This is a genomic window from Roseibium album, assembly GCF_965233825.1.
GTDB lineage: Bacteria > Pseudomonadota > Alphaproteobacteria > Rhizobiales > Stappiaceae > Roseibium > Roseibium album.
Genome location: NZ_OZ247583.1, coordinates 1,352,501 through 1,467,843, shown reverse-complemented (window position 1 = coordinate 1,467,843; position 115,343 = coordinate 1,352,501). Strand labels below are relative to the sequence as shown.

Sequence of the window (115,343 nt, the reverse complement as noted above, 5' to 3'; positions counted from 1 at the left end):
TCGCAAAATCACCACTCCAGACTATCTGGACGATTTCTTCTTCGACCAGAGCTACGAGTATGTCATGGGCGCATCGCGAAGTGGCGACGGCGGTCAGGTGATCGACCTTGTCATCGGACACAAGATCGCCGATCTGGATCTGCCCGGCATGCCCCATCTGGGATCGGGTATCACCTGGAAATACGGCGACACGACCGTCATGGCGACGCCGCATCTCAAGGACGGCACGGTCTCGGTGATCGACATGAAGACCTGGAAAACGGTGAAGCAGATCGAGACGCTCGGTCCCGGCTTCTTCATGCGCAGCCACGAAAACTCACCCTATGTCTGGGTGGATGTTTTCTTCGGTCCGAACAAGGACGTCATGCACGTGATCGACAAGGGGAGCCTGGAGATCGTCAAAACGCTCCGGCCGGAAGAAGGCGCGACCGTGGCCCATGTCGAATTCACGCGCGACGGCAGCCATGCACTGGTGTCCATCTGGGAGGACGACGGTGCGGTAATCGTCTATGACGCGGACACGCTGGAAGAAGTCCGGCGTCTGCCCATGCGCAAACCTTCGGGAAAATACAATGTCTGGAACAAGATCACCTTCTCCGAAGGAACCAGTCACTGAGGCCCTGATCGTATCGCACGGTCAGCCTTCGAGGCCGCAGGCGGGCGAGGATCATCTGAACGTCCTTGCGCGACAGGTCGCTCGTCAACTCGATGGCTGGGTGATCCGTTCCGCGACCCTGGCGGCACCGGGCACGCTGGAACGGGCCATCGATGCATGCGCGGGCACACCGCTCGTCTTTCCCCTTTTCATGACCGATGGCTGGTTCACCCAAACCGCCCTCCCCGCGCGTCTTGCCAACTTCAACGCCTACCAGCTGCCACCTCTGGGAACACTTCCTGAATTGCCCGGACTGACTGCAAGGGTGTTATGCAGAGCTATCGAACGGCGAAACTGGTTGATGGAGGCTACCGATATTCTCATCGCAGCACACGGGTCCCCGAACGGTTCACGTGCTGCAAGATGTACCTACCGGTTTGCAACGGCATTGCGCCGGGTATTGCCTGTTCGGGACATCAGAACCGGTTTTCTCGAAGAGCCGCCTCATCTAGCGTCAGCTGCAGCGGGCAGTCATCAACAGACAGTTGAAATACCGTTCTTTGCGGCACCCGGTGGGCACGTGCGCGAAGATATCCCCCTGGCGCTGGATTCGGCCGGCTTTCAGGGCGTACGGCTGCCCTGCATCGGACAGGCCGCGTTTATCCCCGAACTGATTGCAAACTCGCTGCGCAACGCGTCAATCAGGAGCGAAGCCGCATGACCGAGGCCGACAATACCTGGTCTGTCAAAAAACTGGCCATTGTGTTTTATCCGTTTGCAGCCGGAGCGGTCGCGATCAACCTGTTCCTGCTCGGTCTGATCGGAATCGCGCTCGGCTTTCCGGCGATCTCACCCGTCATGTCCGTTTGGCTCAGCATACCGCTGGGCATACCCGCAACGTGGTGGGCCGCAAAGTGGATACGTGGTCTCATGGACGAAGCCGACGGCAAATGAGTATCCGCGAAATGCGCACCAGTGGTGCGGACCCCGCAAAATTCAAGGGATTTCTTGAACTCTCAATCTTAACGTTAAAATTAGGAAACTGTTTACTAACGTTGCGTAATGATGTTTCTAGAACATGTTTCCAAGCAGAAATTTATTAGCCCCAGAAGCCGTCCCGGGAAACGGCTTTTGGGGTAAGTTCTTTCAAGCGTGATTTCAACTGCTTCGCCCGTTCAGCCAGCCTGCCGTGCCGGTGCTTCTCACAACAAACGCCTTCGCTTCCTGAACATGACCGAGCGCATCGGCAAGTCCCTGCTCACCACAAACGAGGGCTGCCGTGGAAAGGCCGTCGGCAAATGCAGCCGAACGCGCGATCACGCTTGCTGCTTCCAGATCACTTTTGACCGGAAGACCCGTTCTCGCATCGAGAATGTGAGATGACCTGCCCGTCTCGTCGAACGTCGTTCCCGTTCTGGCCGAACTGGCCACAGAGGCATCAACAAGCGCGACCTTGACCTGTGCCGATGGACGTGCCGGATCGGGTCGGAGTGTCAATGGCCAGCCATTTCTGGCTGGCGCTCCTTCAGTCCTGGCATGTCCGGTTGCCGAAATCTCGCCAAGGTCAACGACCAGGTCCCTGCATCCCCTCGACCTCAACAAGGCGGTGACCTTGTCGGTGATGTAGCCTTGAGCGATGCCATTCAGGGTGAGTGCCATGCCCTTGCGACGGAATTCGACAATTCCCGGCTCATAGTTGACGTGCTGAAAGCCGATGTTGTTCAGGATTGTCTGCAGCCTGCCGTTTTCTGCCTCTGCACCTTCCGGCATGGCGCCATGCGCTGCCAGTTCCGCATGGTATGCCCACAGCGGTTGCACAGTCGGCTCAAATGCGCCGCCCGTCAGCGTGTGGATGCGGTGTGCCTGCCCGAGCAGGGTGACCATGTCCAGGGATGGAGCCTGCAGGCGGCCGTTGCTGTTAAGCCGGACAAGCTCGCTGTCCTGACGATAGAGGCTGAAAACCTGCTCCAGCCGCCGGATTTCAGCTTCGACAAGCCGGAACAAATCCAGCGCTTTCGCGCGATCTTCGTGAACGAGATTGATTTCCGCACGCGCCCCAAGGGCGATCCCTTTCCAGCGATGCAGGTCAGGTGCGGATCGTGCAATCGTCGATGGCAGAATTGTGCCTGCGGAAACCACGGCACAGATCTTGATGAAGCGCCTTCTGTTCATGCGTCCTGCCGATGCGGGTTCCCCTGTCATCTTGCTGCCTCGCCCGATGTGCCGTGCGTCAAATGGTCGGCCGACGAGAGTTCGACTGGCGCCAGAACGTAGTCAACCGGGATATCATCAAGCCGAAGAACGCGACCGCCGTTGGCCGCTGCAAATTCCTTTGCGCCTTCTTCAGTTCCGAACGGTATCGTCTCGGGCGCGCCCATGCCCCCGGCCCGTTTGCTTTCAACGACGAACCAGGCCGCCTCGGCTTCAATCCAGTTGTCAAATCCCGGCTCCTTCCAGCTGTCCGCATTGTCCATGTCATTTACATAAATTGCGGCAATGTTCTTCGGTTCTTCAGGTGAATGCATGAATGCGACCGCATCCCTCACCTGGGTGAACCAGAAGGGAAACGGGTTACCGGTCAGGTGGATCTGCGCCTTGGGACCATCATGTTCCAGAACCGTCATCTGGCAATAGTGCCCCGCCGCCTCCGGGGTCAGCTCCAAAGCTGCCGGTCTCGCAATTTCCACGTCTTCCTGGCATCCGGCCAGCAACCCGAGTACGAGGAACAACAGAACGTGCCGTTTCATGGCGTTATCCTCCGAATGAGAAATGCCGATGCCGTCAGTGCCATGCCGGCAAACAAGACGAGAGATGCGAGAGCCAAAACAGGGTCGAATGGCAACGCCTCCGAGACGCCGGCCATGCCGCCGACCAGATCGCTCGCACCCAGCGCTGAGAGATTGAAAAGACGGAATGCGTCTGCCGGATTGAGCAGCACGGCATATGGAAAGACCTGGGAAGCAAAGATCCCGCTGGGATTTGCCACCAGCGCACCGAGGAGCGCCAGGTCATACAGGACGACAAGAACAAGCCAGGCGGCGATCGCGGCAGCCGCAGCCGTACCTGATTGACGGGTCAGCGAACTCAGCACGTAACCGATTGCAAGGAAGCAGACGCCAAGCAACACAGATGTTGCAATCAACCGGGAAAAGTCGGCGAGCCCGGCCAGCGAACCGGTTCCCGTCGAAACCAGCAAAGCAGCGGTCATGCCATAGCCGATCACCAGAGCGAAAGTCAGGACCAGGGTATGACCGATGGCCTTGCCCAGCAGGAATTCCGGACGTGATATTGGACAGGAGAACGTCATGAGCAGCGTGCCGCGCTCGATCTCTCCGCAGATCGCGTCAAAGGCAAGGAGCAAGGCGATCAACGGCACGAGATAGACCGAAAGGCTCGCCAGCGAAGCGACTGTGATCGTCAGGCGGTCCACACCAAGCGTACCGGCCGGCGCAGAGCCGAGCAGGGCGAGTGCCAGGGAAAAGACCGCCAGGATCAGGGTTGCCAGGAGGATCCAGCGATTGCGGATGCCAATCCGGATTTCCTGGGCAGCAATTGTCAGGACACGGGAGAGCATGTCTTATGCCTCCTTCTGGGCTGTATTTGAAAAATGACGATAGACATCGTCCAGGCTCGGAGCGTGAACATCAACGTCCTCGACCAGATTGCCGAGTGCACTTATGGCCGACAGCGTGCGAACCTTGTCGTCGAGGCCGCAATCGAGTTCCACGGACGTGCCGTTCATCTTGCCTGCACCAAGTTGCTCGGCGACTTCCCGGACCGCGCCCGGTTTGGTCCAGACCTTCAGCCGGATCGGCAGACCGGCCTGTGCCCGCAGTGTCCCCAATTCATCATCGGCGACCAACTGTCCTTTCGAAAGGATCAGGATCCGGTCAGTTCGAGCTTCCAGTTCGGTCAATGCGTGGGAAGACAAGAGAACCGTCGCACCCTGTTCAGCGACCTCGCCGATCAGTTCATAAACGTTCTGACGGGATATCGGATCAAGACCGGTTGTCGGTTCGTCAAGCAGAACAAATTTCGGCTTCCCGATCAACGCCTGGGCCAGACCCAGCCGCTGGCGCATGCCCTTTGAATAGGTGCCGACCCGCCTCCTGGCGGCATCCTCCAGTCCCACCCGTTCCAGAAGTTCAAGGGCACCGCCGGCATTTGCACCTTTCAGACGCGCATAGAACCGAACGATTTCCTCACCCGTCAATGCAGCTGGAAACGCAACGGATTCAGGTAGATAAGCCGTTACCCGACGGGCCGAATTGCTACCGGGAGCGGCTCCCATAACCGCAATGTCGCCTTCGTCACGCTTTAGAAATCCGAGTGCCATCTTGAACAAGGTGGTCTTGCCGGCTCCATTGTGGCCAAGCAGCGCAACACGCTCGCCCGGCCTCAGCGCAAATGACACCCGATCGACTGCGATATGGCTCTTGAAGCGCTTGGTGACCGACTGAACGATCAGCGTGGAATTCGTCATCCCTGAACTCCTGAAATGGGGTCTTTGCGGTCCGGCGGCTGCATCAGTGGTGCATTGTCGACAATTCCGCCGGGCAGAAGCGCCGGGAACTGCGACTGAGTCCAGCGCAACAATTGCACAGCGGGACTGCCCATCAACAACTTGGCGGAAGGTTGGGTCCACAAGACCTGATCGATCAGATCGTTCGGCCGGTAGGCCGTATCGGCAAGCCCGTCACCGTTCATGTCGAAGGCGGCGTGGTCACTCCAGAAATTTCCGCGTCCGTCGGTGCTCCAGTCCAGGTCGCGGCTGCCGACATATTTGACCTGCGTCCTGTTGCGGATGAATGCATTGCCCTGAAACAGGTTCTTGGCGGACCCGGCCGTGAAATGCACACCAATCGGACACCCCTCGAACCGGTTGTCCGTAACTGTGTTTTTGTTGGCATTGTACATGAAGAGGCATTTTTCACCGCCGCCCGAGACCATATTGCCGGCGATCTCGGCCCGGTTGGCGTAGTTCAGCATCAGCCCGTGGTTGCGGTCTCCGATAGAAACGTTGTTTCTAATCTTCAGGCGATCGGAAAACATCAGCGCATAGCCGATATCATTGTTCCGTGAGACATTGCCCTCGATCACACCGCTGTTGCCATGCATGTAGTGGACAGCGAACCGCAGATCTTCGAAGCGGTTGTTGCGGAACGTATCCTTGTGACTGGTATTGACGAAGACCCCGTCCCGGCCAAAACGGATGGTGTTGTATTCCGCCAGCAGGTGCGGCGCGTTCCACACGTAAATGCCGTTGCCACGTTCGTTGACGCGCAAGTCTCGACGACCTTCAATCAGATTGTTCGAAACAGTCGCATTGCGGGCTCCGTGAACATCCACTCCCGTCAGATTGTTGAGTATCCTGTTGTCACGAACGACCGCCCGGTGAGCCTGTTTCGTGAGTTTCACCCCGGCGTCAAGCGTCTCTTGGGAAATACCCGAGCCGGTCAGCGTCAACCCCTGGACAGTGACGTCCGGGGCGGTGACCGTGATCACGCTGCCGGTTCCATTGCCGACGATGCTTGCCAGGCCCTCGCCAGTCAGGGTGATCGATCTGTCCACCGTCACCGGACCGGAGTGATCTCCCGGAGCAAGCCGGAGAACGTCCCCGGCCTGCGCATTTTCGATTGCCTCGCGCAAGGCGCCCTGCTCTGCCGGAACCAGCTGTTCAGCGGCAGCCAGCGATCCGCAGACCGCCAATGCCGAACAAAACAAAGCGAGTCCTCCGGTCAGGACATTCAGGGCGCCTCGCATGGATCAGGCTCCTCTTGGCTCAACGAACATGCGACCACGCATTTCCATGTGAAGTGCATGGCAGAACCACTGGCAGTAGAACCAGTGCACGCCGGGACGTTCCGCAATGAACGTTACCGAAGCCGTTGCTTGCGGGGCCACTTCCATGGCCACGCCATAATTCGACAGGCAGAAGCCATGAGTCAGATCATCGATGTCGTCGATGTTCGTGACATAGACCGTCACTTCATCACCCTGCTTCACCGTGAACTTTTCAAGACTGAAGGTAGGAGCGACCGAGTGCATGTAGACCCGGACCTTGTTGCCGTCGCGGATGACGTCTTCGGCATATTCCAGATCGACACCATCGGCCTCGGCCTGCTTGATTGCGTCCTGGAAGATCGGATCGGACCGGTCCCAAACGATTGCCGGATTCACCTTGGACCGGTGAACGATGATGCTGTCATGCGGCTCGGCGAATGTCGGTCCGTCGTGAACGACCTTCATGTCATCGCCGGAAATGTCGATCAACTGCTCGTTCTCCGGTTTCAGCGGGCCGACATTCAGGAAGCGGTCCTTGGAGAACTTGTTCATCGAAATCAGCCATTTGCCATCCGCTTCCGCGGTTTCACCCATGGAAGTGGAGTTGTGACCCGGCTGATAATGCACATCGACCTTTGATATGATCGGGTCGACTTCCTCACCGGCATAGGCGCGTATGGCCTTGTCGATGTTCCACTTCGCAACCTGGCTGTCCAGGAACAGCGTCGTGAAGGCATTGCCCTGACCGTCGAAAGCGGTGTGCAGCGGACCGAGGCCGAGCTGCGGTTCGCCCACGACCGCTGAGCGCGGGTCGGCATCGTCGGCAAACAGTGCGTCCACCTTGGTGACATCGATGATGGAAACCGTCGGGGACAGCTTGCCGTTGATGACGATATGCTTCTTGTCCGGTGCCGCGTTACAGCCATGCGGACTGTTGGGGATCGGTATGTATCGTGTGAACTGTGACTTGGCTTCCTTGCGGCCATCAACCACAGGGACACCCTTCAATTCCTGATAATCGCCGGCCGCAACTGCTTCCTCGATCGCCTTGATATTGAAGACAACAACATGATCCAGTTCGCTCTCGGTCATTTCGGCAAGGTTGGTGCCCATTTCCGAGTTGTAGCTGGTGGAAAACGCGTATTTGCCCTGATAGTCGGCGTCGGTGTTGTCGAGGTTACCCGACACGATCACCTGCCATGCGACCTTCATCTCGTCGCCGTCGATGGCGGTGAAAATGCACGAGTATTGTGACGGATCATCCAGGATCTTGCCGTCGTTCACGAGCGGCGCTTCATGCTCGCCGTTGGCGAAGATGTAGCCCGTGCGCGGATATTTCTGCGGCCGCATTCCGTGGATGTCATGCGCATTGGGGATCTCGATGATCTTGTCGCATTTCATCGTGTTGCAGTCGATGCGGGCAACGCGCGTATTCGCCTTGTCGTTGGCGAAGATGTAGCGCCCGTCATACGTGCCATCCGTGAAAGACATGTGCGGATGGTGCAGATCGCCGTTGTCGTAGGTGACCTTGCCCTGAGCCGCGAGATAAGCCTTCGTTTCGGGAAGGAGACCTTCGGTCAGGATTTTCAGGGACTCGTTGGTCTGTCCCCAACCTGTCGCCGAACAGCGATTGAAAACCGGTACCCGCATCAGCTCACGCATCGACGGAACACCGAGAATACGCAACTCTCCCGCCTGCCCGGAGGACCAGAAGCCGTAGTATTCGTCGAGTTCACCCGGCGCCATTTCGAATTTCTGATGATCACCCTGGGCAAAGGCGGGATTGGCGCCGCTAACAGCAACCGCTCCCACGCCTGCCACCACGGCTGTCTTTGCAGTACCGCCCAACAGATCTCGGCGGGACATGCCCAGATTATTTTCCTTCTCCTTCATGGCTAATCTCCTTATGGCCTGTGAAGGTGTTTATCGAACCGGAGCCGGCTCTTCCGATTTGGCGGACGCCTCCGGCTGTACAAGCCCGGTTTGCTTTTCGAAACGCCGCCTCTTGGCGAGCTTCTTGATGCAGACGGGACATTTCTGATCGTGCTGATAGAGAACCTGGCAATGCAGGCAGTTCAGACACTCGTTTGGATTGATGTTGCCTTCCGGATGAATGGCCTGGACCATGCACTCCTTGGCGCAGCGGTGGCAGGGATTGCCACACTCGCGGTAGCGCTTCAGCCAGTCGAACATCCGAAGCCTGGCCGGAATGGCAAGTGCCGCACCCAGCGGGCACAGGTACCGGCAATAGAAACGATCTATGAACAGTCCTGCACCCAGCAGGGCAACCGCGAACAGGACAAACGGCCAGGCACGCTGGAACTTCAGGATAATCGCTGTCTTGAACGGTTCGACCTCTGCGTAGTGTTCGGCAACGTCCAGCGAATAGAGGGACAGTCCGAACAAGCCGAGGAAGATCATGTATTTGAGTGGCCACAGACGTTCATGCAGACCCCAGGGTACCTCGATCTGCGGAACCCTGAACAGTTTAGCGAGACGGTTTGTCAGCTCCTGCAGGGCACCGAACGGGCATAGCCAGCCGCAATATGCGCCCCGTCCCCAGAACAGAAGTGCCGCTGCCACCGAGAACCAGAGAAGAAACACCAGCGGATCCATCAGGAACGCATCCCAGCTGAATTCACTGGTTATCGAGGAGAAAAATGCAAGGACGTTGACGACGGAAAGCTGCGCATTTTCAAACCAGCCGAGCCAGACAAGCGTGAATGTCAGGAAACCGATGCGGAACCAGAACGTGAAACGTTCGTTTTTCGTCACCTGCATCTGGAAAAAGAACACTAGGGTCAGCACGCCCATCGCTGCTGCGAGCACGCTGATGTCGAATACGCGCCCCTTCCAGATCCGTTTCCAGAGTTCCTCCGCACCACTGACTTTGGTCGTATCGTTTCCGGCAGTCGTCTGCTGGACCGTCTCCACCGTCTCCGGGACGGTTTTCAGGTAAACGTCCGGCAACTGGTATCCGAGGTCGAATGTCAGAAAAACCTTGTCGATCGGCCCGACAGCACGCTGCACGAGGAGCTGCAGGCGAAAATCCTTAGCCGGGTCAAAACCGATATCTGCCGGGATAATGAAGAGGTCCATCTCGGTGAAAGTGGGTGCACCTTCGGCGACAACCTCGCCGACACGGGCCTGCTGTTTGTCGAAGAACCGGGCAGAAACATCGTGCTGGATCATCTGGATCCTGTCGAAGATGCCCCCCCGGACATAGCCAGATCCCTTGAAGGAATACCGCCCGCGCCCCATTACCAGCAGCGCGTGCTCACCTTCCTTGAGGCGCTTCTTCAAATTGGAGTATTCAGCTTCCCCCAGCAATGACAGGCCGATCGTGGGCACATCGGCAAGTGCCATGTAGAGATCAATGAAAGTGTCTGTTTCAGGCCCGGGTTCCGTGCGGGCGACTGCGCGCGGATCGCCCTGCCTGGAAAAGGCTGCATTCACCTGGGCAACATCGAGTGACATGCGGCGCACGGAGCCGTCGCCCGTTAACGTCATCCAGTCAAGAATGTCCCGGTGGCCGGTATCAATCTCTTTCTTCGGGCCCTTGTCGGCAATTTCAGGAGCAAGGCCACCAAGACCGAGAGCACGGGCAACCTTTAGCCCGGAGCGAACGATGGAATCGTCGATCACCATGATCGTGACAGTGGCACCGGAAATGATATCGAGTTCGTGCGCGGAGCCACCGCTTTCGGCTTCCTGCCTGAGATCAAGACCCGCGTAACCTTCCGTAACCGCCCTGATTTTCGAATCCGGAATACCGATCAGCACGATCGGTTCGGAATGCTTGACCAACCGGACACCGGTGACGAACGCATCCTGATCCACGCCGACGAGTGTGTGAATCGGCTTGCCTGAATATCCCGTGGTTGAAACAAAGTCGGATGTCAGGAAAACCCAACCGATGGTTTCCCCGCGCTTGAGAGCGGGGACGACCGGAACATCTTCCCGCAAAGCGCCGAAACTGTCGGCGCCAGGGACCATATCCTCCGGCTGAACCTTGGCCAAAAAGGTGGCGACCAGTCCATCGGCGGCAAGGGCAACAGAGCCATACGACATCGGCAATGCCAGGCCGGCAAGCAGTATGAAGAGACCGAGTATGTGAAAAAGTGGACGCACTTCGAGCGCTCCGACATGTGTCTTGTCTGACGTTGCCGCGATATTCCGCTTTCGCGCCGGAGAGAGTCTTGACGATAGTCAAGTGCCGCTGAATTTGACCTGTCCGCCGCACCACCGTCCGCGGCGATACCGTACCCGGGTCAATCAGACCGTCTTGCAGGCCTCGGCATGACAAGGATCGGAAAGTAGACCCAGGCGAACAGTGCAAAAGCTCCGGTCCACAAAAAACCGGACACCAGCATCACCGGGAAATAATCGAAAGCGAGCGATCCAAAACTGCGGGTGAGAGCTGCTGCGATGACCATCAGGTAGGCAAGTGCGATCGGTCGGGAAACCTTGAGCGGCCTTCCGCTGTGCCCGAGCGATGCCCGGGTCATCATGGCGAGTGTCATGCTGCCGATTGCGCCTGCCGCAAGCAGATGAAGAGCCGCGGTTTCGCTCATAAATGACAGCATCAGCGCGCTGCCATAAAGGAGATAGCCGACCGCCAGCAGAAGATAGGCAACATGCAGGATCCACAGGATCGGGCTCTTGCGCACGGCCCATCCCCGCCAACCCGACAAACGCACCAGGTTTACTCCTCCGGCTGCAAAACAGACCGATCCGAACAGAACCTCCGGTACGAAGGGAAGGCTTCCAAGTGTCGCCAGAAGCGCAAGGAGAATACCGGCCCGATCCAGCCAGGCATTTGATTGCGGCAGGGAGACCCCGTAGCCCTCACGGTTGAGCGCGTTGCGGGTAAAGGCCGGAACAACCCGGCCGCCGACAATTGCGATCATTGCGGCGCTTGCGAAAATGCCAACCCGTACACCGGCTTCCGCAGTATTGTTGCTCCAGCCGATCCAGTCGAGGTGCATCAGAAGATTGCCGAGGAAGAGCGCCGTGAGCAGAAACAGGAAGATCATGTTTCTTGCCTGGGACTTTTTTGCAAGGCGCCCGAGAATTGCAGTCGACAATATCGGAATGAAGGCAAGATCAACCAGGGCTACGGCGACCGGATCGAAAACCCCTGAAAACCAGATGCCCAGACGCCCCAACAACCAGACGCAACCGCTGGCCGTGACAAATACCCTGCCTGCCTCCCTGGTGCCTGTCCAGTTCGGAACAGCAGTGATAAAGAAGCCGGCCATGACCGCAACCGTATAGCCATAAAGCATTTCGTGGGCATGCCACAGATGCGGAGCCATCGACATCGGAACCGTCGCGACATCACCACCGGCCGCTTGTGCTGCCAGCCAGAGCGTCCAGGCGAGCATTGAGAATACTGCAAACAGGCCGGCAGACAGAAAGTAGAATCGGAAACCCGCCGTCAGGACCGTTGGAAACCGGCGCGGTCCTTTGACGTCTGGTGAATGGAGGGCTGCGGCCATGAACATGCCTCGTGGTGGAATTCCAGCAATGAGGTCACCTGCCCGTCATGCGGGCGACAACCTGGAAAGAGGCATGGTCACAGGCTTGAGGCGCGAATGTCTTGACAATCGTCAAGTCTGCCCAAAAAACTTGACTGTAACATTCATAAAACATTCCCTCCATGAATCTGCACCAACACCAGTCAAATCCGGAAAACGCAATGCTTGAAAATGGTTGGATCAACTATACGGCTGCCTTCGCAGTCTTCTTTGCCTCGCATATGCTGCTCGTCCGGCCACCGGTCCGCCCGGTTCTGGTAAGGTTTCTGACTCCCCGCGGCTTTTCCGCTGCCTACTCGCTGCTTTCCTTGGCAATCCTGTGGTGGATGATAGAAGCGGCGCAAGCAGCGCCTTATGTCGAGCTCTGGAGTTGGGAACCCTGGCAAAACTGGGTTCCGATCATCGCGATGTTACCGGCCTGCCTGATTGCGGCATTCGGTGTTGCCGTTCCAAATCCGTTTTCCTTTGGCGGTGCACATAACGAGCGCTTCGATCCGCAAAGGCCGGGTATCGTCCGATGGATGCGACATCCTATTCTTGTCGCACTGTTCCTGTGGTCGATCGCACACCTGGTTCCAAACGGAAATCTTGCACATGTGATCCTGTTCGGAGCGTTCGCCATATTCTCCCTTCTAGGCATGAAACTCATCGACAGGCGGCGCAAGCGGGAAATGGGCGAAGACTGGTCACGGCAGTTGAATGCCGCCAGGGCCGCTCACCTGACCCAACTTTCAAACCCCGGCGGCACCTTGATCAGATTGCTCGTCGGTCTGTTCGCCTATGTTGGTCTGGCGCATCTGCATCCCTATTTTGCCGGCGTTTATCCGTTTGCATAACAATGGCGCCTGCAAGAAACCCAAAAAAAAACGCCCGGTGCCGGGAGAGGGCACCGGGCGACTGCTTCAGGAAGACTGGGAGGTCCTACCCGAAGATTTCTCTGAACCGGTCGATACAGAGCCGGAAACCGGCCTCGAAATCGCCGTTGCCAGGGTGATAGACACTTTCGAAGGAGATCACCCCGTCATAGGCATCGGCCCGCAGCGCTTCGGCGATCGGCTGGAACTGATCGGCCAGCTGGCCCTCCCCCATCCGCCGGACTTCCAGGGTCGCGCGCGGCGTGTCCACCAGAACATCCTTGATATGGACATGACCGAGATAACCGCCCCTCAGTTCCTCGTAGCCCTCCGGAAAGGCTCGCTCATGGCACCAGCAGTTGTTGGCCGGGTCCCACAGAACCTTCAGCGCATCCTTTGCGTCCAGGTCGTCGATCAGCTTGCGGCCCGTGTAGTTTGAATTGACCATCGTGCCGTTGCCGGTCTCCACCACCAGCGTCAGACCCTCCGACCTGGCAAGCTCGACGGCCGGAGCGATCAACGGCAGGCTTGCGTCCCAGGCGCCCTTGGCGACGTTCCACTTTTCCGCACCGCCCTTGCCCCACAGGATCTGCTCCTTCTTGTTGGTCATGATCCGCACCAGCGGCGAGCCGACGGCATGGGCCATTTCCATGACCCGCTTCAAGGCATCCATGTGCTTCGTGTGCAGCTCGTCCCCGGCCCTGTTGGCGGTCGTCATGCCGGCAAAGACATGGCGCGACAGGCAACTGACCGGCTTGCCGTGCCCGTCGAGCAGCGCCTTGATCCCGGCGATTTCCTCCTTTGTGTGGTCACCGACTTCCTTCTCGCCGACAAACTGCAGTTCGGCATAGTCCAGGCCGAACTCGTCCATAACCGTCAGCGCATGCTTCAGGTCCCGGCTGATCCCATCGCAGATAACACCAAGTTTCATATTGTTCTCCAACTTCAACGATGCAGTTCGGCGCCGACGATTTCCTCAATCACCCGGGTGCAGACCCAGTTGTCGCCGTTCGGATATCTGGACTTGCCCGCATGGAAGATTTGCATCGCGGTCGAGGCGGTCTGCATGGGCACTTCGAGACCCTGGGCCAGATCGAGAGCGATCGTCAGATCCTTGTGCATGGTCGCTATGTGACTGCCGGTGCCTTCAAACTTCCGGTCGATGATGTTCTCCAGAGCAGTTCTCGACACGCCGCAACCGGCGCCCGACGTGGAAAAGACATTGTAGATGACTTCACCGGCAACCCCGGCCTTTGCCGCCAGAGCCGCAGCCTCGAAGGTTGCGGAGAAAATCGACCCTATGAGCGACTGAAGGCAGGATTTGACTGTCTGACCTTCCCCTGGTCTTTCGCCGACAACGTGGATCGTCTGCGAGACGGCTTCCATGACGGGCCGCGCCTTTTCCAGAACATCCGGCGTGCCTGCCGCCATCATTGTCAGTGTACCGCCCTGGGCGCCCGGGAAGCCCCCGGAGACCGGGCAGTCGATCAGGTTGATCGATCCACCGGTCAGTTCCTCGCCGATCTGGCGTGCTTCCGAGGGTTTGATCGTAGCGGTGAGGATTATGGTCCCGCCGTCCGTCATGTTGGCGGCAAGGCCGTCGTCTCCAAGGATGACCGCCTTGGCCTGGTTCCCATTCATCACCATGACATAGACGACGTCCGCATTTGCCGCGACATCGGCAACACTTCGGGCGGCCCTGCCACCCAGCGCGGTGAACGCTGCCAAGCGTTCTTCGCTCAGATCGAAGCCTGATGTCTCAAATCCGTTCTTGATCAGGTTCTTGGCAAGCCCGCTGCCCATATCCCCCAATCCGATGACACCTGCGCGTAACATTTCATGTTCCTATTTCATCCGGACATTCCGGAGGTTGTTGACTGGCACCCGCTGCCGGGTGTCGGCTGATGCGGGGGTTTCGGGCGCTGATTGCGCCGGGCTGGTCCGGAAGACACCCCGCTGCCCAAAAAACTCCTCAGAAAAACAGGCTCGGAACCCACAGAACGAGTTGCGGGAAAATGCACATCAGGATGAGCACGAGGACATTGGCCATCAGGAAGGGAGCAGCGCCGAGGAATATCTCGCCGATCCCCATACGGGCGATCGCGGCACACACATTCAGGCAATTGCCGACAGGCGGAGTACACGCGCCGACGGCAAGGCCCGACACCATCACCACACCGAAATGGACACCGGATATCCCGACGGACTGCGCTGCGGGAAGCAGCACCGGTGTCAGGAGCAGGATAGCCGGGCTGACGTCGATGAAGGTTCCGGCAACAAGGATGACGGCGGTGATCACCAGCATGAGCGCAATCGGGCCGAGATCAAGGCTGATCACGTAGGCGGCAAGCGCATCCGGGATCCGTTCCAGTGCCAGCACCCAGATGTAGAGTTGGGAAAATGCGATGATCATCATGATCTTGGCGCTTGTCAGGATTGCCGCCCGCATCGCACCCGGCAATTGTTTCAGGGAAGTCAGCCCGACGATAAGGAACCCGATCAGCAGACCGTAGGCAACGGCCATACCAGCCGTCTCAGTCGGCGTTGCGATTCCGAAAACGACGGAACCGACAATCAGCAGCGGCATGACGGCAACGATCGCCGAGCGGCGTATCTGACGCCAGGCTTCCGCAAGAGTGAACGGAACGGCTTCCGTCGGATAGTCGTTCTTCCTGGACAGATACCAGACAATTGCCAGCTGGAAGATACCGACCATCAACCCCGGAATGACCCCGCCGAGGAAAAGTTGACCAACCGACTCCTGAGCGGCGATGGCATAGATGACCATCGCCACGGAAGGTGGAATGATCATGCCCATTGTGGAAGAGGCGACGGTGATCCCGGCGGCAAATTGAGCGGGATAACCACGCTTTTTCATTTCCGGTATCAGGACCGATCCAATCGACGCGGTATCGGACGCTGCCGAACCGGAGATCCCGCCAAAGACCATCGAGGCGACGACATTCACCAGACCGAGCCCGCCCTTCAGGCGCCCGACGAAGAAATTCGAAATGTCGAGCAGACGGCCGGTGATACCGCCGGTGTTCATCACGAAGCCCATAAGGATAAACAACGGCAGCGAAATCAGCGCATAACTGTTGATGCCGGCAAAGAACCTTTGGGGCAGGACACCGATCAGCATTGGTTGTTCGACCAGAAAATAGGCCAATGCGGAAAGTCCAAGTGCGTAGGCGATCGGAACGCCGATGACCAGCAGAACCAGCAGACTGAGAAGAAGGATCAACATTGCATCAGTCCTCCGGCATCCAGAGAACGTCGATGCTTTCCCGGCCCGCCGCGGTAAGCACGATTTTCAGGCAGCAATAGAAGACCGCCAGCCCGCAACCGACCGGCACGGCTGCGTGAACGATACCCTGCGGCCAGCCAAAGGGCTGCCAGGGATTATGGCCGGCAAGTGAAATCCAGCCGATAGAATAGGTCACCATCGCGCCGTTGATCACTGCGATCAGGGCGAGACCCATGATGTAAGTCCACTTTTTCGCTTCATAGGGCAGCATGTCGACAAAGAAGGTGATCGCAATATGCTCACGCCTGGTGATGCAAACCGCGCCGCCAATGGCACTGGTGAACAGGAAGGCGATCGTCACGAATTCGTTGCCGCCATAAATCGACGACGCAAAGCCGTATCTGAGAACCACAAGCAAACAGACAAGAACCAGAAATGTCGCAAAAAGCGCGATCAGAACCCACTCCAGAACAGATGTGAGCCGCTTGTCCAAGGCGATGAGAAAATCCATGCTTCCCCCCAATTTTGTCCGATCTGCCCGGCCGCCATCAGGCGACCGGGCTTCACAATCGAAGGTCAGCTGCAGGAAGCCGCCGCTGCACGGGCAGCGTCGATGTCTTCAGCTGTGAAGTGGCCCGCGTCGATCATCTGCTGATAGACCGGCTTGACCGCTTCCTGGAAACCGGCAAGTGCTTCCGGGGTCAGGGAATTGATTTCCATATACTCACCCAGTTCCCCGATCACCTTGCCTTCGGCCTCACGGTAGAGGTCATCGGACTGCTTGAGCGCCGCCACTGCAACTTCATCGAAGACCTGCTTCAGGTCATCCGGCAAGCCGTCGTACCAGGCCTTGTTGACGATCAGCGGATCGGGCCCGGTCATGTGGTTGGACAAGGTCATGAACTTCTGAACTTCGTGGATCTTGAAGTCCCAGATATTCTGCGGTGGATTGTGTTGGCCGTCGATGACGCCCTGCTTGAATGCCTGATAGGCTTCGGAGAAGGGCATCGCGATCGGGTTGGAGCCGATTGCGGTTCCGGTTGCGATCATCAGATCACTTTGAGGTTCGCGGATCTTGAGCCCATTCAGGTCCTCGACCTTGGTAATCGGCCTAACGTTGTTTGTGTAGGCGCGGAACCCCTGGCTGATGCCGGTTGCCGGAACGTGGTAACCGTTGGTCGCGGCGCCTTGCTCGATCCCGTCGGTGAACCCGCTTGCGACAAGACACTGCATCTCGTCCCAATCAGCAACCAGGAACGGCAACTGGTAGATATTGAATGCCGGATTGGCATCGGCAAAAAACCCGCCACGTGTTCCCTGAAGGATCCCGGTCGTCACCTGGTCCATCATCTCGCGCTCGTTGCCGAGCACTCCGCCAAAGAAATTCTCGACATCGATACGACCATCTGAACGCTTTTCCAGTTCTTCTTCGAAGAATTTCATAGATTGCGATCTGATGGCACTTTCCGGCTGCGCATTGCCATATTTGAATGTGAAATCTGCCGCAGCAGCGCCCGATACCATCAACGCAGCCATTGCAACACCAGCTAAATACTTCACGCCATTCATCACCTTTTCTCCTCCCGATGTAGACGATGATCATGTGAGGGCGCTTTTCTCCGCTCAGGGCTATCGGGAAGCAAGCTAAAAAGCATCAATTTGACGTAATTGGTTACTTTTGATGTTTTCATGAGTCGATATTTATGCAAAATTGATTGTTATTGGTGGAGTATTGATGTGTCTGAACCAACCCAGATCAAGCGTCGCGCTCGAGTGAACGAGATCGCCGGACTTGCAGGCGTCGGCACCGCAACGGTCGACCGCGTCCTGAACGGGCGCCCCAATGTGAGCGCTGCCACGCGTCAACGTGTGGAACAGGCCAAAGCGGCAATCGAAAACGGTGAACCTGTTCAAAAACGCCCGAGGCCCTGGCGCCTGAAAGTCTTTCTGCCTGAAGAGGCCGGCCCATCGACCGAGTATCTTGCAAGCTGTTTCCATGAGTTCGGCGCGCGGGGAAATGCCACGATCGAATGCGTTTTCACGAAAAAAATGGAACCGGCGCTTCTGGCCCGCAAACTTCAGGCCTGCGCCGGGCAGGGCATCGACGCGATTGCGTTTCAGGCTCTTGATGACCCGCGCGTACGCCAGGCTGTCGAAGACCTGGCCCATTTGAACATTCCCTGCCTCACCCTGATTTCAGGGCTCGAAACCCCGGCACTCGCCGGCTTCATCGGAATGGACAACAGAGCCGCAGGGCGCACCGCCGGATACCTGATGGGTCGCTTCGAACGGCAGAAAGGCGCGGTCGCGGTCGTTTCCGGGGGCCAGATCTACCGCGTTCACGAAGACAGGGAAATGGGTTTTCGCGCCTGCCTCAGGCGTGATTTTCCACACCTTGAAGTCGTCTCGACCTATAGCGGACATGACGACATCGACGGCAACTATACCGAGGTCCGGAAAATACTGGACAGCAAGCCCGATCTGATCGGGATCTACAATGTCGGCGGCGGCAACGAAGGCATTGTGAAAGCCTTGAAAGAAGCTGGCCGGGAAAAGGAAGTCACGTTTTTCGGTCACAACCTGACCACAAAAACCCAGGGCTATCTGCTCGACGGTACGATGGATGTCATCATGCACCAGAACATGAAGCGCGCTGCCGGACGGGCGGTGGATGCGCTGATCGCGCGGCTGGAACACAGGCCGTATCAGATCAAGCTCATCTCAACGGAAATCATCACGAAAGAAAACATCATGGGCGTCACGTTCGGCTGAAGAAAGAAAGGCCGGCAGAAACAATACGAGCGCCGGATTACCGGCGCTCTCTGAAAGTAGTGATCCCGAAGGCTACCGTCGAACTTGCCGCTCTTCAGGCAGCATCGCTTGTAGCGTCTGCCTGAACCGCATGGACAGGGATCATTGCGCCCAAGTTTTTCCAGAAGTTCCACATCGCCCGCGCACCTGTCGTTCACCCGTTTTTACACGGGTTTCGGATGGGAAGGATTTGCGCCGTTTAGACATCACCTCGAAAGGAAGGGCGATCTTCAAAGTTTACGCGTTTGGCCATGACAACCTCCTGCTGCCGGGAACGAGGTTCGCCTTGTAAGGCCGGCGGGTGAAATTTCCAAGAGATCAATCCAGAAAACCGCTCCCTTCCGCTCTGGCTTGCGGCGATTGCCGCCAGTGACGGAGCGCGTTTCAAAGGTTTTCCGGGGTTACCAGCTGAAAATCGATGATACCGTTTGCCGTGCCCGACAACTTGCCGGTCACGGACTGTTCCATCAGATCAAGCGTTTTTGACACGACCTGTGAAACAGGATTGGCAATCAGAAGATCCACCGTACCTTCGATCAGACCTTCATCCGCGTAGGGGCTACGTTCGTGGCAAATGTAAAAAACATCACGAGCGCGTCCAGCCTCCGTGAGTGCCCTGATTACACCGCTGACACCGCCGCCGCAGTGATAAAGCCCCTTCAACCCGGGAACTGAACGAAGAATTTCGGAAGTCGCCTCATAGGCCACGGCGGCATCATCCAGATAAACAAGCGAATCCCGCAACCCGGCATGTGGAGCATATTCCCTGAGCGCACTGCGAAAACCGGCTTCCAGCGCCTCGTGCCCCAAATAACGGTGGGATCCGACAAGAATACCGACTTCGTCGCCATGCCCCACGAATTTGGCCATGGCCCAGCCAGCCGTCCGACCTGCACGGCGCCCATCGATGCCGACGTAACCCGCAATCGCAGGTGTACTCAGCGGACTGAGCAGCGCGAATACCGGAACGTTAACAGATGCGCAGTCGCCTATCGCCGCGTGAACGGCGGGATGGTCTATGGAAACAAGGGCGATAGCGTCGACGTCATCAGCCATGGATCTCAGCGCGGCAGCCAGATCTCCAGGAGACAGGCTTTCGACAAACGCAACTTCGGCGGCCGCCCGAATACGTGTCAGGTCTGGCACCGAACGCATGATCTGCTCGGACAGGGCCTGATAAAACCACTTGCTCTTCTTCTGCAAAATAAAGCCCAGACGCTTGTGCGGTACAAGCTGGTCGACACGGCGCTCCATCAGGCCTTGTGCATGATAACCAAGCTCTCTGGCGGCACTCAACACCCGGTCGGCGGTCGACCGCCTGACCGGGGCCCTGCCGTTCAGTACACGGTCCACGGTTGCAACGCCGACATTTGCTTTTGCGGCGATCTCCTGAAGTGTCACTCGTCGGTTCATGCACTTTTGATAAGATCCATCACAGGTGAATGCAAAAGGAATGATAGTTTTGATAGTTTCTATCACCACTGAATTGACGCCGGATACATTCTGAGAAATTTTCACGCAGCATTTTTTGAAAGGCTTCAAGGCCAATCGGCGTGGGAGGACCGGAATGACCATCTCCAATCAAACCCGTGACTACAGCCTGACAGGACAGGACTCAGGTCCCGGCTTTGCTCCAAGCCAATGGTACAGCACGCCTGTGCCCAGAAAACGGTTGAAGGAACTGATGCGCCGGTCGGACCGTCCGAGCCTGATCAACTACGGGAGCTGGTTCGGCACGGTTCTCGTTCTCGGTACAATTCTGATTTTCACCTGGGGAACGGTCTGGGCGGTTCCAACCGCGATCCTCTACGGTATCTTTTACGGATCGGGCGGCGACAGCCGCTGGCATGAATGCGGCCACGGCACCGTGTTCAAAACCGCTTGGCTGAACGGCTTCTTCTATCAGATTGCTTCGTTCATGTCGCTCAAGAACCCCTGCCTCTGGCGCTGGAGCCATGCAAGACACCATACCGATACCGTGGTTGTCGGGCGTGATCCGGAAATCGCCTTTCCGCGTCCGCCGAGCATCGGTCGGTGGATCCTGAACCTCATCTTCGTGCCGACGCTGATCGACGAACTCAAGAAGGTGGTCCTCCTGAGCCTGGGGAAACTGACAGAAGACCAGAAGGATTTTCTGATCGAAGCAGACCGCCAGAAAGCCTACCGGATCTCCCGCATCCATTTGACAATCCTGATTGCCGTGACCGGACTATCTGCCGGATTGCAAAGCTGGTTGCCGCTCATGCTGGTCGGATTTCCGACATTCTACGGCTCGTGGCTCCACCATATCCTGGCGACAACGCAGCACGCCGGACTTGCGGAGGATGTCCCCGATCACCGGATGAATTCCAGAACCGTCTATCTCAACCCGTTCTTCCGCTTCATCTATTCCAACATGAACTATCACGTTGAACATCACATGTACCCGATGGTTCCGTTCCACGCCTTGCCCGCGCTGCACGAAGAAATCAGGAAGGATTGTCCACCGGCCTACCCTTCCCTGTGGGCTGCCTATCGGGAAATGGTCCCAGCTGTCCTCAAACAACAACGGGACCCGTATCACTTCATCAAACGGCCATTGCCGGCGGAAGCCAATCCGACGCCCGACTATCAGCGCCCCGTGTTGCAAGCCGCAGAATAGGAGCAAGATTTCCATGGTGAACTGGATAGAGGCCTGCGCTGCAGACGAAGTGGAAAACGAGGATCTGATCCGTTTCGATCACGGGTCCAGAACATTTGCGATCTACCGCAGCCCGGACGATGAATACTTTTGCACCGACGGTCTTTGCACGCATGAAGAAGTGCATCTTTCCGACGGATTGGTCATGGACCACATCATTGAATGCCCCATGCACAACGGTCAGTTCGACTACCGGACCGGTGAAGCCAGACGGACACCTGCCTGTGTCGCGCTGAAGACCTATCCGGTTAAAGTGGAAAACGAGACCGTCTTCATCGATCTGGGTGATCAACCATGAAACGTATCTATGACTGGGATGCCAAATTCTCCCTGCGCAACTACACCGCTGCCGACCTTCGAGCGATCAAGGGGAAGCGGAAACTGACCCAGACAACCGCCAATTCCATAGAAGAAGCTGCTGCCGCGGCGGATGCCGGCATCGATCTGATCATGGGAAATGCACAGAACACAAAGGCGGCGCGCGAAGGCGCCCCCAATCTCTTTTTCACGGCCGCAATCGCGTTGCCGGATTTTCCGACTGAAAAGGATGTTCTGACCGCCGCCTTCCAGGCCATGAAGGAAGGTGCCGATTCCGTCTACACCGCCCGCGGTCCGCATATCGTCGAGATGCTTGCCCGGGAACAGATCCCGGTCATGTGCCACCTCGGCCTCGTCCCGCGCAGGTCGGGCTGGAATGGCGGCTTCCAGGCGATCGGGCGAACCGCCGACGAAGCTCACAGTCTGTGGCAGGCGTTTCGCAGGATGGAGGATGCAGGCGCATTCTCGGTGGAAGCCGAGGTCATTCCAGAGCCGGTAATGAGAGAAATCAGTCGCCGGACTTCGCTCGTCACGATGTCCCTCGGATCGGGGAGCGGCGGCGATGTCATCTACCTCTTTCAGAACGATATTTGCGGCGAACAACCCGAACGGCCCAGACATGCCCGGGCCTTTGGCGATATCCACTCCCTTCAGGAAAAAATCCGCGCCGAACGCCGATCGGCCCTGGGTGCCTTTCGAGACGCCGTTCACAATGGAGAGTTTCCGTCCGAAGCGGAAACGGCAACAATCGGCGATGCGGACCTGGAGGAATTCCTGGAGCGGATACCGGTCGAAGGAGACACCTGATGCGCGTCGTCATTGTCGGCGGCGGACAGGCTGCCGCCTCGGTCGCGGCGACGCTGAGAAAGCGCGAGTTTTCGGGTGAGATACTCATGCTCTGTCAGGAAGACTGCCTGCCCTATGAGCGCCCTCCCCTTTCCAAGAAATATCTTTTGCCGTCCCGGGCAAACGAGCGGAAAACCATATTTCCCGACGCGTATTGGCCAGCTCACGAGATAACCGCAAAACTGTCCTGCACGGTCACAGGCATCGACCCGATCCGCAAGATCGCGAAAAGCGATCACGGGTCCATCGGATATGATCATCTCGTTCTCGCGACCGGATCATCACCACGCAGGCTGCCGGAAAGGATGAAAGGCAATTTGGCAGATCTCTGTTATCTCAGGTCGCTGGAGGACGCAGGTCAACTGCGCCGGAGATTAGCACACAGCAATTCGCTGATCCTGATCGGAGGCGGCTATATCGGGCTGGAACTTGCAGCAACCGCCAGGACAATGGGTCTTGATGTAACCGTTGTCGAGCGAGACGTCCGCATCTTGAACCGGGTTGCCTCGACTTCGCTCGCCGGGACCGTCCGGAACTGGCATCAGGACCACGGCGTCCGCCTTCTGGAAAGAACCGAAATCAAGGCCTTTACCGATGATCACGGTGTCACTGGCGTTCTCCTTGCGAATGGAGAAAAATTGACATCGGATTGCATCGCCGTCGGCATCGGCGCCGTGCCCAACACGGCGCTGGCCTTCAACGCCGGCCTGCAGATCAACAACGGCATTGCAGTCGATGCGTTCGGCCAGACCAGCACTCCCGGCATCTGGGCCGCAGGCGATTGCGCCTCCTTTCCCTATTTCGGAAGGCGCATCAGGCTGGAAAGCATACAAAATGCCATCGACCAGGGAGAGGCAGTTGCTGAGAACATTCTCGGTTCGCAAAGGGAATATGTCCCGCTGCCCACATTCTGGTCGGATCAATTCGACCATACGATTCAGATTGCGGGCCTTATCGAGCCGCGAATGAAAGCAGTTTTTCGGGATGCACCGTCCGGGCGATCCTATTGGCATTATCGCGACGGTCTGTTGCAGGCCATCGAAGTCACGGATGACCCAAAGAGTTATTCAATCGGACGCAGGATGTTGTCGGAGCGATTGTCACCGTCCTCCGAAGCCATTTCGGATGGCAACGGGAACCTCAAAGACATCCTGAAAACGTGCCGTAAGCCGGTGATGGCCTGAGCGGATGCGGATGACGGACCCGTTAGAGATCGAGTTCGTAGTGCCGGATGAAGTCCCTGTCCGGCACGACACCGAGACCGGGCCCATCCGGGATCGTCACAAAACCACCTGACGATTTAACCTGTCCCTGGATATCCAGAGGAACCTCCAGCAGATTGTCCCTGAACCGGTTGTCTGTCGTGTCGAATTCCAGCATCGGTTCCCACGGATGAAGCCCGCCGGGCAGTGCCGGCATCGCTGCCAGCAGCTGGATATTCGTGGCGACGGCGATCGCCGATCCCCAGACGTGATTGATCACCGGTGTGAAATGAGCATGGCACAGTGCCAGGACCCGTAAGTACTCGCTGATACCACCAAGCGCGCACACTTCCGGTTGGGCGATATCGAGTCCCCGGTTTTCAAGGATCTGCCGCCATCCCCATCGGTTGAATTCCGCCTCACCGCCGGAAATGTTGACCTTCAGACCACGCCGCAATTCCCTGTATCCGTCGAGGTCTTCCGGTGCCACGGGTTCCTCGAACCAGTACGCTCCGAGTTCATCAAGTGCGCGCCCAACGTAAAAGGCATCTGATGTCGTATAACAATGATTGGCATCGACCATGAAACGGCCACGCCCTTCGACCGCCTCTGCGACGGCCTGACAGAGCAGGATGTCCTCTCTCGGTCCAAGACCGGTTTTCAGCTTCGCACCGACAAAACCCATATCCATGATCGCAGCCGCTTCGGTTTTGAAGCGGGCGACATGGTCGTCGACACTCTCGCGCTTGAGCATCATGCCGTAGCCGTAGGCGGGAATGCGCGTGCGGTGCGCGCCGCCGACCAGCTTGTGCAGGGGTTGACCGGTCACCTTGCCGGCGATGTCCCACAGGGCGATATCAACGCCTGACAAAGACTGAAGCGGCATCCCTTTCTGGCCGTGATCCCGAGTCAGGTTATAAACCTTGTGCCAGAGGACATCGCGATCCATCGGATCACATCCCAGAACCATCGGTTGGATGACCTTTTCAACGATCGACTTGTTGGCGATCGCAATGTTACCAGGTCCAAAACACTCACCCCAGCCGGTAATGCCTTCGTCGGTCTCAACCTCGACCAGATGGGCGCTGCGTTTCTCGTAATATTGCTGCGAGTATCCCAACTCGCCGGGAAGATCGTATTGCAGAATGTGGCTGGTTACGCGGGTTATCTTCATGCGTTCAGCCCTCCGAATTCCGTTTTGTCGAGTGCGCGTGTGATCCGTTTCACAATCAGGTAGTCGTGCAAGGCCAGTGCCGAGCAGTCGTGGCCAATGCCTGACTGACCGATCCCGCCGTGCGGCAGGTCAATGTCGTACTTCACGCCGTTGATCTGAATTTCACCGTAGCGCAACGCCGCCGCGCAGGCTTCCGCCTTTGCGAGGTCGCGCGTGAAAACATATGCGGTCAATCCACCTTCGTCACAATCATTCGCCCGCTCGAGAAGATCCCCTTCGCTGCTGAAGGGAACCAGGCTGACAATCGGACCGAATGTCTCTTGACGGTAAACCGGCATTGTGTCGGTGACCCGATCCAGAACGGTTGGCGCCAGAAAATGACCCGAATTGAGTTGCGCGGGCCGGTCGCCGCCCGCAAGCAGTTCCGCACCCTGCGAGACCGCGTCATCAATCAATCCCTTGATCCTGGTCCAGGCCCGCCTGTCAACGACGGGGCCTGTGGTGATATCGGCTTCCTTGTCGAAGCCAACCCGGGCGGCACGGGCGCGGGCAACGACTTTTTCGGCAAATGCCTCATGGACAGCCTCCGCGACGAAGATCCGGTTTGGCGACACGCAGATCTGCCCGGCGTTTGAGAATTTGACACCGCAGACAATGTCGGCGGCAAGATCCAGGTCTGCATCCGCGAAGACCAGAACCGGCGCATTGCCACCCAATTCCATGGAATAGCGTTTGATTGAGGTTGCTCCCGTGCGCATGATGTGCTCGCCGGTGCCGGTGGAACCGATCAGTGTGATCACTTGCGGGATCGTTGATGCGGTGAGCGCATCGGCCACGTCATATCCATCCGTGCACAGGATCTGGACGACGCCCTTCGGCAAGCCGATCTTTTCGCACAGCATGCCGACCGCGTAGGCCGAAACCGGTGTCTGCTCCGACGGTCTGATGATGATCGGACACCCGGCGGCCATCGCCGGTCCGATCTTGAATGCCAGGTTCAGAAGCGGGAAATTCCAGGCAAGATAGGCCAGCGCGACGCCGGCTGGTTCATGAACCATCCTGTGTGTGTGCGTTCCCGCCCTGTCTGCGAGGCCCACATCCTGAACACGCGCGATTTCCTCGGCATAAAACTCCAGCGACGCAACGAGACGGTCCCAGTCTTCATGGGTCTGTGCCCAGGGTTTGCCCAATTCATGGTGAACGCAGTCTCGAAGAAACTCTTCATGGGCAACAACCTCATCGCGGAGTTTGTGCATCCAGTTCTGGCGCTCCGAGATTGCAGTCGAAGACCACGCCGGAAAAGCCGATTTGGCCGACTGAAGGGCCCGTTCCACGTCTTCCAGGCCCGCCGTATGGACCGTCGCGATGATTTGCTCAGTTGCGGGATTGAGAACGTCTTTCCGACCCGATCCGCCGGTCAATGCGCCGTCAATGTACATTCTGGTCGGGAAATCCATGTTGCGCCTCAGTCGAACAGGTTAGCGATATTGGTTTTGATTCTGTCGCCGATGTAAAGCGCCAGAGCCTGGATCGTGGAGGTTGGATTGACCGCGCCCGAAGTCACGAAAATCGACCCGTCCACAATGAAAAGATTCTTCACATCGTGGCTCCTGCCCCATCCATTCACCACGGACTTTTCCGGATCATCACCCATCCGGCAGGTGCCCATCTGGTGCCAGCCGGCACGCCACCAGACCTTGTCGTCACCTTTTGCCAGAACTCGTTTCGCACCGGCGGCCAGAAGCAGTTCCGTCGCCTTCTCCTCGCCGTGCCTCAGCATCCTTCGAGTGTTTTCTCCAAGGCGATAGTTGATTTTCGGCGCGGGGATGCCGTCGCTGTCGGTCAGTTCGGGATCCAGCGTGACGCAATTGATCTCTTCGGGAAGGTCCTCGCTCACGACTGTCAGCCCGGCAAGATACGGATAGACGGTGTCCATGATCTCCCGGTGCTCTGCGCCCCAGGGGATCGGATTGTCGATGCCATAGCCACCGAGTGCATAAGTCATCGGAGTGGTCGAACGACCGGAATGCAGGCCATACCCGCGGACAAAGTCTCTTGAACGATCCGTTTCGTAGAACTCCTGCGACAGGATCGAACAGGCCATCGGGCCTTCATGACCGAGCATCGGTTCGTCGAAGACGCCGGCAACTCCCGTGAGAGGATGGAACATCAGGTTCTTGCCGACGAGGCCGGATCGATTGGCCAGACCATCCGGAAAGAGTTGCGATTTCGAATTGAGCAGCAGCCTTGGTGTACCGACGCCGTTGCAGGCAACGACGACCAGTTCCGCCTTCTGTTCGTGGAGTTGCCCGTCCGCACCGTGATACAGTACGCCAGTGGCAAAGCCCGTTTCCTGATCAATCAGAATTTCCCGAACCCGTGACCTCGTTCTGAGTTCAACGCCGGCGTTTTCCAGCACGGGCCAATAGGTAAAATTTGTTCCACCCTTGGCGCCTGCCGCACAACCAAGGTCGCAGGTACCTGCATTGACGCATTTCTGCCGTCCATCGCGGTCCTGACTGAGAATGGCCACATCGGACGGCCACCAGTGCCACCCCAGTTCATTGAAACCTTTCGCGAGCGTCTGACCGAGCTTGCCGATCGGAATGGGCGGCAAGGGCGGACTGTAGTCCGGGTAACCCGGATTGCCTCCCAATCCGGAAACACCCGTGTTTTCGTCGTTCAGATCATAAAATGGCTCCAGCGTCGCATAGTCGACCGGCCAGTCTTCAGCCACTCCGTCCAGCGATCTTGTCCTGAAATCAGATGGCTTCATCCGGGGCCAGTGACCCAGAAAGTTGATTGTAGAGCCACCGACGCCGTTCCAGTTCACCGGCGTTATGCAGCTGTTCTGCGAGTTGACGGGATAATCCTGCTTCAGTTTCCTGACATTCGGGTCGCAAGAAAATTCACCGTAGCGCGATAGCTCGTAGTCTTCCCGGCGGCTTGGAAAATCCCTGTCCTGCAGGTGCTCACCCTGCTCGAGACAGAGTATCCTCATTCGGGTCTCCAGAAGGGACCACGCGATTGCGGCTCCGGAAGCTCCGGCACCGATGATCAGGACGTCGACGGGTTCGTTGGTCATGTCACCTTCCCAGTGCTTCAAGCCTGTCGATAGGCGGCGCCGCGCGCGCGAACCGGTGCTGTCAATTCATCCATCAGGGTGTCGCTTTCGTGTTCCACGGCATATCCGTGCGGATGGACCGGATGTGCCCCGACGCCAAGCAACGGCCGGATTTCGGGCCGGCTGTAGTAAGCCATGTATGTGAGCCGAACGAGTTCGGCGAAGTCACGTGGCTGCTCCATCTCGACCGCCTTCAGAACGGCGACACGGTCATCCGATGACAGCTCTGAAAACCCCGGAGACCTGGTGCTGACCGCCTCTAGCAGACGCTCCACTGTTCCGGGGGCGTCAGGAGAATAGGCAGTTGCCGAGAGGACACTTTCGGCAACTGCCTTCACACCGGCGGACGGCATGCGCCGTACGCCGCCTGCCGGAATGATTTCGTCCAGAACCTTCAGAAACAGCACCTGGTTTTCATCTGTCAGCATGTGTTCCTCCTATCGTGCGCCGTTGCCGGCCGGACGCGATAGCGCATCGATTGCTACGGCAAGAAGAAGAATGGCACCTGAAAACATCAGCTTGTCGGCAGCGCTGGCGCCGGACAGGTCGAGCCCGTTGCCAAGGGAACCGATGACAAGCGCACCCAGGATCGCATTCCAGACCGAGCCACGTCCGCCGAAGAGTGACGTTCCGCCGATGACCGCCGCGCCGATGCTTTCCAGCAACAGGGATCCGCCCGCGAAAGCCGTGTAGGATACGGACCCGTATCGCGAGGCTCCGAAAATGCCGCCGATTGCCGCCAGCAAGCCGACGATTCCGAAGGCAACCACCCTGATGCGCCTAACGTTCATTCCCACCCGTCTGGCACTTTCCGCATTGCCGCCGACAGCGAAAATCGATCGGCCAAACGGTGTTGAAGTCGAGACCCAGCCAACGATTGCCGTGACCCCTGTCAGCAAGATGATCAACAAGGGCACGGATCTGTAGGCATTCATCGTCAGGACGGCGGCGAACACGATGATCGCGAAAAACGCGACTTGTCCCCAAAGAGTGGCATTCGTGTCGAGTTCCAGACCCCGCGCCTTGCGTTCTGCCTGCCGGCGCAGAGCCAGCGCCGCAATGGCAAGAACAAGAAGCCCCGCCATCACGAGCCCCCAGAGGTCCGGTATCAGTATTCGCGCGATTGCCCGAACGAACGGATCGCCAATGTTGAGGTTTCCGGTCGGCAGAATCTTCTGCATCAGCCCCTGGTATCCGAGCAGACCGGCCAGCGTAACCACAAAGGATGGAATGCCGACATAGGCAATCAGCAACCCCTGGGCGGCACCCATGATGACACCAACCGCCATGACGATCAGGCAGGCCGCCCATCCGGGGATGCCGGCCAGCACGAGAACACCGAGCAATGCGGCACAGACACCGGCTGTTGCCGCCGCGGACAAATCAATTTCGCCGAGAAGCAGCACCACGGTTATGCCGACCGCAAGCGTTGCTATAACAGCAGATTGCATGAAGAGATTGTAGATGTTGCGCGGCGACAGAAAGATGAAGCGAATGCTGCCGGCATCCGGATCTGACCAGAAATCCCAAAGCGGAAGGGCAAGTCCGAAATAGACCCAGATCGCCGCCAGGGCGAGAAGGACCGGAACGAACGATCCCAGGCGTGTCTCCCGCATCCGTCGCAGTCGGTCTATGGGAGAAAATGAAGTGTCAGGCTGCATTGTTCGTCCCGCTATCCAGTCCGGCAGTCATCGCGACGACAATTTCGTCCGCCGTTGTTTCCGAGGTTTTCCAGGTCGCGACATTGGCTCCGTGTCTGAGCACACAAATCCGGTCGGAAACCTCAAAGATGTCGCGCATGTTGTGGGAGATGTAGACCACGGCGTGGCCGGTATCGCGCAGCCGCTTGACAACGTCGAGAACCTGCCGGGTTTGTGCCACGCCAAGCGCGGCGGTCGGCTCGTCCAACATGACGACGCTGCACTCGGCACCGACTGCTCTTGCGATGGCAATTGCCTGGCGCTGCCCGCCGGACAAGCCGCCAACCTTGGCACGTACGGATCTCAGCGTGCGTACCTGAAGGCGATCGATGGCGGCCTTTGCACGGACCTCCATTTCAAGATCGTCGAGCGGACGCAAGAAACGTGGCAGAAACGGCCATCCGGATTTCACCGGCTCGGCTCCCAGAGACAGGTTCGCTGCAACGTCAAGGTTCTCGCAAAGGGCCAGATCCTGATAAACAATCTGAATGCCGAGTGCACCGGCATCATGCGGATTGCTGATCACGACAGGCTCTTCATCGATGAAAAAATCTCCCCCGTCGCACACGAGTGCTCCGGCCAGGACTTTCATAAGCGTCGACTTGCCTGCACCATTGTCACCGACAAGTGCCATGACCTCGCCGCGCGCGACTTCGAAATCAACGCCCTTCAGGGCATGAACGCCTCCGAAGCGTTTCTCGATGCCGGCAACGCGCAAGTGAGGGGGCGGGGCCGATGGCCCCACCTGCTGGTTGTTTTCCAAAGACATGGATTGTCCGATTACTTGCAGAAAGCGGTTGCCGCGGCTTCGCCCTGGCAAACCATTTCCTTGGTGATGGACGGATCGTTTTCGATGACGTAGGCAACACCATCGGCACCGAGGGCCGAGTATGAACCGACGGGCACGTAAGCGACCTCTGCGCCCACACCGTTCTTGACTTTCTGTGGTGCCAGATCAGAAAAATCCTCACCGTTTACAAGCCGGACAGTCACCTGGGCCGCCGCCTTCGCCATATCGGCCAGCGGACGCCAACCACACTGTGTCTGCTTTCCAAGCAGCATCAGCTGCTGCGCCTGCACGGTGCAGTCCAGACCGGACACCGGCATCGTCCCGGCCATGCCCTGCTCTTCAAGAGCAGCAATTGCCGCACCGGCGTTACCGTCATTTGATGACACGACACCCTGGACATTGTTGTTGAGTTGGGTCAGCGCCTGGTCCATCGACCGCCTTGCAATTGCCGGATCCCAGCCCTGTGTCCAGTTTTCGTATCCCATGACACGTTTTCCGGAATCGAACAGCGGCTGAAGCGCGCGAAGCTGCCCGTTATGAATAACCGCTGCATTCGGGTCGGTCGGCGATCCCTTGAGCATCACCAGTGTGTCGCCGTCCTTGGTGTTTTCGATGACATGACTCGCCTGATCGAAGCCCATGCCTTCCAGGTCAGCCTGCACCCAGAATGTTGTGTTCGCCGAATTGATCATCCGGTCATAGGCGATGGTCGGGACGTCTTCTTCGGCGGCCATATCCGCAATTACCGCCGAACTTTCACCGTCGATCGGTATGACAACAAGGACTTTTGCCCCCTGCGTCAGGGCCTGTTCCGCCTGTCTCTGCTGCACAGACGTATCATTGTTGGCATTGAAGACCTCGACCTTCACACCCGGTGCGATTTCCTTCATGGTTGACACAAATGCCGCTGCATCCTGCTGTTCCCAGCGTGGATTCACGTTCTCGGGCAGCAGCAGTGCCACCATGTCTTCCGCGGCCGCTGCACCCACACCCAAAAGTGTGGCCAAAGCGGTGCCCGCTATCAATAAGCCTTTCTTACTGCTGGGAAACATCATATCCTCCTCGTCGATGTTTCGGCGCAAATTGCGCCGGATCTTCTGGTGGAAATCCTTCGATTGAACGATCGATTCGGCGGGACGAGAATGGTTCCAAGCAAGCTCGAACCGCCGGCCACTAGCCTGTCCACCAACAGGCGTGAAATCCTGCTGCCAAAGCAATGACAGCTCAAAAACTACTTTCCTTCGCTTTCGTCAGCCGTGAATTGAGCCAACCGTTCGCGTGTTCCTTCGAGATGTTCCTTCATGGCAGCTTCGGCTGCATCCGCGTCCTGTGCCTCGATGGCAGCAAGCACTTTCTGATGGAGCGGTATGGAGCGTTTGTTGTCCCGTGGATCCGCGTTGGTCAGCCGGATCGAACTCAGCAGCGCTGAAAAGATTACGCCTTCCATCGCCATCAGGACTTCATTGTTTGCCGCGCGAAGAACGGCCCGGTGAAACAGTGCATCCGCCACCACGTAGTCCTGAATCTCCTCCGCGTTCTCCATCTTGCGCTGTGCCGCGCGGATTTCGTCGATCTGGTCCCTGGTCGCCGATTTTGCGGCCCACGCCGCTGCGCTGGGTTCGAAGACCTGGCGGACCTCAAGCAGCTGGTTCAAAAAACCCGATCTCGGTTCAACGCTGAGGTGCCAGGCCAGGACGTCGTCGTCGAGAAGACTCCAGCTGGCGCGCCGGCGAACCCTGGTTCCGCTACCGCGCCTTACTTCCAGCAGTCCCTTGGCAACCAGCAGTTTGACTGCCTCGCGGACGACGGATTTGGACACACCGAAGCGCTCGCAAAGCTTGTTTTCGTCGTCGATCAGGGCACCCTCACGGACCAACCCGCCGACAATGCGGCGACCCAGTTCGCGGCACACCTGTGTTGCAAGTGAAGGTGCAACACCGGCGACGTCTTTCAAATCGTAGTAGAGCAACTCAGACATGCGATGATACTAAACATCAGATGTTTCAATTGTCCAGATGTTTTTGCAACTCACCAACTCGACACGCCTGAAGCGCCTGATTTGCCGTGGTGAATCGGTTCCGAAGAGCCTTGAATATTGCCGTGACCAAAGAAGAATGCGCAAAGCGGGCACGCAGCCAATTGCGCCCGCAATGTCGCCTGACGTCTTGCTCAGGCGACCCGAGTTCCGTTTTTGTGCGGGTTATCTGGTTGGCGATGCGTGCCGCAACCGGATGTCCACCAGACGATCGGTGCGGATCATCAGGCTGCAATCTCCACTTTAATTTCACCGATTGCGCCAAGAAATTCAGCGACTTCCTGCAGCGTATTGTAGTGGCACAGGGAAACGCGGACGCAGTCTTCAAGGCCCAGGGGCGCAAGCACATTGCCGCTATAGTGGTCAGCCTTGCGTGTGTGTGTCCGGATACCTTGCCGATTGAGCGCTTCGACCACATCAGGAGACGACATGCCCTCCACTGCGATTGATACCAATCCTTCGCGCGAGGGATTGTCGGCACCGGCGATGATCTTCACATGGGCCATGTCGCGCAGTCCGGGCAAATTGCCCGTGCCGTTGATCATGGCATCGACCAGATGCGCTTCGTAGGCGTGGATCGCGCGGCCAGCAGCCTCGATTTTCTCCCGGCGCCCGGTTTCCGGCGATGTTTCACCACCAAGCCATTCGAAGTAACTCACCACATCGGAAACGGTCGCATAGGCACCTGCGTCACGGGTTCCGAATTCCCAACCGGTCGCCGGTGCGTTGATGAGCATATCGTGTGGCAGAATGCTCAACTTGTCGGAAGCCCAGGCAATACCGTAGCCGTGGCGTGAGAAAACCTTGTAAGGGGAAATCGCGTAGCCATCGACGTCGTAGCTGTCCAGGTCGATCTGTCCGTGGGCGGCATGCTGGATGCCGTCCACGATGATGAGGCAATCCGGGGCAACGCGGCGGATGGTTTTCGAAATTGCGGCAACATCCATTGCCATTCCGGTCACCGGAGAGGCATGCAGAATGGTCGCAACAGCTACATCCGGCGTCAGGAGCGCCGCGTAAGCCTCTGCCGTCACCAGGCCCGTCTCGTTGTCATGCGGAACATTTTCGTAGTTGAGTCCCGAGATCTCGGCCCAACGCCGCGCGGCGCTGCGGGTCGCCGGATGCTCGATTGACGAACCGATGACCGTGGATTTTCCAGGTGCATTCACACAGGCTGTTCTGATCAGGCGGAACAGCAATTCCGTACCGCTCTCACCGGCAAAGAACTGCCCGGAGGACGCGTTCATGAAAACCGCCAGATCCGCCTTGGCCTTGTCGATGACGTTCTGCCCCGCCTGCCCGGCAGCATTGATCCTGCCGGGATTGTCCGGAAGCGATGCATAAAAGTACGATGTGTCGACAACGGATTTCAGCGTCAACGCCCCACCGGCATTTTCAAAAAAAATACGCGGACCCTGAAACGGGCAGCTGTCGACATGGGCAAAGCGGTCCCTGATCGCATCGATCAGGACGGGATTGTTCTCTATCATTGTCAAGGTCCTGAAAGTCCTGGAGCCCTTTTGAAGAAAGCGGCGACGGCTGACCCGAGCCGGGACCGTCGACGACCGGGATATTTTCAAGGCATTCCAGCACCGGTTGATGCCGGGATGCCTTGCTGCAAAAACCTCAGTGAAGCAGTTCAGCCGGAAGGTTCTGGTAGCAGACCGGTCTCAGCCAGCGACGGATGGCCATTGTGCCGACCGACGTTGCTCCAAAATTGGTCGACGCCGGGTAAGGTCCACCGTGCACCATGGTTTCGGCAACCTCGACCCCCGTTGGGAACCCGTTCGCAAGGACCCGCCCGGCACGCCTTTCCAGAATTGGCAGAAGCGTTTTCGCCAATGCGTTGTCATTTGCCTCCAGATGAAGGGTTGCTGTCAGCTGACCGTCAAAACAGGCCGCAACGGTTCTCATCTCGTCATCGTCAGCGACGGTGACGATCAGCCCCACCGGCCCAAAGACCTCTTCCTGAAGAGCATGATTTGCCAGGAAAACTCCGGCATTCGTCCGATAAACGGAGGGTGTCGCAGCCTTCGACTCGCTTTGGGTCTTCAGCAGCGTTTCAACGCCTTCGGTTTTGGCGAGGCGGTCCTGGCCGGAACGGCAGGCGGCAGCGATCCCTCCGGTCAACATGGTCTGCGCACCAACACCCTGCAATGCTTTCACGGCAGCGTCAGCAAAACGGTCAACCTCTTCGCCCTCCCGAACGACCACAATACCGGGATTGGTGCAGAACTGGCCGACGCCCATTGTCAGCGAACCGGCCCAGCCTTCACCGATTGCCTCGGCACGCTGTTCCATCGCCGACGGCAAAAGGAACACTGGATTGACGCTGCCCAGCTCGCCGAAAAACGGAATCGGCTCGGGGCGCGCCGCGCACAAGTCAAAAAGCGCCCTGCCGCCACGCAGCGACCCGGTGAAACCGACCGCCTTGACAAGAGGGTGCTGGACCAGCTGCTGCCCGAGTTCATGGGTCGTCCCTTGAAGAAAGCCGAACGTCCCTGCCGGCATACCGCATGCCTTGACCGCAGCGTCGATAGCCTGGGCGACAATTTCACCGGTCCCCGGATGAGCAGGGTGTCCCTTGACCACAACCGGACAGCCGGCCGCAAGTGCAGAGGCGGTGTCGCCACCTGCTGTCGAAAAGGCCAGCGGAAAGTTGGACGCACCAAAGACGGCGACAGGGCCGATTGGCCGCTGAATCAGAAAGAGTTCAGGACGTGGCAACGGCGCCCGATCAGGCAGGGCCTCATCGTGACGCTTGTCCAGATAATCCCCCTTCAGGATCGTTTCCGCGAACAGGCGCAACTGCCCTGCCGTGCGTCCGCGCTCCCCCTCAAGGCGGGCTGCCGGCAGGGCGGTTTCCCGGCTCCCGACTTCAGTGAGTTCAGCGCCCCGCGCTTCTATTTCGTCGGCGATCTTGTGCAGCAGGGCCGCACGTTGTTCATCGCTCGTGCTGCCGAACACCTCGAACGCTTTTTCAGCTGCTTCGCAGGCACGATCCACATCGGAGACCGACGCTTCCGAAAAGACGATGGAAGGCCCTTCGGCAGGTTGCGACTGGAACGTGGTTTCACCCGAAACCCACTCACCATTGACAAGGTTCTTACCCGTTAACATCAAAATCGTCCTTCAAATGAGATTGCGTTTTGCCAGGTTCCGCATGAAAGCGCTGGTTCCGAATGTCCATTCCGGGCATTCAGTTGACAGTCGTACGGTGTTCCTGAGTGTTCCAAGTTCTGCACACGATATTTCGACGATATCGCCGAGCTTGTGCGTAAAGCCTTCGCCCGGGGCATTGCGATCTTCCGTCGGCGCGAACAGCGTGCCAAGAAACAGGAAGAAGCCGTCCGGATACTGATGGTGGCGGCCGCGTGTCTGCGCCACAAGGTCTTCCGGGTCGCGGCTGATTTCGGTCATGGTTGAATGACCAACGAGCTCAAATCCATCCGGTCCAGTCACTTTCAGGTCGAGTTGCAGCCGCCGGACATCATCCATCGAAAATGTCTGGTCAAACAGCCTGAGAGCCGGGCCGATGGAGGTCGATGCATTGTTGTCCTTTGCCTTGCCAAGCAGAAGTGCCGAGCGGCCTTCGACGTCACGCAGATTGACGTCGTTGCCAAGTGCGGCACCTTTGATCCGACCTGAACCATCGACCGCAAGTACCACTTCCGGCTCCGGATTGTTCCAGTTCGAAATCGGATGTAATCCGACGGAAGCGCCCCAGCCGACGGCCGACATGGGCTGGGACTTGGTGAAGACTTCTGCGTCCGGGCCAATTCCCACTTCGAGATATTGGGACCACATGTCCTCTTCGATCAGGGCATCCTTCAGCTCCGCCGCTTTTTCTGATCCGGGAACAACAGAACGAAGGCTGTCGCCCAAAATCGACTTGCAGCGCAGCCGGATCTGTTCGGCTTTCCCGGGATCTCCATGCGCTTTTTCCTCAATCACACGTTCCAGCATCGAAAACGCAAAGGTAACACCACATGCCTTGATGGCCTGCAGGTCCGGCGGCGCCAGGAACCTGGGCCGGTCCTGATGCGGATGTTCCGTTGAGTTGGCCTCGATCTGCGCAAGCGTTCCCACGGTTACACCTTCGGCCCCGGCCAACCACGCCGACGGATCATCGAGCTCGAGCAGATCCCTCACAGTTGGAACGGCTGCACAGGTGACATCGACGACAGTGTCTCCACGCAACGTACAAACGGACGGCCCTGAAAGGTCCGGACGCCAGACCCGAAACACGAAGGCGCCTTCGCTCGGGAGATTCAACAGGGATGTCATGATGCTATCGTGTCCACTTCTTCTGGATTGCCAGCGCCGCCCGCCCAATGCCCCAGTGCTTCGATCAAAGGGCTGTTTTCCGCACTCAAGTCAGCGAGGATACTCAAATGATGGGCTCCCCGCACTATCAGATGCCCCGATCCGGCGTTTTCAGCCATGACGCGGGACTGTCTTTTGAATTCATCCGTTTCATTGCCGCCGACAACACACAAGAGCGGAACGTCCAAACTGGCGCCGACAAGGCTTCGGTCAACAATTTCCGCCTCAGAGAGGCTGATCTCGTCCTGCAAAAAAGACTTGGCCACCGGGACCAGATCGTAGACGCCACTGACCGCAATCACTCCTGACAAGCGATTTGCAATATCGCTCTTCATGGCTGCGCTGATCGCGAGGTGCGCTCCAGCCGAGTGCCCAACAAGCAGAAGCCTTGTCTCGTCCGGATACAAATTTGCAATGGTACGTATCGCGGCAATCGAATCCGACACCAGTTCGTCAAGTCTGAACTCCGGCATCAGCCGGTACTCCACGTTCACGCATGCGGTTCCAAGCGAAGACAGGCCCGGCAAGACGCAACGATGTTCCTCCGCGCTCAATGCACGCCAGTACCCGCCGTGTATGAACACCGGCACGATCTGCGGCTGAGAACCCTTAAACCTGGTTGTCTCGAACCATTGCCGGGCGTGCCCGCCATAGGCAACACGTTCGAAAGACACCGCCTGACCGACCTTCCGGCTGGCCTTGTTCCGCCAGTCAAACCAGGTCGCAATATCCGGAAGCACGTCAGAGAACCTGAACTGACAATCCCATATTTCCCGTTCGTCAGACCAATTCAATTCAGTTCCTCCGGCGACTTGCAGGAAAGGCCCAACCGGAAAATTTGCTGCGCACAGAACAATGCAAAGTACCTCTTGAATATTGCCTCGTGAGCAAAGCAGGCGAAAATCCGATCTTGCGTTCCGGAGACAACGCTGATGCCGTTTCGAATGGGTTGGAAGATATCAGAAATCTGTCTGCAGTCCCGTGACGGGAATGAATGTGGCCGACAATGCTTGTGGCGAACAAGAAGGCGTTTCCTGCCGGCCTGGAGCCTGATCCCGATCTAACCCACAGGCAGCACGATAGGTCTGCTTGCCGCGATATACTCATTCCAATCGAAAGTACCAGTCACATTCCTGATCTCGTTTCCCGAATACGGAGAGGTGCAATGTTTAGGACAGCCCGACAGGCCGTTCAAGCAGTGCAAAGAAATTTGCAAGGCCGGAGTGCCACCGAAGGCTTTGTCTTGATGCTGTTCGGAACGGTAATGGTCTGTTTCGACAGGCATCAAATCCCGATCGAGCGAACCGGTCGCCGATACCGGCACTGCCGGGATCCTTGCCAATCCGTTTGATACGTCTGACCAAATGATTTTTCAGTTCACCGATGCCCGACATCCGAGATGCCGGGCATCAGCTGCGCCAGATGTTTACTTCTTCAATGAAGCAATGAAGGCATCCACTTCACCGAGGGACAGGTATTCCACCTCATCCACACCGCTGTCGGTAAACTTCCAGACAACTGCAGGTGCTGAGACATCACCATTCGCGTCGAAGCGTACGTCACCGGTTGCTCCCTGATACTTGACCGTACCGCCACCTGCGAGCGTTTCAGAAGCCTTCTTGAACCCGGCGACATCTGCCGTGACCGGGGTTCCGTCCGGATCGGTCACCTTGGCAACTGCCGCTGCAATGTCCTTGCCCGAAGCGTCTTTGCCCGCCGCTTCCATGGCCAGGAGTGCAATCATCGCCGCGTCGAAACTGTTGGCAAGGCCTGGTCCGTTAGGCTCGGATCCGAACTTCTCCACATAGGCAGCCTTGAACGCGTCGGCACTGGCAACGCGCGGTGATGCGGTATCCGTGCCGAGCGCATTTCCCAGATACTGCAGACCGACATTGTCGCGAAACTCATCGGATTTCAGAGAGTTCGCCAGGATCATGTTCTGCGTTCCGCCGAGAGACAACCACTCACGCACGGCCGAAGTCCCCTCATTGGGGTAAAGGGCGAGATACAGTGCTTCGGGTTCGCCACCGAGGGCCTTGGTCACTTCGGCCCGGTAGGAAGGTTGACCGTCGTTGACAGCGACAGAGGACGTAACCTTAATTCCTGCCGCGGCAAAATCGGCCGCGATCAACCGGGCCATGTCCTGTCCCCAGTCGTCGTTCTTGTAAAGAATGGCGACGCTCCCATAACCCTTGTCTGCAGCAACTTTCGCTCCCATGGCAGACTGAACAGCCGTTGTTGCAAAAGTGCGGAACCACAACCCGTCGGTCTTGCCTTCTTCCGACAGTTTGGTGAAGGCGGTGGAAGAGGAGCAACAGGACATCTGCATGACGCCGCCTGGAACAGTAACGGACGACAATATCGGCATCGATACACCGGAGGAAACCGCTCCGAGAAGCACATTGACACCTTCCAGATCAACAAGTGCCTTGGCAGCATCCACACCGACCTTCGGGTCAACTTGCGTGTCGCGAAGCACCATCTCGATCTGGCAACCGCCTGCTCCGCCTGCTTCATTGACCTGGTCCACGGCAAATTGCGCGACTTCGGCAATGGGGCGGCCCCAGTCGACCGATGTCGGCAGCGTGGCACCGATCTTGGTCGTGCAGTCCTGCGCCTGAGCGCCAGTGCTCAGAGCTGATACTCCGGCCGCAAAGGCCGCAACGGTAAGTAACGTTTTCATGTGAACCCCTCTACTTGTGTTTTCTCCCGGTTCCGACCGGGTTGAGAAACGATCAGCCGCTCGGGAAACAGGCCCTGTGGCCTCCAGAGCAGCATGCCGACAATCACCATTCCGATCAGGACGAACTGTATCGAACCGGTGTAGAGCTGAGCTTCGACGGGTGCGAAGCGGGAGAGCGCCCATCCAGAAAATGTCCAGGCACCCCAGATGAGAAAGGCACCGGCCAGGGCACCCCTTGTATTTCCGGCCCCTCCGACAATCAGCATGGCCCAGATCTGAAACGTGAGGATCGGAAGAACGTCCTGTGGGCTGACAAACGCATAAAACGTACCATAGAGGCCACCGGCCAGACCGATGATGACGGATCCGGTCACGAATGAAATCAGACGGATGCGGTCAGGGGACTTTCCCAGGGACCGGGCCGCAGTCTCATCCTCGCGGATTGCACGAAGGAGACGGCCGAACGGTGAGACGGTCAGTCTCTCCAGGAACACATAGACCAGAAGCAGAACCACAAGGACACTGGCGAGAAACACGGCATTATAGGTAAACCCGTCGCCGAGAACATCTCTCAGGGGACGTTCGAAACCCCGGATGCCCTGTGCGCCTCCCGTTATGGACGTGGCATTGCGCATGACGTTTTCGAAAGCGACCGCGACACCGAACGTGGCAATTGCCAGGTAGTCGTGCCGCAGGCGCAGCGTCAGCTTGCCGACGATCCAGGCAAGCACGCCTGCCGCAACCATTCCGCCGAGCAATGCGAGGGGATAAAACAGCCCGAAACCACCGAGGTGACCGTCCTGCGCTGGCCCGCCAAGCATCAATGTCCCGTAAGCGCCGGCTCCAAAGGAGGCAACGACACCGCCGTTGAAGAGGCCGGTATTGCCCCATTGCAGGTTCAGGCCGAGCACCGCGATACCGAGAATGGATGCAACGGTGGTAAAGAAAACCAGATAGGAAATGACACCGATCATGCCCGTGCCTCCCCGAAGAGACCGTTCGGCCGAACCAACAGAACGGCCAGGATCATCAGGAAGGGAACAGAAGGACTGTAACCGGACGGAAGCACGACCAGCGCGAGATTTGAAGCCACGCCGACAATGAAGCCTCCAAGAACCGCACCATAAACGCTCCCGATTCCACCGACGATGGTGGCGGCGAATATCGGCAACACCAGATCACGTCCCATCACCGGCGTTATCTGATAGCTGAGGCCATAAAACACACCTGCAATGGCGCCCAGCGCGCCGCCGATGATCCAGACAGCGGCAACCATGCGCCTGAGATTCACGCCATGAACCTGCGCCAGGCTCGGATTTTCCGCAATCGCGCGCAATGAAAAGCCAAACGTGGTGCGTGAAAGGACAAGATACAGGCCGAACATGATGATCAGCGCAGCAAACAATACAAATACCTGGTCCGGCTTGACGAGCAGAAGCGGATCGCGTGAGAGCACCATCGCGAAAGCAATGTCGCGAGAATAGAGTTCGCTCGAAAGGCCGAAAACAAGACCTATGATGTTGCGGATGACCAATGCCATTCCGAACGAGGCGAATACCATCGACAACTCGCCGCCCTTCTGCCGGACCCTGCGGAAAATCAGGCGATCGATCAGAACGGCCGTGAAACCGGTCACAGCCATCGAAATCAGAATGGAGACCGCAAGAGCCCCGGTAATGGAAAGCGGTCCGAATTTGGCCGACAAGACCGGAAGCACGCTTTCAAACAGCTTGTCGAAAACCAGGGCACAATAGGCCCCAATGGACAGAAGCTCGGCATGCGAGAAATTGGCAAATCGCAGAATGTGCATCACCATGGTCAGGCCGATGGCGCCGAGCGACAGGAAGGATCCGACCAGAATACCGTCGACGAGATGCTGGATCATGCCGCCCCCTTCCGTTCGCCGCCAAGATAAATCCTTCCAAGCGCCGGGTTCTCGAGAAGTTCTTCCGCCGGACCGTCAATCTGGTTTCGGCCTTCCGCCAGCACGTAGCAATGGTCGGCGCGCTTCAGCGCCTGTTTCACGTTCTGCTCCACCAGAAGCACCGAGACACCCTGTCGCGTCAGTTCCTTGACGTGATCGAGCACTTCTTCGGCTGCCTTCGGGGAAAGACCCGCGGAAGGTTCATCCATCAGGATCAAGCGCGGCTCGACGGCAAGTGCCAGGGCAACTGCCAGAAACTGACGCTGTCCTCCCGAAAGAGATCCCGCCTTGCTGCGCCTCTTTTCCTTCAGGACGGGAAACTGTCTGAACAGAGCCGCCAGACGCCCCGAGGGATTGCTGTGCAGCTTCAATACGAGGTCGAGATTTTGCTGGATGGTGAGTGTGCGGAAGACATTATCGGTCTGCGGCACATAAGCGATGCCGGCGCGTGTCATCCGGTCCGGTGAGATCCCCGTGATATTGCCGCCGTCGAGCGTAACCTTTCCCTCAGTTACCTGCAGCAGTCCGGCGACCGCCTTGATCAGCGTCGATTTTCCGGCGCCATTCGGCCCGATGATGACCGTCAATTCTCCATACCGCGCCGTCAACGACACCCCACGCAGGATTGGAAGATCCTTCACATACCCGGCTGTCAACGTATCTATCTGCAGAAGAGCATCAGGCATCCAGCGGCGCTCCCAGATAGGCGTCCAGGAGGATCGGATTGGACTGCGCTTCCACCGATGTGCCCTCAAACACCACCCGCCCCTCTGCCATGGCAATTATCGGATCGCAGTGACGCATCACAAAGTCCATGTCGTGTTCGATGATGAGGAAAGTCTTGCCGTTTCGGTTCAGCTCCTCGATCTTTTCGATCAATATCTCGGTCAGGGCGGGATTTACGCCCGCAGCGGGCTCGTCCAGCAGGATCAGCCTGGGATCGCCCATGAGAACGCGCGCCAGCTCCAGAAGCTTCATCTGCCCGCCCGATATCTTCGCCGCCGGCTGGTCTGCGACGTGGCGAAGTGTCAGGAAATCCAGCACTTCAAAAGCTTTTTTGCGGATTGCCTCTTCCTGATCGCGAATACGGCTTTTGCCCAATACGGCTCCGAGGAGCGTTTCACCCGTCTGGTCCATGGGCGCGAGCATGACATTTTCCAGAACGCTCATGCGCCCGAAAGGCCGCGGGATCTGGAATGTACGTCCGAGGCCGAGGGCAAAGCGCTCGTCCGGGGCCAGTCTGGATACGTTCGTGCCGAGAAAATCAACGGATCCACCGGTCGGTGAAAGTTCGCCCGCTATCACATTGAAAAGGGTCGATTTACCTGCACCGTTGGGTCCGATCAGACCAGTGATCGAACCCTCCCGGATCTTCAACGAGACGTCGTCGACCGCCTTGAAGTCACCAAAAGACCGGCTGACGCCGTTCAGCGATAGGATAGCGTTATCCATTGGCGGCTCCCAGAACCGCGTCGTCCGGACGGGTATTGAGATTATACTTCATGATCCGGCCATGCCGGCCGTTGCGGTCGCGTTCCAGAGCGAAAACCGGTCCCTGCGGACCCGGAGCAGTTTCCAGGAACCTCGCTATCTCGGCAAGATCGCCCTCATCCAGATTGAAGCGGAACACTTCCAGCGTCTTCGGCAGATGCCTGGCATATCTTGCCCCGACAATCGCCGCTGCGACCTGTGGCTGCTGCAGGACCCAGCGGGTCGCGACGGAGCTCAGCGTGACACCATGCCGATTGCCTATCTGCTCAAGAAGGCGGAGCAAGGCCTGAAACGTCGACCAGGGTCCGAACTCATCAATGATCAGACGGTATTTGACGAGGGATCTGTTTTCAAATTCAAAACCGGGATCAGGTTTGCCAAGCCAGTTTTCCGTCAGGAAACCGCCGGCCAGCGTTCCGTAGCACAAAAGCCTGATATCATGGTCCGCGCACCAGGGAACCAGCGTCCTTGCAGGGCGCCTGTCCAGCAATGAATACTGGACCTGGGTCGATACCAGTTCGATACCCTCAGCCAGAAATGGAGCGGTTTCCGAGACATCCCAGTTGGTCACGCCCAGATGAGCAATCTTTCCCTTCTCCTGACAGCGCCGCAAGACCTCCATCGCCCGCACCGGCGATCCGACCCTGCTGTCCCACCAGTAGAACTGGACAAGATGCAGGCGTTCAATCTGAAGCCTTTTCAGCGACCGGTCGACAATCGCCTCCACTTCGTCCGCGGTCAGTGTGTCGAGCCGCTCAAGGTCGGGAACCAGTTTGGTATGAACCTGGACCCGGTCGGAAATGTCTGATCCGCGTCGTCGGCGCAGGTCGGCGATAAAAGTGCCGATCATTTCTTCCACGCCCGTATAGATGTCGGCACAATCAAACGCGGTTATGCCCGCGTCGACAAAGGCTTCCATATCCGCGATTGCCGAGGCAGCTTCCACGGGACCATGGTCGCCGGCGAGTTGCCAGCCACCCTTTATGACCCGCGAAATCGCATAACCCGGGCAGAGATCGGCAGTTTCAACGGTCATTCCGCCTTGTCCTTCCGCCAATAGGGCTTACTGCGCGCGTCGGGCAGGCCGGTTGTCTCGGCATGCGTAAACCAACGCTTTCCAGCCCGGGAAATTCGAAACCGTCCACCGCAATGGGGATCCGGGCACGCGATCTCCGCGTCCGTCGTCATCCAGTCGCTTGCGCTCGTCTCCCTCTGCTTGGCCGGCAGAAAGGGAAGAACCGCAGCCATGGCGTACATGGAGACCCGCTGACCTTCCGCGAAAACCAGAGCCTCGCCCTCGACAGCGAAGCTCTCGCCTTCAATATGTCGGCAGACCGGCGTCCGCCCGTCTAGCACCGTCTCAACCTTCAGGTCATAAAGCCAGAAGCCATTCTCACCATCGGACCTGACTTCGTCTTCCCGGTCATCGTGCCGGTCATCGTGTTCGTCTACCACCGCACTCACCACTTTTTTGACCAAATACCTTGCGTGTGATCTGTGATATTTTATACCATGTCACAAAATAAGGTTGTCAAGGCAAGAAACCCGCCAAGGACCGAAGGAACAGGGATGAGCCAGCCGAAAATCGCCCGTATCGATCAGTCGAAGCTTCGCGAAAGCGCATATGATGCACTTCACGAAGCCTTTACGCGCGGTGCTTTTGCGCCGGGCGAAACCGTCAGCCTCCGGACCCTGGCGGATCAGCTCGGTACATCGATGACACCTGTGCGTGAAGCCGTGCGCCGACTTGTTGCAGAAGGTGCGCTGGTCGATACGCCAAGCCGCACGCTGGAAGTGCCGCCGTTTGACGCGGACCGGATGCGCGAGTTGAAATCGGCACGCCTGGCCCTTGAGGCCCTGCTTCTCGAAGAGGCGATGGATCGGATCGACAAGGACGTCATCACCGGTCTGGAGAAGATCATTTCAGCTCCCCGTTCCGAAACAGGAACACCGGATCTCAAGCAGAATTACGACTTTCACTTCACCCTCTACAGGCAGTCCCGATCAAGGGTCATTCTTCCCCTGGTGGAAGCCCTTTGGCTGCAATACGGAGCTTTCCTGAACCTGGTGGTTCGCGAACAGGCGGCCGGCGAAATTCCCGAACACATTCATCATGAGGAGATTATTGCCGCCTTGCGCGACAACGACCGCAAATCGGCGCAGCGATCCCTCGCCCTCGACATCGAGCGAAGCTTCAAGCTTTTGCTGCCTGAAAGCTGAAGGACACTTCATGACAGCTGCGCCACCGCGCTACCCACTCACCGACGGGCTGGAAATCAGCCGCATCGTTACAGGCCTCTGGCAAGTTGCCGACATTGAAAAAACCGGTAACCTTCTGAATCCTGAAAGCGCTGCGGATTCTCTTCAGGCCTATGTTGACGCAGGGTTTTCGACATTCGACATGGCCGATCATTACGGCAGCGCCGAAATCATATCCGGACAGTTACTTGCACGATATCGTGACGGGGTCTCTCCGCAGGCCTGTACAAAGTGGTGTCCGGAACCGGGACCCATGACGGCTGAAGTCGTCCGCGCAGGTGTTCAGGAAAGACTTGACCGCCTGGGCACCGACCGTATCGACCTGCTGCAGTTCCACTGGTGGAGCTTTGAGCACCCTGCATGGCTGGATGCACTGCACGAACTGGCGCTCCTCAAGGAGGAGGGCCTGATCAAGGCGTTGGGTGTGACCAATTTCGATGCTGCGCATCTTAGACTTGCTCTGTCCGACGGTATCCCTCTGGTGACAAACCAGGTGTCGTTCTCGATGATCGACCGCCGCGCCCTGGGACCGCTGAGTGAGGTCTGTGCTGCTTCTGGTGTCAGACTGCTGGCCTATGGAACGCTCTGCGGCGGCTTCCTGTCCGACCGATGGCTCGGCAAGCCGGAACCGGACGACATCCCGGACTGGTCGAAGATGAAATACAAGCGTTTTATCGACGCTGCCGGCGGCTGGAGCGGATTCCAGTCCATTCTGACCGCGGCCAACGAGGTTGCACAAAAGCATCGCGTTTCGATCGCCAATATCGCGACACGCTGGACCCTTGAACAGCAGGCCGTTGCCGGTGTCATCGTCGGCGCACGCATCGGTGAGAGCGACCACATTTCCGACAATGCGAACCTGTTTTCCTTCACGCTCGACAAGGACGACCAGGACAGACTTGCCCAGGCCTTTTGCGAAACCGATGCAGTTCCCGGCGACTGTGGAGACGAATATCGACGGCCGCCATTCCTGACCGCATCGGGCGACCTGAGCCATCATCTGGCTGAAATGCCGCTGGCTCACTCGGCAGCTGACGCCACTCACCGGCCCGACGCCAAACAGGTGTTGACGGGATCCGACTGGGAAGAGATCGCCGGATATTGCCGTGCGCACAGGATCGGCAACCGGATCCTTGTTTCGGGGACAACCGCGGTCGCAGGACTTGCGCGCGCCGTTGCCCCGGGAGATGCCGCGGCGCAGACAACCTACATTCTGGACAAAATTCTTGCCGCGCTCACTGCCCTGGGAGCAAGCGCGAACGATGTCGTGCGCACACGGATCTACATCGTCGACGAAAATGACGTGCTGGAAATTTCAAGAGCCCATGGGCGCGTTTTTGCCGACATCAAACCCGCAAACACGCTTGTTGTCGTCGCGGGTCTCATTGGCGACCACAAGGTGGAAATCGAGGCGGAAGCGCTGCTGAAGGACCCGCTGCGACATGCGTCGGATCAGCACGGAGCAGCTTGAAACAAGCTGATCCACAAGACCCCAGCCGATCAGCAAGGGTCTTGAGGGCCAGATGTTCAGGATCACGCCGCGTCTTTGGCGTCCCCCATGCTCGACAGGACCTGCAAGGCAATTTGACGATTCACGCCCCCCTTTAGGCAAGCCTCGTCCAGTCTGGCGATTATATTTGCGGTTAGCGGGCACGCTCCGCGTTTTTTCAATGCCGCAGCCAGTTCGGCCCAGAGCGCCCCGCTCTCCTCAAATGTCGCCTGGACCAGAGCATCCGTTCTGTCCGTCTCACCCAGGCCGCAGACAAGCTTCAGCGCGGCCCGCCGCGTGCCGCGATCACCGGAATGCAGCATGCCCGGAACTTGTGGCGGCACGATCTTCATGATCTCGAAGGTCGCGAGCGCAGATGCTTGCGCCATGTTCGCTTCATCGGCAAGCGCGGCTTCAAGATGCGGCATCGCCAGTTCCTTCGGTGCGAATGCCAGAAGCTCCAGATAGGCTGCCCGCGCAGGCAGATGGTTATCGGGCGGCTGGTTTGCCAGCCGGCTCCAGTCCGATGCTTCAAGGGCAACGCCTTTGGTACACCGGTGCAAGAGTGCCCGAAGTGCAGCTGCCCGCAATTCATCATCCCACGCGTTCAATGCCTCCAGAAGTACAGGGGTAAACGCGGAGTGGACCTGCTCGCCGATCAGCCTGACGGCGATCCGCCGAATGTCCAGGGCCGTGTTCGGGGCAACATCAGGGCGAACCCTCTTTTTTTGCAGTGTCGATTGCGCCAGCTCGAGGAATTTCAGATCCTCCTCCGAGAGGTCGATCTTCTCTTCCTGAAATTCCGCCTGTTCAACATCTCCCTGCAGGATTGCTGAAAGTGTGCTCTGAGGGAACGCCACCACGTCGGCACCGTCTTCTGCAAGGGCGTCGACTGACGCTTCGGCTTCATTTTCCGGCAGCAGATCAAAGTCCGTGTCCCCGGTGGGCGTCGCCTCTTCAGGATTGCGATAGTCGCTCAGTTTCGCAGGCTCCCTGGAAGTCTCCTGCGGAACGATGTTGCCTTCACGATCCAGAACTATCCTGTTTTTGTTGCCGCCGTCATCGTCTCTCGCACGTGCCCCGAATTGCTTTGCCTCCTCCTGGCCGCCGTTTTTTTCCTTTTCTTTTGTTTCCTCTTCTTCAGACACCAAACCCCCGCGAGCTGCCAGCAACAGGACGGCTGCAGCATTGTCGGCAATTTCACCACTCCCGCGCGACAATGCGGCAAGGGACACCAGTGCCGAAAGACGAACCATCTGGCTACCGGAGGTAATGCCGTCGGCCAAATGTTCCAGAACCTCGGGATTTTCAAATCTCGAAAACGCGGTGAGAACAGCTCGTTGGATATCCGGTTTGGGATTACGGGTCTTGATTTCCATGAGCAGATCGAAGGCTTCGTCGCTTCCGCTTTCTGCCAGGATCTCGACAAGTGCTGCAACGAAGTCCTCCGATTCATGCCTCAGCTTGAGCTTCGCGTGATTGACAAGTCTGCCGGTCTGGGCAGCAGACGGACGCCGTTCGCTCAACCGCCTCGCAGCGGCGAGCCTCACCTTTTTGTCCTCATCGGAAATGGCCAGCTGAATGAGGTTGCCTGTTGCGATTGTCGGAGATCTTGCGGCTGCGAACGCACGGATGCTCCCTGACTGATCCTCGATCAAGCGGGCATCGAACAACGGTGCCTTGCGCTCCAGCATCGTTTCGAGCGCAGCCAGGCGCACGCTTGCCACCTTGTCCTGGCTGAGCGCGTCCAGCGCCTTGATCGCCATCGAATCGCGAGACGCGCCGAGGGCACGGGCCGCGCGCTCGCGGTGGCGTTCAGAAGCACTTTGACCAGCATCGATCAGAGCAAGCAGACCCGGACGGCCAAGTCCGGCCAATGCCTCAAGGGTCTCGCGCCAAAGATCCTGTCCGAATTCGTCATTCGCTGCGGTGAGAAGAACATCCACCGCATCCTGGATACCCAGACGGCCGACGGTGTGTATGACTTCTTTTTGAATATCCAGCCAATCGTCCCAATCGGCGACCTCGTCTTCCCATGCGACGTCTTCCTCACATCGATCCAGGATGAGACGCTGCAGAAGGGAACTTGCCAGATCCCGATCTTCGCGACGCAAACCGCGCAGGGCCGCAATTTTGGCTTCGCCTACGGGATCATTTTCCAGGCTCCACATGAAGTCCTTGCCAAGGTTTGTTTCCTCAAGCTTCACAAGGGTCTGCAGGGCATCGACCCGCACATCGGGATCCGCGTTGCGGGTCGCTTCCAGAAGAACGGTGCGTGCGGAGGGCGGCGCCCAGGCGCCGAGGGCTTTTATTGCCAGACACTGCTCGGCGGGCGTGCCTGATTGCACGATCGTCAGCAGGTTGCCCTCGACTTCACTGCCGAGCACCAGTGTTTCGGGAACTTCCGCGGATTCTGGGGTCATGTAAGGAGAGCCTCTACCTTATTGAATTCGGCAAAGAATAAGGCGGAAACTCACGTTCCCGCCTTGATCTTGATCAGTCTTGCGATGTGCCGTCAGGCGATGTCGCGACGCGCGAATGACATGGACCGGTAGCTGGTCTTGTAGGGCGAGGTACCGATCTTGCGGATACGGCCAACGCCCATCTTGTAGTTGTAGTTACCGCTGATCCAGTCGACCACCCGTCCGGACAAAGCGTTCGCGGGCTGAGCCGTGTGCAGGAAATCCATGTAGAGAAGCCCCTTCTTCACAGCCGGCGTGACGATGGCGACCGCCGTGATCGCTGCCTCGGTCAATTCGATATGGCCATGCTCCATCAGCTTGGTGAACTGGAAGTCATCGCCTTCAACCCCGAGGATCGTGTCCTTCTGGACCGGGATGCGGTCAGAATACATCATCACGTAGTCGCCGTTCTCAATCCCGCGCTCCGCGGCATCATCCGGATGGATTTCAACCCAGTTTTCCGGCCAGCGCTGAACGATGTACGGACGGCGGCGATCGTCGTATCCGGACTGCCAGCGTTCGTTGATGCGTCCGGACGTGACCCACAGTTCGTCGTCCTTGGGCTTCAGCCATGCCCAGTAGTCGGAGAACAGGCTCCATGGCGACTTCTGGATATTGCATTTGCCGGTTTGCGAGTTGAAATGCGTCAGCTTCTTGCCCAGACGGTTCGCACCGGACGGACCATCGGCCGGCAGTTTGCGCTCGGTGTCGTGCAGACGCTTGGTGCCGACCAGCGTGCCGTCGTCCTGAAGGAGGACCGGACCCTGGATGCCGTTGGTGCCGAACTCGGCCAGCTTCTCGTGAAGGGTCTTGCCTTCACGCTGAGCGACGACCTTGACATTGAAGAAGTCCTTGCGGCTGCCACGGGAGAAGCGCGCGCCTTCTTCCAGAACCTCGTTGGAGTTCTTCCAGTCGAATCCCTTGTAGCCCATGGCCGTCGCCAACTGGGCGATGATCCACCAATCCGGCCTGGCTTCCCCGGGAGCATCATAGAACTTCGGATAGAGCCTTATGCGGCGCTCGCCGTTGGCACGGGTGAAATTGTCCTCGCCCCAGCCTGCTGCCGGGAACACGATGTCGGCATAGCGGGCGCCGATCGGATCAACCAGATAGATATCCTGGTTGACGACAACCATGCCCCCGCTGTCGACGCGCCGCTTCAGGGTATCGATAATCTCCTGCTTGTCGAACGAACGGATCTGATGCGGATTTTGCACCGTCAATTCGTTGAACTTGGCAGCAAGCGACTGCGAGCCGCACATGGACTGGATCCAGGTATTGCCGATCACGTGCGCAAAGCGTGTGTGGCCGGACATGAGATACCTGTCCGTATCCATTGCGCGGCGACGACGGCCGGGCAGTTTCTCAGGTGACTTGTTGCGCGGGTACTTGCCGCCGCGCAGACCACCACGCTGGTGCCCACCGGCACGACCGATAACCTGGCCAGGGCGTCCACCGGCGCCGACAATGATGCCGAGCGCGGAAATCGCCTGTGTGTTGCCGGTGTTGTTCGACCAGTAAAAGCCTTTTTCGATCATGACCGATGTCTTCGGACGTGAACCGTCTTCCTTCGGCTTCGCCATCCACTCCGCAGCGGTGTAGATCTTCCGGACGTCGATCTGGGCGATCTCGGCCGCCTGTTCCGGTGCGAATTCGTCCTGGGACAGGAGCCATTTCTTCCAGTCTTCAAATCCGGCGGTCTGGAATTTGCCCCAAGTGGTCCGCCATTGCCATGGCGTGTTCCGCGTACCCTGGCCGAAACCGGACGAGCTTTCCCACTTGTTGTTGACCCATTTCTGGATCCAGTCACTGTCTTCCCAGCCGTTTTCGACGATGACACGAGCGATGGCGTTGACGACCAGAAGGTCGGTTCCGGGCTGAATGTCCAGCCACATGCCACCATTCTTTTCGGCATAGGCAATACCGCCGGTCTTGCGCGGCACCATGAAGATCGCTTTCTGACCGTTCTGAATGCCAGGCATCATCCAGTCAGTGAAGAGGATCGTCTTGGTTTCATATGGGTCGGTGCCGCAGACCAGAAGCGTTTCGGCATCGCGCCAGTCTTCGTAAGACGGGCCGAAATTGTCGAAGCCCGCGTCGCGGAAACCCGGTGTCGATGTGACGTCTGACGGGGTGTCGTGGAACGTGAAGTTTGCGGTATTGACGCTGTTCAGTGCGTATTTCGTAATGGCGTAGGTGTTTTCCATATAGCCATAGGAGAAGGTCTTGACGCAGTAGGCGTTCTCGCCATGCGTCCTGATCACATGCTTGCCGACTTCCGCCGCGATCTCCATTGCAAAATCCCAGGTGACCGGCATCAGAACACCGAACATGCGGATCATGGGAGATTTCAGGCGGTCACGGGTCGGCGTCTGCGGATTGTAGACCTTCTGTGCAAGAGCTCCACCGCGAATGGAGGAGTTGCCCAGGAGATTGACGTGTTCCGTATCCTTGTCCGGGATGATGATGACGTGGTGAGGTTCCCCGTCATGCAGGACAACATTGTACTGGTTCGGTGCGACCCAGGGGCCGAGCGGGTCGACCGGGAAGTCGACGCCGAACGCGTTTTCATCGGCCTTTTCGCCGCCAACCTTGCCGCCCTTGACCGGCCAGCGATAGATCTTGTAACCGCAGGCGACGATGCAGTAGTCGCACGCCGTCGAGATCACATCTGCATCCACCGGCGGCAGCGGGATATTCGTCTCGGGGATATAATAGGGTGTGGACATTCTCGGTCTCCTCAGCCCTTGAGATTGTCATAGCGGCCGTAGATCAGGCCGAACATTCCAACGGCGTAGATGTCATCGCCATCCAGCTCCAGGAGCACCTGTGGCAGGCTCTGGTAGGCTTGTCCGGAAATGAAGATGCCGTGGCGTGTCAGATCGAATGTGGTCAGGTGTAGCGGGCATGGTCCGAGAACCTTGTCATCGGACTTGTAGGTGCCCTGAAGCGGGCCGCCCTGGTGGGTACAGGTGTAGTTGAACGCCACCACATCCTTGTCCGGCCCTATGCCGCCACCGGCCTCTCGACCGAGTTTGACCAGCATGGATTCCGAGTACGCACCGTCATCGGGATAGGTAAAGTCGAGTGGCTCGTCTTCCTTCAACCCGGACAGTTTGCCGATATGTTTGCGCTCATAGGTCGACACAACGGCCGGAACCTTCGCCGAGGCCGGACCCGCTTTCAGTGCGACCATCACCGTGAAAGTTGTGATGCCTGACGTCAGTAGAAACTGACGGCGGTTCATCAGGCACCGCTTGCCGGTCTTCGCGACTTCCTTCGGGCCATTGATGGCTTCGATCAGGGCCGGATCGATCGGGGTCTGGTGTTTTGTCATAATCCGTCTCCTTAGTTCGAGGCCGCCGGAAGAACGTCGTATTCGGGAAGCTCCGGCTCCTCCATCACGATTCGTTCACCGGTGAGGCTTTCCAGGAAGGCCACCAGATCGGCTTTTTCGTCATCGTTGAGTCCGAGCGGCTTGATGAGTTCGCTCTTGGTCTTGGCGAACTCGTTCTCACCCCCGCCCTGGTTGTAGAATTCAACAACGTCTTCCAGCGTCTCGATCATGCCGTTGTGCATGTACGGGGCCGTGTACTTTGTGTAACGCAGGGACGGAACGCGGAACTTGCCGAGATGGTTCTTGTCCTTTGCACGGAAATAGGCGCCGGGATCATCCTTGAAGGTCCGGTACATTTCTTCCGTGGAGCCTTTTGCATAGAGCTCATAGCGGAAGGTGATCTGCGCAATTTCGTCGGTTTCCCATCCGTCATAGGGTGGCACGCCGAGATTGTAGTATTTCTGGTTTGTCAGCAGCGCGCCGTTGTGACACTGCGAACAACCGGCCTTGCCGGTGAACAGCTCCAGGCCGCGTTTCTGGGCTTCATCCAGCGCAGCATCATCGCCGCGCATATAGTTGTCGAACGGCGTGTCGGTCTGAACCAGGGTACGCTCGAACGCGGCGATCGCCATCCACGCATGACCCAGACGCGGATATTCAGTTCCGAATACATCCTTGAACCGCTCGCGATACTCCGGAACAAAGGCAAGACGGGCTTCCAGCATGTCGTCTTCACCGTTGCCGGCAACTGCGCCCTTGGCAGCGGACCTGGCCTGGGCTTCGAGCGACTTGGAAGAGCCGGCCCAGAACAGGTTGCCGTAATAGGCGGAGTTGACGATGGTCTGGGAATTCCGCCAGTGAACTGTTCCGGGATATCCCAGCGAAATCTTGTCCGGGAAGTCCCAGCCGGCATCCGGCAGGTGGCAGGCCGAGCACGGCATGGCACCGTTGCCGGAAAGGCGCGGGTCAAAGAACAGCATCTTGCCGAGTTCGATCTTTTCCGGTGTCTGCGGATTGTCCGCCGGGATCGGCGGGTCCCCGAGAGGCGCCAGGTCGGCGGGCCGGTCGGCAGCGATGGCTCCGGTGGCGATTGCAAGGGCGGATGCCCCTGCAAGTGCCCATGCGGAGACGGTTTTCTTCATGGCTTTTGACATGATCCTGTCTCCTCAGTTTGTCGCGTTTTTCCAGTCGGGAACGACTTCATATTCGTAGTCATCCTGTTCCCAGACATAGGCAGGTTGGTTGTAGCTCGTACCGGACAGCGCCTTGAGGAACTCGACCAGATCGGATTTTTCACCTCGGGTCAGACCGAGCGACGACAGCCGTGGATCCTTGTTCGGATCTTCACCGCCACCCTGGTTGTAGAACTCGATCACGTCCTCCAGGGTTTCCAGCATGCCGTTGTGCATGTAAGGCGAGGTATAGGTCAGCTCGCGCAATGTCGGCGTCATGAAGGATCGTCTGGAGCCTTCCTTGTGGTCGCGGACATATGCGCCAAGGTCTTCACGGACATTCATGTAGTTTTCGACACCCATGAACTTCGCGTAGCCGACATAGGTCTGATGACGCAGCGGATCGGACCAGATATCCGGATTGTTCGGAACACCGATATTGTGCGGTTGATCGTCGGTGAAACGGTCACCGGAGTGACAGGCGGTGCAGCCGGCCTTGCCCTTGAAATTCACATAACCGCGCTTGGCGGCTTCGCTCATGTCGCCGGTATCGAAAGGAGCCCCGGAAGAGGCGATCGACTTCAGGAATTCCTGAAGTGCGGAACGCGCACCGCCGTTGGACGGCTCACCCTTGCCCGCAGCCTTGAACATTTCGACATAGACAGGATCCTGTTTCAGACGCTCCTGCATCATCCGCATGTCCATGTTCATGATGTAGTCTTCCGTGATCATTTCACGGGACACGTCGTTCAGGTTTGTGCCAAGGCGCCCATCATGCATCCACGCTGCACGCTGACCGACATTGACCAGGGTGGGTGTGTTCCGGAAACCTTCCGAACCGCTATAGGCCGTCGACAACGCTTCGCCGTCGGTAAAGGCGAGATCCGGCTGATGGCAGGACGCGCAGGAGAGATTCGTGTCTCCGGACAGGCGTTCATCATAGAACAAACGTTTGCCAAGTTCGGCCAGCTCCGGATTGACCTCCATCGGCGTGACCGGGCCCTGATCAGCGGACCAGACGGCCGTGGTGGCTAATAGCAGAGCTGCAATACTTGCAGTTAGGCGCATAGGACCCTCCGTTTTGGAGGGGAGCATTAACAATCAGACGGCCCAAGACCGGGTCGTCCTGCCTCTCCCCTGATAGGGCCAGTATTCGCCTTTCTGGAACCACGGCACTGATTGCAATCAGTTCATGCGACTTTTTTTAGATCTTGATTTTTCTTTTCAAAGTTCAGTTATTTAATTTCTAATATTCGAATATTATCAAGTTTCAATTGTCAACTTCTATTGAGCAATGTCAAACAGGCAATTGCGTTGCACTCCTATACTCCTGCCGAATTCAGATAGGGGCGATGAATGCAATCTCTGATCGGTTTGGAGGGCTGCGGTTTCAACGAAACCGAACGAGCAGCGGAAAATGCGTGCGGGTTGGTACACTCATGCGGATTTCACGCCCGAAATTGCATTTGTTCCGAGCTCCGGGCTGCGTTCAATGCCGATCTTCCGAAAGGTGTGAACCGCTTCGCGCTGGCATCCGGACAGGAAATCGAACCGGAAACGCTTCCGAATTCTCCCGTCATCGGCGTTCTGACAGGTTCCGTCGGAATCGTAGCTCATCTCAGCGACGGAAGACGGACCATTACCGGTCTTTTTTTCCCGGGTGACTACATCAACCTCGCCTCGCTGAACCGGCAGCTCAACGGTGCAATAACCGCGCTGGCACCAAGTGCTGTTCAGGTTATGGAGCAGCCGGTTTTCGAAAATCTGCTGCGCCTATCCAACCTGACCCGCGATCATTTCATGGACCAGATGAACAGTGTTCTGTTCCAGCTTCTGGATCACAGCAATGATCTGGCAAAAAAAACACCGATTGAGCGAATTGCAGCCTTCCTTTTCGAACTCAAGAACCGGACGCTTCCGCGAAAGAGCACGCAGTTCAATACGGTGGCCATCCCTTTCGGGCGCCGGGACATTGCCGACTATCTCGGTCTCCAACCCGAAACCGTCAGCCGCGGCTTTACCACCTTGACCGCTGAAGGGGTCATCAACCTGCCGGAGGCGGATCTGGTGACGATTCAGGACGTTCACCGGCTGAGACAGATCGCCAATGGCGGACGCCCGCGCAAACGTGGTGTTTGAGGAGCAGTTTCTCATGTATGACGCAAAACCCCTTGCAGCAATCAGATATGGTCACGGGCCGGAAGTCGATCCTGCGCTGGATGCATTTATCGAGCAGTTGCAGTCACTTGGGGTGACCGTGGCCGGATGTGTGCAACGTCGAACGCCAGATGGTGGAAGTTGCTGTCCGATTTCCCATCTGGAGGATCTTGCCAGCGGCTCGCACACCCGCATCACGCAGCCTCTGGGGCCGGGTTCAACAGGCTGCCGACTGGATCCGGGGGCTCTGGCAAACGCTGCCGAAGATTTGTCGCGCCAGCTGGAAAAGCAGCCGGATGTTCTGATTCTCAGCCGCTTCGGCAGAGGCGAAGCCGAAGGCAGAGGATTTCGACCCGTTATCGAACGGGCCGTCGAATTGGGAATCCCGGTCCTGACAGCAGTCAAAAAGCGTTACGAACCTGAATGGGAAGACTTCAGCGCCGACATGGCCGCAGATCTTCCAGCCGATGTGGAGCGACTCATGAACTGGCTGTTGCCACAGTTGCCAAACCACCGGCAAAACTCGAGCACAGAACAGGCGACACGATGACCTGGCAAAGGATCTCGATGATACGCGTGGTCTCTTTGGCATTCCTGACGCTTCTGTTGTTGCCCAATCTCGCCACAGCGCAATCCGGCAGCCCAAGCCAGAGCATCGACCAGATCAGTGATCCGACCGCAGAATTCGTCCTGGACATGTTCAGGTTCGAGCCGGACTTTGTCCGCCTGCCCGTTGGGGGCCGCGTCACCTTCAACAATTCCCGCGGCCAGCACACCGTCAAAAGCGCAAACGGGCTGATCCCGGAAGGTGTTGAAAAAATCTCCATTGCCAATACAGCGTCGGAAACGCGAACCATGGACGTTCCCGGGCTCTACGTGCTGACCTGCAAGGTTCACGGACGATATGGAATGGTGATGCTGATTGCAGTTGGCGATCGGGAAGCCTGGCAAAATCCGCCAACCAGCTGGAAAAAATCACTTTCCGGACGAGCGGGTGAGAAGCTGGAACTTCTGGTGAAGAAATTGAACGAGGATATTCCGCACTGATACGGACGACGGTTGCCTGCGTGAAGGCGCGCCCACCAAGCGTTTTCAATTCCCGATTGACATGACACCGGATCGAAAATCACCATGCCTGATTCAAATTCTCCCGGAAAATCGCTCAAGGACCGGTTCGGCCGCACAGCAACCTATCTCCGTCTGTCGGTGACCGACCGATGCGACCTGCGTTGTACCTACTGCATGACGGAAAACATGACATTTCTGCCGCGAAAGGACCTTCTGTCACTGGAAGAACTCTACAGACTGACCACAATCTGCATGGAGCATGGTGTCCGAAAGATCAGGTTGACCGGCGGTGAACCGCTGGTCCGCAAGAACGTCATCAGCCTGTTTGAGAACCTGAACCGGCATCTTAAAAATGGTGACCTGGATGAGGTCACATTAACGACAAACGGGTCGCTGCTGTCCCGCTACGCCAAGCGTCTTGCGGAGTGCGGCGTCCGCCGCGTCAATGTTTCGCTGGATACGCTCAGCGCGGACAGGTACCGCACGATCACGCGATGGGGGAATATCAATCGCGTATTTGCCGGACTGGATGCGGCACGTGACGCAGGTCTTCACATCAAGCTGAATGCCGTCGCCCAAAAGGGCGCATTTGAACATGAGCTTTTTGACCTGATCCGGTTTGCGCATGATCGTGACATGGACCTGACGCTGATCGAGGAAATGCCGCTTGGAGGCGTCGCGTCGCAGCGCGGCCGCAGTTTTCTCTCGCTCGCCGATCTCCGCAAACGCCTAGAGGATCATTGGACCCTGGAACCGCTGACGGAAAGCACCGGCGGCCCGGCAAAATATGTCCGATTGCAGGAAACAGGCGGCAAACTCGGCTTCATAACGCCGATGTCCTGCGATTTCTGTTCCGATTGCAACCGCATACGGCTGAGCTGTACGGGCGAACTTTATACCTGCATGGGGCAGGAGGGAGGGCTGTCGTTGCGCGATCAACTGCGACAGTCGGACGGTAATGAGAAAGTTGCCGAACTCGTGCGAGAGAAGGTTTTCCTGAAACCGCGCGGTCACGATTTTCATATCGACGGCGGTTCGGTCAATGGAATATCGCGCGCCATGTCGACACTCGGGGGATGAGGCGGATGCGGATAGCCATTCTCACCATTTCGGATCGGGCCTCGCGAGGTGAATATGAAGACCGGGGTGGCCCGGCGGTCGAAGCCTGGCTTATGCGAACGGTCTCAACGCACATGCGGATCGACAGAATCATCATCCCGGATGGTTTCGAAACAACACGGGATACCCTGATCGAACTCAGCGACGCAAAAGCCTACGACATGATCCTGACGACCGGTGGCACCGGTCCCGCACCGCGTGACCTGACACCAGAAGCAACCCAATCTGTTCTGACCAAGGAACTTCCGGGATTCGGCGAACTGATGCGCAAGGCAAGTCTGGACTACGTCGCGACAGCGATCCTCTCCCGCCAAACAGCGGGAGTGCGCGGCAAGACCTTCATTCTCAATCTACCGGGATCACCTGCCAGCATCGACGTCTGCCTGACAGCGGTCTTTGCAGCTGTTCCCTATTGTCTTGACTTGATCGGCGCGGCTTTTGTCGACACTGATCCGAATGTCCTGAAAGCACACAGACCTGGCCGTTAGATCGAATAACCTGATTCACAACAAACAGGTCGGATTGGCTACAGCCCCATGTCCGCCCGGAAGGGGTAGAATTCGAGGCGACTTCCCGGTTCCACAGTGGCGCAACCGGCGTTGACCGCGCCCAGTCCGTCGGCTTCGATGAGCGGCATCAGCCTTGCCGATCCGGCCCGGCCCGTTTTTTCCAGAAGAGGCAGACCCTCGTCGCTGGTACCAACGATGTTACAGGGGAAAAACTCATGCCTGCCGGCACGCCGCTCCCAGTGAAATGCTGCCTTCGCCTGTTGAACAAGTGCGGCTCGACGGGCTGCACCTGTCAAGCCATCGAGTATCGGCCGGCCAACCAGGAGAAAATCAACAAAACACGCCAACGGATTGCCCGGCAGGCCGAGATAGACGGCCTTGCCGATATTGCCGAGCGCTATGGGTTTGCCCGGTTTGATTGCCATCCTCCAGCTTTCGATGGCTCCTCCGGCTTCAATCACGGCCGGTTTCAGATGATCTTCCTCGCCGACAGAAACTCCCCCGGAGGTAATGATCAGGTCATGAGATGCCGCTGATTCTTTCAGGACCCTCACGATTTCGTCGCGTGTATCGGGAACTATCCCGAAATCTGACACATCGACATTTCCCGACGACAATAGGGTTTTCAGCATCGGGCGATTGGTATCGAAGATATGGCCCGGTCCCATTCCGACACCCGTATCCCTGAGTTCGTTTCCCGTCGAAAAGACCGCGACCCTGATTGTCCTGACAACAGAGGCACTCCGGTAACCGCTTGCCGTCAGCAATGCCGTGTGGCGGGCATCAAGCCGAGTGCCACTCCGTACCAGTGTGTCGGAAGCCTTTACGTCCTCACCGACACGGCGAATGTTGTCGCCGGGCGGCACGTTGAAATCCGGTGTCACGATACCGTCGGTGACGCGCGCATGTTCCTGCATTACAACGGCGCAGGTTCCCGCGGGTGTCGGCGCTCCCGTCATGATGCGCATCGCTTCATTGTCGCGTATGCGTCCTTTCGGATTGTCACCTGCGATCCTGCGGCCGACAATCGCGAACGGGTTATTGCCAGCACCACCGAGTGCGTATCCATCGACAGCCGAATGCTCGTGAATGGGGAGCGAAAAGAGGGAGATCGTGTCGCCGGCCGTGACCCGGCCGACTGCCTCGGGCAACAATACGTTTTCCGTCTCCTGCAGAGGAGAACAAAGGTCCAGAGCCCTGGAAACGGTTTCGTCTATCGACGCCAGGGTTCGTTCAGAGTTGCCTTCGCAACAATCGGTCTTGATAAGCGTCTTCATTTTGCTGTGTCCCGAGGCAATTGTTCAAACATCCATGGATTGTACGTGAGACTACCCCGGAGCTGGCTCAAACGGCTTGATTTCAATCAACGGAATTCAACCCGCCTGAGCGCAGCAGCAACGTGCGAGCAGAGGCTCTTGTTTTTCAGCGGACAAAGGAAAATGCTCGATTTGCCGCCTTGTCCGGCTTGGCAAAAATTGGCAAGTTGCCAGATGAAAATCTGAAAGCGCCCATGATGTTACCTGACCAACGATACGCCGTTATTCTCGAAGAAGTGAAACAGCATCCCGCCGTCTCCATCAGGTCTCTTACCGAGCGCCTGGGTGTGTCCCGGGAAACAGTGCGCAAGGATATCGAGTTTCTTGCCGGTCAGGGCAAACTGTCCCAGGTGCGCGGCGGGGCCGCTCCGGTCGTTTCGAAAGAGGCACCGATGGCAGATCGTGTGCACCGCAATTCCGAAGGCAAGGCAAAGATTGCAAGCCGGGTATCATCGATGATCCCCGAAGGCTCTTCAATCATCATAGACAATGGTTCAACCACTCTCGAAGTCGCCAGAGACCTGGCCAGACAACGCAGAGAGTTGCGAGTGGTCACCAATGATCTCAAAATTGCGGAGCTGATAGCGCCCGCCTGTTTCGACGTGGTGTTGCTCGGTGGCCGAATGGATCCTGCCGAATTGGCGACCTTCGGACTGGAGGTGTTTGAAAATCTTGCGAGGTATCGAGCCGAGTTTGCAATTGTCAGTGCAGGCGGGTTGAGCGCACGCGCCGGTTTTACGGATTTCTCACGGGAAGCCGCGGATCTGAGGGCACGAATGATGCGACAGGCCGAAACTGCTTTGATCCTGGCGGACAGTTCCAAATTTGGTGTCGTCGGCCAGGTCGTCATGCCACCTCCCCCTCCCGGAACGGTCCTGATTTCGGACACATCGCCACCACCCGATATCCTTGGCAAGCTGGATGCATTGCAGGTCGAGACGAATAGTAATTTGCAATAAATTGAAGATATTTGCAAAATTTTGCCAATTATGAAATGCTTCTCCGAGATGCAATCTCGTGGACGGAGTTTTTGATATGGTTGGAACCGGTCTTCCGGACAGGGCGCAATATGTAATCATCGGCGGGGGCATCGTTGGCTGTTCGGTTGCCTACCATCTCGCGAGGCTGGGCCACACGGACATTGTCTTGCTCGAGCAGGGCCAATTGAGCTGCGGCACGACATGGCATGCGGCCGGCCTGGTGGGTCAGCTGCGAAGCACGCCCGCCATGACCAACCTGATCCGCTATTCGACGCAACTTTATTCCGAGCTGGAGAAGGAAACCGGTTTGGCGACCGGGTGGATGCAATGCGGTTCGGTGACTGTTGCACGCAGCGATGACCGAATGACCATGTTGCTGCGAACGGCAGCTGCCGCCCGCGCCCAGGGTGTCGACGTGGACGTCATCACTCCGGGCGAGGCAAGGGACAAATGGCCGGTGATGCAGGTTGACGACCTGAAAGGCGGGCTCTGGATGCCCGGCGACGGCAAGGCCAATCCCACCGACCTGACACAATCCCTTGCAAAGGGCGCACGGAGGCACGGTGCCAGGATCGTGGAAGGCATTCAGGTGACGGATATCCTGACCGAAAACAACCAGATTTCAGGGGTGGAAACAGAGCACGGCCGGATCGAGGCGGAAGTGGTTGTCAACTGCGCCGGCCAATGGGCCCGCCGCGTGGGCCGGATGTGCGGCGCCAACGTGCCGCTCCACTCAGCCGAACACATGTATATCGTGACGGAGCAGATCGAGGGTGTGAACCCGGACCTTCCGGTGTTGCGGGATCCTGACGGATACATCTACTTCAAGGAAGAAACCGGCGGTCTCGTCATGGGGGGGTTTGAGCCTGAAGCCAAGCCCTGGGGGATGAACGGAATTCCGGAAAACTTCTTCTTTCAGCTCTTGCCCGACGATTGGGATCAATTCGAAATCCTGATGGAAAATGCCCTGACCCGCGTGCCGCAAATGGCAAAGACGGGTGTCCGGGAGTTTTACAACGGCCCCGAGAGCTTTACGCCGGACAACAACTATCTGCTGGGCGAGACACCGGAAGTGAAGAACTTCTTTGTGGGAGCCGGCTTCAATTCCATGGGAATTGCAAGTGCGGGCGGTGCCGGCAGGGCGCTGGCAGAGTGGATCGTGGAAGGCGCCCCGACCATGGATCTGTTCGCCGTCGACATCCGGCGCTTTGCCGACTTCAACAACAACCCCACCTGGCTTCATGACAGGGTGAAGGAAGTGCTGGGCCTTCACTATGCGATGCCCTGGCCCAACCGGGAACTGGACAGCGCCCGGCCTTTCCGCCGATCCCCCCTTTATGACCGGCTTGCCGCAAAAAATGCCGTGTTCGGTTCGAAGATGGGTTGGGAACGTGCAAACTACTTTGCCTTCGAAGAGGGCGAGAAGACCGAGTACGGGTTTGGCCGGCAGAACTGGCACGAGGCCGTCTGCGCGGAACACAAAGCGGCTCGTGAGGCAGTGGTGGTGTTTGACCAGAGTTCGTTCGCCAAGCTGCTTGTTCAGGGGAAAGATGCCTGCAGTCAGCTCAATCGGATCTGCGCGGGAAACATCGATGTTGCGCCCGGACGAACGGTCTACACCGGGCTCTTGAACAATCGCGGCGGATTTGAAAGCGATCTCACGGTATTGCGCCTGAAGCTGGACGAATTTCTGATCATCACCGGTTCTGCCCAGGCCGTGAGGGATACCGATTGGCTCCGCAAGAACTTCGAACCGGATGCACATGTATTCCTGACAGATGTGACCAGCTCCTGGTCGGTTCTGTCCCTGATGGGGCCGGCATCACGAAAGGTCCTTGCCAGCGTCACGCAATCCGATCTTTCCAACGACGCCTTTCCATTCGGCACCGTTCAAAAGATCGATCTGGGCTATGCGACGGTCCTTGCGAACAGAATGACCTATGTCGGTGAGCTGGGCTGGGAGTTGATCGTACCGGTCGAATTCACGGTCGGTGTCTACGAAGACCTGATGCAGGCAGGCGAACAACATGGCATTCGCGATGCCGGCTATTACGCACTTGAAGGATTGCGAATTGAAAAGGGGTTTCGGGCATGGAGCCGCGAGCTCACACCCGACATTACGCCCCTGCAGGCCGGGTTGGGATTTGCTGTCGATTTCGAAAAACCCTGCGGATTTGTCGGCAAGGAAGCCCTCCTTGCTTCGAAGTCAGATCCAACGCACCAGAATACGCGGATCGTTCAGATGGTTCTTCAAAGCGGGCTGCCGCAACTTTGGGGTGGAGAATCAGTGCTTTGCAACGGTTCCGTGATCGGGGAGGTCCGCTCTGCTGCCTATGGTCACACACTTGGCGCGGCAGTCGCATTGGTTCAGCTCAACGCCTCCCGGAAGGTCACGGCAGAGTATCTGGCCGAAAACAGCTGGGAAATCGATCTGGCCGGGGAAAGACACAAGGCGAGTCCTTATCTGCGAACACCGTATGACCCGCATGGCGCGCGTCCGCGATCAAGTTAGCTTTCAAAAAAGACCAGCATTGTCAGAAGCTTTGTGACATGATTTCCTTTGCCGTCAAACCAAACAGGGTTGGCGTCAGAGGGGAACCATGTGTTGGTGGAACATTTGCCTAGAAAGCAATCATGCATAAGCTCAGCCTATGACATGGTAGACATAATCGATTTTTCTTGTGCAGAGAACCTGCCAAACTGACCGCTTCGGGATGAAGGAGGCATAGATTTTCCAATTCCTGAAACCTGAATCGAGGAGAACGTGATGAAATATACGAGGACCTTTTTGGCTTCCTTGGCAGCGAGTGTACTGCTGGCTGCTCCGGTGGCAGCCGAAACCGAACTGACGGTCTATACAGCCGTCGAGGCTGAAGACCTCAAGCGCTACGCGGAAAAATTCAACGAAAGCAATCCGGACATCAAGATCAACTGGGTTCGGGACTCCACTGGAATTATCACCGCGAAGCTTCTGGCTGAACGTGATAATCCGCAAGCCGATGCGATCTGGGGACTGGCGGCAACCTCGCTGCTTCTTTTGAAGTCCGAAGGCATGCTGGAGCCCTATGCACCGGTTGGCGTCGACAAACTCGACAAGAAATTCGTCGACGGCGACAATCCACCCGCGTGGGTCGGCATGGACGCATGGGTTGCTTCTGTCTGCTACAATACAGTCGAGGCTGAAAAGGCCGGTCTCAAGCCTCCCACATCTTGGAAAGACCTGACCGATCCGATGTATGCGGGTCACGTCATCATGCCGAACCCGAATTCCTCCGGAACAGGTTTCCTTGACGTTTCCAGCTGGCTGCAGATGTTCGGCGAAGAAGGCGGCTGGGAATACATGGACGCGCTGCACGAAAACATCGCGCGTTACACACATTCCGGCTCCAAGCCGTGCAAACTTGCCGCAGCAGGTGAGATTCCGATCGGTGTTTCCTTCGCCTTCCGCGGTGCCAAGTCCAAGGCTGCCGGCGCACCGCTTGAAATCATCGTTCCGAGCGAGGGCGTAGGCTGGGACATGGAAGCTTCTGCAATCGTTGCAGGAACCGCCAACGCTGAAGCTGCACAAAAGCTTCTGGACTTTTCGGTCACCAAAGAAGCCAATGAAATGTACAATACCGGCTACGCGGTGGTTGCCTATCCGGGCGTTGCCAAGCCCGTGGAGCATTTCCCTGAAGGGCTGCTGGACGCGATGATCGATAACGACTTCGAATTCGCAGCGAACAATCGGGCCGCCATTTTGAAAGAATGGCAGTCACGCTACGACGGCAAGTCGGAAGCAAAATAACCAGACTGAGAGCGGGGGCCCGGCGCCTCCGCTTGTCTTGTTCGACATTTTCCTATCCAATTTGCCTGCCCCCGGAACGCCATGAAACATTATGACGTAAGGACTTCCGCCGTGACCCAGCCTGCCGACTCAGGAAAACTTTATCTGAGCATCGAAAATCTCTGGAAGGCCTTTGGCAGCTTCATGGCGCTCAAGGATATTTCGCTCACCATCAATGAAGGCGAATTCGTCTGTTTCCTTGGTCCATCGGGTTGCGGCAAGACAACGCTGTTACGCGCGATTGCCGGGCTCGACCTGCAAACCAAGGGCACGGTCAAACAGGCGGGCAAGGACATTTCTAATCTTCCCCCTTCCGAACGTGATTTCGGCATCGTCTTTCAGTCCTATGCCCTGTTTCCCAACCTGACGATCGAGAAGAATATCGCATTCGGCCTTGAAAACGCGGGACGCAGCAAATCTGAAATCACGGCCCGCGTTACGGAATTGCTCAATCTGGTCGGCCTTCCGGACCAGGGAAAGAAATATCCGGCACAGCTGTCCGGCGGACAACAACAGCGCATCGCCCTGGCGCGCGCAATTGCGACCAATCCCGGCCTTCTTCTTCTGGACGAACCGCTTTCCGCTCTCGATGCGAAGGTCCGTGTTCACTTGCGGCATGAAATCAAGGAACTGCAGAGAAAACTCGGTGTGACCACCGTCATGGTGACCCACGATCAGGAAGAAGCCCTGAGCATGGCGGATCGTATCGTGGTGATGAATCACGGCGTGATCGAACAGGTAGGTGCTCCGACGGAAATATACCGCGAGCCGTCCAGCCTGTTCGTTGCCGATTTCATCGGCGAAATGAACCAGATCAAATCCAGGGTCGCCGACGACGGCAGCCTGAGCATCGGTGAAAAGACCTTCGCCTGCCACGAGCACAGTTTCCGGGGAGGAGACGCGGTTGTCGCGGCAATCCGGCCGGAAGACGTCATTCCTCACGAAGTCGGCTACCAGCCGGGTGACGAGAATCGCAATTGCATCGAAGTCCTGCTTCATGAAATGGAGTTTCTCGGATCGTTCTGGCGGTGCCGGCTGCAAAATGACCTTTTCGGTGGCACGGAGCTATTTGCCGACTTTTCGATCAATGCCGTCCGCCGCCTCGACCTCGGCGAAGGCAAGAACATGGTAATCGAGCTGCCCGTGGACCGTCTGATGGCCTTTGAAAGTCCGGAGGCGCCGGCATGAGCGTTCTGGACACCACGCCCGACACGATGCCGGCGGGTCCGGAAATCAAGCCGAAACTCAGCCGCGACGACATCATCATGCGTGGGGGCATGATTGTCATTGCGCTTTATTTGCTGATCACACTGGCGTTTCCGCTTTGGGCAATGCTCTCAAAGTCGTTTTCAACGTATCAGTTTGACCTGTCCCAATACGAATTTCAGATCAGCGACGACGCGGGCGTCTTCGACGGAGCGATTTTGACGGGGACGGAACTGAATGCACGCACAAATGTTTATGAAGCTTCGGACCTGGCCGGCAGTTCCGACAGCAGGTTGGGCGTTACCAAGTTTTTCCCGGATTTCAGTTTCCGGAGCCCGGTACACTACAAGATCCGGAACAGTGTCGAAGGAGGCAGGTTCCTGGTCGGCTCCAAACTGTACAACACGCTGGACTGGCTGGAATTGGACAGCAACACCTTCAGGCGCGTACAACTGCGGCCGGTGAAATCCACCGGAATTTCCAACTTCGTCAGCTACTTCTCGACGCCGGCCTTGTTCAACTCGATCAAGAATTCGCTGTTGATCGCCGCGATTTCTACCGTCATCACGGTGTCGCTGGCGTTTTGGTTTGCCTACGCGCTGAACCGCAGCTGCATGCGTTTCAAAGGCGTTTTCCGTCTGATTGCGATGATGCCCATCCTGGTGCCGTCTCTTCTGCCCGGCATCGCGCTCGTCTACCTGTTCGGCAATCAGGGAATGCTGAAGGGGCTGTTGTTCGGCGCTTCGATCTATGGGCCGATCGGCATCGTTATCGGATCTGTGTTTTTCACTTTCCCGCATGCCTTTCTCATCATCTCGACCGCGCTGGCGATTTCCGATTCTCGTCTCTACGAAGCTGCGACATCGCTGCGGTCCACGCCCTGGCGTACTTTCTGGACCGTAACCGTACCTGGAGCACGTTACGGCCTGATCTCGGCGACATTCGTCGTGTTCAACCTCGTGATAACGGATTTCGGCTTGCCCAAGGTGATTGGCGGCCAGTTCAACGTCCTGGCGGTGGATATCTACAAACAGGTCATCGGACAGCAAAATTTTGAAATGGGCGCCGTGGTGTCCGTCGTTCTGGTGGTCCCGGCAATCCTGGCCTTTGCCATCGACCGGCTCGTGCAATCGAAACAGGTTGCGCTGCTTTCGGCACGCTCAGTCCCTTACGCCCCGTCGCCCAACACCAGGACGGACCGGATCTTTCTGGTCTATTCCTCGCTGGTCGCGCTTTTCATCGTCGGCTTGCTGGCGGTCTGCCAATTTGCGGCCCTGGTCAAGTTCTGGCCCTATGATCTCAGTCTGAGCCTGAACAACTACCAGTTCGACAAAATGGATGGCGGCGGCTGGGGCTCCTACTTCAATTCCATCGAACTGGCTCTGCTGACAGCGGTCATCGGGACATCGGTAGTCTTCTTCGGAGCCTATCTTGTCGAGAAAACGAATGGCTTCCGGGTCGGACGATCATTGTTCCAGATGTTTGCCATGCTGCCGATGGCCATTCCTGGCATGGTTCTGGGACTTGCCTATATCTTCTTCTTCAACAGCCCGTCCAATCCGTTGAATTTCATCTACGGCACGATGGCCATCCTGGTGATCTGCACGGTCACCCACTTCTACACAGTGTCCCACCTGACCGCCGTGACGGCGTTGAAACAGATGGACCGCGAGTTCGAAGCCGTTTCCTCATCGCTCAAGCAGCCAACCATGAAACTGTTCGCTCGGGTAACAGTGCCGGTCTGCTTACCGGCGATCCTGGACATATCCATCTATCTCTTCGTCAATGCCATGACCACCGTCTCCGCAGTGGTATTCCTCTATTCGCCAAAGACGACTCTCGCCTCGATTGCGGTCCTGAACATGGATGATGCAGGCGACATCGCTCCCGCGGCGGCGATGGGCATGATGATCTTCTATACCAATGCAGCGGCCCGGATCCTGCACCTGATCGCTTCAAAGGGCATCCTGAAACGGACGCAGGCCTGGCGAACACGATAGTCGTTTATCCGGGCGTTTTGGGATGCCTAACCTCTTGAGGTTGCTTCGGAAGGCCCGTCGCTTTCGAAGCTCATCTCCTTTCGGGCAACGCTCATGAAGTGGCGGATCACCTTGACCTCCCGTCTTTGCGCGAGATGCACGAGTGTTTCACTCATTTTCAGATCGACATCCGTCAGGCTGATCTGAACAAGCCGGTCGTCATGGCCGAATTCGGCCCTGGACACAAAGCCGATCCCGGCGCCCGATGCCACCACTTCGCGCACAGCCTCGCGGCCTTCGGCCACGATCGCCGGCTTGAGCCTGATATGATGTTCAGCAGCGGCTTCCACCAGCTTTGCGCGCGTTTTCGAGCCTTCCTCGCGAAAGATCAGCGGAAGTTTCGACAGCTCTTCGAGCGTGAGGCAGCGTTTGTCCGCCGGAAGGAATCCGCGCTCTGCAAAAGCGGTGATTTCCGTGCTCCCTAGGCTGAGCGTGTCCATGTCCTTGCCGGGATCGACACTGCCGGCAATGCCGATTTCCGCGTTGTAACCGCGAAGCTCCTCGACAATTTCCTTGGTGTTTCCAACCCTCAAGGTGACGGTGACATTGGGGTATTTCTTGCGAAACTCCGTCAGGATAGTCGTCACATGATGTGCGGAATCGGCAATGATGCGGAGCTCGCCCTCGATCGCTGCGCCGGTTTCGGACATGTATTCCTCGATCTGCTGTTCAATCTCGAAATATTGCCTCGTCATTCGGAAAAGCGTTTCGCCCGCTTCGGTGAGATGCACACGCTTGCGTTCGCGGTGAAACAGCAGAACGTCGTGGTCTTGCTCCAATTTGCGAACCTGCTCCGAAATGGCCGGTTGCGTATGGCAAAGCGCTTCCGCAGCACGTGAAAACCCGCCCAGAAGAGCAACATGGTGAAAGGCTTTCAACTGACTGTGGCGCACGTCAAACCCCCGGAATTCAGTATATAGGCACAGCCTATGTTTTGATTGAATTTTGCAATTTCACATATAGATATAATTGCTGCAATGGTACTCGGGAACCACCAATCTTGGAGAGTTTCCGATGAACGCCCATAACCCACGGATTGAGCCGCCACGTCTGGGTGAACCATATCTTTTGACGCCAGGACCGCTGACGACGTCCTATGCCGTCAAGGAGGCCATGCTCGTGGACTGGGGAAGCTGGGACGGCGATTTTCGCGCGATGACCCGGGAAATGCGTGATCGCCTGATTGCTCTTCTGGGCGACGGGTCGGATGCGTTCGATTGTGTGCCGATGCAGGGATCCGGCACATTTTCGGTCGAAGCAATGCTGGCCTCGTTCATCCCGAAGGACAGCAAGGCGCTTGTGCTGGCAAACGGGGCCTATGGCCTCAGGGCCGCACAGACACTCGATTACCTGGGACGGGACTACCAGTTGCTCGACAAGGGTGACTATCTGCCTCCGCGCGGAGATGAAGTGGCCCAAATTCTCGCAACTGATCCGGCGATCAGTCATGTTGTGGCAATCCATTGCGAGACCTCTTCAGGAATATTGAACCCGGTGGAGGAAATTTCGGAAGCGGTCTATGCAGCCGGACGGAAATTGCTGGTCGACAGCATGTCCGCATTCGGCGCGATCCCTCTGGAGGCCTCGAAGATCCGCTACGAGGCAATGGTCAGTTCCGCGAACAAATGCATAGAAGGTGTTCCGGGTTTCGGATTTATTCTGGCCAGGAATTCGGAACTCGTAGCTGCGAAAGGCAACAGCCATTCGCTCAGCCTGGATGTCCATGCTCAATGGGCGCATATGAACAAGACCGGCCAGTGGCGTTTCACTCCTCCCACTCATGTCGTCGCTGCCTTCCTGGAGGCGTTACGAGCCCATGAAGCCGAAGGGGGAGTGACCGGCCGCGGACGCCGCTATATCCGGAACCGGGATGTCATGGTCAGCGGCATGCGGGAACTCGGCTTCGAGACGTTGCTCGACAATCGCTGGCTGTCACCAATCATCGTGACATTCTTCTGTCCGGCGGATCCGAATTTCGTTTTCAGCCGCTTTTACGAACTCATGAAAGACAAGGGTTTCATCATTTATCCGGGCAAGTTGACCATGGTTGACAGTTTCCGGGTCGGTTGCATCGGTCAAATGGATGAGCACGTAATGCGGCAAGTCGTTGTTGCTGCGAGAGATTCGCTGCGCGAGATGGATGTTGCCGCCGCCACACCACCCGAAGCAGCTTTGCAAGAACGCGCCAAACTGGCCTCCTGAACAACAAGGAACAAACATGACAATTGAAACGAGCGTTGAAGCAAACGGGCGTGTTTACCCTGCTCCGAAGGTAGCGGCTGTTTCGATCTGCCTCGACGGTTGCGAACCGGAGTATCTTGATGTGGCGATTGCCCGTGGTCTGATGCCGACGCTGAAGAGGATGCGGGCGGCAGGCACGGACAAGCTGGCGCATTCTGTCATTCCCTCGTTCACGAACCCCAACAACCTGTCGATCGCCACGGGCCGGCCGCCGATCGTGCACGGCATCTGCGGCAATTACCTGATCGATCCGGATACGGGTGAGGAAGTGATGATGAATGACGTGCGCTTCCTGCGTGCGCCGACGCTGTTCTCCAGGTTCTACGAGGCCGGGGCCCGGGTTGCCGTGGTGACTGCCAAGGACAAGCTGCGGGCGCTCCTGGGTGCCGGGTTGAAGTTCGACGAGGGCCGAGCGATCTGCTTCTCCTCGGAAAAGTCCGATCAGGCAACGCTTGCCGAAAACGGCATCGACGACGCCTCCAGGTGGCTCGGCATGGACGTGCCGGAAGTCTACTCCGCCGAACTGTCGGAATTCGTGTTCGCCGCCGGGGTGAAGCTCCTGACGGAATTCAGGCCGGATGTGATGTACCTGTCGACCACCGACTACATTCAGCACAAGTTCGCTCCGGACCAGCAGGGCGCGCTCGACTTCTATGCCATGTTCGACAGGTACCTGGCACAGCTGGACGAGCTGGGCGCGGCCATCGTTGTCACCGCCGACCACGGTATGAAGCCGAAGCATCTGGCCGACGGCTCCCCCGCCGTCGTCTATGTACAGGACCTGATGGACGACTGGCTGGGCAAGGACAAGGCCCGTGTGATCCTGCCGATCACCGACCCTTATGTCGTGCACCACGGTGCCCTTGGTTCCTTTGCCACCACCTACCTGCCGGAGGGCGCCGACCAGGCCGGCATCATTGCCAGGCTGCGCGCGACCGACGGCATCACCCATGTGCTGACCAGGGAGGAGGCCATCCGGGAATTCGAGCTGCCGGGTGACAGGATCGGTGACCTGGTGATGGTCTCGGGCGAGAACATCTGCATCGGCACATCCGCGCACCGTCACGACCTTGCGGCGCTGAAGGAGCCCCTGAGAAGCCACGGCGGGCTGACCGAGCAGGTGGTCCCGTTCATCGTCAATCGCAAGATCGAACTGCCGGAGGCTCCGACCTTGCGCAATTTCGACGCCTTCTTTTATGCAACCAAAGCAGCGGCCCAGTGAGATGACCATCAACGTAGAAATCCGCAACGAGGGCATGCGCATTGGCGGTGAAAAGGTGTTCACCGACGACGTCGTGCCCGTACATTACCCCTATACGGACGAGATCATCGGAACCGTACCGGCCGGAGGGACCGGGCACGCCGCGCGCGCGTTCCAGATCGCAGCCGACTACACACCGGCATTGACCCGCTACGAGCGCCAGCAGATCCTGTTCCGCGCCGCCGAACTGATCCGCGAGAAGCGCGACTGGCTGGCAAAATGGCTGACGCTGGAACTGGGCATCTGCCACCAGCATGCGCTCTACGAGACAGGCCGGTCGTATGACGTGTTCACCCTGGCCGGCCAGATGGCGATCCTGGATGACGGCCAGATCTTTTCCTGCGACCTGACCCCCCAGGGCAAGGACCGCAAGATCTTCACCAAGCGCGAACCGGTGCGGGCGATATCGGCGATCACGCCGTTCAACCATCCGCTCAACATGGTCAGTCACAAGATCGCCCCGGCGATCGCCACCAACAACTGCGTTGTCTGCAAGCCGACGGAGCTGACCCCGCTGACGGCAATCGCGCTGGCCGATATCCTCTACGAGGCCGGCCTGCCGCACGAAATGTTCCAGATCGTCACCGGCTGGCCGAAGGACATCGGTGATGAAATGATCACCAACGACAACATCGACATCATCACCTTCACCGGCGGTGTGCCGGTGGGCAAGATGATCGCCGACAAGGCCGGCTACAAGCGGACCGCGCTGGAGCTTGGTGGCAACGACCCCCTGATCATCCTCAACGACCTGTCCGATGCGGACCTGGAAAAGGCCGCGACGATTGCCGTTGCCGGAGCGACCGGCAACTCCGGCCAGCGATGCACCGCGGTCAAGCGTATCCTGGTTCAGGAAAGCGTCGCGGACCGCTTCGTTCCCAAGGTCCTGGAAAAGGCCAGGGCGATAAAGTTCGGCGACCCGATGGACCCGGACACCCAGCTCGGCTGCGTGGTCCATGCCCGGGCGGCCGAACTGTTCGAAAAGCGGGTCCTGATGGCAGCTGAGGAAGGGGCCGAGATCCTTTATCATCCCGGCCGACAGGGCGCCCTGCTGCCGCCGATCGTGGTGGACAGGGTTCCACACGGCTCGGAACTGGTCATGGAAGAGACATTCGGCCCGATCGTGCCGATCGTTCGTGTTCCCGACAATGACGAGGAGGTCATGGCGATTTCCAACTCGACCGAATTCGGCCTGAGCTCGGGTGTGTGCACCAACGACCTCAACCGGGCCATCGCCTATATCAACGGTCTCAATGTCGGCACATGCAACATCTGGGAGCAGCCCGGCTACCGCATCGAGATGTCGCCCTTCGGCGGCATCAAGGACAGCGGCAATGCCGTCAAGGAAGGCGTTCTGGAAGCCATGAAATTCTTCACAAACGTCAAGACATACTCCCTGCCCTGGCCTCGATAGACAAGGACGTTCCCCCCCAAACTGCGAGGCCAAAAGGGCCTCGCTCTTTTTTTCGGTGAGTTGGCAGCTGTGCAGCAAGCACGGCGTGGAGAGGGAAAAATGACGCAACTCGTGCATACAGAGGGCGAATCCAATACGTCCGATGCCCGCAAGGCCTGGCTGAAAAAGTCCATTGGCCCGAATTCTGCGCCCCTTCTGGAGCGGGACGCACAGGCCTTTCTGCACCAATCCCTTTCCTCTCCCTGCGTTTCGACGATCGCGAAGGCCGAGGGCATCTGGATCGAGGATCTGGACGGCCGACGCTACATGGATTTCCACGGCAATTCGGTTCACCATATCGGTTACGGTCACCCGCGCCTCGTCGAAGCCATCAAGGCGCAGCTGGACCAGCTTCCCTTCGCTCCGCGGAGGTTCACCAACGACCCGGCCGTAGAGCTGGCTGAAAAACTCGGCAGTATCGCGCCAGGCGAATTGAACAAGGTGCTGTTCACGACAGGTGGTTCGGATGCAAATGAAGTCGCGCTGAAAATTGCCAGGGCGGCAACAAAACGCTTCAAGACAATCAGCTTCTGGGATGCCTTCCACGGCGCAGGCCTCGGGGCAGCCAGTGTCGGCGGCGAAGCGACCTTCCGTAGTCATATTGCAGGTCCGCTCCTGCCAGGAACAGAGCATGTTGCACCCTTCGCCTGCTATCGTTGTCCCTATAACCACCCCGGTCCGGAGACCTGTGGTCTTGCATGCGCCAAAATGGTTGAATTCGTTCTCGAACGGGAAGGCGATGTTGCCGCCGTGATCGCGGAACCGATGCGCGCGGTTCCCTATGTTCCCCCTGCCGGTTTCTGGCGGGCTGTGCGCGAGGCATGCAACAGGCATGGCGCGCTGCTGATCATGGATGAGATACCCACCGGCCTTGGCAAGACCGGGCGGATGTTCGCATTCGAACATGATGACGTCATCCCGGACATCGTCACCGTCGGCAAGGCTCTTGGCGGCGGTATCCTGCCAATAGCGGGTTGTATCGCGCACAAGGACCTGGATGTCTGCGGTGACTTTGCCATCGGGCACTACACCCATGAAAAGAATCCGGTCACATCACGGGCAGCCCTGACGACCATCCAGATCATTGAAGAGGAAGGTCTCGTTGAACGCTCTGCCGCGCTTGGCACGCATGCCATCGGGCGGTTGAAAAACGAACTTGCGGACATTCCCACAGTCGGAGACATTCGCGGCCGTGGACTCATGTTCGGTGTCGAAATTGTCGAGAACCGGATCGACAAAACTCCCGGGCTCGACCGTGCCGAACTCATATACTACGCGTGTCTCCACGCGGGTCTCAGTTTCAAGATCAGTCAGGGGTCCGTCCTGACGCTGTCACCTCCCCTGACAATCAGTCAGGCAGATCTCGACAAGGCGCTCGATATCGTCATCGACGCTATCAAAGAGGCCGCGTGAGCATTGGCGTTGCCCTGATCGTATTGACGGCCGCATTGTTCCATGCGGTCTGGAACGCGCTGGTCAAAGGCGCGGAAGACCGGGTCATCATGCTCGGATTGATTGCCTTGGGACACATTCCTGCCGGCCTTGTGCTTGTGGCTGTTTCGCCACTGCCGGACCCTTTGGTCTGGCCCTGGATGATTGCCTCAGTTGTGGTGCACTGGGGGTATTTCTGGCTGCTCAATGTCGCTTACAGGCTTGGTGATCTGAGCCTGATTTACCCGGTGGCGCGCGGACTGGCGCCGGTCCTGGTTGCCCTCGTCGCTCAGCTTTGGCTCGGTGAAGTTCTTCCTCCCGCAGCCTGGGCAGGAGTGATCCTTGTTTCAGCCGGCATCATGATCCTTGCGCGGGATGCATTCACCGGTGCCCTGCCTTTCGCCGGACTGGTTGCCGCGCTTGCGGTCGGTGCATCTGTCGGCTCCTACTCGCTGATTGACGGGGTCGGCGTCCGCCTGTCAGGTAACGCCGCAGCCTATATAGGATGGCTCTTTTCCGCCAAGATCCTGATTGTTCTTTACATTTTTCCGACGCGAATGGACCGGGTCAGGTCCATTCCGGCAAAACAGTTGTTGATCGGTTTTGCCGGTGGCCTCGTCTCCGGTGCTGCATATGCTCTTGTGCTCTATGCGAAAACACTCGCGCCCCTGGGACTTGTCAGCGCCTTGAGGGAAACCTCCGTCATCTTCGCCGCTCTTATCGGCGTCCTCTGGTTCCGGGAGGGCCCAAGAGGCCGCCGGATCCTGGCATCGATCATTGTTTCTGCAGGTATCGTCGTTATCGGAGCCAACGCATGACCATAGCATCCACCCGATACGATGTTGCCATCATTGGCGGAGGCATCAATGGCGCCAGTGCTGCACAGCACCTTTCTTCGGCCGGGTACCGGGTGTTTCTTGCCGAAAAAGACGACTTTGCCGAAGGCGCCACCGCACGTTCTTCCCGTCTGCTCCACTGTGGATTGCGACATCTGGCAAACGGAGCCTCGCCCGGCGACCTGCTGAAGCACCCCGTACGCCTGTTCCAGTCCTTGAAAACGGTTCGTGAAGACATGGCTGCGCGCGATGAACTCGTCGAGAGCATTCCAGGCCGACTAAAACCGATGACCTTTTGCCTGCCGATCTACAAACAGGACATCTATCGTCCATGGAACATGGACATTGCGTTCGGTTTGCTACGCCTGGCCAGCCCTGGCGGCGTTGCGTTGGACTACCGTCGTTTTCAACCAAACGCTGATGACATGCCGTCTCTTGCACGACACTTGCGAAACGGTGACCAGTTGGCCGGAATGGTGACTTTCCGGGAATACATCTTTGACTGGCCTGAACGGATTGCTCTCGATGCGTTGGCTGACGCGCGACGGAAGGGCGCAGAATTGCGAAACTACACAAAGGTCATTCGTCTCGAACGTGAAAACAACGGCTGGCAACTCACCCTGCAAGACAAAAGCCGGGTATCTGCGTCAATCGTCCTGAACCTCTCCGGTGCCTGGATTGACGAGGTTTCAGCGAGTGCTGGAAGCAATGCCGTTGCAAAGTGCCAGCCGATCAGCGGTATCCATATCGCTCTGAAGTTGCCCATTGAATTCGAGGGACACGGCGTGTTCGCCTTCAACCGCCTTGCAGAGCCGCTTTACTGTCTTCCCTGGCGGGACCATCACTATGTCGGCCTCACCAGGCGCCCCTATTCCGCTGACCCCACAAACATTGCCGCCACCGATGATGAAATTGACTGGCTGCTATCGGAAACCAATCACTGTTTCCCGAATCTGGACCTGAAACGAGACGATGTTCTTTACAGCTGGGCCGGTGTGAACCCGCTGACTGCGGACCCGGCAGAGCCTTTGGGAAGCAGGGAAATCAAGATCCATGATCACGCACCGGATGGGTTACCTGATTTTTTCTCGGTAACCGCAGGTCCGATCATGACGCATCGTCGCGTCGCCCGGCGCCTGACGGAACGCGTGAGAAATCGCTGCGAGCCGTCACGGCCGGTTTCTCCTGCGATCTACGAAGCGGCGCCTCTGTCCGGAGACGAAATCATCTTCAATGCGATAACAGAAAATCCGAACAGCCTTTGTGACCTGATGCTGCGCCGCCTCGGATATGGCTGGGACCTTGATCAGGGACGATCAAAGGCGCTGCATGTCGCAGAGACAGTTGCTCCCTCACTTGAGTGGAGCACCACTCGTATCGAGCAGGAAATCGACAGTTATGCCAAGCATGTCAGGGAGGCACGCCGCCGCCCTTCGACCAGCAGGCCCGATCAGGAGACCATTGGATGAAAATCGTCCGGACGGATATGGAACTTCAAGTTCCCGTTGTCGATGCGACCCTCAAGAAAATGGGACATGATCTGGTCCTGTTGCCCGATGGTGTTTCAGAAGAGGATCTGGCCAGGGAGATCGCCAATGCGGATGTTCTGATGATGTGTTATGCGCCGATCACGCGTAAGATCATTGAAGCGGCACCAAAGCTGCGCGGCATCGTGAAATATGGCGTCGGCATAGATGCAATTGACATACCCGCCGCGATGGAACACGGCGTTGCAGTCGTAAACATTCCCGAATATGCCGAAGAAACTGTGGCAGAAGGCGCATTCGCCCTGATGATCTCGCTCGCCAGGCGCTTGCCGGCACTCGGACACCAAATGCAGACCCGGGGCTGGGCCTGGCCGGAACCCACCTGGCTCGGAAGAGACATTGCCGATAGCACAGTGGGCATTATCGGGCTGGGCAAGATCGGACGGAGCATGGCCAGAATGGCCGGCGCCGGATTTCGAGCGCGGGTACTGGCCTATGATCCGGGACTAACGGCACAGCAGATGTCGGAGTATGGGGCTGAAAAATGCGAAAATCTGATCGACCTTCTGCAACAATCAGACTTCGTGTCCGTGCATACGGTCCTCAATGACAGGACCCGCCATCTTGTCGGCGAAGCTGAATTCAAAATGATGAAGTCCACCGCGTGCCTGATCAATGTATCGCGAGGAGCGATCGTTGACGAGATGGCTCTGATCAGGGCTCTGGATGAAGGCTGGATTGCGGGCGCAGGACTGGATGTCTTCAGTAACGAGCCACTTGCCTTGACGGATCACCCGTTAAGCCCGCTCTTCGGCAGGGACAATGTCATTTTGACACCGCATCTGACATTCTATACCGAACAGGCAATGTTTCGGCTTGAAAGCGAAACTCTGGATAGGTGCCTGGAACTGATCAACGGGCGTCCGGTCCAGATCAAGTCGAAAGACCCCCGCCTTATTGCCCAAACGGCCGGGGTTTTGTTCAAAGATTGACGCTTCACGTCGAGTTAGCCATTTGAGTGTGGCTAGTTTCGCGACTTTTAGTCCGCTGCGTCGGGTCTGGTCACTGCTCGGGTGGATTTGTTTTGTCGAGTCCCAATAAAAAAGCCCGTCCGATTTCTCGGCGGGCTTTATTTGTTTGCGGGATCGGTATTTTGCGTACGCGTTGCGCCTTGGGTCTAGGCGCTTGTCGTGAAGCTGGCCTTTTGGTCGCGTTTTGCAAGGTCCGGGTCCTTGTCGGGTGCAACAAAAAAGCCGCCCGATGTGGGCGGCTTTGTTTGGTTGCGGGAGCAGGATTTGGTGTTTTTTTGCCCTTCTGCGTCGGTCTTTGCCCTCCTTGATGGGGCCAGGAGAGGTTCTCGCCTGTATCCACTGTCCAGATACGCCAAAGACCGCCCTGTTGGACGGCCTTTGGCGTATTTGGTTGCGGGAGCAGGATTTGAACCTGCGACCTTTAGGTTATGAGTAATGTTCTCTCAGTCGAAAACCGCGGATTTCTGCGGTTTTCTCTGCTCCTTGTTGCCACTTTCTCCCCCCTATTCACACCGGTTCCTGTGCGAAAGCTGTGCGGGACAATTGGGACTCATTTGTTTATGTAGAATCGTTCAGCGGGAAGGTCAGTGACGAATGCATTGAAAAAACTGGTTCTTGTCGCTGGCTGGTGCCCAAATAAAATGTGAGGCGTACCGCCATGCAAACAATACTGTAAGGCAAATCAGTACGATCGGCCTTAAACTACTGATCGAGCTCACGAAACCCATCGGAGTTACCTGCCATCCGGAGGAGATCATTGTGGTCGAATTTGAAAATTTCGATGCTCGCATCAGCGGAAGACTCCGTTGCATTCAATTGGCGTAGTAATTCTAGGATTTATCGTGCCGTTCGAAGTTCACACTGTTTCTCTCTGATGTTGCTTGTCGTGCGACTTTGCTTCGCTTCAAAACGAAAGAAGCACTGGCCAGATATCCGCAAATCAATGTCGCTCCAGCGATGGAGAGGCCGAGTATACGAGTAGTTGGCGCGCTTGATCCCGCCAGCGCCAGCATTCCGGTTGCTACTACAAGCGCCGAGAGCCATATCACTCTATTTGCCTGCACTCGTTCCTCTGCCGAACCATCTTTAGCGCACGCCCAGTAGATAGCGAAATTCACGCCCACACCAAGTGTAGTTAAGATCGCGAGGCTTGATGCGAAACCAACCGGCACTGAAATCATGCTCATTGCTCCAAATATTATTGTCGCAGCGATCAAAGGCGTCGCGGTTACAATCAAAGCAGTGAATGCATCGCGGAAAACGGCGAAAACAATGATGAAAATTGCTAAGGCAACAATCGGCACAGCGGCCAATTGAGCACCAACAGTACGTTGGACCATAAGAACCGTCATGTAAGGCTTTCCAAATAGATCGTGGTCCAACTCAACCCCACGAGTAATTGACGCGATCTGGTCAATTGTTCCCATTACGTCGCTATATGTAGTTGATTCTAAGAATATTTTCATACGCGCCGTTGAACCGTCATGTGAAAGCAACTCTTCCGCCAGAAGATATACGCGCCGGTTACCAAATGCTGACGCCGCCGAAGCGACATTTAGTTCGCCGTCACCGACCCGCGCATTGTCGCGAACCGCCGCAAAGTAACCCGGGTGCGCCAACACACGGTCCACATTTGGTAAGGCGACAAGCACTTCTGTCAAATGCGAGAGGCGGTGATAGTTCTCAATTGAGTGCCAGTACTGAGGATCGTCCGACTTGACTGTCAGCACCAAATACTCGGGGCCAGCAAAGTAAGTTTGATAGAAGGAGTGCTGTTGTAGGATTGAACTGTCCGTTGGGAAGTTCCGTTGCCAACTATCCTCGATCTCAAGGAATGGTAGCGCGCAAAGTCCTAGAAGAAAAAACGGAACAAACTTAATTATTCGAGGAGAAAAAACTTTTTTTGCCCGCCCACTTATATTCCAAAAAGCCCGCCCGAAATGCTTATCAGCGATAAAAAATACAAATGGTGAAAGAAAAAATGTGACGGCGACATTTAAACAAACTCCAATTGCGGCGACTATGCCCAGCAAAGATATTGCGCGAATGTCTATTAATGAGAGTATCAAGAAAGCCACGAGATTAGTTGCAAAACATAGGAGGATTGGGCGCCTAAGTCCAACTGCAACACCGAGAATTTCTGCACCGTCTCTTGTTCGGGAGCGGGCAAGACTTAAGGCGATATGAAGCTCATCCAATGTGCCTACCGTGATCAGTAAAACAGGTAACATCGTCATCGGCGGCGAAATTGGTATGCCGAGCAGCAAAACAAGAGTTACGACCATACCAAATGAAAAAGCGCTCAACCCCGTTACAGTCGCCGCCATCAAAAAGTTGCCTAACAACAAAGAGAGTACTGAAAGCATTACGATTGCTGCGACCGGAACCAATATTAATAGATCTCGAACAATTAGGTGAGCCAATTCATTTTCCGCGACAACATCACCAGCCAGCACGATTACGTGGTCATCGATGTGCTTGAACTGCTTCAACGCTCGTTTGATTTGGTCTAATACAACAAAGGGATCGAAGAGAGGATCAAGCGCCACGTGAAGTGCTGCGCCGCAGCCATTGTCTGCGACTAAAAGCCCTTTCGAGAATGCGTGTTCCAATAAGACATCTTCAGTTCCTGCCAAAAGCGACGCCATCGAGGGTTGGGTAGCATTTGGCGATAGCATGAGCTCTGGCAATGTACCCGACACGTTTTTCATCGCGACACCGAGCGCGCGAGTAATAAGAAGCGTGCCGTCGGGTGGACGTTGGCCAATACAGCCGCTTGGATCGCGCCGCAAAACGCCGATCGCAACGTAGTTAGCCTGACCATGGCGGGAGACGAGGGCGTCGAAGTCTCGGACGAGCTCTGAATCGAGCCCAAGTACCTGACGCGTCTCAGAGGTAATTGTCAGTTTGGGTGAAAGTGCTCCAAGTGCCGCCAGGGTCAGAGAAACAAACACAAATAGTTTTGCGATCCGCTTGGCACGTCGAAGTCCCGGCACCGTTCCATCCGCAGTCATTCTCTGGGTACCAGGGTGGCCATGGTGTTGCCTGTTTCCAAGTATGTTTTTAGACTTGAGATCAGAAGCTCCCAACCACCCGCCAAATCCATTCCATCGTGGAGCAATGCAACGCGCGTATGCCCCATACTCTTGGACAAGGTCCAAGACACGTTGGAAACCGGCTGTTCTCCTTGCATCATCTGGAAACTGTGAACCAGTTTTTCCCCGTAGTGGACTTCCTTGATTACGCCTGAAATCAAAAGACTGTCGCGACTCCCAAAATCATAACGTTCGCCAGGAGCTCGCCCGATCTCCTTCGGGGGGGCCATAACATACCATTTAGCGAGATCTTCCGGCGATAGCAGCGCTTCAAAAACTCTTTCCATCGATGCAGCAATCAGAATCGAAAAATGGGTTTGTGGCAATTCAGGGGCTGAAACTAGGTTGCGCTTTAGTTTGTAGTCTACGATTTCATGCACTAAACCCAATGGGTCTTCAATTATAGCAATCCGCCCCCAGTCACCTAGTTGCCGTTTGGGCTTTTGCAAAATCTTACACCCAAATTCGGCTGATTGTTCGACGACCCTATCAGCATCATCTACCTCCACAATCACCCCAAAACGAGTGTGATCTTTGCGCGTTGGGCGCAATACAAACTCAACGCCGCCCAATTTCATACAAACGGTGTCGTCTGGTGTTTTTTCGCGTGTCCCCTGGCCAAGCGCTGAAAGAAAGAAAGCCTCTTTTTCTATGTCATTAGACTCTATACGGATCATGTTAATGCGCATTCGCAACTCCCGCCAAAAAGGTCTGGCGGGAGCCCGTTTTCTTCCCGCCGACACGGTCGACCTATTTTTGCTTCAGCAACCCATCTCCGTCCACCATTCCAAAACCAGCAATCAATTCGATATCTCGTTCTATGGTATTTGTGACGCCACAAAAGATACAGTCCAACAAAGAAAGTTCGATTTCAGGATCAATCAATACAGCCTGGGAATCGATGAATACTGGATCTTTGTCTAATACTAAAAGCCCTTCTGTTTCACTGACAGTGCGAACGTTACCAACATCCGAAACTGAGAAATAAACCTCCTTCGCAACGTCCAGCAAATTCTGGATCCGCCAACGAGTCGTTATGAATGCTCCATCAACTTCATAATCATCTAGGCTCACCTCAACACCGTAGTGAGGTACCAGAGTTACCTCTGCTGACAGAATAGTGCCCATCTCTTCATTCGGGTTGTCTGCATCATAAAGTGTGATAGGGGTTTGCATTGTGTGCTTGCCGTGGGGTTCGAAAAAACCGCCTGGTCGGTTAAAAGCTTCTTCGATCGAGGAAGGCAACCCTTCTGGATTAGCTACAACACGCGGATCGTTGCTGACGTATTGCGGAGTTATCTGTTCTGAAAGTCCGCGTAACTCCATTGGTTCTTTATTGAAGAGTCTCAAGTCAAGTGCAGGGAACTCAAAATCAAAGTAATTCAAGTTAATGGTATCGGCGGGGAATAAATCAGCACCGCTTTCGGAAAGAAATACAACAGTGGAAGTCTGGTCCGATCTGCCTCGTATTTTCCCTTTGGCCCTTACAACTCCGAGATCTGGTGCATTTGCAGCCCAACACTGGATGGTTTCCCAACTGAGCGTTGTCATAGATTTGGTCAGAATCGAAGAAATAACAAAGTCAGAGTAGTCGAGAACATTGTTAAACGATGCATATGAAAGGGTGGAAAAATACAAATCTCGACGCCCAATTCCTTTGAGTTCCAAAGCTGTTAAGCAATGCCCTGCCATCAAAAAACACCCCCCAGGCTTCGCTAAAGCAGCTGACGAGCCTACTAATGGCGAAAGCGCGACGGAAGCACTGAGGCCTTGCAACAAGTGACGGCGACTCACTAGGTTTTTCGGCTTGCTTTTCATTACATATCCTCCGTTTCATAGTGACTTAAGGAAGTTAAGCAGCTTGTCGCGCGCCGATGCTTCGAGGCGCAAAAAGTTTTGGCGCGCGTTGTGTGCTTCACCATCGTGAGCGAGGATCGCTTCGCTCAAAGTTTTTGCCCTTCCGTCGTGCATTAGACTGAGTTCACCAGCTAGCCTCAAAGTTGCTGCCAACCCCCAAAGTGGGGCCGTTCTCCACTCGGAAGCCGTATTTGGAGACACCGATGCCGGATCAGCAAGCGCTGGTCCCATGTCATGCAGCAACAAGTCGCTATAGATTGGTATGGATACACGAGCGCCATTTGCCGGATGCTTGGTTGGAAGACTTGGAATGTGACAGGCAGCACAACCCGTTGTTTTGAAAAGAGTAAAACCTTCAGCGGAGGGCACATCAGATGGCGCTGAGAGGTATCTGAGATAATCGACCAAAAGTGCCAACTCTGCTTTCTCGACCTCGATTGCTTCACCTGAGTTCGGCGCATCGCAACTTAGGTTCGATTTGCAGATAAGTTTGAGGCTTTCGAAGACGGTTAATCCCATGTCATTTTCGAGCGCAAAGATTGTCACTCCTACCAAAGACGCGTGCTGCGCTTTCCAACCAAAACGACCAACTTGTCCGTTCGCAGTGCGCGACACCCTCCCGGACACACCATCACCATCTAAGTCGTCAGGGTCTGCGAGTTCGAGTATGATTTCCTCTTCAACGTTTTCAATTAGACCAAGCCCGGTCAAAGCCATAGGCATGCGTACAGCATATTCAGCAGCCGAGGGGTTCGTTTCCCAAATCACGTAGTGCGGTACCGCCCCGTCAGCCGTCAGCAAACGCCCCTCGCCGTACGGAAGATCAGTTGCATAGGGGCTGAGAGTTTTGCCCAAAAGATCGGTAGCTTCTAAACTAAGTAATGCGACAGCAACGCCGATCGCTCGATTGGGGGATCTTGGCACCTCTCCTTTTCGATTGAAGACATGGCAATGCGCACAAGACTGCGCTGAATACCGCGGGCCGATACCTCCAGGAAATCCGATCCGCGTAGGCTCCGTGCGACGTGTTACGCCAAATAAGGTATTGCCGCGAAAGAAGCGTTTGAGTTGATCATCTGAGAGGCAAGGAATCGCAGCCTTAAATGGATGGATGGTTTGTAAACCACTGTTCAAGTCTCGACACACCTCTTGTGCAAACACCGGCTGAGCGAGAAGGACAAGCAGTGCAACGAGCCGAATCATGAAACTTTATTCCTGCTTTTCAACAATACCGCTGCATCCTTGGCAGGAAAAAGCGACAAGCCAGGTACACCATTCCAGTCTGGCTGGGACTGTCCCGCAGATACTTCGTAGTGTTCGAGTAGTGGTAAAATGATCGATGCAAAAACGCTGGAAAGGCAGTGGCGCCCCGGGCATGTGTGTGGCCCGATACCGAAGGGCAAAAAACTCTTGCGCATTTCGCGCGTCGTGTCGAAAAACCTAGTGGGATCAAAAGACTTTGGGTTAACAAAACACTTAGGATCTCGATGGTAGGCCCATATTGGCAGCAAAACATGGTCGCCGGCTCTGATTCGGATATTGCAGACTGAAAAGTCACAATTAGCGCGACGTGAAATCATCCAGACAGGTGGGTGCAACCTTAGGACTTCGAAAAGAAACGCTCGAAGCGCGCCTTCTGACCGGTTTCGCACTAGCTCTTGCCACTCAGGTGAATGTGCCAACCGCAACAACGTCCATGCTAGCAGCGCAGAGATCGTTTCACCGCCTGCGAACAGAAGCCCAAGCCTTTCAGAGGCTGGCAACCCTTGCCATCTGCCATGCATTTTTACTTGAGCAAACTGTGTCAAGTTTCTTGAGGTTGAGTGCCAAGCCTGACCGAGGCACATCTGGACCACTTGCAGCGGTTTGAATGGTGTTGTCATGAGTCGGCTTATGAGTTGCGATGTACGCTCTTTTGCTTCCCATGTTTGCTTGTCCAGGCCGCCCGGATCGCCTGTTGTGGCATTAGACAAAATTCGCGACGAAAACTCTTCGCCAAAGTCACACGTTAGAATTGTAGCGACCCGTTGGACCTTCTTCTGCCGCTGCCACGCGTCGAATACGCCATCAGCCGTAAACGCGCGAAACGTTCTTGCGTTTGTTTGACGAGCTCTCATCCAAGTCGCGCCACTGGAAGTTAACATTGAAGGCCCGATTGCGTCGCGCAGGTTACTTAGGCCCAACCCGCGATCAAGTTTACCAAAGTAAGGTCCTAGTATTTCTTCTCGTGTCTTCGAATTAAATAGAAAATGAAACCGCATTCCCGGCAGCGCAATAAGAACATCTTTTTCACACTTGGAAAGTTCTCGCACAACACCCAACCTGTCTCGGCGAAATCTTCGCAAATAGCGAAGCGCTAAATAACCACGAATTTCCATTGAGTAAGTCATTTCATCTGACGAGACATAAGCCTCGGAAGATGAATATTGCGACAGCTTTGGTCCTGCGGTGCCATAAGTGTCTTCTTGAAACACACTTGAAGTATTTTCGCTTGAATGTGGTTCGTGAACCGAGCAATCGTTGGTGACAAAATGCGTCATTTGACCCTCCTAGGTCCGACCTGACCAGCTCAGTTCTGAATGGGGTTGAATTGACTTAACGCGGTCGCCAGTTGCATTGTTGGCGGCACTGGAAAATAGCTTTTTTCCCGAATTTATGCATCTAATTCCCTGGAAACCCTGCGCAAATTTCTGCCCACGTCGAACATCCTCGCTCCCCCCGCAATAGGCGAAATCTACTGCCATTTTTGACTGTAATGCGTTTGCAAGCACAAAATGTGCTTCACCTTCCAATCCGATACGACCGATGATTGACGTAAAAGCGATCAAATTTCTCAAAGCTTCTCCAAAAGTTTCTAAAACTTTTGAACAACCGAGCCGCATTGGCTCTAGGGTCTCTTCAAGTTGTGAAGATTTGAGATTGATGAGCGAAGAGGATTCATTCGCCGCAGACGCATACAGCAAAGTGTTGGGCGGCAGCGAATCCTCACACAAGCTGGGCGCAGGTTCCTGTCTCATTGCCTCAAAGACACGCGCAACCGCTCCTTGGTGAAGCGTGGTGCGAGCCGTTTGCCTTTCGTCAACTGCCAGTTCCAAAGTTTTTCCTTCCGCGATTGCAGGGCAAGGCATTTTAACCTTGCGTTGCGCCCCCAAATGGAATGAGTGCTTGTGCAAGTGCTTTAGGTGGTTCAACCGGAACCAATCCACCTCCTTTCACTTGCATGCAGCCAAGGTCTTGCGCGCCGCGCGCGAATAGTACAGGTGTTTCGGAATTGATACGGTGATACTCAAATTTGAGTGAGATACGGTTTTGCACCAACTGCCTGAGCCGCATTGTTATTTCAATTTCATCGAATGCATGCAGCTCTGAGAAGTATTCGCACGAACATTTCAATGTAACCAATCGGAGGTCTGCGCTCAGATCATTGAGGACGGACGGAGCATGATCTCGCAGAAACATCTCGCGGCAGCTACCCTGCCAAGCAATGTGACGCACATAATAGACGTTTCCGACGACATTGGTTTCTTCGAATGTCACGATATGCCGCCAGGAGTATCCTGGAAGCGACACTTCAGCAGACTTTCTGTCTGTGTTTTCCAGAAACGCTTGGTTCATGAGACGCTCTCCAAATCTATGGCAAGTCGAGCAGCGCTGACACCAACATCATTCTCAGATCTTCCCGCAAGGACTGCGAAGATCTTATTTCCTGCCCGCTGGGTTGCTATCGACATTCGCCCCAAACAAAGCAGCACCATCCCCTGCTCATTTGCCTTCACCAATTCAAAACCGAATTCTGGCGGTCTGCCGGCCTTGCGCAGACATTCGCGTGCGCACCAAATTCTCAGCGCGGATATCTCGAGTGGTTCAGCTTTGGCCTTAGCGGTCTCTTCTGCCGAAGCTCTGTCAACTGGTAACAACCGGTCAAACAACCCTTCAACGTCATCTGAAGTTATATGTTCAACGTCACACGTGACCGCATTCGGGCCCAACACTCCTACTGTAATGTCTCTGCCATGCGCCAAGGAGACGGCAATTTCACTAAGTATTTCTGACAGTTGCGGCCTCCCGTCGCTTCTCGCCGGAAGCAAAGCAACGCCTAGCTGCTTTTGCACCTGCTCGCGCCTCTGCTCACGATCATCACCGTACTCAATCGCAAGTCGCAGGTCTGGGCAGCTGATCGCGTCACCAAGCACACGCTCAAGCCACACAGCTGACAACGAGGGTGGCAAATCGTCCGTAGGTAAATCGGCAACCGCCCTGAATTTCGCTTTATCCCAAGTTTCGACGATTTGCCCATTCTCGTCGTGTACAACGATATTGAAGACGAACTCGTTTTCATCTGAGCTAACTTCGAACGCCTCGACCACTGCCGATTTCGACCCGCCCCCAAAGAAATTTATCTGATCAACTGAAACGGGAATCACACGCTTGTGCGGGATTGCGGCCTGAAGCGCATGCAAACAGGCATCTCTTATGCCCGGGTCGCCAAGAAGCAAGTCTCTGGAGAGGTATTGCCCAAACCAATCACCAACTTCACTCGAGCGGTTTGCATCCAGACTGGCTCGGATCCGTCTGGCAGAAAGATGCTGATAGTCTCTAACGCAGCTAAAACGTCCTTTTTGGAAGAACAGGCTTTCATAAAAGGGAGTAGCCTCAATCGATTTCGCAAGTCGTTCAGTAGGCCTCTTTTGGCCTGCACTTTCGAGTGCATGCGCTTCTTTGGCAGCAAAGAACTCCGCGCGCACCCGAACCGTCAGGAAATCGTCGTCTGAAGCGCGCAGCGCTGCTTCAATCCGGTTGCCGACTTTCAAGACTGCGACACGGAGAGTTATTGCTCCATCGACTGGAACGGTGACTGCCTTCCGAAATTCAATCGTCCCGATGTTTGTTACAACGAGATCGGGCAGGAGAGCCTTCGCCACCTGTATCATTGCTTCTAGCGAAAACACGGCAGGTAACACCAGAAGCCCATCGATGACGTGGTCATTCAGATAAAGATCGGTTCCTGATGAAACCTCGCAATCGCTAACAAGTTCAACCCCCGGATAGAATAGGATTGGATGTTGAACGAAACGGTTGAGAGGCAGCGGTGGGGGGTCAAGCCACACTGTACTTGGCTGACCAAATCGGCCAGTGATTGCGGCGATTGATTCTTCCAATCGTCCTTCAATTGCGAAACTTTCGAAGGCATCCAACGCTTCGTCTAGGCCAAGAGCGTTCACCCCGTCTGCCGATAAGCGTTCGAGCGTCCCTAAACGCTCACCCATACCGACTCCGTCCCAAACGGACCATTCGAGACAGTTGACGCGGACATCGGAAAACTCTTTGCCCAGTTTGGCACTAAATCGCGCAAGTGCTTCATTTGCGAGCGCATAATGAGCTTCGCCCGCTAGCCCCAGCTTACCAATGATCGATCCGAACGTAATGATCTGGCGCAAGTGAGATCGGTCAATAGCTGTGAGACAATTTCTTAGAGCGTCACATTTAGGAGCGAGAGTCTCGCGCAAGTCTTCATAACTCAGCTCACTGAACTTCGCCGGTCGATTTACTCCTGCGGCATGTAATATTGCGCTGATTTTCCCGAGTCTTGCTTCACCTTCAATAACCGCTCGGACAACATCCTGCTCGTTTGTCACGTCGCACGGACAATAGTGAGTACGAAGTCCCAGTAACTTGCACCGATCTAACGTCTTAGAGACTTCCTGATTTTCACTGTCGCTGCGGCCTAGGAGAAGGAGCCCAGCACCTGTTTTCATGGCGAGGCGAATTGCGCATTCTGCTCCGATCCCGCGAGCGCCACCTGTGACCAGCACAACGTCATCTGCACCCAGCAAAACTTCCCCGTCACCTGCTGGAACTAGCGGTGTAAACACAGTCTCTTGCACTTGACCCTTGTCAGTGATGCGCAGTTCCTTAAAGCCTGAAGACACGGAACCGATTGCAAACGAAAGAGTTTCAAGAGCGGTCTGCCCGTCCGGCAATTCAATAACGGCGCCTGTTTCAAAATGTCCTTCGAGCATTAGAGAACGCATGAACGCAGCCACCGGGGCGCCACAGTGCACGACGCAGACCCGCTGAACACCGCTATCCGATGTCAGCTCTTTGAAAACACTCCAAAACTCTGAAAGATCCGCTTCACGAAAGTCTGGCTCCAGCCATAGCAACACACCGGAAGTCTCCCCAGCGTTTAGCAACTGCGTCAGGTGCTTAGGCGGTTGAAACTCACTCGAATTCGCATAGGTACCCCAAGATCCAAGCGTGTGTCCTCTCGAAGCCTCCACCGTCTTCCATTCAAAACCGTAAGGTTCGATCCAAGGGGCTGCCCCTAATACGAGCTGTGGCTTTGCTTGCGGTCCAAGCTTGCCGATTTCGGTGATCGCTTCGACTAATTCGATGAGACTGGCATTCGCAAAGTCGGTAATAGCCGCCGGAGGGCTGAGTCCCAGCTCCGACGCAATTTCTGAAACGATGCGGGCAACACTAAGCGAATTCAGGTGAAGGTCATCCAGAAACCTGCTGTCTTTTGTGAAAGCACTGCGAGGCAATCCGGTCGCCTCTTCCACTCCGCGGTAAACTACTGCTTCGACTTCCGTTTGCTCAACATTTCCTGCTGGTTTTTCTTCGCCCTCGGCCGACGAAGAAATTGTTCGAGATACCGCGTTCAAAACGACCTGCCGCTCATTATGAGCTTCGTATGTTTGCAGCTCCTGACCACAAGGGTTTTGCAAGAAAATCGGATTGTGTTTGAGATCAATCGGACGCAAATTGCGCCCAGAAAACAATGCTTCCAAATGAAGGTCGGAACCGAGCGACCAGGCGATGCCTACTGCTCTGAAAAACGGTGACATGGACGGGCCGAACGCTTCGGTTGAGGTGGCTCGGTAACCACTTTCCCTCGCTAATCTGGTAAGCGTGTGTCCAGGACCAACCTCGATGAACAGATCCGCGCTCAGGCTTGCTACTTTCAATGCTCGATCAAATAGAACTGGAGCCTCTAGCTGGGTGAGCAGCAGATCAGCAATGTTATCGTTCTCACCAAGCCCAGAGCCAGTCACCGTTGATACAATGTCTCGAGTCAATGGTTGAAACTCAAACTCACGCAGGCAATGGGAAAACGGCATGCGGGCAGGTGTCATCATTGGAGAATGAAATGCATGTGACACGTTAAGTCGAAACGCGTTAACACCAGCCCGCTTGGAACGATTAATTGCCTCATTAATCGACGTTATTGGACCAGCAACAATGGTTTCATAAATCGCGTTTTCACAGGCGACGACCAAGTCAAGCCCGGCAATTATCTGAATTGAGGTGTGAGCGTCCGCTTCCAATCGGAGCATACCTCCCTCCGAACGCCCACAATCAGACATCACTGCGCCGCGTTTGGCCGCAATTTTTAACAGATCACTTTCTGGTATCGCGCCAGCCCATGTGAGCGCAGTTAATTCGCCGAGGCTATGTCCAACCGCGGTACTGGCCTCGACACCAATCGCATCGAGCAAATGCGCCGTAAAAAGCGACGTTGCCGCCACAGTAGGCTGCACATGCCTGGTGTCTGCCGAGCTATTCAAAACCTCCAAGGAAGCACAACAACGTTGCTCTTTATTCAACGCCAGCGGACGGTCCCAGTCTCGGTCTATTTTTGGGACACTCACTCCTTGACCAGGAAACAGAAATACAATTTGTGGCTGCTGTTTGAACTCACCCCAAAAACAGTCCTTGTCCGGATCAAGGCATTGATCGCCCCGGCGAATTGCCGCGGCCAGATGAGTTAAATGGTGACACAATTCGCGCGGTTGGTTAGCCACTACAGCGCCTCGAAAAACCCCACCTTCTCGCGTTTTTGTAGCAAGCGATAAAGCAGCTTCGGGCATCTCAGAGAGCGACAGCGAAGCTGCACGCTGTGCAAAATTTTCTATCTGTGTGGCGAGTGAATCCCGGTTGCCTGCGGCAAACGCAAAAAGTTCGAATCCCAGCTTCTCTTGGCGCGGAAAGGCCTTTCGAGAACTCGTTGGTGACTGCACATCCTCAAGCAGGATATGGGCGTTGACGCCGCCGAAACCAAAGCCGCTGACACCAGCGATCCTGCGACTGGCCTTTTGCCAATCATCAGGTTCAAGAACCGGGTGAACCATGTTACCGGTTTCTTCAAAAATGGGGTGCGGGTCTTCACATCCGACATGCGGTGGGATGACACCATTTCTCATCGCCAACACAGTTTTGCTAAGGCCCGCCATACCAGCTGCGGCTTTTGTATGACCAAAGTTCGCCTTAATAGAACCAATGGGCAAACTAGCGACGCCCCCTTTACGCAGTCGGGCTAATGCTCTGACTTCAATGGGGTCACCTACCGCAGTTCCAGTGCCGTGTGCCTCTACATAACCAATGTCAAGCGGATCAATTCTTGCCCTTTTGCAGGCCGCTGTGAGCGCGCGAAACTGACCGCCCTCGCTTGGGCGCGTTAGGCCACCACGCCCATCAGTGGACACCGCCCAACCGCGTATTACCGCTTGTATTTCTTGTCCACTACTCTGGGCATCCGCCAATCGTTTGAGAACAATAAAACCACACCCTTCACCCGGCCAAAAACCATTGGAATGCCTGTCAAATACACGCATTTCCTCTCGCGCGAGTGCTCCATTGCGTGAAAAACCAACCAACTCGAAAGGGTCCAAACTGAGGTCAACCGCACCCGCGACAACAGTGTCCACAATATCACTCGAAAGCAACGAACACGCATCGTGGATAGCAATTAGTGATGATGCACAAGCACCATCGACAGTCCAAGCGCCGCCACGGAAATCAAAATAGTTTGAGATCCGACCGGCAACAGTATTTGCTAAGCTACCCGAAAGAGTTTCTTCATTGGGTTCGGGAAATGTAGCGCGAAGTCTATTCGTGAATCGTGCGATTAGGCGCTCTTTTGAGTCATCGTCCAAATTTTCGTCTTTTATCGCCTGAGCAAGAACTTTTTGGACAAAGGGCGCTCTATAGCGCAGCGAATTCGCTCTACTGAATTCACCGGTCAGTGTGTTCCCAACAATCACAGCCGTACGATCGCGGCCGATGCTCTCTGAGCCTCCAGCCTCACTGATCGCCTCAGCCGCTACTTCTAAAGCTAACCAGTGGGCCATATCGGACGTGCCGAAGGCAGCATTTGGTATCCGGAACCGCTCACGATCAAATTGCCAATCCGAAAGTAGCCCCGCCATAATTGGCGTGATGCTATCGCATTCCTCAACAACGGTCGCTTGGTAGTCCTTAAGATCAAGACGCGCTGGCGGAAGTTCACGAAACGAGCGACGTCCGGTCAAGACATTGTCCCAGAGCGCTTCGGGAGACGTGGCGTCAGGAAAGCAGCAAGAATGTGAGACGATCGCTATGGGTTGGCTGTTCATTTTCGCCCGTCAATTCATCTATTTGTTTTAAAAAGAAAACGGTCTAATTGCGCCCGCGATGATGCAAAAAGCCAGAGCCCTCGGAGCAAGGTTACGAGGGTCAACGCGAAGAACAGCCCGAACACGACATGCATTTCCATCAGCGCTGCGTACGCAATCGCGACGGTGACACCGAACGCGATCTGATTTCTCGGTTTTGCTGGTGTCGTCGCCGGGTCCGTAACCATGTAAAAGGTGAAAAGAATGAAGGCGAAGCCCGTTATTGGCATAAGTCCCGCGACAATGGGCGTGTCGTGAAACAGGCCTCGAATCACGGCTTGTGCTGCGAATGCGAGCAGCCAAGCAGCGATAAGCGGCATACGACCAGTAAATTTTGTGTTGAGCAAACTCCCGAGGCAAATGACTATGAACGGCAGCAACCAATCAAGAGCGCCAGAGATGTTTTCGGTAAACATATAGGGCGGCGCGATTCCGACTGACGGAAACAAAATCAGCGCAATGGTAATGCCGAAGTTGGACGGATTGAGGAAGTGACGTTCAGCCGTGCGGCCATCAGGCAACTTCATCTTGATGCGGAAAAGCCATTTGGATGCGACGGCCATCGACGCAGCGAATGCCACCACCCAAAGCTGTTCAGCGGCAAACAGCAGCATTGAAACGGCCAGTGCGCTAATATGAGCCGACAGGAGAAACGAAATAAATTTTCCGGGTGTTCCAAGAAAACGCGGTTGACGATTGTCGACATGTGACTGAACCGTTTCGGCAAACAACTCTGTAAAATAAGCCGCCGCCAATGCAACGAAAGGTGTGATCCATGATTGCTCGAACCCGAGCCAGAAATGGCCAAGGATATTCAGTAAAGTAATTGCACCGGCAAACCTGGCGAGGCCACCGACTCTTTTGTCGATATACCAGCGTTCACCAATCGAAGGTTTGAAAGAAATCCTGCCTGTTCTATCGGTAGATGCGACTGTCATGGTGTGGCGACCCCTTCTTCAAAATTTGAGTGGGTTCCTGCTAAGTGTTGCCGATCCAGAACAAGCCGGTGCCTACCCGCCGCTTTTTTGAAGTTTTTGGTTTGAACGCCATCGCTGTCGCGCCACTTCACTAAAATTTCAATCAGTGTGTCTTCGGCGATCTCGCCGAGACCGAAGTGAATTTCAGATGAACGGCGACCGGAATGCCCGTTACTAACGTCACTGAAGCCAACTATCGAAGTACCATCCGGCAGCGAGACGCGCGCGAGGGCTCCGATCGCAGCCCTGGTTGAGCCGCCAGGGTTGGTTAGACGCAGATCCAGGATCAAAGACTTTCGTTCCATTCTATTTTGGTTGACGAATAGCTTCGACGGCTCCCACTGGCGCGCAACTGCGAAATCTAAATCGCCATCAGCGTCAATATCCGCGAGTGCTATTCCGCGTGAGACGCCGGCGTCCGCCAAGCCTATCTCTGAAGCGATATCGCGATATCGGCCAGCAACATCTGCGACAAAGAACGCATCATTGCGATGGCCTGAAAGATCGTCACCAACACCGAAACGAGGCCAATATTTTGAAAACTTTAGTAGTTCGTCATTTCCCGTTGCCAGTTCTTGCAGCTCAGGCCACCGATCCACGCTTCCCTTAACGAAACCAGTTGCCTGCACTGCTTCGAGACGGCCGTCATTATCAAAATCTGCTAGTTTGGCGTCCCAGCTCCAACTGGATCTGGCAAGCCCCAAACGCCCGCTGGCGTTTTGAAACGGAGCCGAGCCATTGGTCCATGCTTGCTCTCCGGCTGTCTGTATAAACAGAAAGTGGCTCTCCTGGAGAGCGTACTCTTCTGCAATATTGCTTACGTAAATATCCAGCAGTCCATCGCGATTAACGTCGCCGAAATCGACACCCATACCCTTGAACGAATCCCGGCCCAAAACACCGGACCGAATATCGGTGAAACCACGGCGACCCTCAGCCACACTGAACCTGATTTCATCCTGCGTCGATTCATTGACTAGCAACCTGTCAGGACCGAAATCATTTGCCACATAGAGCTCCGGCAGTAGATCGTTATTAAGGTCGGCTGCCCCCATCGCAAGTGTCCAACCGAGAGCCATATCGTCGTCGAACGAGGAGGATTGATCTTCAAACTCAAAATCCGCACGAGGTCCGCCCTCGTTCAGAAAAATGCGATTGCGCCCCGCGTTTGCTGCCCTCGACATGGAGTGCTGCATTTCGACAGGCCTAAAGCCGTCGACATCCAAAACACCTCCGTTGTCCGGATAATAATTCCCAACTACAAAGTCGCCGTAGCCGTCTCCGTTTAGGTCAGTGAAGAGCATCGCATTCGTGAACCAGATTTCGTGATGCGGTAGCAGGTCGCGCTGTAAGAATTTCTGCGCTTGCAATGCGCCTGTATTCTCGAAAATTACTGGCGTCCGCCCCCAATAATAAACGACGATATCCTCTTGACCATCAGCATTAGCATCGGCGAATAGACAGCCCATCGGTGCGATGGTGTTTGGCTTGTATTCTAAGCTAGGTGTTGGCAACAGAATTGGGGCGTATCTAGAACTAGATGGTCCAGGCGCTGGTAACAAGGTAACGGTGTCATTGCGCGTCTCGACGAGGCAAAGGTCGTTGTGAATGCCATCACCGTCGAGGTCACCCATCGCGACTGAGGCTCCGACTGAAGAGACCCAGCCAACAATTGGCATCAGTTCAGGGTGAACATCCCGAATACTTCGGTAGCCATCTTGATCGGCCGCAATCAATTCCGTCACCGAAAATTGAAACCGTGACGCGTCAACATCTTGGCCGGAAGCAATTAGCGGCGGAACGGTTGCCGCCATCAAGAGAGCGGTCACAACCGCAGCTGCGGCAATCTTTCCGGCATTCTGTTTGAGCGTGGCACGCATTTCAGCCCCCATCCTGGTTTCACAGCACGAAATTTGCTCTTACTTCTGAACGCCACTTTTCATATTCTTCTTGACCCTCTGCCAATGAGAGAACCTCGCCAGCGCATCGAGATGGTCGCGCGAGCTTTACAATTCGAATTGCTTCCTCTGGCTCCTTGCCGGTCAAGATCCGACACGCGTTGCGTGCTTCTGCACTTGTCGTTGCGGCGCACTCATGCGCCTCGAGAGCAAACGCGCTGCCTTGCGCAACGTCCTTTGCATGTGCGCCCGACAAAGACCGCAGACTTTGAAGTTCGTCTACCGTCGCGCCACACGCATAGGTCATTGCGAGGCCCAATCCCGCAAACAAGTCGGCTTGGCGTTCAAACCCCTGCGAATAGATCTCGTCGCAGGCGCGCTGCACGTTTCCGCCACTGGTGAACCAAAGTGCACGTCCAGCGCCCTGATCCCAAGATCGCGCCGCGAGGGCCCCTCCCAATGATCGCACTGCCCGGCCAGCATTTTGTTTCAGTCGCGACGGCTGAAAATAGATATCGTGAAATCCCCACCCATCGAATGCCAGAGACGCAATGAAGTGATCTATCGCAGCGAGAATGGCACTACGCCGCCACGAAATTCGAGCCATCGCCCAACCCGCGCCGACAACTGTCAGGTAGGGTTGGCGGTCGGAAGTTGCCTTGAGCAACGTTGAGAGCCTGTGCTCGAACCCAGTCAACTTACTCCAAGGCAACCCATCTGCGACCGCGCAGCCCATTGCCGCGCCTTCCAGATAAAAACCCCGGTGGTTGCGATCGATCAGCCTTTCAAAATTCAGGATAGATTCTATCTGCGAGGTGCTAAGTGCCTCATTGTACCCTTCAATGAAGGTAACGCCGATAGTTTCAAGTAACGCTTGTCGTTCGGGATCCGACGCCTCAAATCCACGCCTTTTGAACTTAGCCTCGTGCGTACTAAGTCGCGCAATACGGTTACTCTTCAGAAAAAGATTACCTATCGAATTATGAAGATAGTGCGCTACTGAAGCATCATTGCTATTGGTCATGCCCCCACCAATACATGCAAAAAGAAGCTATTACTGAAAACGCAATAAAATACTCAATCTAGAATTTTATTTTTTTGATATTTTTCATACTCTTTCATAAGCATCTTACTCGATTTTCATCAGCTACTATTGTTTTCTATCTACGTTAGTTTAGAAAAAATTAACCATTTAAGCGTGCACCTGTCAACTCCTGGCGACACATTGCAACTCAGCATTCGCCTTGGAAACAAATTCGAGCACTTTGCTTCCCATTGGCTTATGCCGCCGCATTAGCGTCTCACTGGCAGTCAGACAATCGATGCTGAAGGGCCGGCACGTCGTAACTACGAAGCCCAGCTGATAGCGCATCAGGTTGGGCTTACCTCCGTTGTATGTGTCTCTTACGCCATAAACCGTTCGAGCCGGGACTTCCGTTTTTCCCAGTCAGGCAGAACCTGATCCAGCAAGGAATAAAACGCTGACCCGTGATGAGGTTCGGAGATGTGGCAGAGCTCGTGGGTGATGACGTAGTCGATCGCATGGACCGGAGCCTCGATGAGACGTCGGTTCCGCCGTCTGATCTGTCGCAAGAACGTTGCCGTCCAGCCCAAAGAGACGATCCTCCAGGATGCCGAAAGGCCTGCCCACAGGCGCTCATTGATGACATCGATTGTTGCGGGACGTGCCCCGTATTCACGATCGGTAAAATAGGTCGACACTCGTTCCCCCATCATCACTTCGCAGCATGGCTCGCCTTTCGAGTGATGTCTTTGCATCGCCCGATGATCCGCTTCGAAAGGTTCGGTCCTGTCCAGCGGCAACCCCTCTTTGACCACGAACGCGTGTTACGTTGCTACTGCCGTGTGCTTATGCCTGCGCCACCTGCGTCTCTCAGTCTTGATCTAACCAACTGGATGGGATCAATGCGTCGCCGCCGCGCCAATTCCCTACCTCCTTGATGTTCTCGATGTCGCCCCAGGTGTTTCGATCAGCGTGGTCGAGAATAATCACCTGAAGTCCGCCAAGCGCCTTTTGGACGTGTGCGATTGCCTTGAAAATCTGTCTAGTGCGTTGCAAATCCAAGCTGCGGAGAGATGAGTCTTGATCCCCATCGTTCTCAACAAACTGCTTATAGGTATCGCTCGGAAAATAGACTTGGCTTGGTTGGTCAATAACCAAAAAGCTTGGCACCGGGCTCTGCGAGCCTGGTCGCAGAAAAAGGGTGTGCAAGGAGAACATCGCTGCAAGGTGGTATGCCATCCAATTTTCGCCACTACCGATCTCCCATAAAAAATCGGGTTTCTCACCTTCAGAACGCTCGAACTTGATGTTGAGCTCGCGCTGATCAAGACTTGGCGTGCCGTCGGCACCAACTATTTCGAGCAGCTCTATGAACCGCGATATGCCTTTTGAGATGCCCGTGTGAATTCGGATCTCTCGCTCTCGCTGCCGATTTTGGTCGAGTGCGCGATCGAGCTCCGAAATTCGATAGCGCAGGTCTTCCTCCTGCTGCCTCAGACCACCTTCGCTTTCAACCTCACCGACCATTGTGAGTGCTTGTTCAGTGCCGCCGAGGAAACGATATACGTTCTCAAGACTTTGCGAACGACCCTGTTCTGCATCGACCGTTGCCTCAGCAGCGATACGAGTTCGGCGCAAGGTCAACAATGACTGCTCATCCTTTATGAGTTGCGCTTCGACGTCCAAAATTTCCCGGTCCACAACCGGGGGGGTCGCCGCTGTGCCTGCTATCAAATCTTCCAACTCAGAAATTGGCTCTTCCAATTCCTCCAGCGCACGGCGCGCAGCACCTGAGTCAGACCCGCACAGGATGCATTCATGCGCAACGATGGCTTCTTTGAACCAACCTACGCCTCGTACTCGCTGCTTCTGTTCAGCGAGAATGTCACCATAGTCAGCGACGGAACTCCGAAGACTGCGTAAACGCCTTAAACGTCTCTTGCCATCGGAAATGCTTCGGTCGAACTCGCGTTCTCTTTCTCGGAGTTCTTGCAACCGATCAACTGCTACCGAAACGCGCCCAGATGTAGCGACTGTCTCACCTCCTCCAGCAACGACCTCTTTGAGAATGTCGATGACTTCATCGAGGGATTCCGGCAAAGGCCCGCTCGGGAGCAGACTTAGTTCTTGCGCGTGATAGAACGCAACAGTTGCGTTTCCCCGCCATCGTTCGAGGGCTTCACGCCGAAGATTCAAGTCCGATTCGACCCGCCTAAGTTCGTCTCGCAGAAGTCGGCGCGTGTGCAATTTAACCAGATCCTCGTTCGTGAGAATCCCCAATGCCAGCGGCATTACGTTTCGAAGCTTTTCTCGGTGTTGGGAAGTGTCTGCCTTGAAAAACAGCGTGTAAGGGTTGGCTACGACGTGCTGCGGGAGAAAGTTGAAGGCAGCCATATCCCTAAAGCTGGCCCGTCCGCCAAAGCCGCGGCCGCTGGGATCAGTATCAAGATTTGACAGTTGCGACAGATCATCGAACAATTGCTTGATGCGTTCAGTACGAGCATTTGGGCGCGGCCTGCGTGGGGGAGAATGCAAGACCTCCTCGCCTTGCAATAGCCAGTACTGATCTGACACTTGCCGGAGCTGGGGCTTCTCGCGGCCAAGTCGTATCAGGCCAACGTCAGTGTCGAGAGTTAGGCCATACCACGATGCATTGTCTCTAATAATGCCCACTGGAATTGCGCTGGTCCCGGCTCCGAGCACATAGTCGATGATTGAAATGACCGAGGATTTGCCCGTAGAACTCCATCCCGAGATTACGCTCAGTTTCTCGGGATCGAATACAATGATACGTGGTTCGACATTCGGATCTTCCGGCCAAATAATGAGTTCTTTAATGTGAAGTTTCATTAAAATCGCACTCCCATACGGCCCCGAACGATTGCTAAATCGTCTCGAGCGAACCATGCACCGAGGCGCCTTGCAGCCGAGATGCCCGGACCGCTGGTGGCGTCGGTGTCACGGAGTGCCTTCGGCAGGTTCGTTCCTAAAGCTAGAAAGGTGGGTAACCCGTGCCCACTCTCTCTCTGAATGATTCCAGCAGCCACCCCTAATTGCAGAGCTTGAAGGCACGTAGGTAACGCTGCCTCAAGTCTACTTTGCCCGCCGGCAACAAGCTCGGGAACATCGGAAATAGCTTTCAGCAACCCACTATCGAACTTCATAGCGCGGATTTTTTCCACACTTGCCGCATGAAAAAGCATGCTGGTACCAATCACCATGTGTGTGAGGTTGGGCGATCGACCACCCCCCTTGTCAGCGAAGACTCGTGCCAAATTCCACAACAAGCACGCAAGGTAGGCTGGGTTCCGCAGAATTTGTTCTTCATGATTTTCACGCATTTCAAACCCCCGGGAATTCCGGGTCCCACCAAACTAAGTTGTCGTCAGCCAGTCTGTGGTAATGACCTGATGTCATGTAGAGTTCGTCACAAGGCAGGCCAGCAAGTGCCTCTCGGTGATGGTACGTGGTTTCAGCAAATACATGTTTGCCAAGCTGGACTCGGCTCTTGTCTGAATGATTTAGACGAACCTGCCGGGTGACGTTCTGCCAGCGTTGTTTGAGTCGACTGCCCCGATCTGTCCATTCTTGGATGGGGATCTCGCCTTCATTGGCGAGGCGATGGCGCTCTGCATTGAACTGAACGAAGTGCTCTATTGCTTGTAGTATCTCATCATCGCCAACCTCGATAAGACTTAGATGCTCGACGAATTTCCGTCCTCTGGCATGTTGTACCTGCGATTCACCGACCAAGACCTCTGACGAGGGCCTGGGCAATAATCTGCGCCGAACCATCCTCCTCTCGATTGCGTCGATCTGGCGAAGGCACGCTTCCTTTGTGATTATCCCTGGAGCGCCCGCGTCCCACGCCGCTTTGAGCGTTTCGACCATCCAACCCATAAGTTCGGTTAAAACAGCCTCACGTTCGACATCTGGGCTAATTCCCAAGCGTGTGGCAAGTTCTTGCCGCATGCTTTTGTAGTTAAACTCTTCTACGAGCTCGACCCTAGAAACCAGATCTTGCAAGTTATGGCTCGGCAATGCCATCACATCGTCGATGATTGCCTGGATCTTTGAGGTCGCCCTTGACTTTCGTCTGACACGCCCATTCTGCGCGGCATCGTTCATCGCGGCTAAGATCGCGTTTGCACGATCAGGGATGCTAACATCGGCGCGCAACGCGTCTGCAATTGTGCCGGTTGCCTGGGTGTTCGTCACGAGCAGATAGTGGGAACAGAAGCTTCCTGAAGCGCGGAAATCATTTGTCCAAATCTGAAGCGTCCGCCAAATGTCAAGGCTACGATTGGCAAACAGTCTTTTGTCGTCATCGAGCGTGTTCTTGTCCTGCTCACGGGTAGAGACCTTGCCATTCTTGTGTCGCGAAACATCGTCTACCAATTCCACGGCCACGGCCTCTCCATGACCGCAATGGCACAAATGGAAGAGAGCTCGTTCCAATTGCAAGAACACGCCTTGGATCATCGGTTCTGCGGAATGAACGGATTGCTTTGCCACGATGATCGAAGTCTCCTACCTCCACAAGCGTGTATTGATTATCTATACTTTCCGCATTAGTTGTAGTGCGCTATCCGTTCGTCCACAAACAATGGCGATTTTACTATAGTTTGAGACTATGCAAAGTGTTGCCTGCTACCAGCCTCCGCTTACACCCGAGGAAAAAGAGCGAAGATCGAAGCAAATCCTTGATCTACAACACGGACTTCAGCGAAATTTCTACGCAACGGCATCGATTCACATTAACTGCTTTCAGGAACCGGAGACTCATGCGAAAGCATTCTGGCACACCAGAGCTCCTGAGTGTCGTTTTGCTCTCGAAGTCAGTTTTCTACCGCTAGCACTTCGAACCACTTGAGTTGAGATCCCAGATCTCCCCCAGTTTGATGTATAGACCATCACTAATTTGCACTGAGCCTGAAGTCTGAAGCGCCGGAAGCAGGAGTTTTCCGGCTGCTAACTCGGTGACGAGCTGGCAGCGCCAATGAGAAAGTAAGCGCAATCGGTCCGAACAGCGAGTGTGTAATCCCAATCGACAGACCGGATTGTAGTGGCCTTCATGGTAGTGTTGCTAAAAAATAAATATATAACCTAAGATTGAAACAACCTAGTTCAATTGAGGATCTGCCAAACCCTGGAGTTCGCTGCTGCGCCCTCCGCTTATCACTCACAAGTAACCCAAGAATGGATACAATCAATGATTTGGTATCACGCAGCATTAGCTGGAGCGCTAGGGGCCGTTCTCCCGGACTTGATCAAGATAATCCGCAAGCGCTTTCAAAAGCGTCCCGTCTATCTCGGGCGGGCTTGGTACTGGTTCGTGCTCCTCATCATGGCAGGAATCGGAGCCGCCGTTTCCTCATTTAAGGGCCCATCAGATTTCATTGAGGCTATGGCATTGGGTGCTGCGGCGCCGGTACTCATTGAGCGGGCTCTGGCCGTCGACGAGGATGCGCATCTCAGTGCAGTCTCCGAAATCAGTGTTTTTCAAAGGGCGCGTCGGTGGTGGGGGTCTTGAAGGTAGTCGATGTACAAATCGAGGAGGGTTGGATCAACCGAAGACTGACACTCCTGGAATCGGGGGCCTGCAAGCATCTGCCGCTTCCCGGCGGACGTCTAAATTTTATTAGCAGACCCGTGGATTTATGGAGTAAGGACGCCTTCGATGCCTTTGAAAAGGCATTTGCCGACACCGGGATTGCAGCCGAGCTCGACATTCGGATTTTCAAGAATGCTGGTCCGTTGATGCTTCGCGTTCCCGCCGGAGAGGCGTCTCATTTGCCTTGGGAAGCTTTCCAAAGGTTCCTGTACAAAGAGAACAGAAAAAGGCTCGCAGTCCAGCGGCGGGCGGATCCTGAGCCCGGGTTTCGATTCGGTAGCTTCGAACATCCAATGCGGGCGCTGATCCTGATCGGTCATCCGGGTGCTGGCCAGGAATTCGATCCTGAGAGAGCCGAAGGGTTCTTGAACGAAGCATTTGCGGCCGCCAAGCCTGTCTCGGAGGGAAGGATCGACGGGAGCTTGGCAATGCAATTGAGACGGGATTCGCTCCGCGACATTGCGATGAAAGCAGCCAAATTCGCTCCGAACATTGTTTTCTACTTCGGGCACGGTAAACACGATGGGCAGCCGAACCTTCTCCTTGGGGAAGACGCCAGCAGTTGGATATCCGTTTCGGAACTTGTCACAAGTCTATTTCCTGACGGGCGCGCATATCCTCCATATTGGGTCTTCTGGGCTTGTTCACTCGCTGAAGACACTGCCCAGCCCGGCCTTTGTTTGGAGGGTCCGGACGTATTGCGCGCGCTCGGCGATCCGGGAGCAGTCGCGATCCTCGCAATGCGCGCGCGTATCGCGGTTAAAACAGCACAGACCATGCTTGAAGCGCTTGTCGGTGCACTTGCTGCGGGCGAGCCGCTTGAGATTGCAGCTGCGTGGGCCCGCGCCGCGGCGATTTCGCTTGAACCCGACGGTCCGGGCCGGATGGACTATGCCGCTCCAGCGGTGTGGTCGCGATCCGAGCCGGTCGACCGCATCACATGGGGAGAGATTTCCCCGTTTCCCGCGTCTTGGGTTGCCTTACCGTTGTTCGCCGACGTCGCAGGCGCAAACAGCGAGGCGCCCTATCCTGAATTCCAAACTGGCGTGGCCGTAGTTGATGAAGCCACAGAGGCACTGGCGGCCGTATGGGACGGTCAGGCACGACTTTTCGTCGAGCTTAAGGGGACTTATAGTGTTGTTGACGACCCTGGCTTGAAAGCTAGGGTCTTCGGCGCTGCCGCGAAAATCCGCAGGACCACCGGACGCCCCGTCGTACCCATATGGCTCGGCCGAGGCGGCCGGTTCTCACAGCGGTTGAAGCTATGGGCCACAAACGCCCACAGATCTCTCGATCCGCGCCACCATGATCGGGAATTGGCCCTGGCGCTGGCGGAAATGACCGAAGAGCCGCTGCGTGGCCTAGCGCGATTATTGTCTGTCCCTAACATCATCATCATTCTATCCGAACCACCTGACCTTCCGCGTGCATGGCGTGACCTCAGCGAAGGGCCCGACGGATCCTCTATCGTGGTTTTGGGAAACACTGTGCCGGATAGAAGCACCGACTGGACCTTGGATGCGCTAATGCCTGACTTGCCGGAGAAATCCCTTGCGAACTTAGCAGCCACTGATCCACTTGGTTGCGCGGTACTCAGCGTAATAGAGCGGCCGCTGGCACAAAGGGACGTGGAAACCCTTGCCGGTTCGGCATCGGACGCATTTTTCGCGCTGGAGGACTTTCTCGTGAGTGTCGGCAGCCGGCGGATTCTATCAGCATCGGCACGCAGCATGCTGAAGGCCGAAATTACCGGCAAAAATCTCGAGAAAGCACGCCGGTTATGTGTCGATTTTCTCTCGACTTTATCCGGTAAGAGAGATTTCGGAACATTGCTCGAGATATGTCGGCAACAAATAGCTCTCAATGAGGAGGAAGCGGCGGCCGAAGTCGTGAACCAGGCATGGGCAGAACGAGTCACGCAATGGTCGCTCCAGGAAAAAGTGCAGGTTCTAGGCCTTGCCGCCCGAACACCTATGCTCGCCGACAATCTCAAAGAGGATCTACTATTCGATATTATCGCGGCGGCGATTACCGTCCAAGATATGCCTGTTGCCCGGCTGATGCTGGAATCGATCCGTACGTCGTCGGACGAAAATCGGATTCGTAAGCATGACATGCTAGCCGAGTGTTACAAGGCCGACTCCGGCCGCCCGGGCGCTGTCGCAGCGATGCGGCGCAATGCCAAAGCGGCCGTTGCCTTGACTGCTAAACTTGCCGAACGTGGAACGATCCCGGAGGGAGAGCATTTTCGTCGTCGGCTAAATCTTGCACGGATCGAGCAGTATTTCGATCACGAGTATGAGAAAGCTCTCGACCTCTATGATCAAACCCTTGAAGCGCTCGATCCGCATGTTCACGAGAACGCTAATCTTGCTGAGATCTGCGCAGCCGCCTGCCGCAACGCAGCCGAGTGCATTCTTGATCCCGCACAACGACCACTTGGAGCCGACACCCTCGATCGAGTCGAAGCCTATCTCGAGCGCGGGAGGAGGCTCGCAGAAAGCAACGATCTAACAATCGTCAAAGCTGACCTACTCTACACAAGAGCGAGGACTCTGGAAGCCTCTGGTGACGATGTGGCAGCCGCCCAATATCTTTCAGGGCTTGCCAATGGTGAGCAAGCAAGAATTTATCCACTCATGGCGGCCATCGCCGCAGACCGGCTCGGATGGAACGAGGTTAGGCGTGGTGAACCGATCGTCGTCGAAAATCTGCGCGCCCGGCTGCGCAGGCTTGACCGCTTTGATCATGCCTGGGCGGCGAGGGTCTCTCTAAAGAGTCGATTGCGCGGAGCGCAGACACTGGTCGGGCTCGGCGGGAGTATTCACAAGCAGCAGGCGAGCCGGCTGCTTGATGAGAACCGAGAACTCTACGACAGCCTGACGCAACTTTCTGGGCGAGAGGACGCGCAGGTCGCTGCCAGGACCTTTGCCGGACTCGAAGTCCTCTCGGAAGAGCCTGAGAATATCTGGACGGCGTTCAAAGAATACAATGCTTTCAATCAGCTTCCGGAAGACTGGCGGCGGTATTCAGCAAACGAGATTTGGGAGATGGGGGTCTAATGGGTACGGGTTCATTCGGCGGTGGCAGCGGTTCGTTTGGCGGCGGTAGCGGCGGTGGCGGCGGCAAGGGTTCGCTACTGCGTGCCGTCCAATCTCTCCAGGCGATCACACGCAGCCTGATTAACAATCCGGACCAGACAAAACTGACGCGGGAGATCAACACATTATTGCGCGACCGCGGTCGGGCCGCCACTTTCCGCGACCTTCTGGCCGACGGTTTTGCCAGTGAGCTTTTAAAGGATCTTCTTGCAATCGGTGAAAGGTTGCGTGCGGGCGACAACTGGGCGGACATAGCTGCAACCTATGACGTCGACGCCGGTCCGCGGTCTATGGAAGCTCTCGCCGACCTTTGCATCGACCGTGCCCTTGCCGCGCGTGGTTATGAAGTCGACGAGCGCTATATCGAACAGGCGTCGGCGGCGTTCCGAACTTTTCTTGCGAGTTCCGTCGGTGGAGATTTCGAGGTCGCCGTCCATGGAGATTCAGCGGAGATCGATTTAGCGCTGGTACCCGATGTGTTTGCACATACGATCGACCGATTCCTTGGAGATCTAATCGGCCGTACGGTCGAGGCCGATTCCTATCTCGATCTCGGCTCTTCAGCCAGTCACGTACAGCAGGCCGCCGACACGCTGGCGACCGCGATCTATGATCGGTTTTACGAAAAATTCGTCATAATGGGCAAGGCGGAACGGCATGACGTTCTCCGAGTTCTTGCCAATAACTATTACAACCTGGTGGCTCCGACATGAACAACAAAAATGAAGCAAAGGTGACTTTGCACAAGGGCCCTCGACCAGACAGCCAAGATCTAATTTTCCGCCTTGATGACATAGCCTGGTACGACGGCGACGGGATCGGTCCGGAGGGGCTCGGCCCAACTGGACGTGATCTTCTGGAGATCGCGCGTGTCGTATGGGAAGTCGAAAGACACATGCCCAAACGCGTCTCCAGCCAGCGGCTCCGACGAGTGGAGGTGAAAATGCCTTTGCGGTTGCCAGGTGCCTGGAACACTGAGACGCTTCAAACGCTCACTAAGATGCTGCGGTTGCTTGGCAATGCCGAATGGACGTTCGATTTTTCCAAACGGAAAGGTGCCAACGACCTCGACAAGCTCGACGAAAAGGCAACGCGAACAGTGGACCATTCTGAGACAGTGGCACTGTTTTCTGGTGGATTGGACAGCACCTGTGGGCTGGGCTGGCTAAAGGAGAAGGAACGCAGTGCCGCTCTTGTTTCCTTTTTCGGCCCTAAAACTAAGCAAGCGCAAATCGCGAATACGCTTGGTTTCGCAAACCACGTGCAAGTCGGATGTGTCTGGCAGGGTGCGCGACGGCGAATCGGCGGGCAGTTTAACTATCGTTCCATGTTGTTCCTTGCACTTGGTGGGGCGCTCGCCCGCTCTTTCGGTGCGACAGATTTAATGCAATTCGAAAACGGACCGCTCGCACTTTCCGCACCACCCGCTCCTGTATACCGCATGACCCGCCATGCTCATCCACAGCTGCACCAGCTCGCTAGCGAGCTCCTATCCGCGCTGTTTGCCGCAAAACTCACGGTGCACAATCCATTTCTTGCCCTGACGAAACGCGAAGCGACCGAATTTTTATCAAGCAGCCTTGGCAAACAAGAATTCAAGTCCATAATTGCCGACACAGAGACTTGTTGGAACCTGACTTCCCGCCAGGTTCTTGGCGATGTTCTGAAGAAACCCGGCCAACCTTGCGGCATCTGCATTCCGTGTTTGGTGCGGCGCACTGCATTGCTGGACGATCCGATCGTCCATGCGGTTGATCTGACGTCTCGAGAAGATCCCTATTTCAAGAACGCAGGAGTCCGAATTCACCTAGATGCGTTTCAGGCCTGGGCTCAAAAACTACTGGCAAAAGGATACGATTTAACGCGCTACGAGTTCGACGCCCCGCACGTGTTAAGGGAAGCGATAATCTCTTCCAATAGCAGTTTTTCCATGAAAGACGCCTATGACCTGCACCGACGGTTTGCCGCTGAATTGAAGGCCACGTTCCCATGACGAGCTTCATCCTGCCCAATTATGCGCTTAGCATAAAGCAACCTTGGGCGGAGCTTGTAATGCGAGGCCACAAGACGATCGAAGTGCGAACATGGACCACGGAGTATCGCGGACCACTCTTGATTCACACGGGGCAAAAAGTTGCGAAGGAATTCATGCCGCTCTTTCGCGGCATCGACGCAAGTTTCACTGGAGGATTTATTGGACTTGTAACCCTATCGAAAGTCGAGCCTTTCACACATGCGGGCTGGAGTATGAACCGTCAAAACCATTTGGTCCCCGGCCAGATGCCAGCAGGTGCGTTTGGGTGGCATTTCGAGCACCCAATTCAGCTCGAGCCCTTCAAGGCGCCAGGAAGTCTCGGCATCTTCAAAGTCCCCGCGTCGATTGTCGCGCAATTGAGAATACTTCACGCATGACGGCCAGCATATCCCTGATCGATGAGGGGTTGAAGTTGACGCTGGAGATCGCCGTAGCGACCCTTAGCGCCAAGGAGCGGCTGGAGAAGGCGTCCGACTCCGAGCATCGCTCCAGAGGGCCGGACGATTCAGACTAACGGTACTCTTCCGCAGAACATGCTCTCTGGATCCATGTAGCGACATTCGCCCGGCACAGATACTGGAGCTGCGGCATGTGCATACCTTTCGGCTCGGCGCTTTGCATGAAAGCGAGCGTCAATTCCGGGTCCGCCCCCATGGCGCGAATGTAGTCAAAGACCACCTGATAAACCTTGCTTCCAAGCGGCACCGCGATGCCGTTCTGGGCGGATATCTTATGGAAGCCGAGATCGGGATATGGCGACCAGATCTGGCGCTCTACGCCTCCGAGAAAGACGAGCGGACACGCCGAGTAGCAGGGATTTCGAAGCGTCGTTTCCAAGCCGCGTTTTCGGATCTCGACTCCGGCGAGCAGGGCTTCACGTACGTTACCGCCCTCGCTCCCCAGTGCCACCACCTTGATTTCAGGATGGGCATTCAAGGCGACTATCAGACGGTCGTGATAGCCTTCGGTCACCGGGCCGAAGACGTGAAGGGCTCCGTCCCGGACGTCAAAAAAGGCTTCCTTGGTTTTCTCCTCGATTCTCGCGGAAGCGGGAATGTCCATGTGGCCGGCGCATTCCGAATTCCAAATCCGGATCCGGCGCGACATGGGAAGAACCTTCAGCTTGCGTGCTTGATAGGCCCAGTTCGCCAGGCTCTGCCCTTCCTCCAGATATTCTTGTCCGGTTTTCGGGTGTTCGTATTCCGGTACCTCGAGATGAGCCGACATTTCCTGCTTTTTCAGCATCCGGCCGAGAATTGAACATCGATGACGTGGAACACCGATCTCATTGAAAGCGGTGCCGAGATATCCCGCGTTCATGCTGTCTGCGATGTCGAAGTAGCGCTCGCTTTTGGCTTCAACCGCCGTGATCGCGGCATCCCAGGACATAGCGATCGCTGGGCCGGAAAGAAGGATCAAGGAAAGGATTAAGGTTGGTAGGAGACGTTTCATTGAAATTCCGAACGGGCAACATGACAGGGCAACTGCTTATGCAACCAATACGCGTCAAACTATTTTGTTTCTACATTCTACGGCCAAATCCAGCAAAAAATCCATTTGGCCCCGCACAAAGGCGATTACGGTTTTCCCTTGTCCCCGACTGTCATTCCCCAAGACCGGATAGGCCAAACTCCATCAGCTCCAGCCTCAAGCGTAAAATGAAAATCCTTGGGCACGCCACGACCGACTGCATGCAACATGTCTGAGAACTGCGGTCGCGTGACGTTCAAGGAAATGTTGACAATGGGGACGCCATTCACCTCATGGAGGTAACCACCATCGCATTCAGCGGTCTTCATGACCGTCGGCGCAATGAGCATTATTGTTGCGGGCCAATAGAACTCATCCCCGTCGCGTCGCACCGAGGCAGACAAGATAACATATGAAAACTCGACTGACTGCCGTGGCGGTCCGTCCTGAACTTCCTGCCCGAAATGAACTGAGCCAACCCCAACGATTTCTCCCTGCCAGTGGCCTGGCTCAATCGAACTTCGTATCTGTTTCGTTGTCTTTCTGCTGGTTCTCTTAGCCATTCACAAGAAACCCGCTTGGTGGATGCGTGATCAGGGCATTCGAGGACGAGAAACTCGATGTCGCTCGATGTGTCGAAATCCGTCCCTCGAACCAGACTGCCAAATAGCCGCATTTCGACACCCCGCTCTTTCAGGGAGATGGCGAAGCGCCTAGCGGTTTCGAGGTGTCGGGAACGACGGTCCGCGAGATCGGTCATTTACGCTTGTGTGCAGAAAACTTTTTGTTTCCGCAATCGCTGGCTTTGACAAGGTTGCCGTCCTCGTCAAGTCCGACGCCCAGACCCTTACGCCGCCGCTCTTCGAAAAACGCTTCCTCATTCGGACCCGACACCGCCATTTTATCAATGAACGCATCGAGCCTTTTCTGTTGTTCGGGAGCCTCTCCGTCCTCGTGGAGCTTCTCCATCGGTTTTCGAACATCATCGTCTTTTTCGTTGATCATCCTGCTCTCCTGAACCCCCGACGGCGGAATCTCCGTTTTAAAGCGTCGGTCCTCACACTCGAAAACGGGGTAGCATTTCGGTATCAACGACCAAATGTGGATCGAATTCCAGGTTTTCTCGGCCATAACCGACCGGATTGCCAACCATTCGGGTCATGCCGATTTCGAAATCAAACGAGTTGTGACCGTGACCGGAGATCCAGAGGTCTGGAGCGAGGTGATCATCCTCACAGATCCAGGAAAGATCAGATCCGAACGAAGGAGAAAGCACACGATCCTGATGACGTTTTTGGTAGGCAGGGTTTAAGCATCCTCGTACAGGACTATGATGTGTCACAACAACGCGAAGCCCATCGAACGGCTTTTCGAGCTCACCAACGATGTATTCCACGGATGTCTGATGCCACCGGAGTGTATCTTCCGGTGTCAGTCGGCGCGTCAGCCCGACGTGGTTCCGTTCGCCGACGATCAAGTGATAGTCATTCAACCGTTTCGCCGACTCCATTGCGATTTCGACAGGCACGTCTTGATCGGCATACAGCTTGAAATCTGTCCAGAGGGTGGAGCCTATGAATTTAACTAGCTCTCCATTCTTGGCCTTGAGGACAACATTGTCGTTCTCGAGGAAACAGATCAGGACCTCGGGTCCGAAAAGTTTGCGATATCTCTGTGTGATGTCTGGGACCGTGTTTCCCGTTTTATAGGCTTCATGATTCCCTAGAATCCTAACGATCGGGCATTGTGCGGCATCTCGCATCAGACGTTCGGCAGCGATATCAACACCTCTCCCGATGTCCCCGGCGAGCACGACGAAATCGAGGTCTTTCAGTTCACCAGTTGCGACAGGCAGATACGGAGTTGTAAGGTCGATTTCGTCATGTGTGTCCGAAATCGCGTGGATCCTCATGGCACCATCCCCGGTCTGTAGCTTCAGCCTTTAAGTCGGTATGAAGAGGCTGGGTATGTAGCTGATCTTCCGGCCACACAGGATAAATCCCTCTCCTTGCCCCCAATCGGAACAGGGACATCTGAACCGTTTCAGCGTCTTGACTGTCGAGCGCATCTTCAATCAGAAACAGCTCGTACGCGGCCAAACTGAAACGATTCATGGCTTCGCCGAGACACCGATCAATCAGTTGAGTGTTTTTTCCAAGGCTAGCCGCTGTCTCCGCGGAACTGTTTTTGGCGCAGTCATTGATGACTTTGGCAAATACGCAGGACACCATATTCAGGCTGTCCATAACGCTGTCCAACCCATCGAACTCAAGTTCCGAATCCTTCTCATGCCGGGCTTCATAGACGTTCAGCCGCCTCGTGAAGTCTTCGATATTTCTGCTGTATGCAAAATTGACTGCTTTTGCTGAGTTAAGAAAAGTTTCGCAGACACTTATCAATTCATCTGCCCCACACTCTTCTGTGATTGAAAGCAGTTCTGATTCAATGTCAAAGAAGGTGTCTATTTTACATAAGTATCTACAGTAATTGATCAAATCTGCCGTTAGACTGTCTTTATAGAACGGAAATCCGTGCTCGAGCTCCTCGGTACTAGGGATTCGCCGCCCAATTCGAATATCAGTCATTGAACGCAATGCACGCTGAACCATGGAATGTCTCTGTGGGACGCCTAGGTCCTCAAGATAGTACTCCATTTGCCATCCTCTTCTCGACACAGAGCGATTCTGATGAATCCCTCATCAATCTGAAATCAAAGACTTTTTCGGCCGAATGGCTTTTCCATTGGGCCAAGAAGCCACCGAATCAGGTGAGCTTGACACATTTTTGCTTCGCGCGACGTCATGTAACTTTTACGGAGGCCTCTGAATTGAGGTTTGACGGTGTCGCTCAAGAATTCGTTTCCAGAAAAAGCTGGACGGTCACAGCGCATCACCTGGCAAGTTTTTGCCTGCTCCGCCTCCCAAACACCGGTTTGGCTGCACTTGTCCATGCCTTCATCAGCCGACGGACGGCGTATGCCTGTCTAGTTCCGCTTATTAGTATTCGACATCTTGAGAATCGTGCAGATCTTGCATCTGGCTTCAAAAGGTTTTCCGATATGGGAAACTCTCCAGGACTTTCGTCAAACCGAAGAGTTTCCCCATCCTCTTCGTTGCCCCATTGCCGCTCATCCTGAATATGCAAATCTTCGCGCATTCACCGAATTTCGCAAACCCTTTCATCCCGAACAATCCAGTGATGGAAGGCATCCCATTTTCTCTGTTGCCTTCGAAGCAATTTACAATATCCACCTAATTTGCAACCTTCTTCAAAAATCCTCTTGCATCAAAGCCACGCGAGATCGGTCGCGTGGCAAAATAATTTCCTTATTGGTGCGAGTCCCTATTTCACGCTTCCTTTGACTGCATTTTTAGTTTTCAATCCCTACTCGAAGCGTCTGAAAAAGGATTCAATGCTTTTATTTCAAATTCTTTGATCGATTTCCATTCTTGTTATTCAATACTATATTGTCAACTATTTGAAATTTTCTAATTTTTATTTTTTATTTACTATTTTTTTGATAAAGTTACTCGCGCCTTACTTCCCTGCAAACATCTTCGGAGGTAATCAATGCACGTCGGAAAGCTCAGTAGAAACTCGCCGCTGCGCCTCAAGAAGGCGGCTGAAGTCGCCTTCCCTGAAGGCGGAATATCGGAAAACAGCCTGAGGACTCTTATCCATAGAGGGCTACTGCGAGCTGAGATGATCGCAGGGCGGTATTTCACAACAATCGAGTACATTGAAGAAATGAGGCTGAAATGTCGCGTAGAGCAAAAGGACCGAGACTTCAATTCAGGAAGAGCCGCTACGATGAGAAAGGAAATCTTATCGAAAGAGGAAAGTACATTATCAGAGACAGGGGACGGTATGTCTCCACAGGATGCTTTGAGGGTGAAATTGAAAAGGCTGAAGAAAAACTCGCAGAATACATCTTTGAAAAACGACGAACACGAAATGACGTAGTACCTAGCATTCAAAACACAACGATTTCGCACGCCCTGGCCTATTATCACTCAGTCAAAAGACCTTTGACTACTAAGCCAAAACATTTGGATTATCTGGTCAATACCTTGAATGAACACTGGGGGGATAAGCCCATTTCCTACATTACTCCAGGTACTTGCAGGGAATACGCGCGAGCCAGGCAAGGTAAGTCAGCAAGGAATCTCTTGTGCTGTCTTCGAGCCGCTGTGAACCTACATGCAGGTGATGAACTGCATTCCGGCAAAGTAAATTTTTATGTCCCGGAACTTGGACCGCCTAGAGAAAGATTCTTGACAAGAGATGAAGCAGCAAAATTGCTGCATTTTTGCTGGAGACACAAAAGTAGCCAGGCAATACATAAGAATAGCCCTAACTGTGAAAAAGCTGAAACTGCTTTCCATCCGCTCCGTCATTTGACACGATTCATTCTAATCGGCTTGTACACGGGATCGCGAGCAGCCACAATCTTGGCGGCATCGCCTTATCTAGCGCCCGGACATGCATATGTTGATTTGCAGAACGGAGTATTTTACCGACTTCCATATGGCAAAAAACAAACGAACAAACGCCAACCACCGAATCCGCTTCCTCGCCGACTTCTTTCACATATGAGACGGTGGCACTCGAAGGGCTTGATGAACACCCATTTTGTCGAATACCGCGGGAAACCAATAAAGACCTGTGTCAAAGGTGCTTTTAAGAAGGCCACAAAGAACACTGGATTGACCGATGTGATCCCGCATTCACTAAGACATACATGCGTGACTTGGCTTTTACAAAACGGCGTGTCAGCATGGGACACAGGTGGCTTTGTCGGAATGTCGCCTCAAATGGTGGAGAAGGTATACGGCCATCATTGCCCAAACCATCTACAAGACGCCATAAATGCAATAGATCATCGATCTTCAAAATGGAACTGAGCTAAAGCTGAGCGTTTAGCTGTGCGGGAACAGACTCCCAAGAACCTATGCGCAAACTAATTTATTGTATTTTATAACGTATTTGGTTGCGGGAGCAGGATTTGAACCTGCGACCTTCAGGTTATGAGCCTGACGAGCTACCGGACTGCTCCATCCCGCGTTATTTTTGTGTGCTCGGGAACCGAAGTTTCCGGCGAGGGCTTTGTTTGCCCGGTCATTTTTGTTTAGCGCGTCCTCGATCCTTTCGGATCTGCGGGCGTCGCGTGGGCTGCTCCATCTGGGGCATGCCCTGGAATTTTGTTGCCTTGGATGCTGCGCTGTTAAGGGACAAGAGTTCCGAAGCGCAGCGAAGGCAAGCGCAAGTGCGCGCCGGCCACTTTTGGCCGCCCCAAAAAACCTGGATTTGGGAGGCCAGGGCGAAGCCCGATGCGGCCGTGAGCGCTATGTTGAAGAGATGCGCGCTCAAGCAGCCGATAGGCGGTAGCGCACTAAAAATGTCAAACTGCGTTTTGCAGGCCTGGCGACGACCTACTCTCCCACACCTTAAGATGCAGTACCATTGGCGCTGGGGAGTTTCACGGCCGAGTTCGGGATGGGATCGGGTGGGGGCTCCCCGCTGAGGCCACCAGGCCGGCGAAGCGCAGTTTGCTTTTCCCTCACGGCCGCACCGCGCTTTTCAAGCGCTGGCCTGCGGGAGCGCGCCCTGACCGGGCGGCGGCCGCTTGGCCTTGCGAAGCTTGCGCTTCGAACTGTGTTTCCACGAGGGGTAAAACTGGTCTTGGTTTGATCATTTCAAACGCACTCAAGTAGCCGCTAGGCGGTAGTGCACTTAAAATGATCGTTTCAAAGCGCCTTTGGCGCTTTTAAAAGATGAGCATTGACTAATGAGAGGATCAAGCCAAACGAGCTATTAGTAAAGCTAAGCTTCATGCGTTGCCACACTTCCACACGCTTCCTATCGACGTGGTGGTCTTCCACGGCTCTTCAGGGAGAACTGGTTTTGAGGTGGGTTTCCCGCTTAGATGCTTTCAGCGGTTATCCCTTCCGTACATAGCTACCCTGCAATGCGGCTGGCGCCACAACAGGTCCACCAGAGGTACGTCCATCCCGGTCCTCTCGTACTAGGGACAGATCCTCTCAATTCTCCTACACCCACGGCAGATAGGGACCGAACTGTCTCGCGACGTTCTGAACCCAACTCACGTACCACTTTAATTGGCGAACAGCCAAACCCTTGGGACCTGCTCCAGCCCCAGGATGTGATGAGTCGACATCGAGGTGCCAAACAATGCCGTCGATATGGACTCTTGGGCATCATCAGCCTGTTATCCCCGGCGTACCTTTTATCCGTTGAGCGATGGCCCTTCCACGAGGGACCACCGGATCACTATGGCCGACTTTCGTCTCTGCTCGACTTGTCAGTCTCGCAGTCAGGCAGGCTTATGCCATTGCACTCAACGAGCGATTTCCGACCGCTCTGAGCCCACCTTCGCGCGCCTCCGTTACCATTTGGGAGGCGACCGCCCCAGTCAAACTACCCGCCACACACGGTCCCGGATATTGTTGTACCGCGGTTAGATATCCATGACGACAAGGGTGGTATTTCAAGGGTGACTCCACCTCAGCTGGCGCCAAGGCTTCAACGTCTACCACCTATCCTACACATGTCGTGACGAATACCAGTGTGAAGCTGTAGTAAAGGTGCACGGGGTCTTTCCGTCTGACCGCAGGAACCCCGCATCTTCACGGGGAATTCAATTTCACTGAGTCTATGCTGGAGACAGCGGGGAAGTCGTTACGCCATTCGTGCAGGTCGGAACTTACCCGACAAGGAATTTCGCTACCTTAGGACCGTTATAGTTACGGCCGCCGTTTACTGGGGCTTCAATTCGGTGCTTGCACACCTCCTCTTAACCTTCCAGCACCGGGCAGGCGTCAGACCCTATACGTCGCCTTGCGGCTTCGCAGAGCCCTGTGTTTTTGATAAACAGTCGCCACCCCCTGGTCTGTGCCACCCCAATCCGGTTGCCCGGACCGAGGTCTCCCTTCTCGCGAACTTACGGGAGCATTTTGCCGAGTTCCTTCAGCATAGTTCTCTCAAGCGCCTTGGTATTCTCTACCAGTCCACCTG

At 55.9% G+C, this 115,343-nt stretch carries 96 protein-coding genes, 1 tRNA gene and 2 rRNA genes (2 of these 99 running past the window's edge); 36 read left to right on the top strand and 63 right to left on the bottom strand.

Annotation, left to right across the window (positions count from 1 at the left end; translation table 11 throughout):
* The 3 genes in view from ACO6TI_RS06850 to ACO6TI_RS06840 are tightly spaced (each overlapping or abutting the next) and all read left to right on the top strand, a layout consistent with a single transcriptional unit that may run on beyond the window.
* Positions 1-616 carry the end of a nitrite reductase gene (locus ACO6TI_RS06850; protein WP_209013771.1) on the top strand. 917 nt of this gene lie to the left of the window's left edge, so only the last 616 of its 1,533 coding nucleotides appear in the window; its start codon lies beyond the left edge, outside the window; it ends in the stop codon at positions 614-616.
* Positions 573-1,316, top strand: a complete 744-nt coding sequence (locus tag ACO6TI_RS06845; RefSeq protein WP_197000835.1) for a CbiX/SirB N-terminal domain-containing protein — start codon at positions 573-575, stop codon at positions 1,314-1,316. Before ACO6TI_RS06850 ends, ACO6TI_RS06845 begins: the two co-directional genes overlap by 44 nt.
* On the top strand, positions 1,313-1,549 hold the full coding sequence (locus ACO6TI_RS06840; RefSeq protein WP_196880099.1) for a hypothetical protein: 237 nt from the start codon (positions 1,313-1,315) through the stop codon (positions 1,547-1,549). Before ACO6TI_RS06845 ends, ACO6TI_RS06840 begins: the two co-directional genes overlap by 4 nt.
* Positions 1,550-1,753: 204 nt before the next feature.
* On the opposite strand, the gene ACO6TI_RS06835 is transcribed toward ACO6TI_RS06840, so the two are convergent.
* The 8 genes from ACO6TI_RS06835 to ACO6TI_RS06800 form a co-directional block, all read right to left on the bottom strand.
* Positions 1,754-2,797, bottom strand: a complete 1,044-nt coding sequence (locus tag ACO6TI_RS06835) for an FAD:protein FMN transferase (protein WP_422384614.1) — start codon at positions 2,795-2,797, stop codon at positions 1,754-1,756.
* A complete protein-coding gene (locus tag ACO6TI_RS06830; protein ID WP_422384613.1) occupies positions 2,794-3,342 on the bottom strand; it encodes a nitrous oxide reductase accessory protein NosL in 549 nt (182 codons plus the stop codon). The genes ACO6TI_RS06835 and ACO6TI_RS06830 overlap by 4 nt, the downstream gene beginning before the upstream one ends.
* Positions 3,339-4,169 carry an ABC transporter permease subunit gene (locus ACO6TI_RS06825; RefSeq protein WP_196880102.1) on the bottom strand — a complete coding sequence of 277 codons (831 nt, stop codon included), beginning with the start codon at positions 4,167-4,169 and terminating at the stop codon, positions 3,339-3,341. Before ACO6TI_RS06825 ends, ACO6TI_RS06830 begins: the two co-directional genes overlap by 4 nt.
* A gap of 3 nt (positions 4,170-4,172) precedes the next feature.
* A complete protein-coding gene (locus ACO6TI_RS06820; protein ID WP_422384612.1) occupies positions 4,173-5,078 on the bottom strand; it encodes an ABC transporter ATP-binding protein in 906 nt (301 codons plus the stop codon).
* On the bottom strand, positions 5,075-6,358 hold the full coding sequence (locus ACO6TI_RS06815; RefSeq protein ID WP_422384611.1) for a nitrous oxide reductase family maturation protein NosD: 1,284 nt from the start codon (positions 6,356-6,358) through the stop codon (positions 5,075-5,077). The genes ACO6TI_RS06820 and ACO6TI_RS06815 overlap by 4 nt, the downstream gene beginning before the upstream one ends.
* Positions 6,359-6,361: 3 nt before the next feature.
* Positions 6,362-8,272, bottom strand: a complete 1,911-nt coding sequence (gene nosZ / locus ACO6TI_RS06810; protein WP_104704315.1) for a TAT-dependent nitrous-oxide reductase — start codon at positions 8,270-8,272, stop codon at positions 6,362-6,364.
* A 30-nt stretch (positions 8,273-8,302) separates the two neighbouring features.
* Entirely contained in the window at positions 8,303-10,450 is a 2,148-nt protein-coding gene (locus tag ACO6TI_RS06805; RefSeq protein WP_422385300.1) for a 4Fe-4S binding protein, read from the bottom strand.
* Between the two features lie 200 nt (positions 10,451-10,650).
* On the bottom strand, positions 10,651-11,880 hold the full coding sequence (locus ACO6TI_RS06800) for an NnrS family protein (protein WP_422384610.1): 1,230 nt from the start codon (positions 11,878-11,880) through the stop codon (positions 10,651-10,653).
* 200 nt (positions 11,881-12,080) lie between these two features.
* On the opposite strand from ACO6TI_RS06800, the gene ACO6TI_RS06795 reads away from it, so the two are divergent.
* Entirely contained in the window at positions 12,081-12,755 is a 675-nt protein-coding gene (locus tag ACO6TI_RS06795) for an NnrU family protein (RefSeq protein WP_422384609.1), read from the top strand.
* An 85-nt stretch (positions 12,756-12,840) separates the two neighbouring features.
* On the opposite strand, the gene ACO6TI_RS06790 is transcribed toward ACO6TI_RS06795, so the two are convergent.
* The 5 genes from ACO6TI_RS06790 to ACO6TI_RS06770 form a co-directional block, all read right to left on the bottom strand.
* Positions 12,841-13,704, bottom strand: coding sequence for a sugar phosphate isomerase/epimerase family protein (locus ACO6TI_RS06790; protein WP_422384608.1), 864 nt, complete (start codon positions 13,702-13,704; stop codon positions 12,841-12,843).
* Positions 13,705-13,718: 14 nt separating this feature from the next.
* Positions 13,719-14,609 carry an NAD(P)-dependent oxidoreductase gene (locus ACO6TI_RS06785; protein WP_422384607.1) on the bottom strand — a complete coding sequence of 297 codons (891 nt, stop codon included), beginning with the start codon at positions 14,607-14,609 and terminating at the stop codon, positions 13,719-13,721.
* Positions 14,610-14,745: 136 nt separating this feature from the next.
* Positions 14,746-16,020, bottom strand: a complete 1,275-nt coding sequence (locus ACO6TI_RS06780; RefSeq protein ID WP_082442601.1) for a TRAP transporter large permease — start codon at positions 16,018-16,020, stop codon at positions 14,746-14,748.
* Between the two features lie 4 nt (positions 16,021-16,024).
* Positions 16,025-16,531, bottom strand: a complete 507-nt coding sequence (locus ACO6TI_RS06775) for a TRAP transporter small permease (RefSeq protein WP_055391867.1) — start codon at positions 16,529-16,531, stop codon at positions 16,025-16,027.
* 65 nt (positions 16,532-16,596) lie between these two features.
* Entirely contained in the window at positions 16,597-17,589 is a 993-nt protein-coding gene (locus ACO6TI_RS06770) for a TRAP transporter substrate-binding protein (protein WP_350184916.1), read from the bottom strand.
* 168 nt (positions 17,590-17,757) lie between these two features.
* Between ACO6TI_RS06770 and ACO6TI_RS06765 the strand changes: the two genes are divergently transcribed.
* Positions 17,758-18,792 (top strand): LacI family DNA-binding transcriptional regulator, encoded by a 1,035-nt coding sequence (locus tag ACO6TI_RS06765; RefSeq protein ID WP_035898054.1) that lies wholly within the window; start codon positions 17,758-17,760, stop codon positions 18,790-18,792.
* On the opposite strand, the gene ACO6TI_RS06760 is transcribed toward ACO6TI_RS06765, so the two are convergent.
* Together ACO6TI_RS06760 and ACO6TI_RS06755 are read right to left on the bottom strand one after the other, a co-directional pair.
* Positions 18,726-18,965, bottom strand: coding sequence for an SEC-C metal-binding domain-containing protein (locus ACO6TI_RS06760; RefSeq protein ID WP_350198264.1), 240 nt, complete (start codon positions 18,963-18,965; stop codon positions 18,726-18,728). The genes ACO6TI_RS06765 and ACO6TI_RS06760 overlap by 67 nt on opposite strands.
* 250 nt (positions 18,966-19,215) lie before the next feature.
* Positions 19,216-20,232 (bottom strand): LacI family DNA-binding transcriptional regulator, encoded by a 1,017-nt coding sequence (locus tag ACO6TI_RS06755; protein WP_159100863.1) that lies wholly within the window; start codon positions 20,230-20,232, stop codon positions 19,216-19,218.
* A 166-nt stretch (positions 20,233-20,398) separates the two neighbouring features.
* Between ACO6TI_RS06755 and ACO6TI_RS06750 the strand changes: the two genes are divergently transcribed.
* Genes ACO6TI_RS06750 through ACO6TI_RS06735 form a run of 4 tightly spaced genes read left to right on the top strand, consistent with a single transcriptional unit; the run spans position 20,399 to position 23,859 of the window.
* Positions 20,399-21,472: a fatty acid desaturase gene (locus ACO6TI_RS06750; protein ID WP_422384606.1), complete on the top strand. Its 1,074-nt coding sequence runs from the start codon at positions 20,399-20,401 to the stop codon at positions 21,470-21,472.
* A gap of 13 nt (positions 21,473-21,485) precedes the next feature.
* Entirely contained in the window at positions 21,486-21,809 is a 324-nt protein-coding gene (locus ACO6TI_RS06745) for a MocE family 2Fe-2S type ferredoxin (protein WP_055391872.1), read from the top strand.
* On the top strand, positions 21,806-22,636 hold the full coding sequence (locus ACO6TI_RS06740; protein WP_422384605.1) for a 3-methyl-2-oxobutanoate hydroxymethyltransferase: 831 nt from the start codon (positions 21,806-21,808) through the stop codon (positions 22,634-22,636). The genes ACO6TI_RS06745 and ACO6TI_RS06740 overlap by 4 nt, the downstream gene beginning before the upstream one ends.
* Entirely contained in the window at positions 22,636-23,859 is a 1,224-nt protein-coding gene (locus ACO6TI_RS06735; protein WP_422384604.1) for an NAD(P)/FAD-dependent oxidoreductase, read from the top strand. The genes ACO6TI_RS06740 and ACO6TI_RS06735 overlap by 1 nt, the downstream gene beginning before the upstream one ends.
* 22 nt (positions 23,860-23,881) lie before the next feature.
* Here the strand turns inward: ACO6TI_RS06735 and ACO6TI_RS06730 are convergent, their stop codons facing one another.
* The 19 genes from ACO6TI_RS06730 to ACO6TI_RS06640 form a co-directional block, all read right to left on the bottom strand.
* A complete protein-coding gene (locus tag ACO6TI_RS06730) occupies positions 23,882-25,051 on the bottom strand; it encodes a mandelate racemase/muconate lactonizing enzyme family protein (protein ID WP_196880119.1) in 1,170 nt (389 codons plus the stop codon).
* Positions 25,048-26,508 (bottom strand): aldehyde dehydrogenase family protein, encoded by a 1,461-nt coding sequence (locus tag ACO6TI_RS06725; protein WP_196901496.1) that lies wholly within the window; start codon positions 26,506-26,508, stop codon positions 25,048-25,050. Before ACO6TI_RS06725 ends, ACO6TI_RS06730 begins: the two co-directional genes overlap by 4 nt.
* 8 nt (positions 26,509-26,516) lie before the next feature.
* Positions 26,517-28,136 (bottom strand): GMC family oxidoreductase, encoded by a 1,620-nt coding sequence (locus ACO6TI_RS06720; protein WP_055391877.1) that lies wholly within the window; start codon positions 28,134-28,136, stop codon positions 26,517-26,519.
* Between the two features lie 17 nt (positions 28,137-28,153).
* Complete coding sequence (locus ACO6TI_RS06715) at positions 28,154-28,603, bottom strand: hypothetical protein (protein WP_281931617.1); 450 nt, start codon at positions 28,601-28,603, stop codon at positions 28,154-28,156.
* A gap of 9 nt (positions 28,604-28,612) precedes the next feature.
* On the bottom strand, positions 28,613-29,836 hold the full coding sequence (locus ACO6TI_RS06710; RefSeq protein ID WP_055391879.1) for a sugar ABC transporter permease: 1,224 nt from the start codon (positions 29,834-29,836) through the stop codon (positions 28,613-28,615).
* A complete protein-coding gene (locus tag ACO6TI_RS06705; protein ID WP_055391880.1) occupies positions 29,826-30,644 on the bottom strand; it encodes an ATP-binding cassette domain-containing protein in 819 nt (272 codons plus the stop codon). The genes ACO6TI_RS06710 and ACO6TI_RS06705 overlap by 11 nt, the downstream gene beginning before the upstream one ends.
* Before the next feature lie 11 nt (positions 30,645-30,655).
* The gene (locus ACO6TI_RS06700) at positions 30,656-31,717 is read right to left on the bottom strand and encodes a sugar ABC transporter substrate-binding protein (protein ID WP_055391911.1); all 1,062 of its coding nucleotides are present in this window, start codon (positions 31,715-31,717) and stop codon (positions 30,656-30,658) included.
* Positions 31,718-31,896: 179 nt separating this feature from the next.
* Complete coding sequence (locus ACO6TI_RS06695; protein WP_422384603.1) at positions 31,897-32,643, bottom strand: FadR/GntR family transcriptional regulator; 747 nt, start codon at positions 32,641-32,643, stop codon at positions 31,897-31,899.
* Between the two features lie 281 nt (positions 32,644-32,924).
* Positions 32,925-34,190: an aminotransferase class V-fold PLP-dependent enzyme gene (locus ACO6TI_RS06690; RefSeq protein WP_422384602.1), complete on the bottom strand. Its 1,266-nt coding sequence runs from the start codon at positions 34,188-34,190 to the stop codon at positions 32,925-32,927.
* 136 nt (positions 34,191-34,326) lie between these two features.
* A complete protein-coding gene (locus ACO6TI_RS06685; RefSeq protein ID WP_422384601.1) occupies positions 34,327-35,820 on the bottom strand; it encodes an aldehyde dehydrogenase (NADP(+)) in 1,494 nt (497 codons plus the stop codon).
* 12 nt (positions 35,821-35,832) lie between these two features.
* Positions 35,833-36,987 carry a fumarylacetoacetate hydrolase family protein gene (locus ACO6TI_RS06680; protein WP_104704082.1) on the bottom strand — a complete coding sequence of 385 codons (1,155 nt, stop codon included), beginning with the start codon at positions 36,985-36,987 and terminating at the stop codon, positions 35,833-35,835.
* A complete protein-coding gene (locus tag ACO6TI_RS06675; RefSeq protein ID WP_422384600.1) occupies positions 36,984-37,820 on the bottom strand; it encodes an alpha/beta hydrolase in 837 nt (278 codons plus the stop codon). Before ACO6TI_RS06675 ends, ACO6TI_RS06680 begins: the two co-directional genes overlap by 4 nt.
* A 632-nt stretch (positions 37,821-38,452) precedes the next feature.
* Complete coding sequence (locus tag ACO6TI_RS06670; RefSeq protein ID WP_104704085.1) at positions 38,453-39,709, bottom strand: ABC transporter substrate-binding protein; 1,257 nt, start codon at positions 39,707-39,709, stop codon at positions 38,453-38,455.
* Entirely contained in the window at positions 39,706-40,683 is a 978-nt protein-coding gene (locus ACO6TI_RS06665; protein ID WP_422384599.1) for a branched-chain amino acid ABC transporter permease, read from the bottom strand. The genes ACO6TI_RS06670 and ACO6TI_RS06665 overlap by 4 nt, the downstream gene beginning before the upstream one ends.
* Positions 40,680-41,594, bottom strand: coding sequence for a branched-chain amino acid ABC transporter permease (locus tag ACO6TI_RS06660; protein ID WP_055391890.1), 915 nt, complete (start codon positions 41,592-41,594; stop codon positions 40,680-40,682). Before ACO6TI_RS06660 ends, ACO6TI_RS06665 begins: the two co-directional genes overlap by 4 nt.
* Positions 41,591-42,319 carry an ABC transporter ATP-binding protein gene (locus ACO6TI_RS06655; protein ID WP_055391891.1) on the bottom strand — a complete coding sequence of 243 codons (729 nt, stop codon included), beginning with the start codon at positions 42,317-42,319 and terminating at the stop codon, positions 41,591-41,593. The genes ACO6TI_RS06660 and ACO6TI_RS06655 overlap by 4 nt, the downstream gene beginning before the upstream one ends.
* Complete coding sequence (locus ACO6TI_RS06650) at positions 42,312-43,085, bottom strand: ABC transporter ATP-binding protein (RefSeq protein ID WP_196880128.1); 774 nt, start codon at positions 43,083-43,085, stop codon at positions 42,312-42,314. The genes ACO6TI_RS06655 and ACO6TI_RS06650 overlap by 8 nt, the downstream gene beginning before the upstream one ends.
* Positions 43,078-44,160, bottom strand: coding sequence for an aldo/keto reductase (locus tag ACO6TI_RS06645; RefSeq protein WP_196880129.1), 1,083 nt, complete (start codon positions 44,158-44,160; stop codon positions 43,078-43,080). Before ACO6TI_RS06645 ends, ACO6TI_RS06650 begins: the two co-directional genes overlap by 8 nt.
* Positions 44,157-44,579 carry a TIGR04076 family protein gene (locus ACO6TI_RS06640; RefSeq protein WP_108875384.1) on the bottom strand — a complete coding sequence of 141 codons (423 nt, stop codon included), beginning with the start codon at positions 44,577-44,579 and terminating at the stop codon, positions 44,157-44,159. The genes ACO6TI_RS06645 and ACO6TI_RS06640 overlap by 4 nt, the downstream gene beginning before the upstream one ends.
* 114 nt (positions 44,580-44,693) lie before the next feature.
* Between ACO6TI_RS06640 and ACO6TI_RS06635 the strand changes: the two genes are divergently transcribed.
* Both ACO6TI_RS06635 and ACO6TI_RS06630 read left to right on the top strand, forming a co-directional pair.
* Positions 44,694-45,344, top strand: coding sequence for a GntR family transcriptional regulator (locus tag ACO6TI_RS06635; RefSeq protein WP_055391913.1), 651 nt, complete (start codon positions 44,694-44,696; stop codon positions 45,342-45,344).
* Between the two features lie 10 nt (positions 45,345-45,354).
* A complete protein-coding gene (locus tag ACO6TI_RS06630) occupies positions 45,355-46,854 on the top strand; it encodes an aldo/keto reductase (protein ID WP_196880131.1) in 1,500 nt (499 codons plus the stop codon).
* 62 nt (positions 46,855-46,916) lie between these two features.
* Here ACO6TI_RS06630 and ACO6TI_RS06625 read toward each other — a convergent pair whose 3' ends face one another.
* The 5 genes from ACO6TI_RS06625 to ACO6TI_RS06605 all read right to left on the bottom strand — a co-directional run bounded on the left by ACO6TI_RS06625 (position 46,917) and on the right by ACO6TI_RS06605 (position 54,911).
* On the bottom strand, positions 46,917-49,295 hold the full coding sequence (locus ACO6TI_RS06625; protein ID WP_422384598.1) for a HEAT repeat domain-containing protein: 2,379 nt from the start codon (positions 49,293-49,295) through the stop codon (positions 46,917-46,919).
* A 92-nt stretch (positions 49,296-49,387) separates the two neighbouring features.
* Positions 49,388-52,063, bottom strand: coding sequence for an arsenate reductase (azurin) large subunit (locus tag ACO6TI_RS06620; protein ID WP_055391896.1), 2,676 nt, complete (start codon positions 52,061-52,063; stop codon positions 49,388-49,390).
* Positions 52,064-52,074: 11 nt separating this feature from the next.
* Positions 52,075-52,671 (bottom strand): arsenate reductase (azurin) small subunit, encoded by a 597-nt coding sequence (locus tag ACO6TI_RS06615; RefSeq protein ID WP_196880133.1) that lies wholly within the window; start codon positions 52,669-52,671, stop codon positions 52,075-52,077.
* 11 nt (positions 52,672-52,682) lie between these two features.
* Positions 52,683-53,825 carry a cytochrome-c peroxidase gene (locus ACO6TI_RS06610; protein ID WP_409860774.1) on the bottom strand — a complete coding sequence of 381 codons (1,143 nt, stop codon included), beginning with the start codon at positions 53,823-53,825 and terminating at the stop codon, positions 52,683-52,685.
* A 12-nt stretch (positions 53,826-53,837) separates the two neighbouring features.
* A complete protein-coding gene (locus ACO6TI_RS06605) occupies positions 53,838-54,911 on the bottom strand; it encodes a cytochrome-c peroxidase (protein WP_422384597.1) in 1,074 nt (357 codons plus the stop codon).
* 288 nt (positions 54,912-55,199) lie between these two features.
* Between ACO6TI_RS06605 and ACO6TI_RS06600 the strand changes: the two genes are divergently transcribed.
* The 5 genes from ACO6TI_RS06600 (at position 55,200) to mog (ending at position 58,675) form a co-directional block, all read left to right on the top strand.
* On the top strand, positions 55,200-55,982 hold the full coding sequence (locus ACO6TI_RS06600; RefSeq protein ID WP_055391898.1) for a Crp/Fnr family transcriptional regulator: 783 nt from the start codon (positions 55,200-55,202) through the stop codon (positions 55,980-55,982).
* A complete protein-coding gene (locus ACO6TI_RS06595) occupies positions 55,951-56,550 on the top strand; it encodes a DUF2478 domain-containing protein (protein WP_422384596.1) in 600 nt (199 codons plus the stop codon). The genes ACO6TI_RS06600 and ACO6TI_RS06595 overlap by 32 nt, the downstream gene beginning before the upstream one ends.
* Positions 56,547-57,047, top strand: a complete 501-nt coding sequence (locus tag ACO6TI_RS06590; RefSeq protein WP_422384595.1) for a plastocyanin/azurin family copper-binding protein — start codon at positions 56,547-56,549, stop codon at positions 57,045-57,047. Before ACO6TI_RS06595 ends, ACO6TI_RS06590 begins: the two co-directional genes overlap by 4 nt.
* Positions 57,048-57,131: 84 nt before the next feature.
* Positions 57,132-58,148, top strand: a complete 1,017-nt coding sequence (moaA, locus tag ACO6TI_RS06585; protein WP_422384594.1) for a GTP 3',8-cyclase MoaA — start codon at positions 57,132-57,134, stop codon at positions 58,146-58,148.
* Positions 58,149-58,153: 5 nt separating this feature from the next.
* A complete protein-coding gene (mog, locus tag ACO6TI_RS06580; protein WP_055391916.1) occupies positions 58,154-58,675 on the top strand; it encodes a molybdopterin adenylyltransferase in 522 nt (173 codons plus the stop codon).
* Between the two features lie 38 nt (positions 58,676-58,713).
* Here mog and ACO6TI_RS06575 read toward each other — a convergent pair whose 3' ends face one another.
* Positions 58,714-59,973 carry a molybdopterin molybdotransferase MoeA gene (locus ACO6TI_RS06575; protein ID WP_422384593.1) on the bottom strand — a complete coding sequence of 420 codons (1,260 nt, stop codon included), beginning with the start codon at positions 59,971-59,973 and terminating at the stop codon, positions 58,714-58,716.
* Positions 59,974-60,206: 233 nt separating this feature from the next.
* Here ACO6TI_RS06575 and ACO6TI_RS06570 point away from each other — a divergent pair, with 233 nt between their 5' ends.
* The 5 genes from ACO6TI_RS06570 (at position 60,207) to ACO6TI_RS06550 (ending at position 68,024) form a co-directional block, all read left to right on the top strand.
* Positions 60,207-60,971 carry a DeoR/GlpR family DNA-binding transcription regulator gene (locus tag ACO6TI_RS06570; protein WP_158705569.1) on the top strand — a complete coding sequence of 255 codons (765 nt, stop codon included), beginning with the start codon at positions 60,207-60,209 and terminating at the stop codon, positions 60,969-60,971.
* A gap of 76 nt (positions 60,972-61,047) precedes the next feature.
* Entirely contained in the window at positions 61,048-63,504 is a 2,457-nt protein-coding gene (locus ACO6TI_RS06565) for a GcvT family protein (RefSeq protein ID WP_422384592.1), read from the top strand.
* 255 nt (positions 63,505-63,759) lie between these two features.
* Entirely contained in the window at positions 63,760-64,779 is a 1,020-nt protein-coding gene (locus ACO6TI_RS06560) for a putative 2-aminoethylphosphonate ABC transporter substrate-binding protein (protein ID WP_055391905.1), read from the top strand.
* Positions 64,780-64,860: 81 nt separating this feature from the next.
* Positions 64,861-66,006: a putative 2-aminoethylphosphonate ABC transporter ATP-binding protein gene (locus ACO6TI_RS06555; protein WP_422384591.1), complete on the top strand. Its 1,146-nt coding sequence runs from the start codon at positions 64,861-64,863 to the stop codon at positions 66,004-66,006.
* A 5-nt stretch (positions 66,007-66,011) separates the two neighbouring features.
* On the top strand, positions 66,012-68,024 hold the full coding sequence (locus tag ACO6TI_RS06550) for a putative 2-aminoethylphosphonate ABC transporter permease subunit (protein WP_409860865.1): 2,013 nt from the start codon (positions 66,012-66,014) through the stop codon (positions 68,022-68,024).
* A 26-nt stretch (positions 68,025-68,050) separates the two neighbouring features.
* Here ACO6TI_RS06550 and ACO6TI_RS06545 read toward each other — a convergent pair whose 3' ends face one another.
* The gene (locus tag ACO6TI_RS06545; protein WP_422384590.1) at positions 68,051-68,956 is read right to left on the bottom strand and encodes a LysR substrate-binding domain-containing protein; all 906 of its coding nucleotides are present in this window, start codon (positions 68,954-68,956) and stop codon (positions 68,051-68,053) included.
* Positions 68,957-69,077: 121 nt separating this feature from the next.
* Between ACO6TI_RS06545 and ACO6TI_RS06540 the strand changes: the two genes are divergently transcribed.
* The 7 genes from ACO6TI_RS06540 to ACO6TI_RS06510 all read left to right on the top strand — a co-directional run bounded on the left by ACO6TI_RS06540 (position 69,078) and on the right by ACO6TI_RS06510 (position 77,764).
* A complete protein-coding gene (locus tag ACO6TI_RS06540; RefSeq protein WP_422384589.1) occupies positions 69,078-70,265 on the top strand; it encodes a 2-aminoethylphosphonate--pyruvate transaminase in 1,188 nt (395 codons plus the stop codon).
* A 16-nt stretch (positions 70,266-70,281) separates the two neighbouring features.
* A complete protein-coding gene (gene phnA, locus ACO6TI_RS06535; protein ID WP_422384588.1) occupies positions 70,282-71,526 on the top strand; it encodes a phosphonoacetate hydrolase in 1,245 nt (414 codons plus the stop codon).
* 1 nt (position 71,527) lies between these two features.
* A complete protein-coding gene (gene phnY, locus ACO6TI_RS06530; protein ID WP_422384587.1) occupies positions 71,528-72,979 on the top strand; it encodes a phosphonoacetaldehyde dehydrogenase in 1,452 nt (483 codons plus the stop codon).
* 99 nt (positions 72,980-73,078) lie between these two features.
* On the top strand, positions 73,079-74,431 hold the full coding sequence (gene pbfA / locus ACO6TI_RS06525) for a (R)-1-hydroxy-2-aminoethylphosphonate ammonia-lyase (protein ID WP_108874433.1): 1,353 nt from the start codon (positions 73,079-73,081) through the stop codon (positions 74,429-74,431).
* Entirely contained in the window at positions 74,428-75,267 is an 840-nt protein-coding gene (locus tag ACO6TI_RS06520; RefSeq protein WP_422384586.1) for an EamA family transporter, read from the top strand. The genes pbfA and ACO6TI_RS06520 overlap by 4 nt, the downstream gene beginning before the upstream one ends.
* Complete coding sequence (locus tag ACO6TI_RS06515) at positions 75,264-76,754, top strand: FAD-dependent oxidoreductase (RefSeq protein WP_422384585.1); 1,491 nt, start codon at positions 75,264-75,266, stop codon at positions 76,752-76,754. The genes ACO6TI_RS06520 and ACO6TI_RS06515 overlap by 4 nt, the downstream gene beginning before the upstream one ends.
* Positions 76,751-77,764, top strand: a complete 1,014-nt coding sequence (locus ACO6TI_RS06510) for a 2-hydroxyacid dehydrogenase (protein WP_422384584.1) — start codon at positions 76,751-76,753, stop codon at positions 77,762-77,764. The genes ACO6TI_RS06515 and ACO6TI_RS06510 overlap by 4 nt, the downstream gene beginning before the upstream one ends.
* 869 nt (positions 77,765-78,633) lie before the next feature.
* On the opposite strand, the gene ACO6TI_RS06505 is transcribed toward ACO6TI_RS06510, so the two are convergent.
* From ACO6TI_RS06505 to ACO6TI_RS06435, 15 genes are all read right to left on the bottom strand, one after another.
* Positions 78,634-80,817 carry an MMPL family transporter gene (locus tag ACO6TI_RS06505; RefSeq protein ID WP_422384583.1) on the bottom strand — a complete coding sequence of 728 codons (2,184 nt, stop codon included), beginning with the start codon at positions 80,815-80,817 and terminating at the stop codon, positions 78,634-78,636.
* The gene (locus ACO6TI_RS06500; RefSeq protein ID WP_422384582.1) at positions 80,814-81,587 is read right to left on the bottom strand and encodes an SRPBCC domain-containing protein; all 774 of its coding nucleotides are present in this window, start codon (positions 81,585-81,587) and stop codon (positions 80,814-80,816) included. The genes ACO6TI_RS06505 and ACO6TI_RS06500 overlap by 4 nt, the downstream gene beginning before the upstream one ends.
* A gap of 61 nt (positions 81,588-81,648) precedes the next feature.
* On the bottom strand, positions 81,649-82,716 hold the full coding sequence (locus tag ACO6TI_RS06495; RefSeq protein WP_422384581.1) for a hypothetical protein: 1,068 nt from the start codon (positions 82,714-82,716) through the stop codon (positions 81,649-81,651).
* 15 nt (positions 82,717-82,731) lie between these two features.
* Positions 82,732-83,958 carry a di-heme oxidoredictase family protein gene (locus ACO6TI_RS06490; RefSeq protein WP_422384580.1) on the bottom strand — a complete coding sequence of 409 codons (1,227 nt, stop codon included), beginning with the start codon at positions 83,956-83,958 and terminating at the stop codon, positions 82,732-82,734.
* Positions 83,955-85,295, bottom strand: coding sequence for a cytochrome P450 (locus ACO6TI_RS06485; RefSeq protein WP_422384579.1), 1,341 nt, complete (start codon positions 85,293-85,295; stop codon positions 83,955-83,957). Before ACO6TI_RS06485 ends, ACO6TI_RS06490 begins: the two co-directional genes overlap by 4 nt.
* Positions 85,296-85,304: 9 nt before the next feature.
* Entirely contained in the window at positions 85,305-85,850 is a 546-nt protein-coding gene (locus ACO6TI_RS06480; protein WP_422384578.1) for a hypothetical protein, read from the bottom strand.
* 34 nt (positions 85,851-85,884) lie between these two features.
* Positions 85,885-86,370, bottom strand: coding sequence for an acyl-CoA thioesterase (locus ACO6TI_RS06475; protein ID WP_422384577.1), 486 nt, complete (start codon positions 86,368-86,370; stop codon positions 85,885-85,887).
* Entirely contained in the window at positions 86,367-92,150 is a 5,784-nt protein-coding gene (locus tag ACO6TI_RS06470) for an SDR family NAD(P)-dependent oxidoreductase (RefSeq protein WP_422384576.1), read from the bottom strand. The genes ACO6TI_RS06475 and ACO6TI_RS06470 overlap by 4 nt, the downstream gene beginning before the upstream one ends.
* A 14-nt stretch (positions 92,151-92,164) precedes the next feature.
* A complete protein-coding gene (locus tag ACO6TI_RS06465) occupies positions 92,165-93,127 on the bottom strand; it encodes an enediyne biosynthesis protein UnbU (protein ID WP_422384575.1) in 963 nt (320 codons plus the stop codon).
* Positions 93,124-95,046, bottom strand: a complete 1,923-nt coding sequence (locus ACO6TI_RS06460; protein WP_422384574.1) for a CRTAC1 family protein — start codon at positions 95,044-95,046, stop codon at positions 93,124-93,126. The genes ACO6TI_RS06465 and ACO6TI_RS06460 overlap by 4 nt, the downstream gene beginning before the upstream one ends.
* A gap of 19 nt (positions 95,047-95,065) precedes the next feature.
* Positions 95,066-96,088 carry a DUF1702 family protein gene (locus tag ACO6TI_RS06455; RefSeq protein WP_422384573.1) on the bottom strand — a complete coding sequence of 341 codons (1,023 nt, stop codon included), beginning with the start codon at positions 96,086-96,088 and terminating at the stop codon, positions 95,066-95,068.
* Between the two features lie 380 nt (positions 96,089-96,468).
* Complete coding sequence (locus ACO6TI_RS06450) at positions 96,469-96,843, bottom strand: M48 family metallopeptidase (protein WP_422384572.1); 375 nt, start codon at positions 96,841-96,843, stop codon at positions 96,469-96,471.
* A 115-nt stretch (positions 96,844-96,958) separates the two neighbouring features.
* Positions 96,959-98,938, bottom strand: a complete 1,980-nt coding sequence (locus ACO6TI_RS06445) for a DUF3732 domain-containing protein (protein WP_422384571.1) — start codon at positions 98,936-98,938, stop codon at positions 96,959-96,961.
* Positions 98,938-99,429, bottom strand: a complete 492-nt coding sequence (locus ACO6TI_RS06440) for a three component ABC system middle component (RefSeq protein WP_422384570.1) — start codon at positions 99,427-99,429, stop codon at positions 98,938-98,940. The genes ACO6TI_RS06445 and ACO6TI_RS06440 overlap by 1 nt, the downstream gene beginning before the upstream one ends.
* A 1-nt stretch (position 99,430) precedes the next feature.
* The gene (locus tag ACO6TI_RS06435; protein WP_422384569.1) at positions 99,431-100,603 is read right to left on the bottom strand and encodes an ABC-three component system protein; all 1,173 of its coding nucleotides are present in this window, start codon (positions 100,601-100,603) and stop codon (positions 99,431-99,433) included.
* A gap of 697 nt (positions 100,604-101,300) precedes the next feature.
* Here ACO6TI_RS06435 and ACO6TI_RS06430 point away from each other — a divergent pair.
* From ACO6TI_RS06430 to ACO6TI_RS06405, 6 genes are read left to right on the top strand one after another with little or no spacing between them, the layout of a single operon-like run.
* On the top strand, positions 101,301-101,621 hold the full coding sequence (locus ACO6TI_RS06430) for a hypothetical protein (protein WP_422384568.1): 321 nt from the start codon (positions 101,301-101,303) through the stop codon (positions 101,619-101,621).
* A complete protein-coding gene (locus tag ACO6TI_RS06425; RefSeq protein ID WP_422384567.1) occupies positions 101,618-104,764 on the top strand; it encodes a hypothetical protein in 3,147 nt (1,048 codons plus the stop codon). The genes ACO6TI_RS06430 and ACO6TI_RS06425 overlap by 4 nt, the downstream gene beginning before the upstream one ends.
* Positions 104,764-105,516: a hypothetical protein gene (locus ACO6TI_RS06420; protein ID WP_422384566.1), complete on the top strand. Its 753-nt coding sequence runs from the start codon at positions 104,764-104,766 to the stop codon at positions 105,514-105,516. Before ACO6TI_RS06425 ends, ACO6TI_RS06420 begins: the two co-directional genes overlap by 1 nt.
* Positions 105,513-106,796 (top strand): hypothetical protein, encoded by a 1,284-nt coding sequence (locus ACO6TI_RS06415; RefSeq protein ID WP_422384565.1) that lies wholly within the window; start codon positions 105,513-105,515, stop codon positions 106,794-106,796. The genes ACO6TI_RS06420 and ACO6TI_RS06415 overlap by 4 nt, the downstream gene beginning before the upstream one ends.
* Positions 106,793-107,215: an ASCH domain-containing protein gene (locus ACO6TI_RS06410; protein ID WP_422384564.1), complete on the top strand. Its 423-nt coding sequence runs from the start codon at positions 106,793-106,795 to the stop codon at positions 107,213-107,215. Before ACO6TI_RS06415 ends, ACO6TI_RS06410 begins: the two co-directional genes overlap by 4 nt.
* On the top strand, positions 107,212-107,352 hold the full coding sequence (locus tag ACO6TI_RS06405) for a hypothetical protein (protein ID WP_422384563.1): 141 nt from the start codon (positions 107,212-107,214) through the stop codon (positions 107,350-107,352). Before ACO6TI_RS06410 ends, ACO6TI_RS06405 begins: the two co-directional genes overlap by 4 nt.
* On the opposite strand, the gene ACO6TI_RS06400 is transcribed toward ACO6TI_RS06405, so the two are convergent.
* The 4 genes from ACO6TI_RS06400 to ACO6TI_RS06385 form a co-directional block, all read right to left on the bottom strand.
* Positions 107,349-108,227 carry a hypothetical protein gene (locus ACO6TI_RS06400; RefSeq protein WP_422384562.1) on the bottom strand — a complete coding sequence of 293 codons (879 nt, stop codon included), beginning with the start codon at positions 108,225-108,227 and terminating at the stop codon, positions 107,349-107,351. The two genes, ACO6TI_RS06405 and ACO6TI_RS06400, sit on opposite strands and share 4 nt — an antisense overlap.
* Before the next feature lie 837 nt (positions 108,228-109,064).
* Positions 109,065-109,313, bottom strand: coding sequence for a hypothetical protein (locus tag ACO6TI_RS06395; protein ID WP_422384561.1), 249 nt, complete (start codon positions 109,311-109,313; stop codon positions 109,065-109,067).
* 52 nt (positions 109,314-109,365) lie between these two features.
* Positions 109,366-110,220 carry a metallophosphoesterase gene (locus ACO6TI_RS06390; RefSeq protein ID WP_422384560.1) on the bottom strand — a complete coding sequence of 285 codons (855 nt, stop codon included), beginning with the start codon at positions 110,218-110,220 and terminating at the stop codon, positions 109,366-109,368.
* The gene (locus ACO6TI_RS06385) at positions 110,189-110,917 is read right to left on the bottom strand and encodes a hypothetical protein (RefSeq protein ID WP_422384559.1); all 729 of its coding nucleotides are present in this window, start codon (positions 110,915-110,917) and stop codon (positions 110,189-110,191) included. Before ACO6TI_RS06385 ends, ACO6TI_RS06390 begins: the two co-directional genes overlap by 32 nt.
* A gap of 961 nt (positions 110,918-111,878) precedes the next feature.
* Here ACO6TI_RS06385 and ACO6TI_RS06380 point away from each other — a divergent pair.
* Both ACO6TI_RS06380 and ACO6TI_RS06375 read left to right on the top strand, forming a co-directional pair.
* Entirely contained in the window at positions 111,879-112,271 is a 393-nt protein-coding gene (locus tag ACO6TI_RS06380; RefSeq protein WP_422385359.1) for an excisionase, read from the top strand.
* Positions 112,272-112,498: 227 nt separating this feature from the next.
* Positions 112,499-113,212, top strand: a complete 714-nt coding sequence (locus ACO6TI_RS06375) for a tyrosine-type recombinase/integrase (protein WP_422385299.1) — start codon at positions 112,499-112,501, stop codon at positions 113,210-113,212.
* Positions 113,213-113,295: 83 nt separating this feature from the next.
* On the opposite strand, the gene ACO6TI_RS06370 is transcribed toward ACO6TI_RS06375, so the two are convergent.
* The 3 genes from ACO6TI_RS06370 to ACO6TI_RS06360 all read right to left on the bottom strand — a co-directional run.
* A tRNA-Met gene (locus ACO6TI_RS06370) sits at positions 113,296-113,372 on the bottom strand.
* A 355-nt stretch (positions 113,373-113,727) separates the two neighbouring features.
* Positions 113,728-113,842, bottom strand: a 5S ribosomal RNA gene (rrf, locus tag ACO6TI_RS06365).
* Between the two features lie 259 nt (positions 113,843-114,101).
* Positions 114,102-115,343, bottom strand: a 23S ribosomal RNA gene (locus tag ACO6TI_RS06360) (it continues 1,481 nt past the right edge of the window).

Coding starts and splice junctions, on each gene's coding strand:
- ACO6TI_RS06845 (WP_197000835.1), top strand. CDS start 573: ATGTCTGGAACAAGATCACCTTCTCCGAAGGAACCAGTCACTGAGGCC.
- ACO6TI_RS06840 (WP_196880099.1), top strand. CDS start 1,313: ATGACCGAGGCCGACAATACCTGGTCTGTCAAAAAACTGGCCATTGTG.
- ACO6TI_RS06835 (WP_422384614.1), bottom strand. CDS start 2,797: ATGACAGGGGAACCCGCATCGGCAGGACGCATGAACAGAAGGCGCTTC.
- ACO6TI_RS06830 (WP_422384613.1), bottom strand. CDS start 3,342: ATGAAACGGCACGTTCTGTTGTTCCTCGTACTCGGGTTGCTGGCCGGA.
- ACO6TI_RS06825 (WP_196880102.1), bottom strand. CDS start 4,169: ATGCTCTCCCGTGTCCTGACAATTGCTGCCCAGGAAATCCGGATTGGC.
- ACO6TI_RS06820 (WP_422384612.1), bottom strand. CDS start 5,078: ATGACGAATTCCACGCTGATCGTTCAGTCGGTCACCAAGCGCTTCAAG.
- ACO6TI_RS06815 (WP_422384611.1), bottom strand. CDS start 6,358: ATGCGAGGCGCCCTGAATGTCCTGACCGGAGGACTCGCTTTGTTTTGT.
- nosZ (WP_104704315.1), bottom strand. CDS start 8,272: ATGAAGGAGAAGGAAAATAATCTGGGCATGTCCCGCCGAGATCTGTTG.
- ACO6TI_RS06805 (WP_422385300.1), bottom strand. CDS start 10,450: ATGTCGTATGGCTCTGTTGCCCTTGCCGCCGATGGACTGGTCGCCACC.
- ACO6TI_RS06800 (WP_422384610.1), bottom strand. CDS start 11,880: ATGGCCGCAGCCCTCCATTCACCAGACGTCAAAGGACCGCGCCGGTTT.
- ACO6TI_RS06795 (WP_422384609.1), top strand. CDS start 12,081: ATGCTTGAAAATGGTTGGATCAACTATACGGCTGCCTTCGCAGTCTTC.
- ACO6TI_RS06790 (WP_422384608.1), bottom strand. CDS start 13,704: ATGAAACTTGGTGTTATCTGCGATGGGATCAGCCGGGACCTGAAGCAT.
- ACO6TI_RS06785 (WP_422384607.1), bottom strand. CDS start 14,609: ATGTTACGCGCAGGTGTCATCGGATTGGGGGATATGGGCAGCGGGCTT.
- ACO6TI_RS06780 (WP_082442601.1), bottom strand. CDS start 16,020: ATGTTGATCCTTCTTCTCAGTCTGCTGGTTCTGCTGGTCATCGGCGTT.
- ACO6TI_RS06775 (WP_055391867.1), bottom strand. CDS start 16,531: ATGGATTTTCTCATCGCCTTGGACAAGCGGCTCACATCTGTTCTGGAG.
- ACO6TI_RS06770 (WP_350184916.1), bottom strand. CDS start 17,589: ATGAATGGCGTGAAGTATTTAGCTGGTGTTGCAATGGCTGCGTTGATG.
- ACO6TI_RS06750 (WP_422384606.1), top strand. CDS start 20,399: ATGACCATCTCCAATCAAACCCGTGACTACAGCCTGACAGGACAGGAC.
- ACO6TI_RS06745 (WP_055391872.1), top strand. CDS start 21,486: ATGGTGAACTGGATAGAGGCCTGCGCTGCAGACGAAGTGGAAAACGAG.
- ACO6TI_RS06740 (WP_422384605.1), top strand. CDS start 21,806: ATGAAACGTATCTATGACTGGGATGCCAAATTCTCCCTGCGCAACTAC.
- ACO6TI_RS06735 (WP_422384604.1), top strand. CDS start 22,636: ATGCGCGTCGTCATTGTCGGCGGCGGACAGGCTGCCGCCTCGGTCGCG.
- ACO6TI_RS06730 (WP_196880119.1), bottom strand. CDS start 25,051: ATGAAGATAACCCGCGTAACCAGCCACATTCTGCAATACGATCTTCCC.
- ACO6TI_RS06725 (WP_196901496.1), bottom strand. CDS start 26,508: ATGGATTTCCCGACCAGAATGTACATTGACGGCGCATTGACCGGCGGA.
- ACO6TI_RS06720 (WP_055391877.1), bottom strand. CDS start 28,136: ATGACCAACGAACCCGTCGACGTCCTGATCATCGGTGCCGGAGCTTCC.
- ACO6TI_RS06715 (WP_281931617.1), bottom strand. CDS start 28,603: ATGCTGACAGATGAAAACCAGGTGCTGTTTCTGAAGGTTCTGGACGAA.
- ACO6TI_RS06710 (WP_055391879.1), bottom strand. CDS start 29,836: ATGCAGCCTGACACTTCATTTTCTCCCATAGACCGACTGCGACGGATG.
- ACO6TI_RS06705 (WP_055391880.1), bottom strand. CDS start 30,644: ATGTCTTTGGAAAACAACCAGCAGGTGGGGCCATCGGCCCCGCCCCCT.
- ACO6TI_RS06700 (WP_055391911.1), bottom strand. CDS start 31,717: ATGTTTCCCAGCAGTAAGAAAGGCTTATTGATAGCGGGCACCGCTTTG.
- ACO6TI_RS06695 (WP_422384603.1), bottom strand. CDS start 32,643: ATGTCTGAGTTGCTCTACTACGATTTGAAAGACGTCGCCGGTGTTGCA.
- ACO6TI_RS06690 (WP_422384602.1), bottom strand. CDS start 34,190: ATGATAGAGAACAATCCCGTCCTGATCGATGCGATCAGGGACCGCTTT.
- ACO6TI_RS06685 (WP_422384601.1), bottom strand. CDS start 35,820: ATGTTAACGGGTAAGAACCTTGTCAATGGTGAGTGGGTTTCGGGTGAA.
- ACO6TI_RS06680 (WP_104704082.1), bottom strand. CDS start 36,987: ATGACATCCCTGTTGAATCTCCCGAGCGAAGGCGCCTTCGTGTTTCGG.
- ACO6TI_RS06670 (WP_104704085.1), bottom strand. CDS start 39,709: ATGAAAACGTTACTTACCGTTGCGGCCTTTGCGGCCGGAGTATCAGCT.
- ACO6TI_RS06665 (WP_422384599.1), bottom strand. CDS start 40,683: ATGATCGGTGTCATTTCCTATCTGGTTTTCTTTACCACCGTTGCATCC.
- ACO6TI_RS06660 (WP_055391890.1), bottom strand. CDS start 41,594: ATGATCCAGCATCTCGTCGACGGTATTCTGGTCGGATCCTTCCTGTCG.
- ACO6TI_RS06655 (WP_055391891.1), bottom strand. CDS start 42,319: ATGCCTGATGCTCTTCTGCAGATAGATACGTTGACAGCCGGGTATGTG.
- ACO6TI_RS06650 (WP_196880128.1), bottom strand. CDS start 43,085: ATGGATAACGCTATCCTATCGCTGAACGGCGTCAGCCGGTCTTTTGGT.
- ACO6TI_RS06645 (WP_196880129.1), bottom strand. CDS start 44,160: ATGACCGTTGAAACTGCCGATCTCTGCCCGGGTTATGCGATTTCGCGG.
- ACO6TI_RS06635 (WP_055391913.1), top strand. CDS start 44,694: ATGAGCCAGCCGAAAATCGCCCGTATCGATCAGTCGAAGCTTCGCGAA.
- ACO6TI_RS06630 (WP_196880131.1), top strand. CDS start 45,355: ATGACAGCTGCGCCACCGCGCTACCCACTCACCGACGGGCTGGAAATC.
- ACO6TI_RS06625 (WP_422384598.1), bottom strand. CDS start 49,295: ATGACCCCAGAATCCGCGGAAGTTCCCGAAACACTGGTGCTCGGCAGT.
- ACO6TI_RS06620 (WP_055391896.1), bottom strand. CDS start 52,063: ATGTCCACACCCTATTATATCCCCGAGACGAATATCCCGCTGCCGCCG.
- ACO6TI_RS06615 (WP_196880133.1), bottom strand. CDS start 52,671: ATGACAAAACACCAGACCCCGATCGATCCGGCCCTGATCGAAGCCATC.
- ACO6TI_RS06610 (WP_409860774.1), bottom strand. CDS start 53,825: ATGTCAAAAGCCATGAAGAAAACCGTCTCCGCATGGGCACTTGCAGGG.
- ACO6TI_RS06605 (WP_422384597.1), bottom strand. CDS start 54,911: ATGCGCCTAACTGCAAGTATTGCAGCTCTGCTATTAGCCACCACGGCC.
- ACO6TI_RS06600 (WP_055391898.1), top strand. CDS start 55,200: ATGCAATCTCTGATCGGTTTGGAGGGCTGCGGTTTCAACGAAACCGAA.
- ACO6TI_RS06595 (WP_422384596.1), top strand. CDS start 55,951: ATGGCGGACGCCCGCGCAAACGTGGTGTTTGAGGAGCAGTTTCTCATG.
- ACO6TI_RS06590 (WP_422384595.1), top strand. CDS start 56,547: ATGACCTGGCAAAGGATCTCGATGATACGCGTGGTCTCTTTGGCATTC.
- moaA (WP_422384594.1), top strand. CDS start 57,132: ATGCCTGATTCAAATTCTCCCGGAAAATCGCTCAAGGACCGGTTCGGC.
- mog (WP_055391916.1), top strand. CDS start 58,154: ATGCGGATAGCCATTCTCACCATTTCGGATCGGGCCTCGCGAGGTGAA.
- ACO6TI_RS06575 (WP_422384593.1), bottom strand. CDS start 59,973: ATGAAGACGCTTATCAAGACCGATTGTTGCGAAGGCAACTCTGAACGA.
- ACO6TI_RS06570 (WP_158705569.1), top strand. CDS start 60,207: ATGATGTTACCTGACCAACGATACGCCGTTATTCTCGAAGAAGTGAAA.
- ACO6TI_RS06565 (WP_422384592.1), top strand. CDS start 61,048: ATGGTTGGAACCGGTCTTCCGGACAGGGCGCAATATGTAATCATCGGC.
- ACO6TI_RS06560 (WP_055391905.1), top strand. CDS start 63,760: ATGAAATATACGAGGACCTTTTTGGCTTCCTTGGCAGCGAGTGTACTG.
- ACO6TI_RS06555 (WP_422384591.1), top strand. CDS start 64,861: ATGAAACATTATGACGTAAGGACTTCCGCCGTGACCCAGCCTGCCGAC.
- ACO6TI_RS06540 (WP_422384589.1), top strand. CDS start 69,078: ATGAACGCCCATAACCCACGGATTGAGCCGCCACGTCTGGGTGAACCA.
- phnA (WP_422384588.1), top strand. CDS start 70,282: ATGACAATTGAAACGAGCGTTGAAGCAAACGGGCGTGTTTACCCTGCT.
- phnY (WP_422384587.1), top strand. CDS start 71,528: ATGACCATCAACGTAGAAATCCGCAACGAGGGCATGCGCATTGGCGGT.
- pbfA (WP_108874433.1), top strand. CDS start 73,079: ATGACGCAACTCGTGCATACAGAGGGCGAATCCAATACGTCCGATGCC.
- ACO6TI_RS06515 (WP_422384585.1), top strand. CDS start 75,264: ATGACCATAGCATCCACCCGATACGATGTTGCCATCATTGGCGGAGGC.
- ACO6TI_RS06510 (WP_422384584.1), top strand. CDS start 76,751: ATGAAAATCGTCCGGACGGATATGGAACTTCAAGTTCCCGTTGTCGAT.
- ACO6TI_RS06505 (WP_422384583.1), bottom strand. CDS start 80,817: ATGACTGCGGATGGAACGGTGCCGGGACTTCGACGTGCCAAGCGGATC.
- ACO6TI_RS06500 (WP_422384582.1), bottom strand. CDS start 81,587: ATGCGCATTAACATGATCCGTATAGAGTCTAATGACATAGAAAAAGAG.
- ACO6TI_RS06495 (WP_422384581.1), bottom strand. CDS start 82,716: ATGAAAAGCAAGCCGAAAAACCTAGTGAGTCGCCGTCACTTGTTGCAA.
- ACO6TI_RS06490 (WP_422384580.1), bottom strand. CDS start 83,958: ATGATTCGGCTCGTTGCACTGCTTGTCCTTCTCGCTCAGCCGGTGTTT.
- ACO6TI_RS06485 (WP_422384579.1), bottom strand. CDS start 85,295: ATGACGCATTTTGTCACCAACGATTGCTCGGTTCACGAACCACATTCA.
- ACO6TI_RS06475 (WP_422384577.1), bottom strand. CDS start 86,370: ATGAACCAAGCGTTTCTGGAAAACACAGACAGAAAGTCTGCTGAAGTG.
- ACO6TI_RS06470 (WP_422384576.1), bottom strand. CDS start 92,150: ATGAACAGCCAACCCATAGCGATCGTCTCACATTCTTGCTGCTTTCCT.
- ACO6TI_RS06465 (WP_422384575.1), bottom strand. CDS start 93,127: ATGACAGTCGCATCTACCGATAGAACAGGCAGGATTTCTTTCAAACCT.
- ACO6TI_RS06460 (WP_422384574.1), bottom strand. CDS start 95,046: ATGCGTGCCACGCTCAAACAGAATGCCGGAAAGATTGCCGCAGCTGCG.
- ACO6TI_RS06455 (WP_422384573.1), bottom strand. CDS start 96,088: ATGACCAATAGCAATGATGCTTCAGTAGCGCACTATCTTCATAATTCG.
- ACO6TI_RS06450 (WP_422384572.1), bottom strand. CDS start 96,843: ATGCAAAGACATCACTCGAAAGGCGAGCCATGCTGCGAAGTGATGATG.
- ACO6TI_RS06445 (WP_422384571.1), bottom strand. CDS start 98,938: ATGAAACTTCACATTAAAGAACTCATTATTTGGCCGGAAGATCCGAAT.
- ACO6TI_RS06440 (WP_422384570.1), bottom strand. CDS start 99,429: ATGCGTGAAAATCATGAAGAACAAATTCTGCGGAACCCAGCCTACCTT.
- ACO6TI_RS06430 (WP_422384568.1), top strand. CDS start 101,301: ATGATTTGGTATCACGCAGCATTAGCTGGAGCGCTAGGGGCCGTTCTC.
- ACO6TI_RS06420 (WP_422384566.1), top strand. CDS start 104,764: ATGGGTACGGGTTCATTCGGCGGTGGCAGCGGTTCGTTTGGCGGCGGT.
- ACO6TI_RS06415 (WP_422384565.1), top strand. CDS start 105,513: ATGAACAACAAAAATGAAGCAAAGGTGACTTTGCACAAGGGCCCTCGA.
- ACO6TI_RS06410 (WP_422384564.1), top strand. CDS start 106,793: ATGACGAGCTTCATCCTGCCCAATTATGCGCTTAGCATAAAGCAACCT.
- ACO6TI_RS06405 (WP_422384563.1), top strand. CDS start 107,212: ATGACGGCCAGCATATCCCTGATCGATGAGGGGTTGAAGTTGACGCTG.
- ACO6TI_RS06400 (WP_422384562.1), bottom strand. CDS start 108,227: ATGTCCTGGGATGCCGCGATCACGGCGGTTGAAGCCAAAAGCGAGCGC.
- ACO6TI_RS06395 (WP_422384561.1), bottom strand. CDS start 109,313: ATGATCAACGAAAAAGACGATGATGTTCGAAAACCGATGGAGAAGCTC.
- ACO6TI_RS06390 (WP_422384560.1), bottom strand. CDS start 110,220: ATGAGGATCCACGCGATTTCGGACACACATGACGAAATCGACCTTACA.
- ACO6TI_RS06385 (WP_422384559.1), bottom strand. CDS start 110,917: ATGGTTCAGCGTGCATTGCGTTCAATGACTGATATTCGAATTGGGCGG.
- ACO6TI_RS06380 (WP_422385359.1), top strand. CDS start 111,879: ATGCACGTCGGAAAGCTCAGTAGAAACTCGCCGCTGCGCCTCAAGAAG.